The 110,416-nt window shown below is 67.2% G+C and carries 93 protein-coding genes, 4 tRNA genes and 2 pseudogenes; 39 read left to right on the forward strand and 60 right to left on the reverse strand.

The features are described from left to right. A pseudogene (locus tag ACFRJ8_RS05225) lies at window positions 1-655 on the forward strand (hypothetical protein); the annotation flags it as partial. Window positions 656-738: 83 nt separating this feature from the next. Further along, window positions 739-2,418, forward strand: a complete 1,680-nt coding sequence (locus ACFRJ8_RS05230) for an HNH endonuclease (RefSeq protein ID WP_377985092.1) — start codon at window positions 739-741, stop codon at window positions 2,416-2,418. Window positions 2,419-2,708: 290 nt separating this feature from the next. Here the strand turns inward: ACFRJ8_RS05230 and leuD are convergent, their stop codons facing one another. Both leuD and leuC read right to left on the reverse strand, forming a co-directional pair. Then, window positions 2,709-3,311, reverse strand: a complete 603-nt coding sequence (leuD, locus tag ACFRJ8_RS05235) for a 3-isopropylmalate dehydratase small subunit (RefSeq protein ID WP_229994612.1) — start codon at window positions 3,309-3,311, stop codon at window positions 2,709-2,711. 78 nt (window positions 3,312-3,389) lie between these two features. Then, on the reverse strand, window positions 3,390-4,844 hold the full coding sequence (leuC, locus tag ACFRJ8_RS05240; protein WP_377985093.1) for a 3-isopropylmalate dehydratase large subunit: 1,455 nt from the start codon (window positions 4,842-4,844) through the stop codon (window positions 3,390-3,392). Between the two features lie 129 nt (window positions 4,845-4,973). Here leuC and ACFRJ8_RS05245 point away from each other — a divergent pair, with 129 nt between their 5' ends. From ACFRJ8_RS05245 to ACFRJ8_RS05255, 3 genes are all read left to right on the forward strand, one after another. Further along, on the forward strand, window positions 4,974-5,693 hold the full coding sequence (locus ACFRJ8_RS05245; protein ID WP_026266447.1) for an IclR family transcriptional regulator: 720 nt from the start codon (window positions 4,974-4,976) through the stop codon (window positions 5,691-5,693). Between the two features lie 13 nt (window positions 5,694-5,706). Beyond that, window positions 5,707-6,243, forward strand: coding sequence for a DUF1697 domain-containing protein (locus tag ACFRJ8_RS05250; RefSeq protein WP_377985094.1), 537 nt, complete (start codon window positions 5,707-5,709; stop codon window positions 6,241-6,243). 301 nt (window positions 6,244-6,544) lie between these two features. Then, window positions 6,545-7,981, forward strand: a complete 1,437-nt coding sequence (locus ACFRJ8_RS05255) for a right-handed parallel beta-helix repeat-containing protein (RefSeq protein WP_377985095.1) — start codon at window positions 6,545-6,547, stop codon at window positions 7,979-7,981. Window positions 7,982-8,046: 65 nt separating this feature from the next. On the opposite strand, the gene ACFRJ8_RS05260 is transcribed toward ACFRJ8_RS05255, so the two are convergent. The 4 genes from ACFRJ8_RS05260 to ACFRJ8_RS05275 form a co-directional block, all read right to left on the reverse strand. Beyond that, entirely contained in the window at window positions 8,047-9,726 is a 1,680-nt protein-coding gene (locus ACFRJ8_RS05260; RefSeq protein WP_377985096.1) for a GTPase, read from the reverse strand. After that, entirely contained in the window at window positions 9,723-11,474 is a 1,752-nt protein-coding gene (locus tag ACFRJ8_RS05265) for a dynamin family protein (protein WP_377985097.1), read from the reverse strand. Before ACFRJ8_RS05265 ends, ACFRJ8_RS05260 begins: the two co-directional genes overlap by 4 nt. Before the next feature lie 154 nt (window positions 11,475-11,628). Next, a tRNA-Glu gene (locus ACFRJ8_RS05270) sits at window positions 11,629-11,701 on the reverse strand. Window positions 11,702-11,830: 129 nt separating this feature from the next. After that, window positions 11,831-11,902, reverse strand: a tRNA-Gln gene (locus tag ACFRJ8_RS05275). 350 nt (window positions 11,903-12,252) lie between these two features. On the opposite strand from ACFRJ8_RS05275, the gene ACFRJ8_RS05280 reads away from it, so the two are divergent. After that, on the forward strand, window positions 12,253-13,638 hold the full coding sequence (locus tag ACFRJ8_RS05280) for a hypothetical protein (RefSeq protein WP_377985098.1): 1,386 nt from the start codon (window positions 12,253-12,255) through the stop codon (window positions 13,636-13,638). 27 nt (window positions 13,639-13,665) lie between these two features. Here ACFRJ8_RS05280 and ACFRJ8_RS05285 read toward each other — a convergent pair whose 3' ends face one another. The 15 genes from ACFRJ8_RS05285 to ACFRJ8_RS05355 form a co-directional block, all read right to left on the reverse strand. Then, window positions 13,666-14,379, reverse strand: a complete 714-nt coding sequence (locus ACFRJ8_RS05285; protein WP_377985099.1) for an HAD family hydrolase — start codon at window positions 14,377-14,379, stop codon at window positions 13,666-13,668. A gap of 1 nt (window position 14,380) precedes the next feature. Beyond that, window positions 14,381-15,916: a glutamate--tRNA ligase gene (gene gltX / locus ACFRJ8_RS05290; protein ID WP_377985100.1), complete on the reverse strand. Its 1,536-nt coding sequence runs from the start codon at window positions 15,914-15,916 to the stop codon at window positions 14,381-14,383. A gap of 142 nt (window positions 15,917-16,058) precedes the next feature. Then, complete coding sequence (locus tag ACFRJ8_RS05295; RefSeq protein WP_377985101.1) at window positions 16,059-16,835, reverse strand: fumarylacetoacetate hydrolase family protein; 777 nt, start codon at window positions 16,833-16,835, stop codon at window positions 16,059-16,061. Window positions 16,836-16,897: 62 nt separating this feature from the next. Beyond that, complete coding sequence (locus ACFRJ8_RS05300) at window positions 16,898-17,683, reverse strand: MBL fold metallo-hydrolase (protein WP_377985102.1); 786 nt, start codon at window positions 17,681-17,683, stop codon at window positions 16,898-16,900. A gap of 175 nt (window positions 17,684-17,858) precedes the next feature. After that, window positions 17,859-18,971, reverse strand: a complete 1,113-nt coding sequence (locus tag ACFRJ8_RS05305; RefSeq protein WP_377985103.1) for a branched-chain amino acid aminotransferase — start codon at window positions 18,969-18,971, stop codon at window positions 17,859-17,861. Between the two features lie 163 nt (window positions 18,972-19,134). Further along, window positions 19,135-20,187: a 3-isopropylmalate dehydrogenase gene (locus ACFRJ8_RS05310; protein WP_377985104.1), complete on the reverse strand. Its 1,053-nt coding sequence runs from the start codon at window positions 20,185-20,187 to the stop codon at window positions 19,135-19,137. A gap of 127 nt (window positions 20,188-20,314) precedes the next feature. Next, complete coding sequence (gene metG / locus ACFRJ8_RS05315) at window positions 20,315-21,874, reverse strand: methionine--tRNA ligase (protein WP_377985105.1); 1,560 nt, start codon at window positions 21,872-21,874, stop codon at window positions 20,315-20,317. A gap of 9 nt (window positions 21,875-21,883) precedes the next feature. After that, a complete protein-coding gene (locus ACFRJ8_RS05320; protein WP_377985106.1) occupies window positions 21,884-22,651 on the reverse strand; it encodes an ABC transporter ATP-binding protein in 768 nt (255 codons plus the stop codon). Next, complete coding sequence (locus tag ACFRJ8_RS05325; protein ID WP_377985107.1) at window positions 22,648-25,434, reverse strand: ABC transporter permease; 2,787 nt, start codon at window positions 25,432-25,434, stop codon at window positions 22,648-22,650. The genes ACFRJ8_RS05320 and ACFRJ8_RS05325 overlap by 4 nt, the downstream gene beginning before the upstream one ends. A gap of 205 nt (window positions 25,435-25,639) precedes the next feature. Then, window positions 25,640-27,235 carry a phosphoglycerate dehydrogenase gene (gene serA / locus ACFRJ8_RS05330; protein WP_377985108.1) on the reverse strand — a complete coding sequence of 532 codons (1,596 nt, stop codon included), beginning with the start codon at window positions 27,233-27,235 and terminating at the stop codon, window positions 25,640-25,642. A gap of 136 nt (window positions 27,236-27,371) precedes the next feature. Continuing rightward, window positions 27,372-28,397, reverse strand: a complete 1,026-nt coding sequence (gene ilvC, locus ACFRJ8_RS05335) for a ketol-acid reductoisomerase (RefSeq protein ID WP_377985109.1) — start codon at window positions 28,395-28,397, stop codon at window positions 27,372-27,374. An 86-nt stretch (window positions 28,398-28,483) separates the two neighbouring features. Continuing rightward, window positions 28,484-28,996, reverse strand: coding sequence for an acetolactate synthase small subunit (gene ilvN, locus ACFRJ8_RS05340; protein WP_069952167.1), 513 nt, complete (start codon window positions 28,994-28,996; stop codon window positions 28,484-28,486). A gap of 2 nt (window positions 28,997-28,998) precedes the next feature. Beyond that, a complete protein-coding gene (locus ACFRJ8_RS05345; RefSeq protein ID WP_377985110.1) occupies window positions 28,999-30,897 on the reverse strand; it encodes an acetolactate synthase large subunit in 1,899 nt (632 codons plus the stop codon). Window positions 30,898-31,349: 452 nt separating this feature from the next. Continuing rightward, entirely contained in the window at window positions 31,350-33,071 is a 1,722-nt protein-coding gene (gene ilvD / locus ACFRJ8_RS05350; RefSeq protein ID WP_377985111.1) for a dihydroxy-acid dehydratase, read from the reverse strand. Window positions 33,072-33,200: 129 nt separating this feature from the next. Continuing rightward, window positions 33,201-34,139, reverse strand: a complete 939-nt coding sequence (locus ACFRJ8_RS05355; protein WP_377985112.1) for a LysR family transcriptional regulator — start codon at window positions 34,137-34,139, stop codon at window positions 33,201-33,203. A 184-nt stretch (window positions 34,140-34,323) separates the two neighbouring features. Between ACFRJ8_RS05355 and ACFRJ8_RS05360 the strand changes: the two genes are divergently transcribed. The 3 genes from ACFRJ8_RS05360 (at window position 34,324) to ACFRJ8_RS05370 (ending at window position 36,722) form a co-directional block, all read left to right on the forward strand. Beyond that, the gene (locus tag ACFRJ8_RS05360; protein ID WP_377985113.1) at window positions 34,324-35,337 is read left to right on the forward strand and encodes a hypothetical protein; all 1,014 of its coding nucleotides are present in this window, start codon (window positions 34,324-34,326) and stop codon (window positions 35,335-35,337) included. 41 nt (window positions 35,338-35,378) lie between these two features. After that, window positions 35,379-36,530 (forward strand): PQQ-dependent sugar dehydrogenase, encoded by a 1,152-nt coding sequence (locus ACFRJ8_RS05365; RefSeq protein ID WP_377985114.1) that lies wholly within the window; start codon window positions 35,379-35,381, stop codon window positions 36,528-36,530. Between the two features lie 116 nt (window positions 36,531-36,646). Then, window positions 36,647-36,722 (forward strand) — tRNA-Lys (locus ACFRJ8_RS05370). A 205-nt stretch (window positions 36,723-36,927) separates the two neighbouring features. On the opposite strand, the gene ACFRJ8_RS05375 is transcribed toward ACFRJ8_RS05370, so the two are convergent. Further along, a complete protein-coding gene (locus tag ACFRJ8_RS05375; protein WP_377985115.1) occupies window positions 36,928-37,647 on the reverse strand; it encodes an ATP-binding cassette domain-containing protein in 720 nt (239 codons plus the stop codon). Window positions 37,648-37,672: 25 nt separating this feature from the next. Between ACFRJ8_RS05375 and ACFRJ8_RS05380 the strand changes: the two genes are divergently transcribed. Then, window positions 37,673-37,912, forward strand: a complete 240-nt coding sequence (locus ACFRJ8_RS05380; RefSeq protein ID WP_377985116.1) for a hypothetical protein — start codon at window positions 37,673-37,675, stop codon at window positions 37,910-37,912. Window positions 37,913-37,921: 9 nt separating this feature from the next. Beyond that, window positions 37,922-38,332, forward strand: coding sequence for a ribonuclease E inhibitor RraB (locus ACFRJ8_RS05385; RefSeq protein ID WP_377985117.1), 411 nt, complete (start codon window positions 37,922-37,924; stop codon window positions 38,330-38,332). A 157-nt stretch (window positions 38,333-38,489) separates the two neighbouring features. Here the strand turns inward: ACFRJ8_RS05385 and ACFRJ8_RS05390 are convergent, their stop codons facing one another. The 3 genes from ACFRJ8_RS05390 to ACFRJ8_RS05400 all read right to left on the reverse strand — a co-directional run bounded on the left by ACFRJ8_RS05390 (window position 38,490) and on the right by ACFRJ8_RS05400 (window position 40,092). Beyond that, the gene (locus ACFRJ8_RS05390) at window positions 38,490-38,744 is read right to left on the reverse strand and encodes a hypothetical protein (protein ID WP_377985118.1); all 255 of its coding nucleotides are present in this window, start codon (window positions 38,742-38,744) and stop codon (window positions 38,490-38,492) included. Between the two features lie 48 nt (window positions 38,745-38,792). Next, complete coding sequence (locus tag ACFRJ8_RS05395; protein ID WP_377985119.1) at window positions 38,793-39,338, reverse strand: hypothetical protein; 546 nt, start codon at window positions 39,336-39,338, stop codon at window positions 38,793-38,795. Between the two features lie 511 nt (window positions 39,339-39,849). After that, window positions 39,850-40,092, reverse strand: coding sequence for a hypothetical protein (locus ACFRJ8_RS05400; RefSeq protein ID WP_377985120.1), 243 nt, complete (start codon window positions 40,090-40,092; stop codon window positions 39,850-39,852). A gap of 497 nt (window positions 40,093-40,589) precedes the next feature. On the opposite strand from ACFRJ8_RS05400, the gene ACFRJ8_RS05405 reads away from it, so the two are divergent. From ACFRJ8_RS05405 to ACFRJ8_RS05425, 5 genes are all read left to right on the forward strand, one after another. Beyond that, window positions 40,590-41,600, forward strand: coding sequence for an LGFP repeat-containing protein (locus tag ACFRJ8_RS05405; RefSeq protein WP_377985190.1), 1,011 nt, complete (start codon window positions 40,590-40,592; stop codon window positions 41,598-41,600). A gap of 293 nt (window positions 41,601-41,893) precedes the next feature. Then, window positions 41,894-42,070: a CsbD family protein gene (locus ACFRJ8_RS05410; protein ID WP_277523282.1), complete on the forward strand. Its 177-nt coding sequence runs from the start codon at window positions 41,894-41,896 to the stop codon at window positions 42,068-42,070. Between the two features lie 537 nt (window positions 42,071-42,607). Further along, a complete protein-coding gene (locus tag ACFRJ8_RS05415) occupies window positions 42,608-43,120 on the forward strand; it encodes a hypothetical protein (protein ID WP_377985121.1) in 513 nt (170 codons plus the stop codon). Window positions 43,121-43,770: 650 nt separating this feature from the next. After that, window positions 43,771-44,055 (forward strand): hypothetical protein, encoded by a 285-nt coding sequence (locus ACFRJ8_RS05420; RefSeq protein ID WP_377985122.1) that lies wholly within the window; start codon window positions 43,771-43,773, stop codon window positions 44,053-44,055. Window positions 44,056-44,296: 241 nt separating this feature from the next. Continuing rightward, entirely contained in the window at window positions 44,297-45,136 is an 840-nt protein-coding gene (locus ACFRJ8_RS05425) for an N-acyl homoserine lactonase family protein (protein WP_377985123.1), read from the forward strand. A gap of 52 nt (window positions 45,137-45,188) precedes the next feature. On the opposite strand, the gene ACFRJ8_RS05430 is transcribed toward ACFRJ8_RS05425, so the two are convergent. After that, the gene (locus ACFRJ8_RS05430; protein WP_377985124.1) at window positions 45,189-46,031 is read right to left on the reverse strand and encodes a hypothetical protein; all 843 of its coding nucleotides are present in this window, start codon (window positions 46,029-46,031) and stop codon (window positions 45,189-45,191) included. Between the two features lie 821 nt (window positions 46,032-46,852). Continuing rightward, window positions 46,853-47,041 (reverse strand): hypothetical protein, encoded by a 189-nt coding sequence (locus ACFRJ8_RS05435; RefSeq protein ID WP_377985125.1) that lies wholly within the window; start codon window positions 47,039-47,041, stop codon window positions 46,853-46,855. 191 nt (window positions 47,042-47,232) lie between these two features. Between ACFRJ8_RS05435 and ACFRJ8_RS05440 the strand changes: the two genes are divergently transcribed. After that, the gene (locus tag ACFRJ8_RS05440; RefSeq protein ID WP_377985126.1) at window positions 47,233-47,862 is read left to right on the forward strand and encodes a DUF2510 domain-containing protein; all 630 of its coding nucleotides are present in this window, start codon (window positions 47,233-47,235) and stop codon (window positions 47,860-47,862) included. A 59-nt stretch (window positions 47,863-47,921) separates the two neighbouring features. Here ACFRJ8_RS05440 and ACFRJ8_RS05445 read toward each other — a convergent pair whose 3' ends face one another. Then, a complete protein-coding gene (locus ACFRJ8_RS05445) occupies window positions 47,922-48,443 on the reverse strand; it encodes a MarR family winged helix-turn-helix transcriptional regulator (protein WP_377985127.1) in 522 nt (173 codons plus the stop codon). Between the two features lie 100 nt (window positions 48,444-48,543). Between ACFRJ8_RS05445 and bcp the strand changes: the two genes are divergently transcribed. The 6 genes from bcp to ACFRJ8_RS05475 all read left to right on the forward strand — a co-directional run bounded on the left by bcp (window position 48,544) and on the right by ACFRJ8_RS05475 (window position 56,896). After that, window positions 48,544-49,017 (forward strand): thioredoxin-dependent thiol peroxidase, encoded by a 474-nt coding sequence (gene bcp, locus ACFRJ8_RS05450; RefSeq protein WP_377985128.1) that lies wholly within the window; start codon window positions 48,544-48,546, stop codon window positions 49,015-49,017. Between the two features lie 65 nt (window positions 49,018-49,082). Then, window positions 49,083-49,164 (forward strand) — tRNA-Leu (locus ACFRJ8_RS05455). Window positions 49,165-49,399: 235 nt separating this feature from the next. Continuing rightward, window positions 49,400-50,074 (forward strand): fasciclin domain-containing protein, encoded by a 675-nt coding sequence (locus ACFRJ8_RS05460; RefSeq protein ID WP_277523269.1) that lies wholly within the window; start codon window positions 49,400-49,402, stop codon window positions 50,072-50,074. Between the two features lie 252 nt (window positions 50,075-50,326). Next, window positions 50,327-51,982 carry an ABC transporter substrate-binding protein gene (locus ACFRJ8_RS05465; RefSeq protein WP_377985191.1) on the forward strand — a complete coding sequence of 552 codons (1,656 nt, stop codon included), beginning with the start codon at window positions 50,327-50,329 and terminating at the stop codon, window positions 51,980-51,982. 78 nt (window positions 51,983-52,060) lie between these two features. Then, window positions 52,061-53,563 carry a malate:quinone oxidoreductase gene (locus ACFRJ8_RS05470; protein WP_377985129.1) on the forward strand — a complete coding sequence of 501 codons (1,503 nt, stop codon included), beginning with the start codon at window positions 52,061-52,063 and terminating at the stop codon, window positions 53,561-53,563. A 105-nt stretch (window positions 53,564-53,668) separates the two neighbouring features. Next, complete coding sequence (locus ACFRJ8_RS05475) at window positions 53,669-56,896, forward strand: efflux RND transporter permease subunit (RefSeq protein WP_377985130.1); 3,228 nt, start codon at window positions 53,669-53,671, stop codon at window positions 56,894-56,896. On the opposite strand, the gene ACFRJ8_RS05480 is transcribed toward ACFRJ8_RS05475, so the two are convergent. The 5 genes from ACFRJ8_RS05480 to ACFRJ8_RS05500 form a co-directional block, all read right to left on the reverse strand. Further along, on the reverse strand, window positions 56,893-61,176 hold the full coding sequence (locus ACFRJ8_RS05480; protein WP_377985131.1) for a Pls/PosA family non-ribosomal peptide synthetase: 4,284 nt from the start codon (window positions 61,174-61,176) through the stop codon (window positions 56,893-56,895). The genes ACFRJ8_RS05475 and ACFRJ8_RS05480 overlap by 4 nt on opposite strands. A 15-nt stretch (window positions 61,177-61,191) precedes the next feature. After that, entirely contained in the window at window positions 61,192-62,643 is a 1,452-nt protein-coding gene (locus ACFRJ8_RS05485) for an aspartate kinase (protein WP_377985132.1), read from the reverse strand. A 78-nt stretch (window positions 62,644-62,721) separates the two neighbouring features. Beyond that, window positions 62,722-63,993 carry a diaminobutyrate--2-oxoglutarate transaminase gene (gene ectB, locus ACFRJ8_RS05490; protein ID WP_377985133.1) on the reverse strand — a complete coding sequence of 424 codons (1,272 nt, stop codon included), beginning with the start codon at window positions 63,991-63,993 and terminating at the stop codon, window positions 62,722-62,724. Window positions 63,994-64,467: 474 nt separating this feature from the next. Next, the gene (locus tag ACFRJ8_RS05495; protein ID WP_377985134.1) at window positions 64,468-65,391 is read right to left on the reverse strand and encodes a M20/M25/M40 family metallo-hydrolase; all 924 of its coding nucleotides are present in this window, start codon (window positions 65,389-65,391) and stop codon (window positions 64,468-64,470) included. A 148-nt stretch (window positions 65,392-65,539) separates the two neighbouring features. Next, window positions 65,540-66,994 (reverse strand): MFS transporter, encoded by a 1,455-nt coding sequence (locus tag ACFRJ8_RS05500; RefSeq protein ID WP_377985135.1) that lies wholly within the window; start codon window positions 66,992-66,994, stop codon window positions 65,540-65,542. 209 nt (window positions 66,995-67,203) lie between these two features. On the opposite strand from ACFRJ8_RS05500, the gene ACFRJ8_RS05505 reads away from it, so the two are divergent. Next, window positions 67,204-68,328 (forward strand): LLM class flavin-dependent oxidoreductase, encoded by a 1,125-nt coding sequence (locus tag ACFRJ8_RS05505; protein WP_377985136.1) that lies wholly within the window; start codon window positions 67,204-67,206, stop codon window positions 68,326-68,328. Continuing rightward, complete coding sequence (locus ACFRJ8_RS05510; protein WP_377985192.1) at window positions 68,328-68,789, forward strand: MarR family winged helix-turn-helix transcriptional regulator; 462 nt, start codon at window positions 68,328-68,330, stop codon at window positions 68,787-68,789. The genes ACFRJ8_RS05505 and ACFRJ8_RS05510 overlap by 1 nt, the downstream gene beginning before the upstream one ends. Before the next feature lie 6 nt (window positions 68,790-68,795). On the opposite strand, the gene ACFRJ8_RS05515 is transcribed toward ACFRJ8_RS05510, so the two are convergent. The 3 genes from ACFRJ8_RS05515 to ACFRJ8_RS05525 all read right to left on the reverse strand — a co-directional run bounded on the left by ACFRJ8_RS05515 (window position 68,796) and on the right by ACFRJ8_RS05525 (window position 72,004). Next, window positions 68,796-69,599, reverse strand: a complete 804-nt coding sequence (locus ACFRJ8_RS05515; protein ID WP_377985137.1) for a transglutaminase family protein — start codon at window positions 69,597-69,599, stop codon at window positions 68,796-68,798. An 86-nt stretch (window positions 69,600-69,685) separates the two neighbouring features. Then, window positions 69,686-70,495, reverse strand: coding sequence for a hypothetical protein (locus ACFRJ8_RS05520; protein ID WP_377985138.1), 810 nt, complete (start codon window positions 70,493-70,495; stop codon window positions 69,686-69,688). Between the two features lie 30 nt (window positions 70,496-70,525). Next, a complete protein-coding gene (locus ACFRJ8_RS05525; protein WP_377985139.1) occupies window positions 70,526-72,004 on the reverse strand; it encodes a M20/M25/M40 family metallo-hydrolase in 1,479 nt (492 codons plus the stop codon). Between the two features lie 125 nt (window positions 72,005-72,129). Between ACFRJ8_RS05525 and ACFRJ8_RS05530 the strand changes: the two genes are divergently transcribed. Both ACFRJ8_RS05530 and ACFRJ8_RS05535 read left to right on the forward strand, forming a co-directional pair. After that, window positions 72,130-72,804 carry a DUF1684 domain-containing protein gene (locus ACFRJ8_RS05530; protein ID WP_377985140.1) on the forward strand — a complete coding sequence of 225 codons (675 nt, stop codon included), beginning with the start codon at window positions 72,130-72,132 and terminating at the stop codon, window positions 72,802-72,804. A 4-nt stretch (window positions 72,805-72,808) separates the two neighbouring features. Further along, complete coding sequence (locus ACFRJ8_RS05535) at window positions 72,809-73,294, forward strand: GtrA family protein (RefSeq protein ID WP_377985141.1); 486 nt, start codon at window positions 72,809-72,811, stop codon at window positions 73,292-73,294. Window positions 73,295-73,403: 109 nt separating this feature from the next. Here the strand turns inward: ACFRJ8_RS05535 and ACFRJ8_RS05540 are convergent, their stop codons facing one another. Genes ACFRJ8_RS05540 through ACFRJ8_RS05560 form a run of 5 tightly spaced genes read right to left on the reverse strand, consistent with a single transcriptional unit; the run spans window position 73,404 to window position 79,339 of the window. Continuing rightward, the gene (locus ACFRJ8_RS05540; protein WP_377985142.1) at window positions 73,404-74,558 is read right to left on the reverse strand and encodes a cysteine desulfurase family protein; all 1,155 of its coding nucleotides are present in this window, start codon (window positions 74,556-74,558) and stop codon (window positions 73,404-73,406) included. 8 nt (window positions 74,559-74,566) lie between these two features. Next, complete coding sequence (gene nadC, locus ACFRJ8_RS05545) at window positions 74,567-75,547, reverse strand: carboxylating nicotinate-nucleotide diphosphorylase (RefSeq protein ID WP_377985143.1); 981 nt, start codon at window positions 75,545-75,547, stop codon at window positions 74,567-74,569. Beyond that, complete coding sequence (nadB, locus tag ACFRJ8_RS05550) at window positions 75,544-77,379, reverse strand: L-aspartate oxidase (protein WP_377985144.1); 1,836 nt, start codon at window positions 77,377-77,379, stop codon at window positions 75,544-75,546. The genes nadC and nadB overlap by 4 nt, the downstream gene beginning before the upstream one ends. Next, window positions 77,376-78,683, reverse strand: a complete 1,308-nt coding sequence (nadA, locus tag ACFRJ8_RS05555; RefSeq protein ID WP_377985145.1) for a quinolinate synthase NadA — start codon at window positions 78,681-78,683, stop codon at window positions 77,376-77,378. The genes nadB and nadA overlap by 4 nt, the downstream gene beginning before the upstream one ends. After that, window positions 78,680-79,339 carry an NUDIX domain-containing protein gene (locus ACFRJ8_RS05560; protein ID WP_377985146.1) on the reverse strand — a complete coding sequence of 220 codons (660 nt, stop codon included), beginning with the start codon at window positions 79,337-79,339 and terminating at the stop codon, window positions 78,680-78,682. The genes nadA and ACFRJ8_RS05560 overlap by 4 nt, the downstream gene beginning before the upstream one ends. 298 nt (window positions 79,340-79,637) lie before the next feature. Between ACFRJ8_RS05560 and ACFRJ8_RS05565 the strand changes: the two genes are divergently transcribed. Beyond that, window positions 79,638-80,282 (forward strand): maleylpyruvate isomerase N-terminal domain-containing protein, encoded by a 645-nt coding sequence (locus ACFRJ8_RS05565; RefSeq protein ID WP_377985147.1) that lies wholly within the window; start codon window positions 79,638-79,640, stop codon window positions 80,280-80,282. Window positions 80,283-80,348: 66 nt separating this feature from the next. Here ACFRJ8_RS05565 and ACFRJ8_RS05570 read toward each other — a convergent pair whose 3' ends face one another. After that, window positions 80,349-80,822: an Lrp/AsnC family transcriptional regulator gene (locus ACFRJ8_RS05570; protein ID WP_377985148.1), complete on the reverse strand. Its 474-nt coding sequence runs from the start codon at window positions 80,820-80,822 to the stop codon at window positions 80,349-80,351. Between the two features lie 183 nt (window positions 80,823-81,005). Between ACFRJ8_RS05570 and ACFRJ8_RS05575 the strand changes: the two genes are divergently transcribed. From ACFRJ8_RS05575 to ACFRJ8_RS05595, 5 genes are all read left to right on the forward strand, one after another. After that, window positions 81,006-82,418 carry an amino acid permease gene (locus tag ACFRJ8_RS05575; RefSeq protein WP_377985149.1) on the forward strand — a complete coding sequence of 471 codons (1,413 nt, stop codon included), beginning with the start codon at window positions 81,006-81,008 and terminating at the stop codon, window positions 82,416-82,418. 106 nt (window positions 82,419-82,524) lie between these two features. Beyond that, entirely contained in the window at window positions 82,525-83,562 is a 1,038-nt protein-coding gene (locus ACFRJ8_RS05580) for a thiamine pyrophosphate-dependent enzyme (protein ID WP_377985150.1), read from the forward strand. 112 nt (window positions 83,563-83,674) lie between these two features. Further along, complete coding sequence (locus ACFRJ8_RS05585) at window positions 83,675-84,646, forward strand: alpha-ketoacid dehydrogenase subunit beta (RefSeq protein ID WP_377985193.1); 972 nt, start codon at window positions 83,675-83,677, stop codon at window positions 84,644-84,646. Next, on the forward strand, window positions 84,639-84,968 hold the full coding sequence (locus ACFRJ8_RS05590; protein ID WP_018775751.1) for a biotin/lipoyl-containing protein: 330 nt from the start codon (window positions 84,639-84,641) through the stop codon (window positions 84,966-84,968). Before ACFRJ8_RS05585 ends, ACFRJ8_RS05590 begins: the two co-directional genes overlap by 8 nt. A gap of 4 nt (window positions 84,969-84,972) precedes the next feature. After that, complete coding sequence (locus ACFRJ8_RS05595) at window positions 84,973-85,800, forward strand: alpha/beta fold hydrolase (RefSeq protein ID WP_377985151.1); 828 nt, start codon at window positions 84,973-84,975, stop codon at window positions 85,798-85,800. A 112-nt stretch (window positions 85,801-85,912) separates the two neighbouring features. Here the strand turns inward: ACFRJ8_RS05595 and ACFRJ8_RS05600 are convergent, their stop codons facing one another. The 3 genes from ACFRJ8_RS05600 to ACFRJ8_RS05610 all read right to left on the reverse strand — a co-directional run bounded on the left by ACFRJ8_RS05600 (window position 85,913) and on the right by ACFRJ8_RS05610 (window position 89,505). Next, on the reverse strand, window positions 85,913-87,247 hold the full coding sequence (locus tag ACFRJ8_RS05600; protein ID WP_377985152.1) for an MFS transporter: 1,335 nt from the start codon (window positions 87,245-87,247) through the stop codon (window positions 85,913-85,915). 191 nt (window positions 87,248-87,438) lie between these two features. Further along, window positions 87,439-88,893: a 4-hydroxyphenylacetate 3-monooxygenase, oxygenase component gene (gene hpaB / locus ACFRJ8_RS05605; protein WP_377985153.1), complete on the reverse strand. Its 1,455-nt coding sequence runs from the start codon at window positions 88,891-88,893 to the stop codon at window positions 87,439-87,441. Window positions 88,894-88,965: 72 nt separating this feature from the next. After that, the gene (locus tag ACFRJ8_RS05610) at window positions 88,966-89,505 is read right to left on the reverse strand and encodes a flavin reductase family protein (RefSeq protein ID WP_377985154.1); all 540 of its coding nucleotides are present in this window, start codon (window positions 89,503-89,505) and stop codon (window positions 88,966-88,968) included. A 186-nt stretch (window positions 89,506-89,691) separates the two neighbouring features. On the opposite strand from ACFRJ8_RS05610, the gene ACFRJ8_RS05615 reads away from it, so the two are divergent. Beyond that, on the forward strand, window positions 89,692-90,408 hold the full coding sequence (locus ACFRJ8_RS05615; RefSeq protein ID WP_377985155.1) for an IclR family transcriptional regulator: 717 nt from the start codon (window positions 89,692-89,694) through the stop codon (window positions 90,406-90,408). Between the two features lie 75 nt (window positions 90,409-90,483). Here ACFRJ8_RS05615 and ACFRJ8_RS05620 read toward each other — a convergent pair whose 3' ends face one another. From ACFRJ8_RS05620 to ACFRJ8_RS05645, 6 genes are all read right to left on the reverse strand, one after another. Continuing rightward, window positions 90,484-91,920 (reverse strand): MFS transporter, encoded by a 1,437-nt coding sequence (locus ACFRJ8_RS05620; RefSeq protein ID WP_377985156.1) that lies wholly within the window; start codon window positions 91,918-91,920, stop codon window positions 90,484-90,486. 121 nt (window positions 91,921-92,041) lie between these two features. Further along, on the reverse strand, window positions 92,042-95,128 hold the full coding sequence (locus ACFRJ8_RS05625) for an AAA family ATPase (RefSeq protein WP_377985157.1): 3,087 nt from the start codon (window positions 95,126-95,128) through the stop codon (window positions 92,042-92,044). Next, window positions 95,125-96,318 (reverse strand): exonuclease SbcCD subunit D, encoded by a 1,194-nt coding sequence (locus ACFRJ8_RS05630; protein ID WP_377985158.1) that lies wholly within the window; start codon window positions 96,316-96,318, stop codon window positions 95,125-95,127. Before ACFRJ8_RS05630 ends, ACFRJ8_RS05625 begins: the two co-directional genes overlap by 4 nt. Before the next feature lie 85 nt (window positions 96,319-96,403). Continuing rightward, a complete protein-coding gene (locus tag ACFRJ8_RS05635; protein ID WP_377985159.1) occupies window positions 96,404-97,441 on the reverse strand; it encodes an MIP/aquaporin family protein in 1,038 nt (345 codons plus the stop codon). A gap of 158 nt (window positions 97,442-97,599) precedes the next feature. After that, window positions 97,600-97,941: a DUF202 domain-containing protein gene (locus ACFRJ8_RS05640; protein WP_377985160.1), complete on the reverse strand. Its 342-nt coding sequence runs from the start codon at window positions 97,939-97,941 to the stop codon at window positions 97,600-97,602. Continuing rightward, the gene (locus ACFRJ8_RS05645; RefSeq protein ID WP_277523206.1) at window positions 97,938-98,294 is read right to left on the reverse strand and encodes a YidH family protein; all 357 of its coding nucleotides are present in this window, start codon (window positions 98,292-98,294) and stop codon (window positions 97,938-97,940) included. The genes ACFRJ8_RS05640 and ACFRJ8_RS05645 overlap by 4 nt, the downstream gene beginning before the upstream one ends. 201 nt (window positions 98,295-98,495) lie before the next feature. Between ACFRJ8_RS05645 and ACFRJ8_RS05650 the strand changes: the two genes are divergently transcribed. Continuing rightward, window positions 98,496-99,686: an ADP-ribosylglycohydrolase family protein gene (locus ACFRJ8_RS05650; protein WP_377985161.1), complete on the forward strand. Its 1,191-nt coding sequence runs from the start codon at window positions 98,496-98,498 to the stop codon at window positions 99,684-99,686. Between the two features lie 480 nt (window positions 99,687-100,166). Here the strand turns inward: ACFRJ8_RS05650 and ACFRJ8_RS05655 are convergent, their stop codons facing one another. After that, the gene (locus ACFRJ8_RS05655; RefSeq protein ID WP_377985162.1) at window positions 100,167-100,730 is read right to left on the reverse strand and encodes a DUF4395 domain-containing protein; all 564 of its coding nucleotides are present in this window, start codon (window positions 100,728-100,730) and stop codon (window positions 100,167-100,169) included. Between the two features lie 146 nt (window positions 100,731-100,876). Further along, complete coding sequence (locus ACFRJ8_RS05660) at window positions 100,877-101,893, reverse strand: exonuclease domain-containing protein (RefSeq protein ID WP_377985163.1); 1,017 nt, start codon at window positions 101,891-101,893, stop codon at window positions 100,877-100,879. A gap of 103 nt (window positions 101,894-101,996) precedes the next feature. On the opposite strand from ACFRJ8_RS05660, the gene ACFRJ8_RS05665 reads away from it, so the two are divergent. After that, the gene (locus ACFRJ8_RS05665) at window positions 101,997-102,764 is read left to right on the forward strand and encodes a VTT domain-containing protein (RefSeq protein WP_377985194.1); all 768 of its coding nucleotides are present in this window, start codon (window positions 101,997-101,999) and stop codon (window positions 102,762-102,764) included. A gap of 105 nt (window positions 102,765-102,869) precedes the next feature. Here ACFRJ8_RS05665 and rdgB read toward each other — a convergent pair whose 3' ends face one another. From rdgB to clpS, 6 genes are all read right to left on the reverse strand, one after another. Then, window positions 102,870-103,547, reverse strand: a complete 678-nt coding sequence (gene rdgB / locus ACFRJ8_RS05670; RefSeq protein ID WP_377985164.1) for an RdgB/HAM1 family non-canonical purine NTP pyrophosphatase — start codon at window positions 103,545-103,547, stop codon at window positions 102,870-102,872. Continuing rightward, a complete protein-coding gene (gene rph, locus ACFRJ8_RS05675; RefSeq protein ID WP_377985165.1) occupies window positions 103,544-104,302 on the reverse strand; it encodes a ribonuclease PH in 759 nt (252 codons plus the stop codon). Before rph ends, rdgB begins: the two co-directional genes overlap by 4 nt. Before the next feature lie 95 nt (window positions 104,303-104,397). Further along, the gene (locus tag ACFRJ8_RS05680; protein WP_377985166.1) at window positions 104,398-105,195 is read right to left on the reverse strand and encodes an MBL fold metallo-hydrolase; all 798 of its coding nucleotides are present in this window, start codon (window positions 105,193-105,195) and stop codon (window positions 104,398-104,400) included. Then, window positions 105,192-106,211, reverse strand: a complete 1,020-nt coding sequence (murI, locus tag ACFRJ8_RS05685) for a glutamate racemase (protein WP_377985167.1) — start codon at window positions 106,209-106,211, stop codon at window positions 105,192-105,194. The genes ACFRJ8_RS05680 and murI overlap by 4 nt, the downstream gene beginning before the upstream one ends. Window positions 106,212-106,314: 103 nt before the next feature. Beyond that, the gene (locus ACFRJ8_RS05690) at window positions 106,315-106,881 is read right to left on the reverse strand and encodes a DUF2017 domain-containing protein (RefSeq protein ID WP_377985168.1); all 567 of its coding nucleotides are present in this window, start codon (window positions 106,879-106,881) and stop codon (window positions 106,315-106,317) included. Beyond that, window positions 106,874-107,239: an ATP-dependent Clp protease adapter ClpS gene (gene clpS, locus ACFRJ8_RS05695; protein ID WP_377985169.1), complete on the reverse strand. Its 366-nt coding sequence runs from the start codon at window positions 107,237-107,239 to the stop codon at window positions 106,874-106,876. Before clpS ends, ACFRJ8_RS05690 begins: the two co-directional genes overlap by 8 nt. A gap of 37 nt (window positions 107,240-107,276) precedes the next feature. On the opposite strand from clpS, the gene ACFRJ8_RS05700 reads away from it, so the two are divergent. From ACFRJ8_RS05700 to ACFRJ8_RS05710, 3 genes are all read left to right on the forward strand, one after another. Further along, a complete protein-coding gene (locus tag ACFRJ8_RS05700) occupies window positions 107,277-108,605 on the forward strand; it encodes a nicotinate phosphoribosyltransferase (protein ID WP_377985170.1) in 1,329 nt (442 codons plus the stop codon). Continuing rightward, window positions 108,606-109,310, forward strand: coding sequence for an isochorismatase family protein (locus tag ACFRJ8_RS05705; protein WP_377985171.1), 705 nt, complete (start codon window positions 108,606-108,608; stop codon window positions 109,308-109,310). Window positions 109,311-109,447: 137 nt separating this feature from the next. Then, entirely contained in the window at window positions 109,448-109,795 is a 348-nt protein-coding gene (locus tag ACFRJ8_RS05710; protein WP_377985172.1) for a hypothetical protein, read from the forward strand. Between the two features lie 100 nt (window positions 109,796-109,895). Here the strand turns inward: ACFRJ8_RS05710 and ACFRJ8_RS05715 are convergent. After that, window positions 109,896-110,081 (reverse strand): annotated as a pseudogene (locus ACFRJ8_RS05715) (IS3 family transposase); the annotation flags it as partial. Window positions 110,082-110,416 lie beyond the last annotated feature (335 nt).

The following is a 110,416-nucleotide window of genomic DNA, read 5'->3' on the forward strand; positions in this document are numbered from 1 at the left end:
CTCCGCCACCGGGGCCTGGACCGTAAAACTCTTCCCCCTCACCGACACCCGCGGCAACCGCTCCACCGGCTTCGTGCACCTCGCCACCATCAACGTCACGGCAACCCTGCCCGCTCTGACAGCAACACCTACGCCCACGGTGTCCGGTTCGGCCAAGGTGGGCAACACCATCACGGCCGTCCCGGGGACCTGGCTGCCCGCCCCGGTGGCACTCACCTACCAGTGGTACCGCTCCGGCGTCGCCATCACCGGGGCCAGCTTGCCCAGCTACAAGCTCACGGCTAGCGACATCGGAAAGACCATCACGGTCCGCGTAAAAGGGAAGAAGGCCGGATTCACCACCACTTCCAAGACCTCCGCCCCAACTGCCGCCGTCACCGCGGGCACATTAAAGGCGACCACACCCACCCTGTCGGGCACCGCCAAGGTTGGCAGCACCCTCACGCCCACTTCGGGGACCTGGTCGCCGGCCCCTGTGGCACTCACCTACCAGTGGTACCGCTCCGGCGTCGCCATCACCGGGGCCAGCTTGTCCAGCTACAAGCTCACGGCCAGCGACATAGCAAAGACCGTCACGGTCCGTGTCACCGGCAAGAAGGCCGGATTCACCACCACCTCCAAGACCTCCGTCCCCACCGTCGCCATCAGCAGCTAGGGGCAGGGATTTCGCAAAACACCTGGCGCACGGACCAGACCATACGGCCCTTTAATGTCGTAGGTCGCGAGGAAACTTGATTCATGGACGGCAATCAGGGGCCCGAAGTGGTTCCGGCAGGAGACGGCGGCACCGGCCTCCGCCGCGCCGGGGGCGGTGCCGCCTCCGGGCCGGCCGCTGCGGGGGCGGCCGTCGAGGACCTGATCCGCATGATGTCCGCGATCCGTCCGGCCACGGACGGCCCGGGGATGATCCACCAGCTCCGGGTACTCGAGGACGTGAAATCGGCATCGGCGGCCCTGCAGGCCCGGATCGCGGTCTCCTTTGATGCCTCCCAGCGCCGCGAACAAACAATGCTCGGGATCCCTGCGGGGCAGCTCGGGGCCGGGATCGGTGCGCAGATTGCCCTGGCTCGGCGTGAATCCCCCGCCAAGGGCGGCCGGCTCCTGGGCCTCGCCAAGGCCCTCGTGGCCGAGATGCCGCACACCCTCGCCGCCCTCGAGTCCGGGCAGCTGAACGAATGGGGCGCCACCCTGCTGGTGCGCGAGACCGCCTGCCTGACCGCCGCGGACCGGGCCGCCGTCGACGAACACCTCGCCGCCGACACCGGGGCCCTCGCCGGGGCCGGTGACCGGCGGCTGGTGGCCACCGCCCGGGCCGCCGCGTACCGGCTGGACCCGCGCACCGTCACCGACCGCGCCGCGCACGCCGCCACCGGGCGGCACGTCAGCCTCCGCCCGGCCCCGGACACCATGTGCTACCTGACCGCCCTGCTCCCGGTGACCGCCGGCGTCGGCCTATACACCGCCCTGGCCCGGCACGCCGATACCCTCCGCGCCGCCGGGGACCCGAGGGGCCGCGGGCAGGCCATGGCCGACACCCTCGTCGAACGCGGCACCGGCACCCCGGGCGGGGTCACCGGGGTCGAGATCCAGCTCGTCATGACCGACCGCACCCTGTTCCAGGCCGACTCCGAACCGGCCCGGATCCCCGGCTACGGCACCGTCCCCGCCGGCTGGGCCCGCGCCCTCATCAACGGCACCAAGGCCACAGACGGCAGCGCGGCCACAGACAGCACCGGTCCCCCGGGACCCGGCAGCCCCAGGAGATCCGGTGACGCGTCCGGTGCCGGTGCCTCGTCCGGTGCCGATGCGGATGCCTTCACCGTCTTTCTTCGCCGGCTCTACACCCACCCGGGCACCGGCGAGCTCGTCGCCATGGACTCCCGCGCCCGGCTCTTCCCGCACCGGCTCCGCCGCTTCATCCAGACCCGTGACGACACCTGCCGCACCCCCTACTGCGACGCGCCCATCCGGCACCTGGACCACATCATCCCCTGGCACCACGGCGGCCCAACCACCCAGGCCAACGGCGCCGGACTCTGCGAAGCCTGCAACCACACCAAAGAAAACCCAGGCTGGACCGCCCGCACCGTAAACCTCGCAGGCCCACAGCACGTGGGCTCTGGACCCGGACCAGCAGCCGGGACCGGGCACGGGCACAGCAGAAACAGGCACACCATCGAACTCACCACCCCCACCGGCCACACCTACCACTCCACCGCACCACCCCTGCCGGGGACGCCGCTGTCAGAAGGAGATTCCTATGACCGTCTGCGCTCGGGGAATCCGATTTCCGCAACAACGCCTCTTGACCCCCGTGCGTACGGAACTGATGCGCCGGGGTCCCGGCACCGACGTCAGCTCCGGCACCGGGCGAAGGCCCTCAGGATCGCAAAGCGTCTTCCAGCTGCGGTGGCATAGGACCGGTAAGTCGAGACGTTGAATCGTGGCATTGGATGACGGACCAGCAGGGCCTACAGACAAGAGCCGACGACAAAAATGCCGCCGTCGAGTCTTGCAACTCGACGGCGGCACGTCAGCACTTGGAGAAGGGCTGAGACCAGGCGGCGGCCCGCAGTACTGTGTTGCCCGGGGCCAAGGCTCGAGCCGCGAGGCGCGGGTTTCGAGCCCCAGGTCCGGGGCCGGGGCCCTGAGCTCTGGCCTTGGGCCGGGGTCTCGAGCCTTAGGTCCCGAAACCCGGGTCAGGAGCCTTAGGACAACCGGGCAGGCAGCGTCTTGGGCTTGAAAGAAGGCCGGGTTGCCTCGTACGCGGTGATATCCGATTCGTGCTTGAGGGTCAGCCCGATGTCGTCCAGGCCTTCCAGGAGGCGCCACCGGGTGTAATCGTCAATCTCGAAGGGCGCCACAATGTTGCCGCACTGCACAGTCTTGGACACGAGATCCACCGTCACTTCGGTGCCGGGGGCATTCTCGAGTTCTTTCCAGATGAGCTCGATGTCGTCCTGGGCGAGCTCGGCGGCGAGCAGGCCCTGCTTGCCGGAGTTGCCCCGGAAAATGTCGGCAAAGCGCGAGGACAGGACAGTCTTGAAGCCGTAGTCCTTCAACGCCCAGACGGCGTGCTCGCGGGACGAGCCGGTGCCGAAGTCGGGGCCGGCCACCAGGACGGATCCTGCGCTGAACGGTGCCTGGTTCAGGATGAAGGACGGGTCTTTGCGCCACGCGGCGAAGAGCGCGTCCTCAAAGCCGGTGCGGGTGATGCGCTTGAGGTAAACGGCGGGGATGATCTGGTCCGTGTCGACGTTGCTCTGGCGCAGTGGGACACCGATGCCGGTGTGGGTGGTGAACTTTTCCATGGCGGATCCTTCGGGACTGTATGGATCGGGGCTGTGTGGATCGGGGCTTGAATCCGGGCGGAGACTACGCGGCAGAAACTACGCGGCGTCGATTCGGACCGCTGCCGGCTCCGGAACGGGGTCCAGATCCGACGGCGAGCTCAGCGTGCCGCGGACCGCCGTGGCCGCCGCGACCACCGGCGAGACGAGGTGGGTGCGGCCGCCCTTGCCCTGGCGCCCCTCGAAGTTGCGGTTGGACGTTGAGGCGCAGCGCTCCCCCACTTCCAGCTGGTCCGGGTTCATGCCCAGGCACATGGAGCAGCCGGCAAAGCGCCACTCGGCCCCGAAGTCCTTGAAGACCTTGTCCAGGCCCTCGGCCTCGGCCTCGAGCCGAACGCGGGCGGAGCCGGGTACCACCAGCATGCGCACAGCCGGGTCCTTGGTCCGGCCGCGGATGACGTCGGCGGCGGCCCGGAGGTCTTCCATCCGGGAGTTGGTGCAGGAGCCCAGGAACACCGTGTCCACCCGGATGTCCTTCATCGGCGTGCCGGCTTCGAGCCCCATGTACTGCAGGGCCCGTTCGGCGGCGGCCTTGGCGTTTTCATCGCCGAAGTCATCCGGCGAGGGCACCTTGGCGGACAACGACACTCCCTGGCCCGGGTTGGTTCCCCACGTCACGAACGGCTCCAGGGTGTCGGCGTCGAGGTCCACCTCGACGTCGAACGCCGCGCCGTCGTCGGTGCTCAGCGTGTTCCAGTATTCGACGGCGGCATCCCAGTCGGCGCCCTGGGGCGCGTGCGGGCGGCCGTACATGTAGTCGTAAGTGGTCTGGTCCGGAGCCACCAGCCCGGCGCGCGCGCCGGCTTCGATGGACATGTTGCAGATGGTCATCCGGGCTTCCATGGACAGCGCACGGATGGCGGAGCCCCGGTACTCCAGCACGTAGCCCTGCCCGCCGCCGGTGCCGATCTTGGCGATGACAGCCAGGATGATGTCCTTGGCGCTTACGCCGGGACGCAGCGTGCCTTCAACGTTGATGGCCATGGTCTTGAACGGCTTCAGGGACAGCGTCTGGGTGGCCATGACGTGCTCCACCTCGGAGGTGCCGATGCCCATCGCGAGCGCTCCGAAGGCGCCGTGGGTTGACGTGTGCGAGTCGCCGCAGACCACGGTCATGCCGGGCTGCGTGAGGCCCAGCTGGGGGCCCACCACGTGCACGATTCCCTGCTCGGCGTCGCCGAGGGAGTGCAGGCGGACGCCAAACTCCTGGCAGTTGTTGCGCAGGGTCTGGATCTGGGTGCGGCTGGTGAGATCGGCAATTGGCTTGTCGATGTCCAGCGTGGGAGTGTTGTGGTCCTCGGTGGCGATGGTGAGGTCCGGCCGGCGCAGCTTGCGCCCGGCGAGGCGCAGGCCTTCAAATGCCTGCGGCGATGTCACCTCGTGCACCAGATGGAGGTCGATGAAAAGGAGGTCCGGCTGGGCGTTGGCTCCTTCGCCGTCCCCCTTGCGCACTACGTGCGCGTCCCAGACTTTCTCGGCCAGTGTCTTTGCCACGGCCTGCTCCCTTCACTGCGGTAAGTAATGTGCGTCCGATGGACTGTTGCTTCCACTGAACCAGCACAGCCAAGTAATACGCCAGCGCGTTGACTTGCATCTCAGATAATGAGACGTCAATATCATTACATGGACAATTCTAGTGGAGTCGGTGTCATCGATAAAGCGGCCCATGTGCTTGACGCACTTGAGGCTGGCCCCACCACCCTGGCGCAGCTGGTGGCGGCCACGGGACTGGCCCGGCCCACCGTGCACCGGCTGGCTCTGGCACTGGTGCACCACAGGCTGGTGAGCCGCGACATCCAGGGCCGTTTCGTGCTCGGGAGCCGCCTGGTGGAACTGGCCTCGGCCGCCGGCGAAGACCGCCTCATCGCCTCCGCAGGTCCCGTGCTCATGCAGCTCCGCGACGCCACCGGCGAGAGCGCCCAGATCTTCCGCCGCCAGGGCGACTGGCGCGTCTGCGTGGCCTCCGCCGAACGCCCCATCGGCCTGCGCGACACGATTCCCGTCGGCACCCAGCTGTCCATGAAGGCCGGCTCCGCGGCCCAGGTGCTGCTGGCGTGGGAGGACCACGACCGTCTCCTGGAAGGCCTCCAGTCCGCCCGCTTCACCCCCACTGTTTTGGCGGGAGTACGACGCCGGGGCTGGGGCCAGAGCCTCGGCGAACGCGAGCCGGGGGTCGCCTCCGTTTCGGCACCGGTCCGCGGGCCGTCCGGCCGGGTGATTGCCGCCGTGTCCATTTCCGGCCCGATCGAGCGCCTGACCCGCCAGCCGGGGCGGCTGCACGCCGAAGTGGTCTGCAACGCCGGGCGTGTCCTGACTGAGGCGCTCCGCAAGACCAACGACTAAGTATGCTGTGCCCATGAACAGCTATGCGGTGTTCCTGCGGGGCATCAACGTGGGCGGCATCAATATCAAGATGGCCGATCTCAAGAGCGCACTGAAGTCCCGGCCATTCTCGGGTGTCGTGACCCTGCTGGCCAGCGGCAACGTGGTGCTGGCCAGCGAGCTGGATCCGGCCGGCGTCAAGCAGGAGTTCGAGGCGTGCCTGCGGGAAACCTTCGGCTACGACGCCTGGGTGGTGGTGCTGACGGCTGCCCGCGTGGCTGCCCTGGTGGAGGCCTGCCCCTATCCGGCCGACGACGCGTCCACCCACACCTATCTGACGCTCGCCTCTGATGAAGCGGCGCTCTCGGAACTCTTTGAGGCAGGCAGCGCCCTGGACGGGACCGAGCTTACCCGGCTGGGCCCTGAAGCCCTGGCCTGGCTCGCCCCCGCCGGCGGAACCCTGGACAGCCCTTTCAGCAAGCTGTCCTCGAAGGCGAAGTACAAGGCTGCCACCACCACCCGCAACCTCCGAACCATGATCAAGGTCCGCGACGCCGCAGCAAGCGTCTGACTGACTCGCCGCCGTCGACTCCGTCCCTAGCGACACAAACTGTGTCGGGGCCACAATGTGTTGAAGGCGCACGACCATAGGTTTTCCAAGGCTCGTTGGTCCACGATGGTCGGGGAAGCGCTGTTGGCCGGATGAAGGGCCGATCGTCATGTCCGTAACACGTAGAACAGCCATTATTTCCGGTGGTCTCGGACTAGCTGCCGCCACTCAGAGTGATCAGGCCGTCCGGGGTCAAGCCGCCACGGCGCTGGTTCCCCCCGTCGGCAAAGGCGAACTTTTCATTAACGCCCGAGATTATGGCGTGACCGGCAACGGCACCACGGATGACCGGGCCGCAGTGTTGGCGGCAGCGAACGCGGCGGTCGCGCTCGGCTACCCGCTGGTCATCCCGGCCACCTACACCATGGTCCTCGGCGCCGCACTGGTCCTTCCCGCGGGGCTTCGCCTGCACACCAACGGTGCGAAGTTCCGTGCGAGTGCCCGGACGGGCCGCAGCCCACAAATCAGGATCGGCTCGCATACGACCGTCACCGGCGGCATCTACATCACCACACTGGGCGGCGCCAGCGGCTCCGGTTTGTCCATCCAGGACGCAACAAACGTCCAGATTGACGTCGTGGACGTCGAATCGACCGTTCCCGGACAAGGCAACGGCAACATCCGGGACAACGGGCTGAACATCAACGGCTCCAGCTACATCACCATTGACCGGGTCCGGATCAAGAACTTCGACTACGCCTTGTTCGCCGAGACCGTTCCGAACCTGACGATCAATTGGCTCGAAATTCACACCTACGTCTGCGGCGCGCATTTTCGCGACGTATCGCACCTTCGCCTCAACGGCGGCTGGATCCGGGGTGCTTCCCCGAACTCGACCTTCACGCCCGGACACAACGGCGTCCTCCTGGAAGGGAATAAACCGTCAGAGGACATACGCATTGACAACGTCGCCGTACACGACGCCGGCGAGCACGGTTTCCGCGCCTCCGGTCCGGCACAGATCAGAAACCTTTGGATCAACAACTGCTCCGCCATCAACTGCACCGGCACCGGGTTCAAGGTTCTCGGTAGCCTTCGCGCCCTGGGCGTCTACAACGAGAACCTGTTCCTCCTGAACTGCCTTGCGGAAGACTGTGGCCTCGTGAACCGGAACACGTGCGGGTTCCTGATCCAAATGGCCAACTACGTCAAGATCGTCAGTCCCATCGTCCGCAACCGGAACAAACCAAGTTCTGGGCACTCCGGAATCCGCATCGGCGGCGTGACCCACATGCAGATCACGGATCCGGACATTCGGAAAGCCAACAACTACGGCATCTTCATCGATTCCGAGCTGGGGAACGTCTCCCATGTGAAGATCAACGGCGCCATCATCGACCAGACGACAGGGTGGGCAATCTACCTCGCAAACGGGCAGCCCGGCGGGGCAGCAAACAACTTCAACAACCTCGAGATCGACGCTACGGTCACCATCACCGACGCCAAAGCCGGCGGGTTCTACTCCGGCAAAGGTGAATACGCCGCGGAGGGATCCTGGACCGGATTCAACCGTGTATCCCTCCGCTTCGAGGATTCCGTCGTCAATACGGTCTCGGCGTCGGCCTCGTCCCGGCAGTTCTATGCCGACATCATCGGAAAGAAAAACACTGCGGTTGTGTTCAAGAACGGTTCAAGCTGGACGGACACGATCACCGGAAACCGCCTGCTGGCGCGATCCGGCGCCTGGGTCACGCTCTAACCCGCAGCCGGGCCTTAGCGGCCGCCAGCGGGCCGGCCCCGCACCGGCGCCGCACCGGCGGCACACTAGCGGCCCGCGGCGGCCTTCAGCGCGGCAGTGAACTTCGCCAGGCGGCTGACCTCACGTTCCACGGGGGCCACCACGAGCCGCTCCGCAACGTCGGCGACGGCGGCCTTCAGCCGCTTCCTGGCCACGGCACTCCGTGACGCCGCCGCGGCACCGACAATGAACCGCGCCGCAATTGCCAGGACGATGCCCAGCAGCACTCCCCCGGCGATCATCACGGTAGGAACCGGCCAGCCCTGGACCCGCGGGACCTCGGGCACCGGCAGCTGCAGATAGGCCAGAGCAGCCAGGACTCCGAGCCACGCGAACCCGGCCAGCGCCGTCACCAGGGCGAGCCACTGAACTGTATTGAACAGGCCCCACCACCAGGATTTCCTGCCCGCGGACAGGTCTGTGGAGGCAATGGCCTGGTCCACAGCGTCCGGCAGCCGGTCGCTTCCTTCACGGGCAGCGCTGCGGATGGCAGCCCGCCACGGCCCCGGGGCACCAGCGGACGCCGCCTCACCGAATTCCCGGACGGCGGCATCGGTCCGCGCCCGCTCCGGCGCGCCGGCGGGAGGAAGCGACGTCCGGTTCAGCTCAGGCTTGGCTCCCTCGCGACGCAGGTTCAGTCGCCGCAAGGGATCCGGCCGGAACCTGGCCAGCCAGCGGGTCACCGGCCAGCCCGTGCGCCGGGTGGCCTCCAGCCGGTAGGACCGCGCGACGGCGTCGACCACCAGCGGCACGTTGGCGGCCACGGCCAACTCCCCCGCCAGCCGGGCCCTGGACGCGGCCGTCGCGCCGGCCGCCGTCCCGCTGCCGGCTGCATTCGTGTCGGCTGCCGTCCTGCCACCAGTCTTGGTGCCACCGGCGGACAATCCTGATGCCTCTGCCAGCCGGGCGGCGGCCTGCGTGATATCTGCCGCGAGCCGCTGTGACATCGCCTGCCGCTGCACCGCCGCCTGGCGGATGACGGCCCGGACCTTGTCCACCCCTGTCCCAAGAGCCGCGGAAGCTGCGAGGACCTGAATCTTGCCCAGCCCGTCGCGCGCCAGGATGTCTTTGAGGGATTCCAGGACTGGCCGGACCTCGTGTTCCGGGAGCCTGTCGATCTGGTTGAGCACAACGATCGTGACGGCCCCGTGCGAGGACAGCGGTGCCAAGAAGTCGTTGTGCACGGCAGCGTCGGCGTATTTCTGCGGATCGAGGACCCAGACGAGGACGTCCACGAGTCCCACCATCCGCTGCACGATCTCCCGGTTGGCCGCCCTTGTCGAGTCAAAGTCGGGCAGGTCCAGCAGGATCAGCCCGGTGTCGTCGTCGGCGAACCCTTTCACCGGGCCCGCGGCATGGCGCTTCCTGACCTCCAGCCAATCCAGCAGCGCATCGCTGCCCTGGACGCCCCAGATGCCCGCCAGCGGTTCAGTGGTAGTCGGACGGCGCACGGCCGCCGTCGCGATCTCCTCCCCGCTGACGGCATTGAAGAGCGATGACTTGCCGCTGCCGGTGGCACCAAAAAACCCCACCACGGTGTGGTCTCCGGACAGCGACCGCCGCGAACCGGCCCGGTCCAGCACCTGCAGCACCGAGTCCAGGGTCTCCTCCGGGAGGGCTCCGGACGCAAGCTCCCTGGCGCTGTTGAGCGCCTCCAGCCTGCGATCGAGCTGGGATGTCTCGCGGGCGGCGCCAACACGGCTCATGCCGTTGCCGCCAGCCGGCGCAGTGCCGCCGCGTGCCGGGCGAGGGCCTCAGGCGGTCCGCCGGCGTCGAGGTCAAGCCGGATCAGGAACCGCTGGGACTCGGCCGCCAGCAGGCGCTGGCACCGCAGATGCAGGTCTTCGCGCGCGGTCCGGGCGAGCCGGCGGACGGCGTCCTCCCCGAACACCGCCTCCAGGAGGCGCTGGCCCACGACGGCGGTGCCGCCGGCGACGCCGATCTCAAGCCCGGTCAGGCCCGCGGTCATGGAGAACACCACAATCATCAGGGCGGCGCCGAGGCCGTTGATACCGAAGGACAACCAGCGGGCCTGGGTGCGCTTTCCCTGGCCCTCGGTGCGGATGAGTTCCATCAGGCTTCCCTGCCAGGCGCGGATCTCGGCAGCTACAGCGTCCGCGAAGCCCTCGGATGTACCCGAGAGATCGTCGGTGCCCAGCAACTGCCTGCCCGCGGGGTCCGAACGCCAGCGCTGGTCCGTGTGCTCCGCGGCCTTGGCGGCTTGATCGACGATGACGGCCTGCAGTCCTGTCTCGATCGCGGTTTCCACCCTGACCGCAGGCTCCGGCTCGCCCCGGAAGAACGCGCCCACGCGGTCCCGGAAGCGGCCGATGTTCTGTTCCATGGCGCGGAAGAACTCCCCTGTCCCGACAAAGTCCTGCCACCGCGCCAGCACTTCGCCGCGCAGCAGCGCACCGTCGCGGGTGGCCTCAAGGATCCTGGCCACGGCGTCGTCATAGGCATTGCGGGCATCGGCCGCGAGAACATCGGCCGCGTGCTGCTGTTCGGACAGCGCCCGCTCCGCCGCATCGACGCGGTGGGCGAGGGCGACCAGGGTGCCGTTGAGGGTGCGCCGGGCAATCTCCGCCCGTCCGGCGGCGTCCCCTGCCAGCTTGCCGAGCCAAACGCGCAGCGGCTCCACAGCCTTAGCGGGGAGCATCCCTGCGGCATCCAATGACAGCTCCGGCACCACGAACATCCGGGCCGCACCCAGGCCTTCCCGGTTGAGCATGGCCTGCAGATCCGCGCTGACTTCCGCCTCGGCCGCAGGCGGCACCCGGTCCAGCACCACGGCCACCATGATGTCGCGTGAGGCCGCATCCAGGAGCAGGCGCCAGGGCACGGCGTCGGCGTAGCGGTTGGCGGTGGTGACAAACACCCAGAGGTCGGCGGCGGCGAGCAACTGGCCGGCCAGCTGTCGGTTGTTCTCGGAGATGGAATCGACGTCCGGTGCGTCCACGAGGGCGATCCCGGGCGGGACCGCGGCTTCAGCGACAAGGACGAGGGACGTCACCGGGCCGGAGGGCGGAACGGAATCGGCGGGGGCCAGGGGCTGATTGCCGGTGTAGGTGCCGCGGATGCGGCCCAGGGCCGGCAACACCCGTTGGCCCTCAAACCAGGCGGCGTCCCCGGGATGGTGCAGCAGGATGGGCTGGCGGGTGGTGGGGCGGATCGCGCCGGCGCGCGTGACGGGGTGGCCCACCAGCGCGTTGACCAGGGTGGATTTCCCGGCCCCAGTGGAACCGCCCACCACGGCCAGCAGGGGCGCGTCGAGGCTGCGGTACCGGGGCAGGATGTAGTCGTCGAGCTGAGCCACTGCCTTCCGCAGCTCCAGGCGAGTATGGTCCGCCCCGGGCAGAGCGAGCGGCAGCCGGACTGCCGCGAGATCCTGCCGCACTGCGTCAAGGAGGGCGACGCCGGATGCGGCCTCGGGGGCGGTTTCATGGGAGCTCACAGCATCATCATGCCAGTTCGGCACGTGCTTTCTGCGGGGGGCACTGCTGCCGGGGAAGCAATGCCCGACCAGCCGATGGGCGATCCGCACCGGGAGCCGTACGTCCGGGAAAAGCAAAACGGCCCCGGGCTGATGCCCGGGACCGTTTCTGTTGTGACCCCAGCGGGATTCGAACCCGCGTTACCGCCGTGAGAGGGCAGCGTACTAGGCCGCTATACGATGGGGCCGCGTACTTCCAGAACAGCACTTCTGCCATTCAAGCCAAATGATTGTTTCATACATTTGGCCAGCGTTTCAAATCGGACCAGCCGATTCAAAACTTCCGAATTTCAGCGGAAACCCGCGGACTTTCAGAGCTGGGATACCAGGACTCGAACCTAGAATGACGGTACCAGAAACCGTAGTGTTGCCAATTACACCATATCCCAATGGCACTTTCGGTCCGGATGTTTAGGCCTAAACCCTCGCTCCCGGCGCCTCAGCACGAGTAATTACTTTACCCGAGAGTTTTCACTTCCACAAATCGAGAGTGCGGCGGCGGGATCGAGCTGACCGGGTAGACCGCGCGCCGCCTCCGCGGGGGCAAAACCCAAGCCAGGCCTTGCCAATCCTGCGGAAACAAGTTTACGCTCGGTAAGTTACCAACGAGTAACCACCCCTCCCCCACTCCACTGCGGGCAGCTTTGCGATCATTTTCCAGTGTTAGCTGCATCACATCATCATCTGGGGTGGCCGGCAGCAGAGCCGCTGCCGGCGGGAACGTCGAGAGGAATCACCTGTGCCACAGAGTCGTGCCGCCGCCAGCAAGTCCCGGACCAGAGCGCAACAATTCGCCATCGCCACCCTGGCACTGCTGCTGATCGCCCTGCTGGGGTTCTATACCCTCGTCACAGGCCGGATCACCGACGGTTCAGCGAAGCTCAAGGACGGGGCCGCCCAGGCTTCCGCCGGGGCCGGCCGGCTGGAGGACGGCGCCGGGAAACTCGCCAACGGCGCCGGCCTGGCCGATACCGGTGCCGGCAAACTTTCCGTGGGGGCGGAAAAGATCTACTCGGGCATCAGCAGCAAGCTGGCACCCGGGGCGGACAAACTCCAGGCCGGCGCCGGGGAATTAGCCCGCGGCGCCGTCAAGATCGAAACTGATGTCACCGGCAAGCTTGCCCCAGGCGTCTACAAAGTCGACGACGGTGCGCAGAAGCTCGCAGCCGGGGCCGTGCAGCTGTCCGCCGCGCTGACGCCGACGCCGGCGGGCAACGCCGAGAACAACCTCGCCGACGGCGCCACCCGGCTCGACGGTGGCGCAGCCCAACTGGCCGCGGGAAGCGTTGCACTGGCGGACGGCACCGACCAGCTCAAGGGCTATCGCGGTGCCAACGCCAATCCGGAAGCGGGGACGGGGACCGCCGCCCTGGCTCAAGCCATGGAACTCCTGCAGGCCGCGGCGAATGATCCGGTCCAGGGTCTCGTCCCGCTGTCAGTGGTGAAGGACAAGATCGCGAAGATCACCGCTGGCGCGCACAAGCTGGACGCCGGCGCCAGCCGACTGCAGGCCGGGGCGCAGCGGCTGCGGGACGGTGCCGGCCAGATGCACGCGGGAACGGGCAAGCTCACGGCCGGCTTCGCCACGCTGGCCGGAAAACTCAACAGCCAGGACTCGGCCAGCCCGGGCGTCGTGCTGGGCACCCGGCTTCTGGCCGACGGCACCTCCAAGATCCGGGTCGGGATGGACGGTGTCCCCGGCGATCCCGAGCACCCGGGCCTGCTCAAGGCCGCCGCCCGGATGACCGCGGGCAGCTCCCGGCTCGCCGACGGAACCGTGGCGCTGAACGCCGGCATCAAGGGAAATCCCGGCGATCCGGCCAACCCCGGCCTGCTGGGCGGCTCCCGGGCTCTGGCTTCCGGGGCCTCAGAACTATCGGCCGGCAACACCAAGCTGGCGTCCGGCTCCTCCCAGCTGGCCACGGGCGCGGACAAACTCGCGGACGGCAACGCCAGGATCGCCGACGGCACCGGCACGTTGTATTCCGGAGCAGCCGCGGTCTCGCCCACCAGTATGCTCCGGCAGTCCGACGCCGCAACGGCATTCGGACTCGTCGCAGCCCTGGTCCTTGGCTCCGTTGGCGCCTTCCTGTCGCTGCGGAAGAAGCAGGCCGGCCACCGGTAGCTTCTGGGGCCGGTTCCTGCGGACCGGCTACGCCAGCAGGTCCAGCAGGGAGCCGACCTCGCGGCCCACGAAGCCAGGGGCCGGCTCCCCGCCGCGGTTCAGCCAGACACCGAGGAGGCCGGCCGCCGTCGAGCCTTCCGCGTCGAGTAGCCGGTTGTCCCCGACGTACAGGGTTTGGCCGGGGCCGGTACCGATCCGCCGGACACCCTCGAGGTAAATGGCCGGGTCCGGTTTTGCGACGCCCACGGTATCGGTGCCCACCAGAACGGCAATCCGTTCCAGCCCGGCCGCGTCCAGCTTCACGCGCTGGTAGTCGTGGACGTTGTTGCTCACGGCGCCGTAGGGAATGCCGGCAGCGTCCAGGGCGTCCAGCAGCGGCCCGACGTCGTCGAACGCGCGGATGTAGCCGTGCTGGCGGCTGGCGTAGGAACTCACCCAGTGGTGGGCCTGCTCGCCGTCCGCCAGTTCGACGCCGAAGTACGCCAGCGCCGCCCGGCCGCGGAGCAGCCGCTGCTCATTGAACGTCAGCTCCCCGGCCAGGTAGCGGTCGTAGAAGTGGGTGGTCTCATGGGTGAAGATCCGCCCGAACCGCTCCCACCCGGCCTCGTCCAGGCCGGGCAGGAGGTGCTCGCTGACGTCGCGGAGGGCCGTCGTCATGGCGAATTCGAGGTCCACCAGGGTGTCATCGATGTCGAACAGGATCCCTTGGACACCGCCTGCGCCCAGGCCCGCTGCCAGCATGTCAGCCGCGGAAGGCGCGGAGGCGGGCCAGGGATGAGTCCTTGCCCAGGATGACCATGGATTCGAACAGCGGCGGTGAGATCCGCCGGCCCGAGACGGCCGTGCGGACCGGGCCAAACGCCAGGCGCGGCTTGACGCCGAGGCCTTCCACGAGGGCCTCCTTGAGGGCAGCCTGGATGTTCTCGGCCGTCCAGTCAGCGACGGGCTCCAGCGCGGACAGGGCGGCGTCGAGCACCTCGGTGAGGTTCTCCGGCAGGCCCTTGCGGGCGTCGTCGGCGACGTCGATCGCGTCATCGGCCTTGAACAGGAACGCGAGCATTTCGGGGGCCTCGCCCAGCAGCGAGATGCGCTCCTGGATCAGCGGGGCGGCCTCGGCCAGGATCTCCTCCTCGCGGGCCGTGAGGCTCTCCCCCACGAATCCGGCGGCCTGGAGGTAGGGCACCAGCCGGGCGCGGAAGTCCTCAGCGCCGAGCATGCGGATGTGGGTGCCGTTGATCGCCTCAGCCTTCTTGATGTCGAAGCGGGCCGGGTTGGCCAGCACATCGTTGACGTCGAAGTGCTCGATCAGCTGATCGACGGTGAAGATGTCCTCGTCGGCGGAGAGGCTCCAGCCGAGCAGGGACAGGTAGTTGAGCAGGCCCTCGGGGATGAAGCCGCGGTCCCGGAGCAGGAACAGGTTGGACTGGGGGTCACGCTTGGAGAGCTTCTTGTTGCCCTCACCCATGACGTACGGCAGGTGGCCGAAGACGGGCATGTAGCTGGCGACGCCGATGTCCATGAGGGCGCGGATCAGCACCACCTGGCGGGGCGTGGAGGAGAGCAGGTCCTCGCCGCGGAGCACGTGGGTGATCCCCATCAGGGCGTCGTCCACCGGGTTGACCAGGGTGTAGAGCGGGGATCCGTCGGCGCGGACAATGACGTAGTCCGGGATGCTGCCGGCTTTGAAGGTGATGTCGCCGCGGACCATGTCCGTGAACGTGACGTCCTCGTCGGGCATGCGGACGCGCAGCACGGGCTGGCGGCCCTCGGCCTTGAACGCGGCCAGCTGTTCCTCGGAGAGCTCGCGGTCGAAGTTGTCGTAGCCCAGTTTGGGGTCGCGGCCGGCTGCCCGGTGGCGGGCCTCCACCTCGTCCGGCGAGGAGTAGCACTCGTAGGCGTAGCCGGCGTCGATCAGCTTGGCCACGACGTCCTTGTACAGGTCCAGCCGCTGCGACTGGCGGTAGGGCTCGTGCGGGCCGCCGACTTCCACGCCTTCTTCCCAGGTGATGCCGAGCCATTTGAGGGCTTCAAGCAGCTGCTGGTAGCTTTTCTCCGAGTCGCGGGCCGCGTCCGTGTCCTCGATCCGGAACACAAAGGTGCCCTTGGTGTGCCGGGCGTGGGCCCAGTTGAACAGGGCGGTGCGGATCAGGCCAACGTGCGGGGTGCCCGTGGGCGAGGGGCAGAACCGGACACGGACCGGGGTGTCAGCGGTGACTTCACCGGTGGGGGCAGCAAGGGCGGAGCTGGAAACGGCGTCGGACGCGGAAGCAGTAGTCATAGTGGTACCAACATTACCAATCTCTCCCATCGCCCCTTGCCCGGAATGCCGCTACGCAAAAGGACAGCCGCACCGTGGATCCGAACTGCGGATCCACGGTGCGGCTGTCCGAACTCGGCGCTGGCAAGTCCTGGCGGAGCGCTTAGCGGCGGACCACCGGGTTGGAGAGGCGTCCGATGCCCTCGATCTCGACCTCGTAGCGGTCGCCGGCCTTTACCGCGCCGACGCCGGCCGGGGTACCGGTCATGATGACGTCGCCGGGCAGCAGGGTGAAGGCCTGCGAGACGATGGAGACGAGCTCCCGGACGCCGCGGATCATCTGGTTGGTGCTGCCGTCCTGGCGCAGTTCGCCATTGAGCCGGCCCTGGATCTGCAGGTCCTCGGTGTCGAGTTCGGTCTCGATCCACGGCCCGAGCGGTGCCGAGGTGTCGAAGCCCTTGGCCCGGGCCCACTGCAGGTCCGTTTTCTGGACGTCGCGGGCGGTGAGGTCGTTGCCGCAGGTGTAGCCGAAGATCACGTCGTCCACCCGGTTCTCGGGCACGTCCTTGCAGATCCGGCCGATCACGACGCACAGCTCGGCTTCGAAGGAGACGTCCTCGGAGAACTCCGGCAGGACAATGGGATCGTTGGGCCCGATCACGGAGGTGTTGGGCTTGAGGAACAGCAAGGGCTGCGCCGGGACCTCGTTGCCGAGTTCGCGGGCGTGCTCCGCGAAGTTGCGGCCGACGCCGATGACCTTGCTGCGCGGGATGATCGGCGCCAGCAGGCGGACGTCCTCCAGCTTGTGCTTCATGGGGGTTCGTTCCACGCCGTGGAAGAACGGGTCGCCCTTGATGACAGTGACTTCCTCACTGCCGGGCTCACCTTCCACGATGCCGTAGAGGGGATCAGAATCAACTACAAACCGGGCGATACGCATGGTTCCTACCCTACCGTCCCGTCACCCGGCCCCGGGTTCAGCGGCTCCCGCTGTGGAAGTGGTTAAGCCCTGCGCAGGTAGTCCAGCTGCGCCGCAACGGAGAGCTCCGCGGCGCGGCGGACGGAGGGATCGACGTCGGCGTACACGGCGTCCGTGACGGCAGCAACGCCGGCATCGTCACCGAGTGCCGCGAGGGCGGCCCGGATCTGCTCGAGCCGGTCCTGACGGTGATCTCGGTAGGCGCGGGCGACGGCGTCCAGAGCTGGCAGCACCGGGCCGTGGGCCGGCAGCACCGTGGCCGGCCCGAGGCGCTCGAGCCGGTCCAGCGAGTCAAGGTAGTCGCGGAGGGTGCCGTCGGGGTAGTCCAGCACGGTGGTTCCGGAGCCCAGGATCGTGTCCCCGGTCAGCACCGAGCCGTGCGGGCCGTCCTGCGGCAGGTGGAAGCACAGCGAATCCGCGGTGTGGCCCGGCGTCGCCAGGACCCTGATGTCCGTTCCGGCCGCCCGGACGGTTTCGCCGTCCCGCAGCGGGGGTGCGCCGTGGCAATAGGCGGGATCCGCGGCCCGGACAGGTGCGCCCGTGAGCCCCGAAAACCGCGCCGCGGCCGCGGTGTGGTCGGCGTGGCGGTGCGTGATCAGGATGAGCTCGACCGGTCCGTCGCCGGCCAGCGCCTGCAGGTGCGGCTCGTCGAGGGGCCCGGGGTCCACAACAACCCTGCCCGCCGCACCCGGGCCGGCAATGAGGTAGGAGTTGGTTCCGGCCAGGCTCATGGGGCCCGGGTTCGGCGCGAGGCGGAACCGGGTCAGCTCACTGCTGCGGACAATGTCGTGGGAATTCTCGGTGGTCACGGTCCCATCCTTGCACCGAACCCTATTCTCGCGCTGAAACCCGTCCCTGCGCTGAACGCCCTTTGCACTGGACCTCCTGTACTGCACCCCGGCGGCTGCAGACGCCGACGGCGGCCGCCACCGGAAGGTGGGGGCCGCCGTCGTGCCGGTGGTCCCGGCGCTGTGAAGCTAGGGGTTAGGCGAGGCGGGTCAGCCAGCCGTGGGTGTCCTCCACGGTGCCGGTCTGGATCCCAAGCAGCTGGGCGCGGATGGCCAGGGTGGTCTCCCCCGCCGTGGCGTCTTCGGCGCCGATGAACTCGGTGGCGTCCTTGAGCACGCCGATCGGGGTGATGACCGCGGCGGTACCGCAGGCGAAGACCTCGGCAATGTCCCCGGAGGCAACGCCGTCGCGCCACTCGTCCAGAGTGATCTTGCGTTCGGTAACTTCGCGGCCCATGTCCCGGGCCACCTGCATCACGGACATCCGGGTGATCCCTTCCAGGATGGTTCCGGACAGCGCGGGGGTGACGAGCGAGCCGTCCTTCATGACGAAGAAGACGTTCATGCCGCCGAGTTCCTCGACGGCGTTGTCGTTGAACTGGTCCAGGAAGAGGACCTGCTTGCAGCCGTGCGCCTCAGCCTCCTGCTGGGCGATCAGCGAGGCGGCGTAGTTGCCGCCGCACTTGGCGGCGCCTGTTCCGCCGCGGCCGGCGCGGGCGTATTCACGCGAGATCCAGATGGAGACGGGCTTGAGTTCGCCGCCGAAGTAGTTGCCGGCCGGGGAGGCGATCACGCGGAAGGAAACCTCGCGCGCGGCCCGCACGCCCAGGAACGCCTCGGTGGCGATCATGAAGGGCCGCAGGTACAGGGCTTCGCCGTCGCCGGAGGGCACCCAGTCCTTGTCCGCCGCGACGAGTTCGCGGATGGCGCCGAGGAAGTACTCTTCCGGGAGTTCGGGCAGTGCCAGGCGCCGGGCGGACCGGTTCAGCCGGGCAGCGTTGGCCTCGGCCCGGAACGTCCAGATCGAGCCGTCGGCGTGGCGGTAGGCCTTGAGGCCCTCGAAGATCTCCTGGCCGTAGTGCAGCACTGCGGCGGAGGGGTCCAGGGAAATCGGGCCGTAAGGCTCAACCCGAGCGTCGTGCCAGCCACCGTTGCCTGCGGCGTCGACGGTGTAGTCGACAACCGCGGTGTGGTCGGTGAAATAGTCGCCGAATCCCGGGTTTGCCAGGATGGCTGCACGCTCTTCAGCAGACTTCGGGGTCTCCGACAGGTGCTGGGTGAATTCGACGCCATGGGCAGTCTGAGTCATGGTTCCTCCACGATCGGCTGCCTGGTGTGGGAACGTGGTTCACCCTCGGACCACGGCAGCATATTGGTGATTCGAAACAAGCTTACGCCCGTTGGCAGCGGGGTTTTGCGGCGCCCGCAGGGCACCGTACAGCGCAACCTACAGCGCGGGACCTACAGCGGGCTTACAGCGCCGCCGCGATGGCGTCGCCCACCGCGCTGGTGGTGCGGACGGCGCCGTCGCGGGCCTCGACGTCGGCAGTCACGGCGGCCTCGATCTTCCGGGCGGCGGTGCCAAAGCCGAGGTGGTCGAGCAGGAGCGCCGCGGAGAGGATGGCCGCGGTGGGGTCGGCCTTCTGCTGGCCGGCGATGTCCGGGGCGGACCCGTGGACCGGTTCGAACATGGACGGCGCGGTACGGTCCATGTTGAGGTTGGCGGAGGCGGCGAGGCCGATCCCGCCGGTCACGGCCGCCGCGAGGTCGGTGATGATGTCCCCGAACAGGTTGTCGGTGACGATCACGTCGAACCGGGCCGGATCGGTGACCATGAAGATCGTGGCGGCGTCAACGTGAAGGTAGTCGTGGGTGACCTCGGGGAACTCCTGGGCCACGGCTTCGACCGTGCGCTTCCAGAGCTGGCCGGCGAAGACCAGGACGTTGTGCTTGTGCACCAGCGTGAGCTTCTTGCGGGGGCGGTCGTTGGCCCGGCGGAACGCGTCGCGGACCACACGCTCCACACCGTGGGCCGTGTTCAGGGAGACTTCGGTGGCCACCTCGTGGGGGGTGCCGGCGCGCAGCGTGCCGCCGTTGCCGACGTAGGGCCCTTCGGTGCCCTCGCGGACCACGATGAAATCGATCTTGCCGGGGTTGGCGAGCGGGCTGCCGACGCCGGCGTAGAGGCGGGAGGGCCGCAGGTTGACGAAGTGGTCCAGGCTGAAGCGCAGCTTGAGCAGGAGTTCGCGCTCGATGACGCCGGAGGGGATCCGGGTATCGCCGGGGGCCGCCCCGACGGCGCCGAACAAGATGGCGTCGCGCGTGCGGAGATCGGCGAGGGTGGCCGCGGGCAGGGTCTCCCCCGTCTCGAGCCAGTGCTCCGCGCCCAGCTTGTAGTGGGTCTGCTGGAGCACGATCCCCTCGGCGGCCGCTGCCTTCTCAAGGACCTTCAGGGCTTCGGCCGTGACCTCCGGACCAATGCCGTCGCCCGGGATGACTGCCAGATCAATCGTGGATGCGCTCATGTTTTCAGCGTAGCCAAGAGTCCCACATTCTGGTCAAGTCGTCTCACTATTCGATCGCCCGCAGAAAAAAATGACGCTCCCGCAGCTTCCTTTCGGAAGGTACGGGAGCGTCATTCACTTCGCGGGCTCAGGCCTCCGCGGGTTCCTCGTACTTCGGGAACGCCGGGGCCGGGGCGGGCAGTTCGGTGCCGGCGACGATCGGGGTCTCCAGGGCCCTGAACTGGCGCGCCTCGCCCTCTGGCTGGCCAAGCGTGTGCAGGATGGCCGCCGTCGCGGTCGGCATGACCGGCTGGGCCAAGATCGCGACGATCCGCAGCACCTCGAGCGTCACGTAGAGCACCGTGTTCATGCGTTCGACGTCGGTCTTGCGCAGCACCCACGGGGCCTGCTCGGCGAAGTAGGCGTTGGTGTCCCCCAGGACAGCCCAAATCGCCTCCAATGCGCGGCTGAACTCCTGCTTTTCAAACGCGGCCCGGGCGGCATCCAGCAGCCCGTTGGCCTGGCTGAGCAGCGCGGTGTCCTCGGCGGTGAACGTGCCCGGCGCAGGCACCCGGCCCTCGCAGTTCTTGGCCACCATGGACAGCGACCGCTGGGCCAGGTTGCCGAAGTTGTTGGCGAGGTCGGAGTTCATCCGGCCCACGATTGCCTCGTGGTTGTAGTTGCCGTCCGCGCCGAAGGGGACCTCGCGCAGGAAGAAGTAGCGCACCTGGTCCAGGCCGTACTGGGCCACGAAGTCCGCGGGCGCCACCACGTTGCCCAGCGACTTGGACATCTTGACGCCGTTGTTCTGCAGGAAGCCGTGGATCATGATCCGCTTGGGCAGCTCAAGTCCTGCGCTCATGAGGAACGCCGGCCAGTAGATGGCGTGGAAGCGGGAGATGTCCTTGCCGATCACGTGCACGTCGGCCGGCCAGAACTTCTTGAAGGATTCCGAGTCGACGTCCGGGTAGCCGACGCCGGTCAGGTAGTTGGTCAGCGCGTCGACCCACACGTACATGACGTGCTTGTCGTTGCCGGGCACGGGAACACCCCAGTCGAACGTGGTGCGGCTGATGGACAGGTCCTCCAGCCCGCGCCTGACGAAGCTGATGACCTCGTTGAAGCGGGACTGCGGGGCGCCGAATTCGGGGTGGGCCTCGTAGAGCGCCAGCAGTTTATCCTGATAGGCGGAAAGCCGGAAGAAGTAGCTCTCCTCGGCCGTCCAGGTCACCTCGGTGTCCGATTCGCGCGAGTAGCGGATGCCGTCGTCCTTGACCACGGTGTCGTCCTCAACGTAAAACGCCTCGTCGCGGACCGAATACCAGCCCTCGTACTTGGACAGGTAGATGTCCCCGTTGGCCTCCATCTTCTTCCAGATGGCCTGCGACGCCGCGTAGTGGTCGGCGTCGGTGGTGCGAATGAAGCGGTCGTACGAGACGCCCAGGGCGGCGTGCGCCCCTTTGTAGATCTCGGCGTTCCGGTCCACCAGTTCCTTGGGCGTGACGCCTTCCTTCTCGGCCGTCTGGGCGATCTTCATGCCGTGCTCGTCGGTTCCGGTCAGGAAGAAGACGTCGTAACCGTCCAGGCGCTTGAACCGGGCCATCGCATCGGTGGCGATGTACTCGTACGCATGGCCGATGTGCGGCACCCCGTTGGGGTACGTGATGGCCGTGGTGATGTAGAACGGGGTCTTATCAGTTGAAGTCACGGTCTAAATCTAGATCAGTTCTGTGAGGGTATCGCTCTGGCGGACCAGTTCGTGGTCATGTGAAGCGACCAGCACGGCAATGCCGTCCGAGGTGGTGTCCTTGAGGATGCTGATGATGCGGTTGGCCGCGGCACGGTCCAGGCTGGCCGTGGGTTCGTCGACCACCAGGACGCGGGTGCCGAGGATGAGCGCGCGGGCGATCGCCACGCGCTGGCGTTCACCGCCGGAGAGCTGCGCCGGGCGGTGGCGCATGCGCCGGCCCAGGCCTACGAGGTCCAGGAGATCCTTGGCCATGTCGCGGCGCTTCTCCACCTCGCCGTCGGGCACGGCCGGCAGCAGGACGTTCTCCAGCGCGCTCATCCCGTCGATCAGGGCGCCGCCCTGGTCAACGTAGCCGATCAGGGCACGGCGGCGGTCGGCGATCTCGTCGTCGCCCATGGTCTCGAGCGAGTCGCCTTCCCAGAACACCCGGCCCGACGTCGGCAGGGTCAGTCCCGCGCCGACGGTCAGGATGCTTGTCTTGCCCGAGCCGGAGCGGCCGGCGACGCAGTGCATTTCGCCGGCGTGCAGCGTCATGTTGAAGTCGTCCACGACGTTGACGGCCTCGGCACCGCCCTTGCCGCCGCCGTAGTGGATGGTGATGTTGCTCAGTTCCAGTGGCGTGGCGTGGTCCGCGGCCTTCACGATCGTGTTGGCGCGGGTCTTGTGCGCACCGCGACGGGTGCTGGCGGTCATCCGGTCGTGTGCCTCCCGGTCAAGGTTCAGCTCGTTAGTCATTGGACCACTTTCGTTGCAATCGGAATCCAGCAAAGTACAGCCACGAGACCGGCAATTGCGGCCCACAGCGCGGCATAGGGGGCGAGAAGGAGGCCGACCCCGAGGGCGCCCACGATGCCGAGGGGCAGCGCGACGGCTCCCACCATGGCGTTCTCAAATAGTCGGACCTGGCCCAGCATGTCCGGGTTCCAGCCCATGGCCCGCAGCGTACCGAGGTACTGGCGCTTGGCCTGCAGCTCGAAGCGCCCGGTGACCATGGTCAGCAGCAGCCCGACGGCAACGCCGGACACGCCCAGGATGATGCTCGGGAGCGCGATGCTGGCCGCGGCCAGCCCGCCGAGGGCGCTGGCGCCGGCGGCCCGGGGAATGTCGATCAGCAGGGCGACCAGTCCGCCGACGGCCGCGCCGAAGACACCGACTGCAACGGCCAGCGAGATGGTGTTGAACTTGTTGGTGCTCAGCTGCCGGTTGGCGAAGGTCAGCGGGGAATCGACCGCAATGAGCCGTTCATCGTGTTGCGGCTCCTGGTCCACTTCGTCGCGGTGGCGCAGTTGCTGCGCCGCGACGAACGCCGCACCCACGTACAGCACCAGGACCGACGCCGAGACCACCGCGGTGGCGGCGCTCCAGGTGATCAGGCTCAGGGCGACGCCGACGACGGCCAGCAGCGCGGCGCCGACGCCGAATTCGGCCAGCACCCAGGAGCGGATCTTGCGCTGGGTCCAGCCCATGGCACGCAGGGTTCCGGCCTCGCTGCGCCGTTTGCGGATGTAGCTGACGGTGGAGGCGCCGGTCAGGAGGGCGGCGCCGCAGAGGGTCAGGAACAGCAGGGTCAGGTTCGTGCCGGTCAGGGAGCCGGAAACGGCGTCAGCGGCGTCCTGGCGGACCCACGACTGCTGCACGGTGCCCAGCGGAGATTCCTTGCCGGCGCCGTCCTTCGAGTAGCCGGGAACGGCGATGTTGGCGTCTTCGCGGGCCGAACCGGCCACGACGGTGGCCTGCAGGCCCATGTCGCGGATCTCGTTCGCGAGTTTTTCCACCTCGGGCTGCGCCTGCTTCCAGCTGCCCGGAACGTTGGCGCGGACGCGGACGGCGTCGATCACGGAGGCGTTCTTCTCATAGCCGCGGGCGGCCGCGAGGCCGTAGTAGTCGGTGATGGCACCGGCGGACTGGCTGACCAGTCCCGTGGCGCTCAGCGAGGGCTTGAGTTCGGTGTTGACGTCCGTGCCGGACGCGTCCTTGGTCAGGGTGAACGGCGCGGGGTCGTAGCCGCCCAGCGGCAGCCGGTTGACGTCGCCGGCGGCGTCCTTGACGTTTGCGGCGTCGAAGGTGCCGTAGACCATGGCCAGCGGCGTGGCCAGCTTCTTGCCGGTCTCGAGGTTCTGCCGGTAGGAGCGCTCGTCCACGGGGTCGCGCTGGGTCTGGTCGACGGCGGCGCCGTTGGCGGCCTTGTCCGGGAGGCGGTTCACAGTGACCCAGTCACCGGGGGTGGCGCTCTTGTCCACGGCGCCGTTGGCGGCGGCTTCGCCGTCCTTGTATGCCGGGGCGGCGGCAAAGTTGGTGCTCCAGGTGGCGGGGTTGTAGAGGCCCTGGCTGAAGGACCCGGTGTCACCCATGAGCTGGGAGAGGTCCTTGGACCCGGGCCAGGCGAGTGCGAACGGGGACTTCGACACGAACGGCAGGTAGTCCTTGTCCAGCGAGCGGGTCACGGTGCCGACGTCCTTGGTGACGTTGCCGGAGCCGTCGATTTCCTCGATCTTGACCGAGTACTTCAGGTCCAGGGCGGTCCCTGAGCGAACGATCAGCGGGATGGCCTGCGAATCGGCGGTGAGCTGGCCGTCGCGCTTGGCCTGCTGGTACTGGGTCATCAGCGGTGCCCAGTACTTGAGCTTGACGCCGAGGAAGTCCGGGCCTTCCTTGAGTTGTTCCATAGAGATGCCGTTGGTGAAGAGGCTCTCGAAGTGCCGGCCGATCGCGCCGGCGTTGCGGGCGTCCGCGGGCGGGGCCTTTTCCAACGGGGCCAGGAAGTCGCCGGCTCCGCCGAGCAGGGCGCGTTCGGAGACGGGGTCGACGGCGACGACGGACTCGGTCACCTGCGGCGCCATGGGAAGGGAGACGGAGAGGTTGAAGAGATTGTGTTCGGAGCCGCCGGCCGGGGTGGGGAACTTGATGCCCGTCTCGCCGTCCGGGCCCTGGATGCGGACGTTCTTGCCGCCTTCAACCTGCTCTTCGACGAGCTTCGCCTTGCCGAGGGAGCCTTCTGCCGTGGTCTTGAACAGGGTCTGGTCGGAGTGGCCGTCGGAGCTGACGGCGCTGGCGGTGAGGCGGTATTTTTTCGGCGTGTCGTTCAGCACCGATTCCGCTGCCGGCCACTTGCTCGGGTCCGTGGCGGTCGGGTCGCCGGACGTGCCCGCGAGGCCCGCGTTGAAGCCGAGGTAGTCGGTGGCGTCCAGCCGCGGCGATTCCAGGTTCTGCGTCACGCGCGAGACCAGGCTGATGGGTGCCGCCACGGAGGTGCCAGAGAGCTTGCGGATCGAATCCAGCTGCTCGAAGCTGATGCCGCCCTGGCCGGTGGCGATGTCCGGCTGCATCAGGCCGCCGTTGTCATCGGCCTTGGCCTGGACCAGGACGTCATAGAGGCCCCGGGAGTTTTGATCCACGGTCCTGTTCAGCGCCGCCTGGGACTGACCCTGGACGAGCACGGACAGGCACATGGCGACGATCAAAATGGACGCGGTCAACAGAAGCACTCTGCTTCTGATGAACCTCTGGACGGCGTTCATTGGGCTCCTGAAAGCTGGATTGCGTGCGCACGCCGCAGTTCATTTCCTGCGGAAGTGAAGGCGTCCCGTGCCGGGCGTGCAAAAGTAAAGGCCGGTCTGCCGGCCAAGACCCGAAATTCGGTCCTAGCCATTGTACGCAGACCGGCCGGCCGCTTATGGCCGCCGGCGGCGGTCATGCCGCCGCCGGCGCCCTGCGGGGAGGATTTCAGTCCTCGAGGTCAACCTCACGGACCATGTCAGCGCCGATCCCGGCCTTGATCGCATCAAGGACCTGCTGGGGAACGGAGCTGTCGATGGTCAGCAGGGCCAGCACCTGGCCGCCCTCTGCCTGGCGCGCCACCTGCATGCCGGCGATGTTGATGTTGTTCATGCCCAGGATGTGGCCGATCGTGCCGATCACGCCGGGGCGGTCCGAGTAGGCAACCACCACGAGGTGTTCGCTGATCGGGATCTCCACCTCGTAGCCGTTGACGCCGACCAGTTTCTGGATCTGCTTCGGGCCCGTCAGGGTTCCGGCGACGGAGATCTGGCTGCCGTCGCTGAGGGCGCCGCGCAGGGTCAGGACGTTGCGGTACGACTCGGTGTCCGGAGTGGTGATGAGGCGGACGTTGATGCCGCGCTGCTCGGCGATCACGGGGGCGTTGACGTAGGAGACCTGCTCGGTCACGACGTCGGCGAAGATGCCCTTAAGCGCCGCGAGTTCCAGGACCTTGACGTCCAGCGAGGAGATCTCCCCCGCCACCTCGACGTCGAACTGTGTTAGGGACGCGTGGGTCAGCGCGGTGAAGATGCGGCCCAGCTTTTCGATCAGCGGGATGCCGGGGCGGACGTCCGGTGCGATGACGCCGCCGGCGACGTTGACGGCGTCGGGGACCAGTTCGCCGGCCAGTGCCAGGCGGACGGACTTGGCGACGGAAACGCCGGCCTTCTCCTGGGCCTCGTCGGTGGAGGCGCCCAGGTGCGGGGTCACCACGACGTTGTCGAGCTTGAAGAACGGCAGGTCGGTGCTGGGTTCCTTATGGAACACGTCGATGCCGGCGCCGGCGATGTCACCGGCCTGCAGCGCGGTGTAGAGGGCTTCCTCGTCCACCAGGCCGCCGCGGGCGACGTTGATGACGTACGCCGTGCTCTTCATCTTCTTGAAGGCGTCCGCGCCGAGCATGCCGACGGTTTCCGGGGTCTTGGGCATGTGGATGGTGATGAAGTCCGACTGCGCAAGGAGCTCGTCGAGCGTCACCAGCTGGACGCCGAGCTGGGCGGCCCGGGCGGAGGTGATGTAGGGGTCGTACGCGAGGATCTTGGTGTCGAAGCCCTTCAGGCGGGCTGCCACCAGGGCGCCGATCCGGCCCAGGCCGATGATGCCGATCTTCTTCTCGAAGAGCTCGATGCCGGTGTACTTGGAGCGCTTCCACTCCCCGTCCTTGAGGGCAGAGCTGGCCTGCGGGATGTGGCGGGCGAGGCTGAGGATGTGGCCGACAGTCAGTTCCGCGGCGGAGACGATGTTCGAGGTCGGCGCGTTGACCACCATGACGCCGGCCTGCGTGGCCGCCTTGATGTCGACATTGTCCAGGCCCACGCCGGCACGGGCGATCACCTTGAGGTTCTTGGCGGCGGAGATGGCCTCGGCGTCCAGCTGGGTGGCGGAGCGGACCAGGATCGCGTCGACGTCGGCGATCGCGGAGAGCAGCTGGGAACGGTCGGAGCCGTCAGTCTGGCGGATTTCAAAGTCCGGGCCGAGGGCCTCGACTGTGGCAGGTGAAAGTTCCTCAGCGAGGAGTACTACAGGTTTGGTGCTTGTCACCGGTGACCTCTTTAGCTCTCTTGTGTATCTGGTGGGGATTTTGGTGAATCGGGTGGTGCTGGTGATGCGGGTGGTGCTGGACAGCAGGGAAGCCGGACCCCAGGTTATGGTGTCCGGCTCCCCTGCCGGGCAATGCCTAGCGGGCGACTGAACCTTCGGTGTAGTCGTCCTCGTTCTTGATCCAGGAGAACAGCTTGCGCAGTTCGCGGCCGGTGGCCTCGATCGGGTGGTCCTCACCCTTCTTGCGCAGTGCCTTGAACTCCGGCGCGCCGGCGTCCTGGTCATCGATGAAGCGCTTGGCGAAGGTGCCGTCCTGGATGTCCGCCAGGACAGCCTTCATGTTTTCCTTCACCTGCGGGGTGATGACGCGCGGGCCGGAGACGTAGTCGCCGTATTCCGCGGTGTCGGAGACGCTCCAGCGCTGCTTGGCGATGCCGCCCTCGACCATGAGGTCGACGATCAGCTTGAGCTCGTGCAGGACCTCGAAGTAGGCGACCTCGGGCTTGTAGCCGGCCTCGGTGAGGGTCTCGAAGCCGTACTGGATCAGCTGCGAGGCGCCGCCGCAGAGGACAGCCTGCTCGCCGAAGAGGTCGGTTTCGGTCTCTTCGGTGAAGGTGGTCTCGATGACGCCCGCACGGGTGCCGCCGATCGCCTTGGCGTAGGACAGGGCCAGTTCCTTGGCCTTGCCGGACGGGTTCTGCTCGACGGCGATCAGGTCCGGCACGCCGCGGCCGGCTTCGAACTCGCGGCGCACGATGTGGCCCGGGCCCTTGGGGGCAACGAGGGCGACGTCGACGTCGGCCGGGGGCTGGATGTAGCCGTAGCGGATGTTGAAGCCGTGGCCGAAGAACAGGGCGTCGCCCGGCTGCAGGTTCGGGGCGATGTCCTCGGCGTAGACGTGGCGCTGGACCTGGTCCGGCGTGAGAACCATGATGAGGTCGGCCTCGGCGACGGCCTCGGCAACGTTCAGGACGCGCAGGCCCTCGGCCTCCGCCTTGGCACGGGACTTCGAGCCTTCCTTCAGGCCGACGCGGACGTCAACGCCGGAATCGCGCAGGCTGAGGGCGTGGGCGTGGCCCTGGGAGCCGTAACCGATGACGGCGACAGTGCGGCCCTGGATGATCGACAGGTCGGCGTCGTCGTCGTAGAACATTTCAGTCACTGGGGTGTCTCCTTTTGAGTGGATTTCTTCGTAGATATTGTCTGTGGTGCTGCGGTACAACGGGGCGCCTGCGCTGCGCAGTTTCTTTACGCGCTGCGTAGGGCCCTGTCACTCATGGAGCGGGATCCCCGCCCAACGGCCAAGGTGCCGGACTGCACGATTTCGCGGATGCCGAAAGGCTCAAGCACTGACAACAATGCCGTGAGCTTCTCGGGGTGGCCCGTTGCCTCAATGACCACCGACTCTGTGGAGACGTCGACCACTGAAGCGCGGAACAGGTCTGCAGCCTGGGTTACCTGCAGGCGTGTTGCGGCATCCGCACGTACCTTGACCAGGATGTGGTCGCGCTGTACGGAAGATTCTGAGGTGAGCTCCACGATCTTGATCACGTTGACCAGCTTGTTCAGCTGCTTCGTGATCTGTTCGATCAGCTCGCCATCGGCGTCGACCACCACGGTCATCCGGGACATGCCCGGGACTTCGGTGGGGCCGACGGCCAGGGAATTGATGTTGAAGGCCCGGCGGGCGAAGAGGCTGGCGACGCGGGTCAGCACACCGGGCTTGTCTTCGACCAGAACGGACAATGTGTGGCGGGTCATGTTCAGTCCTCCTCTTCCCATTCCGGGGTCATGTTGCGGGCAACCTGGATCTGGTCGTTGCTGACCCCGGCGGGGACCATCGGCCACACCATCGAGTTGGGGCTCACGACGAAGTCGATGACCACCGGGCGGTCATTGATCTCCAGTGCCTTCTGGATGGTGGCGTCGATGTCCTCGTCGCGTTCGCACCGGAAGGAAGCGCAGCCGTAGGCGTCCGCCAGCTTGACGAAGTCCGGAATGCGGACCGTGTCGTGTCCGGTGTTGAGGTCGGTATTGGAGTAGCGGCCCTCGTAGAAGAGGGTCTGCCACTGCCGGACCATGCCGAGGGAGGAGTTGTTGATGATGGCGACCTTGATGGGGATCTTGTTAATCGCGCAGGTGGCCAGTTCCTGGTTGGTCATCTGGAAGCAGCCGTCGCCGTCGATCGCCCAGACCACGCGGTCCGGCTCGCCCACCTTGGCACCCATGGCCGCCGGCACGGCGTAACCCATGGTGCCGGCGCCGCCGGAGTTGAGCCAGGCGTGCGGGCGCTCGTACTTGATGAACTGCGAGGCCCACATCTGGTGCTGCCCGACGCCGGCGACAAAGACGCCCTCGGGTCCGGTCAGGGCGCCGATGCGTTCGATGACGCGCTGGGGGGCGCTGAGCCCGTCGTCGGGCTCGGTCCAACCCAGCGGGTAGGTTTCCTTGAGGTTGTTAAGGAAGGCCCACCAGGTGGCCAGGTCCGGGGTGCCGAAGGCCTCGAACTGCAGGCGCAGGGCCTCGGTCAACTCCGGGATGATCTCCTTGACCGAGCCAACGATCGGGACATCGGCCGTGCGGTTCTTGGAGATTTCCGCCGGATCGATGTCGGCGTGGATGACCTTGGCGTTCGGGGCAAAGGACTTCAGGATGCCGGTCACCCGGTCATCGAACCGTGCGCCGAGGGTGATCAGCAGGTCGGACTGCTGCAGGGCGGTCACGGCGGACACCGTGCCGTGCATGCCCGGCATGCCCACGTGCTGCGGGTGCGAGTCCGGGAAAACGCCCCGGGCCATCAGGGTGGTCACCACGGGAGCGCCGGTCAGCTCAGCGAGTTCGCGCAGCTCGGCCGAGGCGTGGGCCTTGACCACTCCGCCGCCGACGTAGAGCACGGGCTTGCTGGCACCGGAAATGAGCCGTGCGGCCTCGCGGACCTGCTTGTTGTGGCCGCGCACCACCGGCCGGTACCCCGGGAGATCGACCTTGGGCGGCCAGGAGAACGTCATCTGGCCCTGCTGGGCGTCCTTGGCGACGTCCACCAGGACGGGGCCCGGGCGTCCGGTGGAGGCCAGATGGAAGGCCTCGGCCATCACATGCGGGATGTCGTTGGGGTCTGTGACCAGGAAGGAGTGCTTCGTGATCGGCATGGTGATACCGACGATGTCCGCTTCCTGGAATGCGTCGGTGCCGATCACACCGCTGGAGACCTGGCCCGTGATGGCCACTATCGGCACGGAGTCCATGTGGGCATCCATGATGGCGGTAACGAGGTTGGTGGCGCCGGGGCCTGAGGTGGCGATGCAGACGCCAACCCGTCCGGTGACCATGGCGTAGCCTTGCGCGGCGTGGCCGGCTCCCTGTTCGTGACGGACCAAAACGTGGTTCATTTTGGAGGCCATCAAGGGGTCATAGGTGGGCAGGATCGCGCCACCGGGCAAACCGAAAATGTCCTGGACGCCGAGTTCTTCGAGCGAGCGGACAATTGCTTGCGAACCGGTCATGACCGTCGGGGGTACGACGTTGTTCGGTCCGAGGACAGGAGAGACGGCAGCAGAGTCGACGCCGGCGTCAGCCGGACGTTCGACGCGTTCCGGAGCCTTGTGGGCTCCAGTGGACTTGGTGGCCATCAGCGAGGGGCTGATCGGCGATCCTTTGCTCATCGGACTCTTCCTTTGTGGATCTTCGGTGATCATGGAACTTCTGTGTGGTGCTGGTGGTACGGCTGGTGGTGCGGGAAATAAAAAAACCCCTCAGCCGGCGGGCTCTTCGAGGGGTTGCGCGTGACGGTTCGTTACCAGTGAAGGCTAATGAGCCACGCGCTTGGTAAGTACGACGGAAACATCTGCAGTGCTCTCAACTGCAGCGGCTCCGGCGGTAACGATCTCGATCATGCGTTCAGTTTTCCCTCTGAGTGAGACAGGTGTCAACGAGCCCGGCCCCTGTCTCACTATCTGGACAACACTGTCCACTGGTTGGTCCTCGTAGGATTCCCCTCGCCCTGGGCGCCGTACGGCGAGCCGCCCAATTAGGCGGCAAGGCTTAATAAGGGGAACGCCGAGGGCCCCGGAGTGGGCGGCGCCCAGCGCCGCACACTCCGGGAAGGCGTTACCCGTTACCCGCAGTACGCGCCGGTGGAGGCGCTGTGGACGAGCTTGGCGTACTTGGCGAGGACGCCCTTGGTGAACTTGGCCGGGAGCGGCTCCCAACCGACCTTGCGGGTCTCAAGCTCGGCCTCGTCAACGAGCAGGTCGAAGGTTCGGGCCGCGATGTCCACGCGGATCCGGTCACCGTCCTTGACGAACGCGATGGGGCCGCCGTCGACGGCTTCCGGCGCGACGTGGCCGATGCACAGGCCCGTGGTTCCGCCGGAGAACCGCCCGTCGGTCAGCAGCAGGACGTCCTTGCCGAGGCCCGCACCCTTGATGGCGCCGGTGATGGCGAGCATCTCACGCATGCCGGGGCCGCCCTTGGGGCCTTCGTAGCGGATGACGACGACGTCGCCGGCCTTGATCTTGCCGTTGTCCAGCGCGTCCAGGGCGCCCTGCTCGCGCTCGAAGACGCGGGCGGTGCCCTCGAAGACGTCGGCGTCGAAGCCGGCGCTCTTCACGACGGCGCCTTCCGGGGCCATCGAGCCGTGCAGGATGGTGATGCCGCCGGTCTTGTGGATTGGGTTGTCCAGGGCGCGGAGGATCTTGCCGTCCAGGTCCGGCGGGTTGATCGCGGCGAGGTTCTCGGCGACCGTTTTGCCGGTGACGGTGAGGCAGTCGCCGTGCAGCAGCCCGGCGTCGAGCAGTGCGCGCATGATGACCGGAACGCCGCCGATCTTGTCGACGTCGGTCATGACGTAGCGGCCGAACGGCTTCAGGTCGCCGAGGTGCGGGATCCTGTCGCCGATCCGGTTGAAGTCATCGAGCGTCAGCTCAACTTCGGCTTCGCGGGCGATGGCGAGCAGGTGCAGGACGGCGTTGGTGGAGCCGCCGAATGCCATGGTCACGGCGATGGCGTTCTCGAACGCCTTCTTCGTCATGATGTCGCGGGCGGTGATGCCCAGGCGCAGGAGGTTGACCACTGCTTCGCCGGACTTGCGGGCGAATTCGTCGCGGCGGCGGTCCGCGGAGGGCGGCGCGGCGGAGCCGGGCAGGGACATGCCCAGGGCCTCGCCGATGCAGGCCATGGTGTTGGCCGTGTACATGCCGCCACAGGCGCCTTCGCCCGGGCAGATGGCTTTTTCGATGCGGGTCAGGTCCTCGAGGCTCATCTTGCCGGCGGCGCAGGCGCCGACGGCTTCGAACGCATCGATGAGGGTGACTTCCTTTTCGGAGCCGTCCTCAAGCTTGACCCAGCCGGGCATGATGGAGCCTGCGTAGAGGAACACGGAGGCCAGGTCCAGGCGGGCCGCGGCCATCAGCATGCCGGGCAGCGACTTGTCGCAGCCCGCCAGGAGCACCGAGCCGTCGATCCGTTCGGCCTGCATGACCGTCTCGACCGAGTCGGCAATGACTTCGCGGGACACCAGGGAGAAGTGCATGCCCTCGTGGCCCATGGAGATGCCGTCGGAGACCGAGATGGTGCCGAACTGCATGGGGAACCCGCCGCCGGCGTGGACGCCTTCCTTGGCGCCCTGGGCCAGCCGGTTCAGGGAAAGGTTGCAGGGGGTGATCTCGTTCCACGAGCTCGCCACGCCGATCTGCGGCTTGGCGAAGTCGTCGTCGCCCATGCCGACCGCCCGGAACATGCCGCGCGCGGGGGCTGCGTGGATTCCATCGGTAACGACCCGGCTGCGGGGCTTGATGTCCGGCTTGGTGTCTGCTGCTGTTTGGGTGTCCTGACTCATGGCTCAAAGTCTAGGGCTCCGCCGCAGACCCCAACGACCCCACAACGGAGCGTTAAGCGGAAAACCGGGAATATTTCGATCAAATAGTGGACTCTCGTCTCACATCATGAAATAGGGGGCGGTTTTTCCTCAGGACCGGTGAGCCGCGTCACGTAGTTCCGTGGCTTCGGCGACACCCTGGGCTTCGGCCCTGAGCATGGCCAGGACCTGTTGGATGGTGGTCCGGGCAGCGACGTCCGGACGGGCCAGCGCAACGATGCTCCGGCTGGCCTTGACCCCCTCGAGCGGCCGCAGGACGAACCCCCGGCCCTGGTTGCTGACCGCTGTATACCGCGGCAGCAAGCTGAGCCCATGTCCGGCGCTGACAAGGGCTTCCAGCACGCGCAGATCCGGGAACTGCTGGGCGCGGATGGCTTGCGAGTCGGCCCGCACCTCGATCTGGCGCAGCACGGTGTCGAAGGGAAAGCCCTCGGGAACTCCCATCCACGGGAAGCCGACGACGTCCTCGGCGCACAGCGTGGCCTTGGCGGCCAAAGCGTGCCCTGCCGGCAGAGCCACATCCAGCGGTTCGTCCAGCAGCGGCACCACCGTCAGGCCCTGGCCGCCGAAGACTTCCGGACCATCCACACTGTGCGCCAGGACGATGTCGTAGTCCGCGGTCAGCCCGGCGAACCCGGCAACCCCCGGGTCCTCGAAATGCGCTTCGAACCGCAACCCTTCCACGGCCTTGACCCGGTGGAGCATGCCAGGCAGGAACATCTCCGCGGCGCTGGGAAAGAAGGCCGCCACCACGCGCGTCTGCCAGCCTCTTCGGTACGTGTCGATCGTTGCTTCTGCCCGCGCCATGGCCGTCGAGACATCTGCGGCGGCCCCTGCCATGGCCAGCCCTGCCTCGGTAAGCCGCACTCCCCTGCCGGACTTCTCCACCAGTACTACGCCCAGTTCCTCCTGCAGTGTCTTCAGCTGCTGCGACACAGCCGACGGCGTGACCTTCATGGCCTCGGCAGTGGCGCCAACGGTCCCCCGGCCGGCGAGTTCGCGCAGAATCTGCAGTCGCTTGAAATCCATGAGGCGAGGCTACACGCCGGGCCGGGTTTGATTTCGGTTCGGGCCGGATTAGCGGGCCGTCTCTGGGTTCCAGGGATGCCCGGTTTTGGCCGTCTTGAGGCTGGACAGCCGGCTCCGCGCGGACGTACCGTCAAGCATCGGCAACCATGCCTCATGGGCTGAATTCGGACAGAAAGGCTCTGCTATGGACTGGATCGTCTGGCTCGTCGTCATCATCGTGGTGGTTGCTGTGGTCTGGTGGCTGCTGAACCGCAACAAGAGCCGCCCGGGCGCAGATGCCGCCGCAGGCACCAGCAAGGACACCTCTGCCGGCACTTCGGCCGGTCCGACGGCAGCAGCCAGTCCGACGGCGGCGGCAGGTTCGGCAGCCGGCCCGACGGCGGCGGCAGGTTCGGCAGCGACCGCCGGCGGGGCCGCGGCGATGGCCGCACCGGACGCAACGCAGGCTCCTGAGCGGACAGCGTCTGAGCCGGCCGCGCCTGCCCAGGAGTCGGCAGCCGCCCCCGCGGCGCCCGAGTCATCGGCTGCCACAGCCGGCCCGACGCCCGAGCCCCAGGCCGCCGCGGAGGCTCAGGAAGCAGCAGGTACCCCGGGCACTGCTGAATGGGAGACGCAGTGGTCCGAGACCGCCCCGCCAGCGGAAACGCATACCCCAGCGGACCATCCTGAACCGGCCCACGGCGCACACGCTGCGACGGCGGAACCTGGTGCCGCAGCCGAACCGGCAACCGCGGCGGGCCATCCGGTCCACCACGCCGAATACACCGAGCCCCACGCGCCGACCCTGCCCGGCGCGGAATCGGCAGCTGCCGAAGCCGTCGAAGACACGGGCACCGGCACGGGTACAGGCACTGCGATGCCTGCCGCGGCCGCCCCCGGGTCGCAGCCCGCGTCGCTCGCTGGCGCAGAAACGACGCAGACGGCAGCCTCGTCCGAGACATCCGAGGCCTTTGCAAGCCACACGGCCGAGCCCAGCGGCCATCTGGCCACTGAGCAGCCCTACGGCGAGGGGTCAGCGGCTCCGGCAGCCGACGGAAGCGGCCCTGCTGGATTCACTGTCAAGGGCAATGCCTCGTCCATGATCTACCACGACGAGACCAGCCCGGCGTATGAAGAAACGCAGGCGGAGGTGTGGTTTGCCTCCGCAGCGCACGCCGAGGCAGCCGGGTTCCGGCCGCCGCGCCGGACGCGGCAGTAGCTGGCGGCCCAGGCCGGCGTCCCATCTCATCCCGTCCTTTGATGCTCCCCCGCTACTTTGGCAGGCGCTTCGTCGGCAGGCGCCCGTTGCGCAGGGCGGCGGCCCGGGCCGCCGCCCTGGCCGTTGCGCTGGTGTGCTTGGGCGCCTGTACCGGCGGCGGGCCAACCTCGCCCGTAGTCCAGTCCGGAGAGAGCACCGCGACCGGTTCCGGCCCAGCAAGCCCAGCGGCCGCACCGCGTGAGCCCACTGTTGCCAGCCGCATAGACGGGCTGCACCTGCCGTGGTCCACGGTCTACCTGCCCGACGGCACCGCCATCATTTCCGAGCGCGACACCGCACTGCTCAGGACCATCAAGGGTGGCCAACTGGGTACGCTCGGCAAGGTGCCCGGCGTCGTACCCGGCGGAGAAGGTGGCCTCCTGGGCCTTGCCCTTTCCCCTAACTTTGCCGAAGACCGGTACCTCTACGCCTACTTCACCGCGGCGGCGGACAACAGAATCGCCCGCATGCGGCTGGAGGAGCGCGGCGGCCGGCTAGAGCTGGGCGCCCTGCAGCCCGTTTTCACGGGGATTCCAAAGGCCGGCACGCACAACGGCGGGCGGATCCGCTTCGGGCCCGACGGTTTCCTCTACGTGGGAACGGGCGACTCGCAGCGCCGCGACCAGCCGCAAAACAGAGCGGCATTGGGCGGAAAGATCCTCCGGCTCACCGCCGACGGCCGGCCGGCGCCGGGAAACCCGTTCGGCGAGAACCCGGTCTACAGCCTCGGCCACAGGAACGTCCAAGGGTTGGCCTGGGACAGCGCGGGCCGGCTGTGGGCCAGCGAATTCGGCCCTACCGTCGACGACGAGCTCAACCTGATCGTGCCCGGCGGCAACTACGGCTGGCCGGACGTAACAGGCGCCCCGCACCGCTCCGGCTTTCTGGATGCCAAAGTGGTGTGGCCGTCGACGGCGGAATCGTCCCCCAGCGGACTGGAAATTGTCGGCAATACCGCCTATCTGGGCGCCCTGCGCGGCCAGAGACTCTGGGTTGTTCCCCTCCGGGGCGAATTCGCCGAAGAACCTGTGAGCTATTTCACGGGAAAGTACGGGCGGGTGCGCAACGTTTCACTGGCTCCTGACGGCCGGCTATGGCTCCTCAGCAACGGACAAAACCCTGATTTCGCGCTGATTTTGGACCTTCATGGCTAGCTGCAACCGACCCGCACCCCTCGATTTCACACGACAGCCAATCTCGTGTAGAGTTTCATGTCGTTGCGGAGAACAACGCGGGAAATAAAAAGCCCGCGGGGAACGAAACAGCAGCTGCACCTCTAGCTCAACTGGCAGAGCAATTGACTCTTAATCAATGGGTTCCGGGTTCGAGTCCCGGGGGGTGCACCACAGAGAAACCCCGTCCTGCAGGCCTAGCGGCCAGCGGGACGGGGTTTCTTTTTTGTTGGCGAAAGTAGCGTCCCCTCCCCCGGGTTCCCGCGGCCCCTGGAACAGAAGTACTATCTCGCCCATAGTCCGCGAGGCGCCCCATGCATTGGCAGGACGGGTCCCAGTATCGGGATGACTTGAGCGCCAGTTCGCGAGGGTCTCGGCATTAGAGGTGGCGAAGGTAGCGCTCGGGTGCCTCAAGGAACGATCGCATGTTCGTGACCATTTCCAGGTCTGACCATGCCCGAGGCCGTAGACCCCAAGGTCCGGCTTCCAGGATCTGCGCCCCAGGCAGGGCTGCCAGCACGGGCGAATGCGTAGACATGATGACCTGCGAGTTACCCGCGGCCAAAAGGTCCTTCAAGACGGCGAGGAGGGTAAGGCATCCGTTGAAGGACAACGCGGATTCGGGTTCATCGAGCACCCACAATCCGTCCCCCCGAAAGCGATCCACGGCCAACTCCAGGAACGACTCGCCATGTGACATGTCATGGAATGGGATGTCCCCGGTCCTGCTCGGGTTTTCCTCGAGATAGGTGAAAAAGCCGTGCATGGTTTCGGCGCGCAGAAAGTAGCCCCGCCTGGTGGTGCCGGCGTTCCGGAGCAGGTGGAGGTGATAGGAAAGCTCAGATTCCGTGGACCTGGTGGTGTGCCGCGCCCCAGTTGATCCCCCTTCCGGCGACAAGCCGTAGGCCAAGGCGATGGCCTCCACAAGCGTGGATTTACCGGACCCGTTTTCGCCGACCAAGATGGTGGCGGATGTCAGATCGAGTCCTTGGTCGAGGACCTGGGCGACGGGAGCCAGGGAGGCCGGCCAGATCCGACGGTCCAAAACGTTGCGTGGATCCTCCGTCAGTCGTCGGATCGGATAGTCGTGCAGGGACATGCGCCCATTCTTGCAGGCTCCATACATGGCCCCTGCGGCCTACGTCTCCTCAGCCGCCGACACAGCCATTACGCCCGAGGTCGCGGCGACCGTCGGGCACAAGTGGCTCGGGGACAGCCGCGAGGCAGCGGGAGAAGTGGAACCGTCCACGCCGGTCCTGGCAGCCCTGACGGCCGATCTGCAGGTCGTCGTGTTCTGGCCCTGGTCACGGAGCCGTGGTGGGGCGAACCTCCCTCGTGACGCCCGCCCGGCGCGCTCCCCTTAGACTGTGGCCATGACGGACTTTTCTGACAAGGTCGCCCACCAGGCCAGGCTATCGGCAGAGCAGTTGCGGCAGAGGGCGGACCTGAACGATGCTCTCGATGTTGCCAGGCCGGTGGATCACAGCGGAGTTTTCCCCGACCTCGAGGGGGCATCCGCGGCCTGCGCAGAGCTAACGTCCGCCGGGTACCTCACGACCGTGTCCGGGGAAGGCGAAATCCTGGTCGAAGCCCAAAATATCAGCACCGTCGATCCGGATGCAGTCCGTGCATTTACAGGCGAAGTCCTCGCGATCTTTGATCGCCACGGCGGCGAGTACGACGGCTGGGGTGCCCCGGTCGAGTCGGTTCTAGTGCCTCACCCGCGGCAGGGCAGCAGCCGAATCCGACGGGCCCTGCAGGGGCTTCTGGGCCCGCGGCAGTAAAGGTGCAAGCAAATCAGCGCTCCGTGAAGCCCTCAGGCACGGGAGGGTCCTCTCCATCATCGCCTCCGTCGTACGCGGCTTCTCAGTCATGCCTCCACGCAAGCAGACCGAGCGGGATGCAAGCAGGTGCACCGGGGCCTGTATTCCGGCGCCGGGGCTACAGCTGCCTTCCCCGACGGTCCCAGTCGGCCCGGCGGGCTTCCTCCTCGTCCCAGAATGGTGCGTCGCTTCTTCGGACCCGGAGCAGATACAGGAATTGCGCCATGCTAACCGCGAACCAGGCCGTGTAGATCCAGAAGGATACGGCGTCGAATCCCTTTTCGGACCACAGGTTGTTGAGGGCGAGCAATGCACTGACCACGCTCTGTCCACCGGCGGACCAGGCTCCGAACTTCCAGGAGCCGCGAGTCATCCGCGGCTCCATTCGCTTGCGCCCCGCCCTGGTCGGCACGGCGCGCCTCTAGAACCGCTCATTGATGAGCTTCAAGCCAAGCTCGCCGGTGGCGAAGTGGAGCTGACCTCGGTCAGTTCCGAGGGCCACGATCCCCCAGCTCTTCTTCAGCTCGGCCGGCCGCTTCGGGGGCGGCTCGATCTGGCCCTGGCCCTCGACGTCCGAGAACACAGTGATCTTGCCTTCGGGCTCGCCCTTATCGATGTAGTCGGGCTGGAACTTGAAGGTGCCGGAGCCGATTTCGGCGAAGCCCGGCAGCCACCGGCCCCGGAGCGAACCGGGATGCGAGTCCGCATACCGGAGTGCGCATTCGATGACGCCGCGCTCGGCATCGCGAGCCAGCCGCTCTTGCCGTTCCGGCGCCGACTTGCGGACGAGCAGGAACGACCCGAGGCCCATGATGACAACAGTTAATGCAGTGGAACCCCACCAGCCCAGGGCCTCGCGAAGGACGTCTGAAACAAACAGCGCGACGAAGAGCAGCCAGACCTGCGAGGAGATAGCCGCCTTTTCCCACCTGCCCCGGGGCGACGGTTTCAGCATCTCGACAGCCATCTCCGCATCTACTCCCCACATTGATCGTTCGTTGCCGCACCGCTGACGCGAGCCCTGCACAGCGCGGCAACGAGAAGGTGATTCGCTACCCGTGGTTGGAGGCTATTTCTCCGGTTTGAACTTGAACGCCTGCCGAAGAACAACCACGTACGCGACGGCGACACAGGCGAGCGACACGAAGATCGCGACGTACTTGCCCGAACCTTCGATCTCTCCCATTCGGCCACCCATGATCCATACGGGTCAAGTACGCAACTGCCACCCCGACGACGAACGCCGCTACGAACGCGACGGAGACTATGGCCCAGTAGCGCCCTGCGCTTCTCCTGTTGTCCCAGTTCGGTCATTACGCTCCTCTCGCCACGACGATGGACTGGTAAAGCCCAGGGTTGCTGCACCACTGACCCAAGCAGTGAGCGGAGCGGCAACAACTGTCCGAGGCCAGTCCGATGACGTCGGTCCGGGGTCTCTCGGCCGCCCCATCAGGGCCCGGGGAGTGCGACGACACTAGCTAAGTAATCCCTCGCTCTCCATCTTTAGTAGAGCGACGATGCTTGACGACAGCCAACCCGATCATGTTTGCAGCGGCAAACCCCAGCGCCGCTGCCACCAGGATCACCTTGAAAAAAATCCAAAATGGTTGGGATACATCTGTGAATAGTGCGAATATCCCTGGGACGAGTCCGGCGACGACCCCTCCGACACTGGGAAAGAATCGCTTCTCTGCTGGCTTGTCTCTTTGTTCACCGCTCATAACTTATTAGACGGCCAGTAGCCCGATGCCCAGGCAAGAGGCGATGGCGCCCCGCAACAACAAAGCCGGCGGCCTATGGCCACCGGAAGATCGATTTGGACGGTGCGGCGCAGGCCGTCTTCCCCCAACAGACATCGTGCCTCCAGACTTGGAAGTGAGTGATGTCGCTCACTTTAGACGCGGGTTTTGTCCAATGACTAGAGAAGTATGATTGTCATTTTCGTGACAAAAATCAGGACCGCCAGGGCGCGTCTTATTCCACCTGGGCCGCTAGCCGCTTCCTGAGCGTGTAGTGGTGGTTTCTTGAGGGCGACTCGTCATGTGGCCCGGTGGAGTATTTTGGTCCCGATTCGTTATTCCCAAATACGTGAGTTGAAAGTAGTCTCCACTGGGGGAAACAATCAGGCGGGGGAACTGTCTCAGCCGGCGCGTCAAGCCCGACATCACCGGTTCGAGGCAGCGCCGAGCGCTGCGGAAAAATGAGGTCTGCAGTGTTCATGAAACGCCCGCTCACTCTCGCCATGGCCGTACTGGCCCTCGCAGGTAGCGCCGTCGCCGTTTCCGCGCCAGCTGAAGCGGCCGGATACACCACCGGCGGGGCCATCGGCTCCCTTTACAACTCCCAGGGACGCACCCTGGGAGCTCCGACGTCCAACGAGTACACCGGCTACGCGGACCGGGTCCAGAACTTCCGGTACGGACTCATCTACTGGTCCCCTGCAACCGGTGCCCATTCGGTCCGGGGCGGGATCCTCGGTGAATACAGGCGTCTGGGTACCGATGCCGGCAAGCTCGGGCTGCCGATCACCGAGGAAAAGCGGACGGTCGGAGGCGGCGTCTACCAGCAGTTCAAGGGCGGGATCATCTACTGGACGCCGGCAACCGGCGCCCATGCCACGTTGGGCGCGATCCGCTCCACGTATGCACAGTACGGTGCAGAACGGTACGGAATGGGGTTCCCCACCTCGGGTGAGATCAGCGTCAAGATCGCGGGTGCAAGCTTCGTCTACCAGACCTTCGAGCACGGCATGATCTCCTGGAACGGGGTGCGGGTCCCCGTCTTCAATGAGGACCCGACCCACGCCCACGGCGTGTACGGCGACTTCTACAAGGAGTACCTCGCAGCCGGAGGGGTCAAGGTGGTCGGCTACATCTCCTCGGACCAGGTCATCGGCGTGCTCGGCGGAATATCCGGAACCGTAGCCGCTGGCGGTCAGTGGTTCCAGAACGGCGGCATCGTCTCCAAGACCGACACAGGGGTCCATTACCTCCCCAACGCCTGGCTGGACGTCATCACCCCCGAGGTGCAGGCGACCCTCGGATTCCCCACGAGCGGCGTCCACGCAGTGGCCGACGGGAAGGCAGTGGACTTCGAGAACGGGTCGATAACGCAGAGCCCGGACGGCAAGTTCACGGTCATCCCGAAGACTCCGTCGACACCACCGACCGGAACGCCGGAAAGCTCTCAGCTTCCGGGACTCACCGGGCGGGCCGGCCTTATCCCCTGACAGACAAGGGAAACCGCCGGTCCGGGCATCTCCCGGGCCGGCGGCCGCCTGCTCGTTTCGTATCAGGCATCCTCTGGTTGGTCCGGAGCCAGCATGAGGAACGACTTGAAAGACTGACCTTTGATCAGCGGTCGCATCTCGGCGAGGACACATCCATCCGTGGATGTTGGGCGAACGCATCCATGGAATCTCCGGGAAAAATAGAAAGACGACTTGAAATCCTGATTGTAAGCATGCTTAGGATGGTGTTATGGCCGAATCGAACGGCTGCCAACACCAGAGGAGGAAACACCATGGGAATAGGCGACAAGATTGAGAACGCTGCCGAGAAGGCCGGCGGCAAGGCCAAGGAAGCTGCCGGCAACGCCACAGGCGACGACCGCCTGAAGGCCGAAGGCCAGACTGACCAGGCCAAAGGCGATTTGAAGCAGGCCGGCGAGAAGGTTAAGGACGCCTTCAAGAAGGACTGACCCGAACCCAAGCGAAGGGCGCATCTCCGACAAAGAGGTGCGCCCTCCGTTTGTGCCGGACCCTCACATGACGGCCGACAACGGAGCTCCCTGTGAGCCCGAGCACGCAGGAACCTTGAACCGGCCACGGGGCGCTTGGCGTAGAGTCTGCCCAAGACATCGCAATCAAATCGAGGGATGACCAATGACAGTTAAGGGTTGGAACCCGCTGGTACTTTTGCCCGTCGCGTTCATCGTGACCTTCGTTATTTGGGCAGGTCTGCGCGTCGGACGCCGGATCTCCAGGGGCTAACGACTCGTTCCGTTAGCATCGTCTCGTGGCTGAGCGGGCCCGACGTCGACTCTGGTGTTCCGCCTCGGGTGTCCGGTGAGCGTTCCTGTCCGATCCGCACACATCCGCTAAGAACCTGCGGCCGAATGAAAGTAGTCTCCGTGAACAAGCTCCTCGCTGTCATCATGCTGGGCGCTGTCGTCTTGTCCGTTGGCGGATGTTCAACCGCCACCCCGGGCCCAGGCACAGCCGTTCCGACTCCGAGCGTGAGCTCATCCGCCGCTTCTGCGACTGTGACCACCGGCTGGGAGCTAGACACCAAGGGCGGTGCCGAACGAATCAAGGAAGCAGGCCTGCCGGTGCTCAACATGGAAGGAGCAACCGAGCACTTCCACGCCCATCTGGACGTCTTCGTGGACGGCAAACCCGTCGCTGTCCCGGCGGACATCGGCTTCAGCTTCTCCTCGACCGGGCAGCCGAACGGCATCTCGGCGTTGCACACCCACGACGAGTCGGGCATCGTCCACATTGAGGCGCCGGTCGCCGGCGACACCTATACACTCGGCCAGCTTCTGACCGAATGGGGCGTCCTGGACGGCACGGGCAAACCCGGGACCGCGCACTCAGGCACATCGGACTGGTCGGTTGCCGTGAACGGCGCGAAGCAGGACGGCCCCGCCCAGTCTGTCGTCATGAAAACCCATGACGAGGTCGTCCTGTTCTATGGGACAGCACCGGAACCGCTGCCTACCGCGTTCAAGTTCCCGGCCGGCCTCTAAGAGCCCTGTCCCCTGTGACCAAGGCCCGGCGCCTCGATGCTGTTGGCGAAAAATATTGGGAGAGCTCCTGATCACGACCGGAGCAGGCACCGCTTGGCTGGGATGTGCGTGCCACATGGACCTTCAGGTGCGCAGGAATTCGCACCAGAGCGGGTAGCGGCCGGAGATCTGTCAAGACGCCCTCGCTGCGGGTCGTGCTATGGAGACGCTCGCCATGAAATCGAAGGTGCCGGCCCGTTGACTCACCGGGGCCACGAGTGTCGACGCTTCCTCTGGCCGGGCGTGTGGCCACCGATTACGTTGTCGTGATGGCACCGAAGCGGCTTGGCACACTCCTCCTCTGCGTGGGTGCATTGAAGGTGCTTGGTGTTTGAAGTCGACTGCCTAAGAACGCAGTCCCAGATCGTCCAACTGCAGAAGGGATACGTCAGCGCTCAACTGACCCGGCCTGACCCGACGGGCGCCTGGACCGGGGCAGTGGCCGGGATAAAGATCACCGGCCAGTGAGGCCGGCGAGCCCGCGGCCGGCGCCGCCACGACCCGCGCTTACCTCCAAGACAGGCGCACCGCGACCCCTTCCCTATCCGACCAACCCATTAGGTAGTAGCCTCTCAATTACGCCGACAATGGCCAAAATATTGGGGGAATACATGAACGAGTCGAACGATCTTCGCACCGGAACAACACAGGACGGCCCGACGGAGTCGGAGGCAGCCGCCTTCCACTTGCAGCAGGGATTGAAGTACCGCCGCAATTCCATCATCATCGGCGTCATCGGCCTGTTCCTGTTCGGTATCGCCATGGGGTTCGTGGCGATCATGATGGCCCGCCGGGCCGAAGCGGCCGGGGTCAAGGCCACCGCCGGAAAAGTCCTGGGCGTGCTGGACCTCATCGGTGGCATTATCGTGATCACGATATTCGCCACCAACAGATAACGAGCGGTCCGGGCGCCGGCGTCACGCACCGGACGGGAAGGAAACCAATGAGCTTTAGAGGGTGGAACCCGCTGGCGCTCCTGCCAGTCGCATTCATAGCGATCTTCATCGTCCTGGCCGTGCGCCGTGCCCGGAAACGGAAAAGCAGAGGCTGAAGACCAGTTGATGCGTGCACACCTGACACACCATCCGTTTCCAGAAGGGTAGTCACATGCCAGACTCGGTCGGGGCGGTATCGGTCGTGAGCACAGGTGCTGTGGAGATCCGGAGGCAGCACGTCGAGGCCGATGGAAGCCCGCTGCTGTGGTGGCTGCTTACCGCCCGGGGCTGGTCGCGGCCCCGCCCGATCAATGTCTACGTGATCCACCATGAGCAAGGACTGGTTCTTTTCGACACCGGCCAAGACCGCGCATCCGTTACCGACAGCAGCTACTTCCCCCGCGGCCTCCCCGGCTTCCTTTACCGGAGGCTCGCGCGCTTCAAAATCGACGAGCAGGAAACACTTACACGGCTGCTGGCCGACATTGGTTGCGACATCGCGGCGGTCCGCTGGGCCGTACTGTCGCACCTGCATCAGGACCACATCGGCGGCCTCCGCGAACTACGGCATGCCCAGATCATCGCCTCCGCCGCCGAATGGGCATCCCTCAACCGTCCCGACGCAGCCGTCCAGGGGTTGATGCGCCGCCACATCGACCTGCCTGGCCTGTCCTGGAAGCTGCTGGAATTTCCGGTGGGACAAGGAGAGCCGCTCGGGCCGTTCAGCAGTACCCATGACCTGTTCGGCGACGGCTCATTGGTCCTGATTCCGACGCCGGGTCACACGCCGGGATCCGTTTCCCTCCTGGTCCGCCGTGCTGGAAAGCCGCCGCTACTCATGGTCGGGGACGTCACCTATGAGGAAGACCTCCTGCGGCGCGGACGGATTCCCGGCATCGGCAAAAGGAAGGCCCTGCTGGACACCACACGGGCAATCAACACTCTTCTGGCGATTCATCCCGATCTGGTCATTCTGCCTGCCCACGACCCCGGGGCTGCCGACCGCCTCGCAGCTGCCGGCTGGGCCGCCCAGATTCGGTAACCGGATGAGCTTCGCCGCGGCGGCCAAGACAAGGAGGCTCAGCTGTTCCCGGCTAGGTTTCCAGGGGCGCCGGAGGCGTCAGGCCGGCGAAGGGCTCCAACCGCTTCATGAACTCCTCCCGGTCCTCCTCTGCCAGGAGCCCGTTGGCGCCATAGCTGAGGCTCAACGTGTCCGGCTGCCAGCCAGACTCGGGAGGAGCGGCGAGGCGTTCCTGGAATAGCCCGGTTGTGTCCTTCGAGAGGTCTTGGAAGGTGAAAGAGATCCACTGGCCAGCTGGTCCCTGCGCCATCCCGGACAAGATCACTTGTGTCTCAGGCGTCAGTCCGCCAAGGTCACTCATGCGCTGCTCATCAGTCCATTGGTCGAAGGTGTCGATGACGGGCGCCGAGTATCCGTGCCTGTCGAGGACCTTTCCGATGATTTCCACCGCGCGCCGTTTGTCCGCCCACGCCCGGGGCACGCTGGTGCTCTGCGAGGGAGGCGCATTCACGGCAGTTAGAAGCGATTCACCTCCGAAGTAATTCTGAATCCGGTGGACAAATGGGTCGAAATCGTCCCGCCCACCCGGCGGGGGCGCCCACTCCAGCTGAAGCTCGGCCGTGAGGGCAGCCCGGACCTCCGCGATCATGGCCTTCCCGGCGGCATAGCCCTCCTGGGGCGTGGGTCCTTGCAGAATGTTCTGGGGATCAACTCCCGCGATGCCAGGATAGTCGCGCCAGTACACGGTGCGTTCTCGTCCATCGGTATCCGTAACCACAGTGACCCGGCCAACTGCCTGGCTGATCATGAAGTGCCCGATTGCTGCGGCGGGGATGGCGATCATGGCGCCCACGACGACGAAGATCGCAACAGTCCACCGCCTCCGGCCGGACCGGGTTCTGGAGTTCTTGGCCATCTGCTCCCCCAAGCTGTTCTTACGGCGAGGCTACAACGCCTCTGAGGGATTGGACAGCGATTCGACGGCACGCACCGCCGCCAAATATGCCTCCCGGCAGTTCTTTTTGGCGGCAAAAAGCAGCATCACCGGGCCCGGGTTCCCTGCCGCCCGGCGGGCGTAGCCCTACGATGGTGAGGATGAACTCAATGCGGAAGGCCTGTAACGCATCCGCCGTGGCCCTTCTGCTCGGGGCATCACCGCTGGTCCTGGCGCTGCCCGCAGCGGCCGATCCCTGCGGGCCAGCCGGCCTCCTCCCGGCGAAATTCTGCCCGGCCCCGCCGACGCCAGGTCCGCCGTCGGCCTCCCCGTCGCCCAGCCCGACTGTCCCTGCCAGCTCCGCCCCGCCACCGTCAGGGGCCGCGCCTTCCCCAGCGCCTCGCCGAACGCCGTCGGCAACACCATCCCAGGCACAGCCCACGAAGCCCGCCCAGCTCCCGGCGGCGCCGACGTCGGACCCGGTTCCAACAGCGGACCAAGACAACACGCCTCCACCGGCCACGGCGTCTGTTTCAGCTGTCACGACGGCGACTTCCACGTCTCCCGCGGCGGACGCGGGCCAGGACCACTCAACGGGGCAGCCGCTGGGCGCGGCGGCCGGCCAAGGTGATTCGGGACCGGACGGGCAGCTCAGTGTCGCCGGATCCCTGCTGGCGCTGAGTGGCCTCCTCATCGGGCTCTCCGGGGCAATCGGCCTCCGCCGGCCGGCCCAACCGTGAGACGGCCGCCGAACCGTCACATTTCAATGTGGGGTTCAGCGGCCGTCGAGTCACATCGCGGCCTCAGACCTTCTCGCGGGGACGGTCAACTACCGTCTCCGGCTCCTCGACTGTGAACTCCTTGCTGCGGCGCGGGAAGCCCCAGAACCGGCCTTCCTTTGCCTCCACCCGGGGCTCCGGGCGTTCCTCAGGTTCCCGCGCGGCATCCTTCCTGGCATCCCGGCGGTAATCCTTGTTGTACTGGTAGCACATCAGTGACCTCCTTCATGGTGACTGCCCTTTAATCGTCCCCCCGAAGCCGTGGCGCGTCGATACTCTGCGGCTGCCCATTTCCGCCTGAACGGCGGGCCAGCCCCTGGGTTTCACTGGGGTACTCTCTGTCTTAGAACCGGAGAGTGAATTGAAGACGCGCACGCGCCATGCCCGGCAAAGGATGTACAGCCATGACCGTCCCGCCGAAAGCGCCAGCCCCCGGCCCTGGCTGGTATCACGACCCTGCCGGCTCCGGCCGGCTTCAGTGGTGGAACGGTTCGGCTTGGACCGGACAGTTCAGCGCACCCCAGTTCCCGGCGGCACCGGCCCAAAACCTGGTGGCACCGCGTAGGCGCATCAGTGACAGGACACCGGTCTACAACCCGTACATCTGGACGATTGTGGCCCTGCCGCTGGTGCCCCTCATCCTGCTCATGTTCTGGAACCCGGTGCTCCGGCTGCGCACCGTGGGCCCGCGGCAGGTCCAGATCATTGATCCGGCGTCGATCTTCACGGCGCCTTACTTCCTTCTGGTGACCACCGGCTTCGTGGCCTACGGCGTGTCCGCGCTCCTGGCGTATCTGGATTGGGACAGGCTGCGCAAAGACGGCGTGGTCCGGCCGTTCCACTGGGCGTGGGTGTTCCTCAGCCGGGAACTCTACGTGATTGGCCGCTCGGTGATTGTCCACGAGGTGGCCCCGCGGCGCGGACTCGCCCCGGTGTGGGCCACGATCGGCGTCATCCTGCTCACCGTGGTGCTCACCGGGCTCAAGATGTCCGCCATCGCGAGCACCCTAGCGAATCAGGCCGCGACGATTTAAGGGGCCACAAAGGGCGGCTTCGCCTGAGGGAAGTGCATCCCCTCGAGCCGCCGGCTAGTTCAGAGGGCGGTCCCGGCGGCGACGCCGGACTCGGTTGCGGCGCCCGGGGCCGCAGCGACGCCCGGCTCGGCGCCCGTGACCATGGCCTTGACCTCCGGGGACGTGGACTTGGTTGCCAGCACCCGGACCACGGCCTGGAGCTCTTGGCGCAGCAGGTCCGGGTCAATGGGTGTCGCGGCGAGCACGGAGCGTTCCATGTCGGCGGCCGCCGTGACGGCCTGGCGGCCTTGGGCAGTCAGGGACACCACGTGGCTGCGCCGGTCGGAGGTGCTGCGCTGCCGCGAAATGTGGCCATGCGCCTCCAGCCGGCTCAGAGTCTTGCCCATGGTCTGGGCCTGGACCCGGACTAGTTGGGCCAGTTGGGCTTGTGTCATAGGCCCATTCGCCGAGAGCACTTCCATGGCGATCACCCCGGCATGGGTCAGGCCAATGGCCCCCAATTTTTCGTTCCAGGAATGTTCTACAAGACGTGCTGCCGTGGACAATAGGCGGCCCGTGGGCCAGCGATCCATATCAGGCATACCCAAGAGTATAGCGAGCACCGGATTCGTCCGGCGTCCACCGGCTCACTACGCTGGATAGTCACCCCACTTCACGACACACATCATCAAGGAGAAACCCGTGCCTGAGCGACTCACTGCCGGTGCCACAGCACCGGATTTCACCCTCAAGAACGCCGAAGGACAGGACGTCAGCCTGCGCGATTTCCGGGGGCGGAAGACCGTGATCTATTTCTACCCGGCGGCCTCCACACCCGGATGCACCAAGGAGGCCTGCGATTTCCGGGATTCCCTTGGCGCGCTTCAGGCCGCAGGATATGAGGTGGTGGGCATCTCCCCTGACCCTGTTGGGAAGCTTGCGGCGTTCGCGGCCGCCGAAGGGCTGACCTTCCCGCTGCTCTCCGACGAAGACCACAGCGTCGCCGAGGCATATGCGGCCTGGGGCGAAAAGAAAAACTACGGCAAGACCTACCAGGGCCTCATCCGCTCCACTATCGTTGTCGACGCCGAGGGGCAGGTTGTCGTCGCGCAGTACAACGTCCGGGCCACCGGGCATGTCGCCAAACTTCGCCGGGACCTGAAACTCGACGCCTGATAGGTACAATGGAGCCTGGCGACCGCCGCGGGGGGGAACTTACCCCGGGACGACGACGGCGCCGCGCGCGAGTGGTGGAATTGGCAGACACGCAGGATTTAGGTTCCTGTGCCTTCGGGCGTGGGGGTTCAAGTCCCCCCTTGCGCACACAGAGAACCCCGGTCTTCGGACCGGGGTTCTCGTCGTTTCCAGCGGTTTTTAGCAGTTTTCAGCGGATCATGAAGAGCTCAAAAAGAATTTCACATCTGCACCCATCCGTTTCCTCCGAGCAGCCGAATACCCATTGAGACACCAACCAAGGGTCGGTGCCCAACAGTCGGGAAAGGCCGCAGCGGCAATATTCGCCGCAGGCAACCATCGGCACAACAAAGGAGAAACCGAAATGCAGAACATCAAGCGCACCACGTTCGCCGTTGCAGGTATCGCAGCTGCCGCCATGCTCAGCCTCACTGCCTGCGGCGGATCCAGCACCACCGCCTCCTCGGCCCCCGCCTCCGCGGCGCCGTCGGAATCCAGCATGGCGCCGTCCCCGTCCATGAGCGCCTCCGCCGCGGCCATGGATCCGGCTGCCAACCTTGTCGGCTCTGGCTGCGCAGCCTACGCCGCCAAGGTTCCGAGCGGTGCCGGCTCCGTCTCGGGCATGGCACTTGACCCGGTGGCCACCGCGGCTTCCAACAACCCGATTCTCACCACCCTGACCGCCGCTGTTTCCGGCAAGCTCAACCCCAAGGTCAACCTGGTGGACACGCTCAACGGCAGCGAATTCACCGTCTTCGCACCGACCGATGACGCCTTCAAGAAGATCGATCCGGCCACGATCGAGGCCCTGAAGACGGACGACGCCACGCTGAGCAAGATCCTGACCTACCACGTGGTCCCCGGCAAGATCACCCCGGACCAGATTGTCGGCACCCACAAGACGGTTCAGGGCGGTTCGGTCACGGTCACCGGCACCAAGGATGCACTCAAGGTCGACGGCGCCAACGTTGTCTGCGGTGGCGTCCAGACCGCCAACGCCACTGTCTACATGGTCGACTCAGTCCTGATGCCCAAGTAGGCAGTCCAAGCCCTCCTGCCCCGGCTCCAGCCTGACTCCCTGGACCATTAGGAGAAGCGAAGGCCCGCACCACACGGTGCGGGCCTTCGCTTTTTTGTGCTCCGGGAACCGTGGCTGGTGGCCGGCGACGGTGTGCCACAAAAGCTGGCGGCCCCGGCCGTCAACTAGACTGGGGCTGTTCCGCAGCCGGCGGACCTTCCAGTTCCCAGAGGTGATTCTCGAGTGCCCAGCAGTACAGTGCCCCGCAGGACAGTGCGGCGAATTGCCGCCAGCATCGGGGCCGCTCTCCTTGTGCTGCCGCTCGCGTCCTGCACGGGCAGCCTCGGCCCGGCACCCAGCTCGGCAACCGCCTCACCAACCTCCAGCGCGGCACCCACCGCGGTCTTCACTTTCGGCACCGGCTCGGAGCCGCTGGGGCTCGATCCTGCCCTGGTCTCCGACGTCGAGTCCTACCGCGTCACCCGGCAGGTCCTGGAAGGCCTTGTGGGCGTGGACCAGACCACCGGCGATCCCACGCCGCTGCTGGCCACCGAATGGTCCCAGACCGATGAGGGCCGGACCTACGAGTTCAAGCTGCGCGAGAACGTGAAGTTCCAGGACGGGACGTCGTTTGATGCCGCCGCGGTCTGCACCAACTTCAACCGCTGGTTCAACTTCTCGCCGGCCCTCCGCCAACAGGCCTCGGGCACCACATTCAAGGGTGTGTTCAAGGCCCATGCGGACCAGGCCCCGCTGTCCATCTATAAGGGCTGTACAGCCGTGGCGCCGGACAAGGTGCGGATCGGCCTCACCCAGCCCTTCACCGGATTCCTCCAGGCCCTCACCCTTCCGGCCTTCGCGATCTCTTCGCCCAAGGCCCTCGCCGCGGAGCACGCGGACATCCTGAACCAGAGCCGGGGCGGGCAGCCGATGTCCGCCTACGGCCTCCACCCGGTGGGCACCGGACCGTACGTTTTCGGCTCCTGGGACTCGGGCAGCGTGACCCTGGCCAGCAACAAGAACTATTGGGGCGACAAAGGTCAGATCGGGACCATCAAGTTCGTGACCTACGATCAGCCGCAGACCCGGATGCAGGCACTCCTCGAAGGCAAGATCGACGCCTACGACGCGGTCACGGTCGGAAACTTCGATCAGCTGGTCAAGAGCGGCAAACAGATCATCCAGCGGGACCCCTTCTCCGTGATGTACCTGGGCATGAACCAGGAAGTTCCTATCCTGCAAAACCTCAAGGTGCGCCAGGCGATCGAGATGGGCTTGGACAAGGACACGCTGATCCGCCGGTTCTTCATCGACAACACAGCCCAGGCGTCCCAGTTCGTTCCGCCCAAGCTCAGCGGATTTAACAACAACGCCGCTGCGCTCGGCTACAACCCGGGCAAGGCCAAGGAACTCCTCGCCGAGGCCGGCTACAAGGGTGAGGCGCTGAAGTTCTATTACCCGCTCAACGTCACCCGGCCCTACCTGCCGACACCGGAGAAGGTATACGCCGAAATCAGCCGGCAACTGACCGCCATCGGGCTCAACATCAAGCCCGTGCCCGTGGACTGGGCCGACGGCTATCTGCAGAAGGTCACCTCCCCGGGCGACCACGCCCTGCACCTGCTGGGCTGGAACGGCTCGTATTCGGACCCCGACAATTTCGTGGGCCCGCTCTTTGGCGCGAACACCGGAGAATTCGGCTACCAGGACCCCCAGGTCTTCTCCAAGATCGCCCGGGCCCGGGGCCTGCCGGACGGCACGGACCGCACTTCGCAGTACCAGACCATCAATGCGCAGATCGCGGCCACGGTGCCCGCGGTTCCCATTGCCTTCCCGATCTCGGCACTGGCGCTCTCGGACCGGGTCCTGAAGTACCCGGCGTCGCCGGTGCTTAATGAAGTTTTCACAAAGGTCGAGCTAAAGCCTTGACGCACGGGGCCAATTTCAGTTAGTGGGCGCTGCGGGATATTCTGTGACAGCCAGAGCCGCTGCTATCGGAGACTGATTGTGACTTTCATTTCCAAGACCCAACATGCCGACGTCGTCCTGATTGGCGGCGGCATCATGAGCGCCACTCTCGGTGCTTTCATCAAGCAGCTTGAGCCGACCTGGACCATCTCGCTCTTCGAGAAGCTCGACGAACCGGGACTGGAAAGCTCCGGCCCGTGGAACAACGCCGGTACCGGACACGCGGCCCTGTGTGAGCTCAATTACTCCCCCGCAGCCAAAGACGGCTCGGTGGACCCCGGCAAGGCCCTGAACATCAACGAGCAGTTCCAGCTGTCCCGCCAGTTCTGGTCCCACCTCGTCTCGAATTCCCTGATCGGCTCCCCCAAGGGCTTCATCAACACCGTTCCGCACATGAGCTTCGTGATCGGCGAGGACCACACCAAGTTCCTCCGCACCCGCTACGAGGCCCTCAAGCCGAACCCGCTGTTCCGGTCGATGGAGTACTCGGAGGACCACGCCCAGATCGCCAAGTGGGCCCCGCTGATCGTCAAGGGCCGCGACCCCAAGCAGCGCGTCGCGGCAACCCGCGCGGCCGAGGGCACCGACGTCGACTTCGGCGCCCTGACCCGCGAGCTGACCACGTACCTGGGCAACAACGGCGTGGAGATCAACTACGGCCACAACGTCAGTGACATCAAGCGCGCCTCCGGCGGCGGCTGGGACCTGGCGCTGAAGCACCCCCAGTCCGGTGAGCACGGCTCCATCCACGCGAAATTCGTGTTCGTCGGCGCCGGCGGCGGCGCCCTGCACCTGCTGCAGGCATCCGGCATCCCGGAAAGCAAGGGGTTTGGCGGCTTCCCGGTCTCCGGCCAGTTCTTCCGCTGCACCGACGAGGCCCTCGCGGCCCAGCACAGCGCGAAGGTCTACGGCCAGGCATCCGTCGGCGCCCCGCCCATGTCCGTGCCGCACCTCGATACGCGCTATGTCAACGGCAAGCGCTCCCTGCTGTTCGGCCCCTACGCCGGCTTCTCCACGAACTTCCTCAAGAACGGCTCCTACCTGGACCTGCCGCTGTCCATCCGCCCCTCCAACATCATCCCGATGCTGGCCGTGGCCAAGGACAACATGGACCTCACCGCCTACCTGATCAAGGAGGTCGCCAAGCGCCACGGCGACAAGGTCGAGGCCCTGCGGGAGTACTACCCGGAGGCACAGGACGGCGACTGGGAGCTCATCACCGCCGGCCAGCGGGTCCAGATCATCAAGAAGGACCCGAAGAAGGGCGGCGTGCTGCAGTTCGGCACCGAGGTCATTGCCGGACGTGACGGCACCATCGGCGCCCTGCTCGGCGCCTCCCCGGGCGCGTCCACGGCCGTGCCAATCATGATCGAGCTGCTCCAGAAGTCCTTCCCCAAGAACTTCAAGGGCTGGCAGTCCAAGCTCAAGGACATGATGCCCGGCTACGGCGTCAAGCTTAACGACAACCCTGAGCTCGCCGCGCGGCTGGAGGCCGAGACGGCCAAGACGCTGCAACTCGAACAGGTCTCCGCCCGCAACTAAGCCGGGCGTCGGACCATGGCTGGTCTACACTGCTGGTTTGGGACCGCTGCAACTCATTGACGTCCCCGTTGGCAGTACCTTCTCGACCCACCAGGAGACCATGAGATGTTCCGGCTCGCAAAGCTCTCGCTCGCCAACCGGGCCCTGATCGCCCTGATCACCGTGTTCGCATCGGTGTTCGGCGTGATCACGATGTCCTCGCTGAAGCAGGAGCTCATCCCGTCCATCGAGTTCCCGCAGATCACCGTCATCTCCTCGCTGCCCGGTGCGTCGCCGGAAGTGGTCGACAAACAGATCAGCGCCCCGCTGGAAACGGCGCTCAACGGCGTCGAGGGCCTGGAGTCGACGTCGTCAACATCGCGCAACGGCGTCTCCCAGATCACCCTGGCGTTCACGTACGGCACCAACCTGGACCGGGCGCGGAACCAGATCGACCGAGCAATCTCCAACGCCAAGCAGGCCCTGCCGAAGGACGTCCAGCCGCAGGCGATCGCCGGGAGCATCAGCGACTTCCCGATCGTGTTCCTGGCCGTGTCCTCGGATAAACCCCTCAGCGAACTGAACGCCGACCTCGCCCGGCTCAGTGTCCCCAGGCTGCAGAAGCTCGACGGCGTCAGGGGCGCCGACGTTACCGGCGGTGCCACCAAGCACATCCAGATCCTGCCGCGGCCCCAGGACATGGCGGCGTCGGGTGCGAGCATCCAGTCCATCAGCGAGGCGCTGAAGAACAACGGCGCCCTGGTTCCGGCCGGCACCATCGAAGAACAGGGCAAGACCCTCTCGCTGCAGATCGGCAGCCCGGTGGATTCCCTCGACGCCATCAAGGCCCTCCCCCTGGGCGCGGTCCGCGATGCGGCAACGATCGGCAGCGTGGCGGACGTCAGCCTGGTCGAGGACGCCCGCACCTCGATCACGCGCACGAATGGCAGGGAAACCCTCGCCCTGTCCGTGACCAAGAAGCCCGAGGGCGACACGGTAGCGATCTCCCACGCGGTCAAGGACGCCATCCCGCAGCTCGAGGCAGAGCTTGGCTCCAACGCCAAGTTCACCCCGGTCTTCGACCAGGCACCGTTCATCGAGAAGTCGATCAAGGACCTCACCACCGAGGGCCTGCTGGGCCTTGGCTTTGCCGTCGCCGTGATTCTGGTGTTCCTCATGTCCGTGCGCTCCACCCTTGTCACTGCCGTGTCCATCCCGCTGTCCCTGTTGATCACGTTCATCGGACTCTCGGCCACCGGCTACTCGCTCAATATCCTGACTCTGGGAGCGCTCACCATCGCGATCGGCCGCGTGGTGGACGACTCGATCGTGGTCATCGAGAACATCAAGCGGCACCTGAGCTACGGGGAAACCAAGATCACGGCGATCCTGACCTCCATCCGCGAAGTGGCCGGTGCCATCACGGCCTCCACTCTGACCACCGTGGCCGTCTTCCTGCCGATCGCCTTCGTGGGCGACCTGGCCGGCGAGCTGTTCCGGCCGTTCGCCCTGACTGTGACCATTGCCCTGCTCTCATCGCTGCTGGTTTCGCTGACCATCGTGCCGGTACTGGCGTACTGGTTCCTGCGCACGCCCGCCGACTCCACTGCCGGTGCCCGTGCCGCTGGATCTGCGGCAGATCCTGCCGCTGGTTCAGGCGCTGGTTCTGGCGCGGGCATTGCCGCCAAGGCGCATGAAGCCGAGCAGCGCACGCTCCTGCAGCGTGGCTACCTGCCCGTCCTCGCCGGTACCCAGCGGCACCCGGTCCTCACGCTGATTGCCGCGGCTCTGGTGCTCGGCGGAACCGTGGCGATGTCCCCGCTGCTCGCCACCGATCTGCTCGGCCGCTCCGGCGAGAACAGCATGACCGTCCGGCAGGCCATGCCGGCGGGCACCAGCCTGGCCGAGGCCAGCGCATCGGCGATCCGGGTCGAGAGTGTCCTGCGCGGCATCGACGGGGTCAAGGACGTCCAGTCCACCACCGGCAACGCCCAGACCGGCTTCTCCGCCCTGCTCTCCAGTGGCGCATCGAATTCGACATTTACGGTGGTGACGGACGAGAAGGCCAACCAGGGCAAACTCCAGGACAGCGTCCGCAGCGAGCTCGCCCAACTCGGCGACGCCGGCAAGATCACCGTCGGTTCCCAGCAGGGCGGCTTCGGCACGTCATCGACCGTGGACATCACCCTGAAGGCGGCCTCGACCGCCGACCTCCGGACCGCCAGTGACGCGATGGTCAAGGCCATGGACGGGGTCCCCGGCAGCAGTGAGGTGGCCACCAACCTGGCCGCCAGCCAACCGGTGGTCCAGGTCAAGGTGGACCGGGCCAAGGCCGTCGCCGCCGGACTGAACGAGGAGCGCGTGGCCGGGGTCCTGGCCGCCACGATCAGCCCGATTCCGGCGGGGACAGTTCGCATCGACACCAACGATTTCCCGGTCCGGATCGGCGAAGGCACCCGCTTCACGAGTATCGCGGCGGTACGGGCGATCCCGCTCCCGACGGCGGCCGGCGCCGTCCCGCTGGGCAGCATCGCCTCCGTGGAACAGGTCGATGTGCCTGTCTCCATCACCGCCAGCAACGGCCAGCGAACCGCCCGGGTCTCGGTGACGCCGTCGGGCGCCAACCTCGGCGCGGTCAGTACCGAAGTGCAGAACCGCCTCAAATCGGTCCAGCTGCCGCCGGGGGTCACCGCCACCATCGGAGGCGCCACCACCCAGCAGGCCGACTCGTTCCGGCAGTTGGGCCTCGCGCTGTTGGCCGCCGTCGCGATTGTCTACGTGATCATGGTGGCAGCGTTCAAGTCCCTCATCCAGCCGTTGATCCTGCTGGTCTCCATCCCGTTTGCGGCGACAGGAGCAATCGCCCTGCTCGTGGTGACCGGCGTGCCGCTGGGGCTGCCGTCGCTGATCGGCATGCTGATGCTCGTGGGCATCGTGGTGACCAACGCGATTGTGCTGATCGACCTCATCAACCAGTACCGCCAGCCCCGCAACGGGGAGCCCGGGATGGGCGTGGCGGACGCGATCACGCACGGCGCCCGCCAGCGCCTCCGCCCCATCCTCATGACGGCCCTCGCCACAGTGTTCGCCCTGACACCAATGGCGCTGGGCCTGACCGGCGGTGGCGGCTTCATCTCCCAGCCCCTGGCAATCGTGGTGATCGGCGGCCTGATCTCCTCAACCGCCCTCACGCTTATCCTGGTCCCCGTGCTGTACCGGCTCGTGGAAGGACGGCGTGAACGCAAGGCCCTGGAAAAGTCCTTGCCCCGCGGGCGTCATTCCGCGCCGGCCGTGGCAGAGGACTTCCCGGATGACTTCCCCGAAGACGCTGCCCTGCCAACGGGTTCGCACTAGGAACCGGAACTCGGTGTCCCGGCCTTGGCCCGCGATGCCCGGTGCGTTCCGTGCGCCGCGTGCGTTCCGTGGACGCCGTTGGCTCCCTTTGAGAGCTTCTGGCGGCCCCTGGCCGCCGTGACAGCATCCCTGTGACGCGGTCCGCTGGAGGCCAGGGCCGGAAGGGTTGCGGGCGCAGCGGGGTTCATCACTTCGCGGGCCGGGTTCCCGGTATACGTCGCATTTTCCGGGACGTCTTCGCCCTTCATCAGCAGGGCGTCGGGACCGAGTGACGAACCATCCTGCATCGTCACTCCGTAGTTGACCCAACTGTCCACGCCAAGGGAACACCTGTTGCCAATCACGATGTAGTCGGACTTGAACGTGCCGTCCTCCATGGAGTGGCCCTGGACGTGTGTTCCCTCGTTGACCGTGCAGTCATCGCCGATCGTGACGAGGGTTTTTTCCGGCATGTTCAGGCCGGCGTCGTAGAGCCGTTTGCCCACCTTGACGCCCAACAGCCTCCAGATCATGGGTTTGAACGGGGTCCCGTTGTAGGCTCCCACGGCCAGCAGCTTCCAGAGACGTTCATGCCGCCAGAAGTAGCTGTCGTAGATGGAGCAGTATTGCGGCTTCAGGCGGCGGAATCCCATGACCGAACGCTCCACCAGGGAGCCAAACAGTACGCGGAATACGATCAAGCCGAACATTGACCCGGCGACGGCCAGCACACCCAGGAAGCTATGGGCCGTTACGGCGATGGCGCCGGCAAGCGTGGCAACGAACAACAGGAACCAGCGTTCGGCCAGGAACAGCACCATGCTCATAATGTTGTGCCGGTTCTTGGCCGGAAGGCGCCGTTCCATTTCTTCCGCGATCTTGAGTTCGTCAAACTGTGCGTCACGCTGAACGGACCGGGGAATCTCAAAGGCCGGCGACCCCAGCAGCCCAACATCCCTGCGGACCGGGCCGTCAATCGGAATCATTACCTTTGTAGCCAGCAGGCAGTTCTCCCCCACCCGGGCTCCCATCGGAAACGTAATGCCATTTCCCAGGAAGTTGCGGCCGGCGATCTGGACCCGCGAGAGCCGGAAGGAGGTGTTGGTGTAGTCGGCGTTCATCATGTTGAGGCCGTCTGAAACCATGGTCCCGGTTCCTACCGAGCTGAGGAATGGCGACTCGTGGCCCAGTGTGGGGCCGAAGTTCGATCCTGTTTGCTGGACCTTGCCCAAGTTCCAGCCCAGTGCCTTGAGGTAGTGCACGATGTAGGAGCTGTCGCCGAAGATGTCTTTGTACGTCCGGACGTTCGAGATACGCATAATCATCCGGTGGATCGAAAAGTGCCAGCCGTAGAGCGGATACACCACATCAGGCTTAAGGAAGATGTTCAGGAGACGCGGAACGCAGACGACGATCAGCAGGCCGGTGAACAGCCCCCCAATGAACACAATGAGTGAAACGGCCGCTACTTCGACAAAAAATGTGAAAACGCCCAGCTGCAGGTGCCCGGTGTTCAGGTAAGCCGGCAGGAAGAGGGCCAGGCCCAGAACCGCCGTCGGAACCACCAGGACCAGACGGTTGAACAACTGGAGCAGGGTGAAGATGACTCTCCGACGGGTGGTGCAGGTGGCGGCCGGGACTCTCAGATAATTGGTGCTGGTGCGTGCGGCAGGGGAACCGTGCCAGACCTGTCCGTCCGGTACGGCCTGTGAAGCCTGTAGCGACGAGGCATGCCCGAGCTGGGTGTCATTGCCCATCGACGTTCCGATGTCGAGGGTGGTTCGCTCAGAGACCAGAACGTTTCGTCCCAGCGTCACCGGACCCTTCTCGATGATGCCCGCATGTGCCCGGTAGCACAGGAACGAGGAGTCCTTGTGGATGACGGTATTGTCACCAACGGTGAACAGGTCAGGGCACGCGGGCACCTGCCGGGAGAAGATCACTACACCTTTGCCGATCTTTGCGCCCAGAAGCCGCAGGTACACCACGTAGAGCGGAGACCCGGCAAACAAAACGAGTGGATTTGCCCGCGTCACTGTCTTGACCGTCCAGAAACGCAGATAGGCCGCGCTCCATATCCGGATGGTGCCGGGCTTCCACCGCCCTACGAGGACCCATTTGACGATGATTGGCGTCACGGACAGGATCACGAACATGGCGGCACCGAACCCGACGGAGCGGAGCCACATGTCAGCGGGGCTGGTTCCCGCAGACGTCCATTCGTAGCCGAATACAATCAACCAAGCCGCGTACATCAGGTAACCGAAGAATGCCAGCAATTGGATTGCACCACACATGGCGTACCGGAGGGAGCTGACCGGGCGCATTGGTTCCGGGAGCACAGCGTCGGTTTCCGGTAGGGCGGCGCGGAGGACCGATTCATTGTGCCGGGCTTCCAGACACGCGGCGAGCTGCCGAACCGTCGGGTTCTCATAGATATCCTGCATTGCGGCCGCCGGCAGGGCGGTTTCTTTCCTGATGCGGGCACAATAGCGCGCCATCAGCAACGAGTCGGCGCCGAGGTCGTTGAAGAAATGGGCATCGGTGGAGACCTTGTCGAGGCTCAGCACCGCGCCAAGCTGCGCGGCCAGGGTCTCTTCGGCGGGGGTTGTTGGGGCGGTGAAGGACCCGGCGGCCGCCTGGCTGATCCTGTGTTCAGGCCGCGGCAGCCGCTTCCGGTCAACCTTGTCACTGGCCATCATGGGAATGGAGTCGAGCTGTTCAAAATAGGCGGGAACCATGTACCCGGGAAGCCTGGTGCGCAGCATCCGGTGGAGGTCGTGGGCGTCAATGTCCGCGATGTCCTGGCGCGGCGTGTAGTAGGCGGCGAGTTCCACAGTCCCGGGTTCCGGTTCATAGGTCTGAACGACTGCCTGGGCTATTCCGGGGAGCTGCAGGAGGACGGATTCGATTTCGCTCAGCTCGATGCGGTAGCCGCGTATTTTGACCTGGGTATCGATCCGGCCGAAGTATTCGAGTTGCCCGGAGTCGTTCACCCGTCCGAGATCCCCGGTGCGATAGATCCGGCCGGAGGGATTGTTCTCGATTCCCAGGAAATCCGGGACAAAGGCGCGGTCGGTCAGGTCCTGGCGGTTTACGTATCCCCGTGCCAGGCCAACCCCTGCCAGGCCGATTTCCCCTGTTTCGCCGCGCGGCAGGACCCGGAGCTCAGCGGGATCCACAATAACCGCCGTGTACGTGGGCAACGGCACACCTAGGGAGACGGGCAGGTCCGGGTCGAGGACCGACCAGGTGGCAGTCACGGTAGCTTCGGTGGGGCCATAGACATTAAGGAAGCGACGGCCGGGGCGATGCCAGCGTATGACGAGGTCCTTGGGGCAAGCCTCTCCAGAGACCAGCAGGAACCGCAAATCGGGCAGATCTTCGTCAAGCGTTGCGAGCAGCGTGGGAACACAGCAAAGAGCTGTGATCCGTTTTTCCTGCAGGTATTCCGCGAGCTCGGCACCGAGCATGCTGGAACGTCCCGGCTTAGGCACCAAGGTGGCTCCGACCATCCAGGCCACCCAGATTTCCTCCACCGAAAAGTCGAAGGCGATGGTCATGCCTTGGTACACGCGGTCGGTGGGCTGAATGCCGTAAATGTCAGAGGCCACCCGGACAAAATTGCAGATGCTTGCCTGGTCCACGGCCACGCCCTTCGGCCGGCCCGTCGACCCAGAGGTGTAGATGATGTAGGCCAGCTCATCCTTCGTCCCGCCAAGTTCCGCATCGTCCAGGCGGGCGGTGTCCTTAGCGTCAATCTGTGCCTGCACCTCATCAACACTCACCGTCACAGCGGCCACTTCAGGCACAAGGTCCCTCAAATGTGACAGTGAGAGGATCATCGCCGCATTGGCGTCTTCCACAATGTATTGGAGACGGTCGGGCGGAAACCCCGGATCAAGGGGAACATAGGCCGCGTGGATCTTCAGCACGGCAAGCATCGCCACGTAGGCACGCCAAGGCTGGTCAAACAGCAACGCGATGCGGTCACCGGGCCGGGCACCGCACACCAGGAGATGGCGGGCCAGCTGGTTGGCCCGTTCGTCCAGTTCCGTGTAGGTCAGGACGATGTCCCCGGCGTCCACGGCAACCTGGGCGGCACGCCCCTCCTCCCGCAACCGGTCACAGCTGTCCTCAAAAAGTTGGTCCAACCGCTCGCCACGACGCCAGCGCGCCGCCTGATCCGGCGCAGCCGACGTCAGGATGGTTCCCCCCTCCGAACCACCGATCATCGACATTTTTCCGCGCAACTCAGGGGGACTGATGAGGCTGTTGCCGATCCTCGCGGTCTTGCCCATCCTTTAGCTCCTTCGCTAGAAGTGACGTGCCACAGTTCTGTCGTCTTGCGGGACAGGGGTCATATCCTGGTCAGAAATCGAAACCCACGTCTCGACCGGGGGGCCAACAGTGGGCATGAGGGGCTCCCCATGACCCACCATCGCGTCCTCGCCCGCCGGGGCCATGCCGAATGCCCGTCGGACAGCCCGTTCGGCGTCCGCGAGCCGGTGGGCTGGCGTGACTGCACCCACGGAGGTCTCGGATATGTCGAAGAGATCGAGGTCCACGTTGGCGTCCGACAGGGCCTTGAGGAAGGTGCAGAAGATTTCGGGGGAAGAGCGCATACCCAGCCCGGTGATGGACACCCTGCCCACCTCGCTGTCGTGCTGCAAACCCTGAAAACCAATTGTTCCCTTTTCAGCATCCAGCACCGCCAGGGCGGTGCCCGCATGGGCGGCCGGCACGATCAGGGCAACGTCGGAACGCTTGGAGTCCGGGCCGGCCGTGTTCTGGACAATCGCCTGGACGTGCGCTCCCGAACGCGAGAGGACGTGCAAGATGCGCGCCATGCTGTCCGGCTGGTCAGGAATTCCAACAACAGTGATTTTCGAAGCCGAGTTGACCCCTGCCACTCCGGTCACCTCTGGCTGCTCCCTCGCGGGCTGGAGGACTGGATGACGGTCCAGGCCGGGCAGAATCAACGTCCCAGCCTCGGGCACGAATGACGACCTCACATGGATCGGAAGACCGAACCGGCGGGCGTACTCAACGCACCGTAGATGCAGCACCTTGCACCCGGAGGCCGCGAACTCAAGCATTTCCTCGCTCGAGAGAACCTCGATCTTTCGCGCTGTCGGGACAACCCGCGGGTCCGCGGTGTAGACGCCGTCGACGTCCGTGTAGATTTCGCAAATATCGGCCCCGAGTGATGCGGCCAGCGCGACCGCGGTGAGATCCGAGCCGCCGCGACCGAGGGTGGTGACCCTGTTCCGCTTCTGCGTCCGGCCCTGGAATCCTGCCACGATAGGCACTTCACCGCGGTTCAAACTATTGCGGACACGGTCCGGCCTGACATCAGTAATGTGTGCCTTGCCGTGGATGCTGTCGGTAATGAGGCCGGCTGCGCTGCCGGTAAAGGTGCGGGGCAGCTGGCCAAGATCCGCCAGTGCGATCGCCAACAGTGCCGAGGACACAAGTTCGCCGATGCTCAGTAGGGCGTCAAGGTCCACAGCGAGCGGCCGAGGGGAAACTTCCGCAGCAAGGTCGCATAGTTCATCGGTGGTATCCCCCATGGCGGACACCACTGCTACGACCCGGTAGCCGTTGGTCCGCGTTTTGGCTATCCGCTCGGCTGCCCGGAGAATACCCGCGGCGTCCGCCAGGGATGAACCACCAAATTTTTGTACGATGACACTCCCCGGGCGAACCGCCCGGTCGGTTTCCGCTAGATCACTGTCGTTAAGATCTGTTTCCTTGCGGGTACCCATTTCTCTCCCCGAAATCTACTTCGATTCTTGCAAGCGGTACTGGCCCCTGTGAGCCGTCTCTGCCCTCTGTACGGATCCTCAAATTGTTGATCCCAGGGCGACCGGCTCTCCGGTGACTGTCACTGCGGCTGCAGCGAGAATATCGAGTCCCTTCTGCAGATCTTCGGGGCTGATGGTCAGCGCGGGCATCGTCTTGAGTACCTCACCCTCCGGGCCGGAAGTTTCCACCAGCAGGCCCCGGGCAAACGATTCAGCCGCAATCTTTCCTGCCGTCTGAGAGTCGGGGTAGTAGACACCGGCGAGCAATCCCCGGCCACGGACCGTGGCGCCTTCCACGCCAGCTGCGATCTGTGTAAGCCCCTCGTGCAGCTGCGAAACGAGCCCTGCGACCTTCGACTGGAATCGGCCATCCTGCCAGTAGTGTTCCAGGGCAGCCGCGCCGGTGACGAACGCCGGGTTGTGCCCCCGGAATGTTCCGTTGTGCTCGCCGGGCTTCCAAATGTCCAACTCGGGTTTGAACAGGGTCAGTGACAACGGCAGTCCAAAGCCCGAGATGGATTTCGACAGGCAGACGATATCAGGGGTGATGCCCGCCTCCTCAAAACTGAAAAATGTACCGGTACGTCCGCATCCGGCCTGAACGTCATCCACGATGAGCAGGATGTCGTGTTGGCGGCAGAGCGCCGCAAGGCCCCGTAGCCAGGACGCCCGAGCGGCCCTGAGCCCACCCTCGCCCTGGACAGTTTCCACGATCACCGCAGCGGGCTTGTCGAGTCCTGAGCCCCTGTCCTCCAAGGCCTGCTGGAGCCACAGAAAGTCCGGTACCTGACCGTTGAAAAAGCCGTCATAGGGCATGCTGGAGGTGTTCGTCAGCGGAACGCCGGCTCCTTGCCGTTTCATTGAATTGCCCGTAACTGCCAGTGATCCCAGGGTCATCCCGTGAAATGCATTGGTGAAGCTCACGACATGCTGCCTGCCGGTCACTTTGCGGGCGAGCTTCAGGGCCGCCTCCACGGAGTTTGTTCCCGTCGGACCGGGGAACATGACTTTGTAGTCCAAATTCCGCGGTTTGAGGATCAACTCCCGGAACGTTTCCAGGAAGCGCCGCTTGGCGGGCGTCTTCATATCGAGCGAATGGATGATTGAGCCCGAGAGGAGGTAGTCCACCAGCGGCCGCAGCAGGACCGGGTTGTTGTGCCCGTAGTTCAGCGCCCCGGCGCCGGAGAAGAAATCCAGATATTCTCTGCCGTCTTCGCTGTAGAGGCTGCTGCCGGCCGCACGATCAAACACGGTGTCCCAGCTGCGGCAGTAGCTGCGAACCTCAGACTCCAAACTTTCGAAGATATCCATCTGTCTATCCCCCGTACTTCCCAACTAGCGAAGTTTCCTGAGCGTAAACACAGCTCAGGCTTTCTAGATGACGGGCACGGAAAGGAGACAGCGCAGCATCTGTGGCGCACTGACCGTTGGTTAACGGGCCCGTATTTTATTCACGTATTGAGGTTGCCTATCCGTGAACTGGGCAGATCATCTGCGCTGCCCGACTGCTTATTCGTTTCTTATCGTAAACTCAGCAATCTCACAGCACCTGAGTAGCGGGTACCTGTTTTTTCCTCTGAAATGGCTGATTAACTACCCGAATCAGCGAAGGTCCAACGCCTCTAGCGGCGCATGGCTACTTGGAAAAAAGCGCCGGCGCCGGGGCACCCGTTGGACGTGGACGCCGAGGGCCTAACGGCCCGGCCCGCAGACGCCCGGAGACGGCGAAGCGGACGGTCGACGACGGCTGACAGGACGGCGAATGAGCCGGGCGGGAGCAGTCGTTTAGCCGGCCTTGGCCATCGCGTAGGCCACGGTGGCGTAGGCCAGGGCGCCCGACATTTCCTGGAGCAGTTCCGGGTTGGTGTTGGCGATGGTGTCGCATGCCTGGTGGTAGCAGGGATCGAGGACCTTGCCGGCCGCCCCGCCATAGGACTGCGCCTGGACCTGGGTCTTCCTTTCCACATCGCCGGTGAACAGCCCGCCGCCGGGAATGCCGGCCGAGAGGAAGGCATCGTAGTCGGAGCCGCCGTCAAAGGGCGTGGTCTCGGCGGGCAGCGCGTTCTCCTGGAAGTAACGGAACAGGATGTCCTCGATCGCCTTGGACCCGGCCGGGCCCGCGTGGCCGAAATCGGATCCGTCCCCGTCATGCACGGACCGCACGCCGTTGGGCGAGGCTGCCATGTCCACGTTCAGGTTCGCCGCGGTCTGGCCGATCTCGGCCTGGCTGAGTTCGTCGACGTAGTGCTGGGACCCGTACAGCCCGTCCTCTTCCCCGCCCCAGAACGCGAACCGGACCCGGTTGGCCGGGGTGATCCCGGCCTCCTTCATCCACCGCGCGGTCTCCAGGACGGCCGCAACCCCGCTGGCGTTGTCGTTGATGCCCGGGCCTTCCTTCACGGAGTCCAGGTGCGCGCCCACCACCACGGTGTGCCCGGCGTCGCCGCCGGTGTCGGCGAGGATGTTGAAGGACTCCACCCGCGCCTTGCCCCGGCCGTCCCCCCTGAACGTGAAGGTCTGCCGCACCGGTGCATACCCGGCCGCGCGCAGCTGCTCCTCGACGTAGCGGCCAGATTCCTCATATCCGGAGGTGCCCGAAGCGCGGTTTCCGTCATTGGCGTCGGCAATGCGCTGCAGCGCCTGCATGTGCGCCACCGTGTCCCGCGCCTTGAAATCCTCCAGCACGGTGCGTGCGTCCACGGTGCTCACCGGATCCAACCGCGACGCAGTACATCCCGAAAGCAGGAGACTGATCGCCACCAAGACGGCCGCAGCCGCCGCTCTTCCCCGTCTGAGCCCTCGTGTACCCGTCACGGTATGAACATACTTCGTCAGTAGTCGAGGAGGAAGGGTCCGGCTAGTGCGAGCCGGCCGGGAGGCGTGGGACGGCGGCGGCGGGGTCGGAGAAGGCCAGCCGGGGCACCAGCACCAGGGCGGCGGCCGCGGCAAGCCCAGTAACCCCGCAAATGGTCCATACCGTGAGGTAGCCGGCGAGCGGCGCCGCGGTCTGCCCGGCGTCCCCCGCGCCGGCCCCGGCGTCGGCCAGGACGTGGCTCAGCAGGGCGATGCCGAAGACCGCGGACGCGAAGGCCCCGCCGATGGTCTTGGTGGCGTTGGTCAGGCCCGTGGCCATCGCGGTGCGGTCAAGGGGCGCCGCCGCAGCGGCCGCCGAAGGCAGCGCCGCGACGAGGGCCCCGGAGCCGACGCCGGCGATCGCCATGTTGGCGAGCGCCTCGGCGAGGCTGTCATGGAAGGGCAGGAACAGCAGGTAACCCAGGCCCACGAGCGCAGCGGCGCCCACGAGCGTCCAACGCGGGGTGAGACGGCGGGTCACCACCGGGTACAGCAGGGCGCCGACGAGCAGCGCGAGCACGTAGACGCCGATGATGATGGACACCTGCCCGGCGCGCAGGCCCAGACCGTAGCCGTGCAGCGCGGGGTCCGTCCGGGCGAAGGTGGACAGCGGAGCCTGGGCGCCCAGAACCGAGACGCCAAAGAGTCCGGCGGTCAGCTGGACCGGCCACATGGACTTGCCGCGCAGCATCCTGATGTCCACGAGCGGATCTGCCACGCGCAGCTCGAACCGAGCGAACGGGATGAACACCAGGATCCCGGCCCCCACCAGCGCCCACGGCCACCACGCGCCGGCTCCGTTGAGGCGCATGAACGTCAGCCCCGAGGTGATGAGCAGCAGTCCGACGGCGAGCAGCGTGAAGCCGCGGGTGTCCATGCGTCCCCCGCTGCGCTCACGTGACTCCGGCACGCCGAATCGGATAGCGAACCAGCACGCGGACACGGCCACCGCCGGAACCAGGAGCACCAGCTGCAGCTGCCCGGCGAACACTTCCACGAGCGCGCCGGCCGCGAGCGCTCCGGCGATGACACCGGCCTCCAGTGCCCCTACCAGGACACCGGCCGCCCGCCGGGTGCGGGCGGCGCCGTCGGGCAGCTGATGGACACGGCTGAAGATCAGCGCAATTTCCAGCGGCAGCCAGACGACGTAGAAGCCCTGGAACGACCACGCGGCCAGGAAGGTCCAGAAGTCCGGGGCGAGCGCGACGCCCCAGGAGGCTGCGGCGGTGACCAGGGTGGAGGCCAGCAGGATTTTCCGGTGGCCATACATGTCCCCGAGCTTGGCCAGCACCGGCACGGCAAGGGCACTGACCATGAGCTGCGCGGCCTCGAACCAGTTGACGTCGGCGTCGTGGATCCCCAGGTGCCGGGCGATATCGGTGAGGATGGGCGTGTAGTAGCCCTGCAGGATTCCGCTGGTGAGCTCTACCAGACACAGAAAAGCTACGACACGTCGCAAAGGGGGCCTTCCGGGCGGGCAGGCACCTCATGGCCGGCCGATTGATTGCATCCTAGGCCCGCGCTCCCCCGCACGCGGGAAACCCGGCCGGAACGGTGCGGGAATATTCGTCCGCGTCGGGCGTTATACCCGTCGATAGATGCAAATGCATGTAAATCGGCTATAGTAGAAACAGATTCCGGATCACCCCGGCCACGGAAAGGCACATCATGCAGATCGGCGTATTCAGCGTCAGCGACATCACCACCGACCCCACCACGGGCCGCACCCCGACGGAGCACGAGCGCATCAAGGCGTCCGTAGCGATCGCCAAGAAGGTCGAAGAGATCGGCATGGATGTCTACGCCCTGGGCGAGCACCATAACCGGCCGTTCTTCTCTTCCTCCCCCACCACCACGCTCGCGTACATCGCGGCCCAGACCGAGCACATCATCCTGTCCACGGCCACCACGCTGATCACCACCAATGACCCGGTGAAGATCGCCGAGGACTTCGCGATGCTCCAGCACCTCGCAGACGGACGCGTGGACCTGGTCCTGGGCCGGGGCAACACCGCCCCCGTCTACCCCTGGTTCGGCAAGAACATCCAGGACGGGATCGAACTCGCGATCGAGAACTACTCCCTGCTGCGCCGCCTCTGGGACGAGGACACCGTCAACTGGTCCGGCAAGCACCGCACCCCGCTGCAGAATTTCACCTCCACCCCCCGCCCGCTCGACGGCGTCGCCCCCTTCGTGTGGCACGGCTCGATCCGCACGCCGCAGATCGCCGAAGTGGCGGCCTACTACGGTGACGGTTTCTTCGCCAACAACATCTTCTGGCCCAAGGAGCACTACCAGCAGCTGATCGGCCTCTACCGCGAACGCTACGAGCACTACGGCCACGGCAAGGCGGACCAGGCCATTGTGGGCCTCGGCGGCCAGTTCTTCATGCGGAAGAATTCCCAGGATGCGGTCAAGGAGTTCCGCCCCTACTTCGACAACGCCCCGGTGTACGGCCACGGCCCGTCGCTGGAGGACTTCACCTCCCAGACCCCGCTGACAGTCGGCAGCCCGCAGGAAGTGATCGAAAAAACCCTGACGTTCCGGGAGTACTTCGGCGACTACCAGCGCCAGCTTTTCCTGATCGACCACGCCGGCCTGCCGCTGAAGACCGTCCTGGAACAGCTGGATCTCTTCGGCGAAGAGGTGCTGCCGGTGCTGCGCAAGGAATATGCCGCACTCAAGCCCGCACATGTCCCCGAACCGCCGACGCACGCCGGCCGGGTGGCTACCGCACTTTCAGCGGGCACCGTCGACACCACCGCGGCAGAGACCACCACCAAGGGCTCATGATGCCGGCCAAGAGCACAGAATCGCCGGTACGCCTGGCCGCGGAAACCTGGGAATCCCTGTTCCGGGCCCAAGTGGCGGTGATGCGCAAGCTGCAGGCGGCGCCGGCATTCAAAGCCCTGGCGCTCAACGAGTACGACGTCCTGTTCACGCTCTCGCGCTGCCCCTCCGGGTGGCTGCGCCTGAACGAGCTCAACGACAACGTCCTGCTGAGCCAGTCCAGCCTCAGCCGGCTGGTGGAGCGGCTTGAGAAGCGCGGGCTCCTCGAACGGACACCGGCCCCCGACGACGGCCGCGGGATCCTCATCCGGCTAACCGATGACGGACGGGACCTGCAGAAGCAGATCGGCCGGGAACACGTGCGCGACATCGCCGCGCTCGTGGGCCCGGCCCTCTCCGCCGCCGAACAGCAGGAGCTGCTGCGGCTGACCGAGAAGCTCCGCGCCTCTGTCGCCGTGCGCTAGGCCTGCCTACTGAATAGCGACGAGCTTCGCCGGGTCTTCCAGCGGCAGCTCATCGACGACGGCGGTGACGCTGAGTTCCTTCAGGGACAGGCTGCCGCCCACGGTGGACAGGAAGGCTGTGTCCGAGGAATCCCGCCCGGCAGTGATCCGCAGCATGCTCTCCCGCGGCGCCAGCCCCGTCGGATCGATGACGTGCCAGGCGCCGTTGATGTGCGCTTCGGCCACGGCGTGGAAGTCCATCGGGGTCAGGCCCGGGGCATAGACGGCGGCCAGCCGGGCCGGGACGTTCTTGGAACGCAGCAGGGCAATGGCCAGGTGGGCAAAGTCCCGGCAGACGCCGCGGCGGTGCAGCAGGGTTTCGACGGCGCCGTCGGTCCCCCGGGAGGATCCGCTGACGTAGCGCAGTTCGCTGAAGACCCAGTTGCGGATCGCGTGCAGCAGCTCTTCGCCCTGAAGCCCGCCGAATTCGGCATAGGCGGTCGGCAGCAGCCGGTCCGACTCCGCGTAGCGGCTGGGCCGGACGTAGCGGATCAGTTCCATGAGCCCAGGCTCCTCGGGCCGGGCCAGGCCGGTGACGGTGGCCGAGTACTCAACGAGCACTTCGGTGGGTTCGGCGAATTCCATGTAGTGGAAGCGCCCGCCGTGATGGTCCGAGAGTTCGGTCAGCGGCACGTCCTGGCCTCCCGCGGTCACCGTGAGCGATTCCTGGATCGAGCCGTACCCGGCGTTCCGGGCCACGGCCACGGCCAGGGCCACCTTGGTTTCGGCTGCGGTCTTGAAGGCCAGGCGGGCGGCTACGGCGCGTTCCATGTATCTCTATGTCTCCGGGATGTGGGATGTGAGGTGGGTGCGGGGAAGTCGCCGTCAACGGCCCGGGGATGTGCGGGTGGGCGGGACTAGTTTTTGATCTTCAGAGACATTAGCATCCGCTGGACGTCGGCGAATTCGGACCCCACGTTGACGTACTTGGCAGCCTGGTCGAGAGTGTCGAACGCCTTTGCGGGGGCGACCTTCCGGTCCGGCGCCAACGTCTTCAGCACTGTCAGGTCCCCAAACGAATAGTCCCCCTTGCCGGCCGGGCCACGGACCACATTCTGCAACGCGCAGCTCTTGCCGCCGGCGCCCCCCACCACGTTGGTGATGCCGTAGGAGCCGAAGTACTTGTAGCCCTGGATAACCCGGAACACCACGTGCGGGTCAATGGTTCCCTCGCCGCCGGCGTGCGGCAGGTCAACAGGCACGCTGCTGACCACGACGTAGTCCCGTGCGGCGCCGCCCGGGCAGGCCGGCGCAGGCTGCGGGGGCAGGCCGGTCTGCAAGGTGGCCAGATAAGCGCCTTTGGCGTCTTTGACGAGGATCTTCAGCGCCCCCGGCAGCGTACCCGCGTCGGGAGCAACTGACTGGACAATCCAGTCCTGCGGCACTTCAAAGCTGACGGTCTTTGCCGGATCGCTAAAGACTTTCCAGGCCGCCGCGCTCGAGCCCGGGGCGGCGGAACCGCTGGCCGGCGACGCCGGAGCGGTGGGGGCCGTCGACGTCGTACTCTCCGTCGCGCTGCTGCCTGCTGTCCACACCGGACTCCCCTTGCCGTCGCTGCCGCAGCCCGTCAGGGCTGCCGCCGCGACCGCGAGCGCCACGCCGGCGCGCGACACAGCGCTCCGGATTCCGGCGGTGCCTGGTCCTCGGGGTGGGGCCGTCCCAGTCATGATGCCAGCGTAGCCGGGGCGCCGCATGACTCAGAGTTTCCGCATCAGTGTTTCGTAGAAGCGGACCCCTTGGTCCAGCGTCTCGAGGGAAATTTTCTCGTCCACGGCGTGGATGGAGCCGCGGGCCCCGACGTCCATGAAGAACGGCGCGAACCGGTACACGGCACCGCAGATCCCGGTGAAGCGGCGCGAGTCCGTGCCGCCCATCATGATGTACGGGGTGATGATTGCTTCGGGAAAGACCTGCCCGATGCAGTCAGCCAGCAGTTCCCACTGGGCCCCGGAGGACGGCGAGACCGGGGACGGGTCGTTGCCCTCCACGATGCGCAGTTCGACTTTCGGGTCGCGGATGATTTTCCGCAGGTGTGCCACGGTACCCTCGACGGTCTCCCCCACCGCCACCCTGATGTTGGCGTTCGCCTTGGCCGTGGCGGCGAGGACGTTGGCCCCGGAGCTGCCTTCGAGGGTGGTGATGGCCACGGTGGTTCGGGTCATAGCGTTGGTCTCACTGCCGAGCCGGCCAAAGAGCCAGGTGATCGGTGCCCGGAGCAGTGCCACGTTGGCGAAGACGGCCCGAAGCAGCGGGGCCATGTGCGGGCCGAAGCGGCGCAGCATCTCCGCGGTCACCTCCGGCAGCGACTGCGGGAACGGGCTGCGTTCGATCCGGGTGATGGCGCGGGCCAGCCGCGCCGTCGCCCCCATCCGCGGCGGCGTGGAGGCGTGTCCCCCCGGGTCCCGGGTCAGCAGCTCCACGTCCAGGATTCCCTTTTCGGCCACGCCGACGACGGCGGCCGGCCGGCTCACCCCCGGAAAGGCACCGCCCGCCACGGCGCCGCCCTCGTCCAGCACGAGCCAGGGCTTCACGCCCCGGCCAGCCAGCAGTTTCGCGGCAGCCGCCGCGCTGTTGCCGGCCGTCTCCTCGTTGTTGCCGAAGGAGAAGTAAAGGTCATGTGCCGGCCGATACCCGGCCCGGAGAAGGCTCTCCGCGGCCTCCAGGATGGCCACGAGCTGGCCCTTGTCATCGAGTGTCCCGCGGCCCCACAGGAAGGTGCCGTCGTTGTGGCCGGAGAACGGCGGCTGCGTCCACTGCCCGGGGTCGGCCGCCGGGACGACGTCGTAGTGCGCCATCAGCACCGACGCGCGCTGTGCGGCCTCATGGTCCTCCGCCAGAGCACTGCCGGGCCAGCGGTACAAAAGGGCGTGGCCGTTCACTCGCTCCAGTTCCAAGGCGGCATGGACCGCCGGATACAGCCGGGGCAGGGCGGCGATGAAGGCCTCGAACTGGCCTGTCTCGACGCCGGCCTCCGCCGGGACCTCGGCTCGGAGAGAACCTTCGGTTCGGCGGGACACCGTCCGGTACGTCACGAGCTCCGCCAGCGACGCCGCCGCGTGCCCGGCGCTGCCCGCCGCGTGCCCGGCGCTGCCCGGTGTGCCCTCGGAGCTGCCCGGCGCGTCCCCGGGGCTCTTGCTGGTGGTGCCGGGGGCCGCGTTCTGCAGGGGGTTGCGCATGGGCGAAAGTCTACGACCGGACGGCTCGCCGGAACGGCTATTCGGCGCGCGGGTCCGGCCCGGAGCCTAGGACACAAATTTCGGCGTACAAATTTCGGCCTCGCGAAAGCGGATACGCTGGGGGCATGGCCGAACATGACTTTGACGGAACGCACTTTGGGGACGAGGGCGACGTGGCAGGCATGTCGGCGCTCGATATCGCGGACTGGCGGCTGCGGACCTTTGCCCTCTATGCCGCCACCCGGAAAATTGCCGCGGACAGCCCGGCCGAGGCCCATTCGTACTGGCGCCAGGAACGGGACCGCATGTTCGGCACCCACCCGGCCTCGGCGCTCACGGCCGAGGCCAAGGCCAGCTTCGGCGGCCTGAAGACGGCGGACTACGATCCGATCTACCGTTTCCACGTCCCGCTGACCCTCGAGGGCGCCGGCCGGGAGATGAACGTGGAGACCGGGACTGACGGACTGGTCCGGTTTGTGCGGCTGGGCACCTTTGACCTTCCCGAGATGGGACAGCTCGCGGTCTGGAAACTCAAGGGCTACGGCGGCGGCATCTTCGTGCCGTTCCGCGACGCCACCGCCGGCCAGCCCGGCGGCAGTTACGGCGCCGGACGCTACCTCCTGGACACCATCAAGGGGGCTTTCCACGGCGTGCGGGGTTCCGGGCCCCAGGCCGAATTCATCCTGGACTTCAATTTCGCCTACAACCCCTCCTGCGCCTACAACGAAGCTTGGGCATGTCCTCTTGCCGGACCAGCGAACCGGCTGGCCGTGGAAATCCCCGTGGGCGAGCTGTACTGAGCGGATGGAGTCCCAGCTCGAACAGCAGGCTCCTGCCGCCGCCGTCGTCCGCGGGCAGACCTCCCGCCGCCACCGCGGAATCCTCCGCTACCCCGTGGTCCGGCAGCTCATCCGGTTCACCGGCGTCGGGGTTGTCTGTACCCTGACGTCTCTTGGCCTGTACGCCCTTTCCCGGCCCTGGCTCGGGGCCCAGCCCGCCAACGCGGCGGCCCTGATCCTGACATCGTTCATGAACACCGCCCTCAACCGGCGCCTGACGTTCAAGATCACTGAAACTCGCCGGATGAAACGGGACCACCTCAACGGCCTGATCGTGATCCTCGTCGCGCTGCTGATCACCGGCGGCAGCCTGGCCGTCCTGCACTGGGTCAACCCGGATGCCACCGTGGCCGAGGAGCTGTGGACCACCACCCTCTCCGGCTTCGCCGCCACTGCCGTGCGGTTCACGATGCTGCGGCACTGGATTTTCCGCCGCGCCCGCCACCGCTAGCGCAACCCCGCCTGGAGCCCCACCCCGAGCCCCACCCCGAGCCCCAACCCCGGGTTGCTCTATCAGTTGATGCTGCTATTGGTGCCGGTTAAGGACATCTAGTGACAGCTCAACCGGCGGTTGGGGTGCCCAGGGAGCGGACGCCGGCGACGGCGGTGCGGACCGCGGTCGCCGCCTCCTGCAGCTGCGCTGCCGTAATGGTCGAGTCGAAGCTGAACCGCACCGCCGTCTGGGCGACCTCGGGCTCGATGCCCATGGCCAGCAGCACGGGCGAGGGCGCATCCGAGCCCGCGGCACACGCGGAACCGCTGGAGCAGATGATGCCCTGGCGTTCGAGTTCCAGCAGCACGGACTCGCCGCTGGTGCCCGGGAAGCAGAACGAGGCCACCGAGGGCAGCCGCTCGGTGGGGTGGCCCGTAAGCAGCGCGCCGGGAACACCGGCCAGCACGGCGTCAATGAACCCGTCGCGGAGGGCAGTGACGCCCCCGGCCGGTTCCCGGGGCAGTGTCAGGGCCGTCGCCAGCGCCACGGCCCCGGCGACGTTTTCCGTTCCCGAGCGGCGGCCGCGCTCCTGCCCGCCTCCGTGGACCAGCGGTTCAACCCGGACCCGTGCGCGCACAAACAGCGCACCGCTGCCCTTGGGCGCGCCCAGCTTGTGGCCGGAAATACTCAGCGCGTCCACCCCCAGTGCACCGGTGTCCAGCGGCAGCCAGCCGGCGGCCTGGACGGCGTCGGTGTGGAACGGGACTGCGTGGGCCCGGGCCAGTGCCGCGAGCCGGGCGATGGGCTGAACCGTGCCGACCTCGTTGTTGGCATACATGATGCTGACCAGGGCCGTCCGGGGCTGCAGCACCGCAGCAAGGGCCTCTTCCGTCACCTGCCCGAAGCGGTCCACGGGAATCACGTCAACCGCGAAGCCGTGGACCCGTTCGAGGTATCTGGCGGATTCCTCCACGGCGGGATGTTCGACGGCGCTGATCGCCACCCGGTCCAGGCTCGGGTCGGCGGCGCGCCGGGCCAGGGCGATGCCCTTGACGGCAAGGTTGTCCGCTTCCGTGCCGCCTGAGGTGAAGACGACTTCCCCGGGGCGGCAGCCCAGGGCCTTAGCGGTTGCGGCCCGGGCCCCGGCGAGCGCCGTGGCGGCGGCCTCACCCAGGGAGTGATGGCTCGAGGGGTTCCCGAACTCGCCCGTGAGGTAGGGCCACATGGCCTCCAGCACCTCGCGGCGGACCGGGGTGGTGGCCGCGGCGTCGAGGAAGATCACGGTGCGCCTCAGCCGGCCGTCTGTTCCGGGGCAGAAACGGGCCCGGGCTCGACATCCAGCTCAATGTCCAGGCCAAGGTCCAGGGCCGTGACGCTGTGCGTCAGGGCCCCGATCGAGATGACGTCCACTCCCGTGGCCGCGATGTCCGCCACGGTGGCGAGATTGACGTTGCCGCTGGCTTCGACCCGGGCCCGGCCGCCCACCAGTTCGACGCCCGCCGCCAGCTCGGCCAGGGAAAAGTTGTCCAGCATGATGGTGTCCACCCCGGCGGCAAGGACCGGCTCGATCTGCTCCATGGTGTCCACTTCCACCTCGAAGTGTGTTGTGTGGCCAAGCTGGGCCTTGGCGCCGCGCAGCACCTCGGTCAGCTTCGCTGGATCACTGCCGGTGAGGACGGCGAGGTGGTTGTCCTTGGCCAGGACGGCGTCGGACAGGCTGAAGCGGTGGTTGGCGCCGCCGCCGCAGCGCACGGCATAGCGTTCCAGCACCCGCAGCCCCGGCGTCGTCTTCCGGGTATCGGTGATCCGCGCCCCCGTGCCGTGCACCAGCGCCACGAACTCGGCGGTCCTGGTGGCAATGGCGCTCATCCGCTGGACCAGGTTCAGGCCGACGCGTTCGGCCAGCAGCACGGCGCGGGCGTTCCCGGTCACGCGGGCCAGGGCGGTTCCGGCGGTGAAGGCCTCGCCGTCGTTGACCAGCAGTTCGACGACGGCGCCCGCGTCGGTCAGCTTCATCGCCGCGGCGAAGACCTCCCCGCCGCTCAGCACGCCGGGTACGCGCGCATTGAGCACCGCCGTCGCCCGTGCCTGCGCGGGGATGAGCACCTGCGAGGTGATGTCCCCGTACGGGGCGTCCTCCTGCAGCGCGGCGCGCAGCACGGCGTCGACGGCGGGGGCGGGCAGGGTCCCGGCGAGCGCCGGGAGTGAGGTGAGGGGTGCGGTGGGGCGTGCAGCGGGTCTGGTGGCTGCAGGGGCGGCGGGTGCTGTCATGACGAGATCCTTTGCTTGGGGCGGGATGCGGAGGCATGCCGGTGGCCGGACTTACCGGCCGTCGATGTGGAGCGTGCAGGGGCAACCAGCACCGCGGAGTGCGCGGCGCCGGCCGTGGCATCTGCCCGGTAGTGGGCGCCGACGGAGTGTGTGCGCTGCCTGGCCGCGGCCACGAGGAGTTCCGCAGCCAGCAGCAGGTTCCGGTCCTCGTGGGCGGCCTGGCCCAGCCCGGCACGGTGTCCAGCACGGACCCCTGCTTGAAGGTCAGCTGCTTCAGAGTCGCTGGCTTCAAGGTCAGTGGCCCACTGCGCCAGCTGGAGCGCGGCGGCGTCGAGGTTGGCGCCCGTGCGGGTGACTCCCGCAGCCGCCGTCATGAGCCTTCCCAGGGCCGCGCGGCTGAACGGAACATCCGCCGCACCGGTGGCGGCTGTACTTGGGGAAACGGCCGCAGCGGGCGGGACAAGGCTGCCGGGATGGACGTCCTCGCGAGCCGGCGAGAGCCAGGCCGTGTCCGGCACGGGGGCGTGCAGGAAGTCCTCGACCGCGCGGCGGCCGAACACGAGGCCCTCCAGCAGCGAGTTGCTCGCCAGCCGGTTTGCCCCCTGCGCCCCCGTGCGGGCGACCTCGCCGGCGGCGTACAGGCCTGGAACGGACGTGCGGCCCCGCAGGTCGGTGCACACGCCGCCCATCCAATAGTGCGCGGCCGGGGACACGGGGACCGTCTCTGTGGTCCAGTCATAGCCGGCCGCGAGGGTGGCCGCCGTGATGGTCGGGAACCGCCGGGCCAGGAAGCCCGCGCCCCGGGCTGCCTCGATGCCACGGGCGTCTAGGTACACCGGGCTGTCCGGCGCGGCCCCGGTGGCGGCCAGGTGCAGGGCGATGCTGCGGGAGACGACGTCGCGGGGGGCCAGCTCGGCATCGGGGTGGTAGTCCGGCATGAAGCGGTACCCCGCAGAATCCAGCAGCACCGCCCCCTCGCCGCGGACCGCTTCGGAGATGAGCAGGGCCGGCGGCCCGCCCGGGACCTCCTCGGCGGCAAGGGTGGTGGGGTGGAACTGGAAGAACTCAAGGTCCCGCACCGCGGCGCCGGCACGCCAGGCCAGGGCCAGCCCGTCGGCGGTCGCGACGGAGGGATTGCTGGTGCGGGCAAACAGCCGGCCGGCACCGCCGGTGGCGAGCAGGACGGCGTCGGCCGCCAGCTGCTGGGGCCGGCCGCCGGCCAGGTAAGCCACGCCAGTGACCCGGGCAGGTACCCGCGGCGCACCGCCGGGCTGTGACGGGACTTCCGGGAGGACGTCGGTCAGGAGCTCGGTGACGAAGGCGCTGGTCTCCACCCGGAGCCGGCCGTGGACAGCACGGTCCAGGACGGCGCGTTCCAGGACGGCGGCGACGAGCCCGCGGGCGATGCAGGCACCGGTTGCGTCCCCGCCGGCGTGCAGGATGCGCGGCGCCGAATGTGCCGCTTCCAGGCCCAGGGCCGGTCCGCCGTCGGGCCCGGCGTCGAAATGCACGCCGTAGCGGCCCAGGCCGGTGATGTCCCGGACGGCCTCGGTGCACAGGACGCGGACTGCCTCAGCGTCGTTCAGCCCAGCACCGGCGGCGAGCGTGTCCGCGATGTGCGCTGCCACGGAGTCCCCGGGGGCGGCGTCCTCCGGAGCCAGCACGGCGGAGACGCCGCCCTGGGCGTAGAACGTGTTGCTCTGCTCCAGCGTCCCCTTGCTCAGGAGGACCACCTCGATGTCACGGCCGCCGGCGGTGGCGGCGTCGGTGGCGAGCAGCGCGGCGTAGAGCCCCGCAACCCCGCTGCCGACAATCACGAGCCGCCTGGTCACGGCCGCGCCGCCAGCATGCGTTCCAGCGCCACCTTTGCCGGGCCGGCGACGTCCTCGTCCACGGTGATGCGGTTGAGCACCTCGCCGCGGACCAGCGCTTCCAGGACCCAGGCCAGGTAGCCGGGGTGGATGCGGTACATGGTGGAGCAGGGGCAGATCACCGGGTCCAGGCAGAAGATGGTGTGCTGCGGGTATTCCGCGGCGAGCCGGTTCACCATGTTGATCTCGGTGCCGATCGCAAACGTGGTGGGTTCCGTGGCCGCGGCGATGGCCTTCTTGATGAAGTCGGTGGACCCGGCGGAATCGGCGGCATCCACCACCTCCATGGGGCACTCAGGGTGCACGATCACCTGCACGCCGGGGAACTCGGCGCGGGCCTTCTCGATCTGGCCCACGTTGAAGCGCTTGTGGACCGAGCAGAAGCCGTGCCAGAGGATCACCCGGGAATCGAGCAGGGTCTGTTCGTCGTTGCCGCCGAGGTCCTTGCGCGGGTTCCACATGGGCATCTGCTCCAGCGGCACCCCCATGGCCTTGGCCGTGTTGCGGCCCAGGTGCTGGTCCGGGAAGAACAGCACGCGCTGGCCGCGCTCAAATGCCCATTCCAGTACCGTCGCGGCGTTCGAGGACGTGCAGACGATCCCGCCGCGCTCGCCGCAGAAGCCCTTCAGGGCTGCGGAGGAGTTCATGTAGGTGACCGGGATGACCGGGACCCGGCCGTCGGCGTCGGGCTCGGTGCCGAAGACTTCCTCAAGCTGTTCCCAGCACTCGGTGACCGAGTCGATGTCCGCCATGTCCGCCATGGAGCAGCCCGCGGCGAGGTTGGGCAGTATTACGGCCTGGTCCGGCCGGGAGAGGATGTCCGCGGTCTCGGCCATGAAGTGCACGCCGCAGAAGATGATGGCTTCGGCGTCCGGCCGGGTCAGGGCCGCATTGGCGAGCTGGAAGGAATCGCCCACGAAGTCGGCATATTCAATCACTTCGTCGCGCTGGTAGAAGTGCCCCAGCACGACGGCGCGGTCCCCCAGTGCCGCTTTGGCGGCGCGGATCCGGGCGTCGAGTTCGGCGTCGCTGGCGAGCTTGTACTCCTCCGGGAGCTGGCCCTGCCGGGGAGTCGAGACCGGTGCGACGTCGGCGGAGGAGGCACCCGGCCCGTAGGCGGGCACTCCGGCGAGGGCCTCGGCGAGGTCGTAGTCCCAGGGCCCCCGGGCCAGCGCAGGGCTGCAGGTGGAGGCGGCCGCGGCCCCCGTCATGGTGGTGGCCTGCTCGCGCGTGATCAGCTGGATTGCCGTGTTGACGCTGCTCATGGTGTGCTCCTGTTGTCTGGGTCAAGGCCTGGGCGGCCGGTAAAGCGGTAGAGGCGTGGCGGGCGGTGCTTGCCGCCCTGCAGGTACTGGTCGGTTTCTTCGATTTCCGGCGTGGCCTTGACCTGCCGGCGGAAGTTGGCGGGATCGAGTTCGCGGTCCAGGACGGCCTCGTAGACTTCGCGGACCTGGGCGAGGGTGAAGTACTCACCCAGCAGGTGGTAGGCGATGGATCCGTAGGCCATCTTGTTGCGCAGCCGCCACAGGGCGTAGTCGATGATCGCGTTGTGGTCGAAGGCCAGTTCGCCGAGCCGGTCGGCGCGGAACCAGCGCACGTTTTCGGATTCGTCGGCGAGCGCGGCCTCCGTGGGCTGGACGAGCGCCCAGTACACAATCGAGACGACGCGCTGGGTGGGCGAGCGGTGCAGCCCGCCGAAGGCGTAGAGCTGTTCGAGGTAGTTCGGGGCCAGCCCCGTCGTCTCGCGCAGGTTCCGCGAGGCGGCGTCCTGGAGGGATTCGGAGTGCGTGAGCGGGCCGCCGGGCAGGGCCCAGAGGCCCTTGAACGGTTCGCGGATCCGGCGCACCAGCGGGATCCACAGCGTGGGCCGTCCGGACTTCTCGCTGGGGCGCAGCGCAAAGATCACAGTGGAGATGGCCAACGACGGCGGCGCGGTCTGGCGCTCCGAGACGTTGGCTGCTGTGGTGTAAACGGTGGTTCACCCGCCCTCTGAGGTCCCGGGCGGGTCCAGCGATGGACTGCCCGGACAGATCCGGCCCGACCGCCGGATTAGTTATAGTCAAGTTGACTAGAACTAATGATACGGCCGCGGCCTTCGGGCGCAAAATGTTTCAGGTCACATGGGCGGCCACATGTGCGGACACGGCGGCGGCGCCGGGATCCCCTCGGCGCCTGGTCGGGCTTGTCCGCGGGAGCCGGCAACGGTAACAATCGGGGCTATGGACGCAGAAAATATGGACCCGGAGGCTAGGGATTCAGAAGCAGTCAGGGCCCGTTACGCGGGAGCGGCCCAGGCATTCGTGGAGCTCGCCGGACAGGTACCGCACGTGGCGTGGTCGCGGCCGGCGCTGGGTGAATGGGACGTCCGCGCCCTGACCGGCCATACGAGCCGCGCCCTGACCACCGTGGAGACCTACCTCGCCACCCCTGCCACCGGGGAGCGGGTGCCGGGTCCGGTGGACTACTTTCTGGCCGTCCGCGGCGCCGCCTCGCCGGACGCGATCGCGCAGCGAGGCAGGGAAACCGGGGAAGCTCTGGGTGAGGACCCGGCCGCAGCCGTGCAGGAGCTGGTCCAACGCGTCACCGTCCTCGTCCGGAACACTCCGGACGATGCCCTGGTGGCCACCCCCGCCGGGCCAATGACGCTCATCGACTACCTGCCTACCCGGACCTTCGAACTGGCCGTGCACACCCTGGACCTGGCGCGCGCTTTGGGGCTCCCGCCGCCCGCCTCTTTGGCCCCGGCGGTCGCGGCGTCCCTGGAGCTCGCCGGAGCCATCGGCTCCCGGTTGCCGGCCGCCGGTGAGTTACTGCTCCTGCTTACCGGCCGGACCGGCCTGCCGGAGGGCCTGAGCGTCCTCTAGCCCCTTCGCCGGGCCGCGGCATGCCCGCATGGCATGCCCACCTGGCCTGTCATTTGCCTGGCCGCGTCACTTGCCTGCGGCCGCGGCTTCCAGCAGCGGCAGGGTGCGCCCCTGGAAGTGGGTGTTGAGCACGATCACGGACGAGGACCGCAGGACCGTCCTGGTGGCGATCATTGCATCGAGGACACGCTGGAGATCCGAATTGGAGCGGGCGGCGATGCGGGCCATGAGGTCCGAACTCCCGGAGACCGTGTGGATCTCTATCAGCTCGGGGATCCGCGCCAGGGCCTCCACGACGGCGTCGTGCCCGAGGTCCTGGTTGATCGTGAGGGAACAGAACGCCACCACGGGGAAGCCGAAGTGCGCCGGATCGGGGTGCGGCACCCATGAGCCGATCACCCCGGCGTCCTGCATCCGGTCCAGCCGCGACTGCACCGTGGCGCGGGCTACTTTCAGCACCCGGGAGGCTTCTAGGACCGATGCCCTGGGAGAATCCGTGAAAAATCGGACAATCTTTGCATCCAACGGATCAACGTCCATGGATTTTTCCTTTCCAAGCGGCCCAGGTGGAACAAACCGCCGCCAATGCCCCGATTCAGTTAGCAAACTGCCACCATGCTCTCACGGCGGGCACGCCCCGGCGATCCGTAGCGCCGGTCCAAAGACGGTAAATTCAATAGGTCCCATAAGGACGTAAAGATCCAAACCACACGAAGGTTCGCTATGACAACGAAGTCCACCGCGACGCTACCCACCGCGGTCTCTGCCCCGAGCCTGGGGCACAGCATGAAGCCACGCCAGCTGACCATGATGGGGCTGGGCAGCGCGATCGGCGCCGGCCTGTTCCTCGGCTCGGGGGCAGGAATCCAAGCGGCGGGACCGGCTGTTCTGATCTCCTACCTTGTTGCCGGAACCCTGATCATCCTGGTGATGTGGGCTCTCGGCGAGATGGCCGCGGCCAACCCCAACAGCGGCGCCTTCTCCGTCTACACGCAAAAGGCCATGGGCAAGACCGCAGGGGCGACCGTCGGCTGGCTGTGGTGGCTGCAGCTCGTGGTGGTCATCGCCGCCGAGGCCCTCGGTGCGGCCGGGCTCCTGTTCACGGTGTGGCCGGTGATCCCCGTCTGGGCACTGTCCCTGATCTTCATGGCCCTGTTCACCGTCATCAACCTGGCGGGCGTGAAGAACTTCGGCGAGTTCGAATTCTGGTTCGCCATCCTCAAGGTGGCCGCGATCGTGATCTTCCTCGCCATCGGCGCGGCCCTGCTGCTGGGCTGGCTGCCGGACGTCCCGTCCCCGGGACTCAGCAACTTCACCACGGACTTCGCCCCGGCGGGCCTGGGCGGCATCGCCACCGCACTCTTCGTGGTGATCTTCGCCTTCGGCGGCACTGAGATTGTCAGCGTGGCCGCGGCCGAGACGGAGAACCCGGAGCGCAGCGTCGCCCAGGCGATCCGCACCGTGGTCTGGCGGATCCTTGTGTTCTACATCGGCTCGGTTTTCGTCATCGCTGCCGTCCTTCCCTCAACCTCTGCGGCCCTGAAGTCCCCCTTCGCCGGCGTCCTCGACGTCGCCCGGATCCCGGGTGCGGGCGCCGCGATCACCCTGGTGGCCGTCGTCGCGCTGCTGTCTGCGCTGAACGCCAACCTCTACGGCGCGTCCCGCATGGTGTACTCGCTCTCTGAGCGCGGCGAAGCCCCGAGGTTCCTTTCGAAGCTCAACTCGGCCAGGGTCCCGGTGGTGGCGGTGAGCGTCTCCGTGGCATTCGGCTTCCTGGCCGCCGTCCTGGAACTGCTCTTCCCCGACCAGATCCTGCCGGCCCTCTTCCAGCTTGTCGGCTCCACGTGCCTCGTGGTGTGGGGCTCGGCGCTGGTGTCCCAGCTGATCCTGCGCCGCCGTGCGGACCGTGACGGCACCGCGCTGCCGCTGCGGATGAAGGGCTTCCCCGGCCTGACGATCTTCGGGCTGGTGCTCCTGGCGCTGATCTTCGCCGTCGGTTTCAGCAGCCCGGACAGCAGCAAGCAGCTGTTCAGCACCCTGGCGCTGGTGGCCGGCATCGCCGCGGCGTGCTGGATCGGCGCCCGGATCACCGGAAACCGCGGCGCCGACGTAGAGTCCGACCAGCAGGCCCGCTAGGCAAATTGCCAAGCCCACCGGCGGCAGGGACGGCAAAAGTGTGCAGTCTGGGCACCCCAATCTAGGCTGATTGCCTACCCCGCCGCCGGTGACTAAGGTCACAGGCATGGACACACTTCTCCCCGTGGCTTCCGGCGGCGCTGCCGGGCCGCTCACTGCCGACGAGCTCCGCGAGCTCTATTCGCTGATGGTGGCCGTCCGGCACCTCGACACCTCGGCCATCGCCTGGCAACGGCAGGGCATCATCCCCGGCTACGCCCCCGAGCTCGGCCAGGAAGCGGCCCAGGTGGGCAGCGGCTATGCCGTGGACACCACCCGGGACTTCGCCTTCCCCACCTACCGCGAAATGGGCGTCGCCCGGACCATGGGGGTGGACATGGTCGCTTACATGTCCACCCACAAGGCCACGTGGCACGGCGGCCTGTACAACCCGATGGAGTCCCGGCTGGCCCCCATCCAGGCGGTGGTCGCCGGCTCCGTCCTGCACGCCGTCGGCTGGGCCCACGGCCAGACGCTCGATGGAAAAGACGGCGTCGCCCTGACCTACTTCGGCGACGGCGCCTCCTCGCAGGGCGACGTGCACGAGGCGATGAACTTCGCCGCCGTGATGAAGGCGCCCGTGGTGTTCTTCGTCCAGAACAACGGCTGGGCCATCTCCGTCCCCACCGAGCGGCAGGTGGCCGGCGGCTATGTCGCGGCCCGCGCCGCGGGCTACGGGATCCCGGCGCTGAAGATCGACGGCGACGACGTCGTCGCCGTCCTCGAGGCAACCCGCCGCGCCTTCGCGCATGCCCGCTCCGGCAACGGCCCGGTGCTTATCGAGGCCATGACCTACCGCCGCGGCCCGCACTCCACCTCCGATGACCCAGGCCGCTACCGCTCCCTGGACGAGGAACGCGACGGCGCCGGCGCCGACCCGCTCGAGCGGCTCCGGCAGCGGCTGCTGGCCGACGGAATCGCGGACGAGGCGTTCTTCGCCGAGGCACTGGCCGCAGCCAAGGCCGAAGAGGAGCAGATCCGCACCGGCATCCAGGCCCTCGGCTCCCGGCCCGGCACTGAAATGTTTGACCTAGTCTTCCAGGAAACCACCCCGGCCCTGCAGGCCCAGGCCGCCAACTGGCGCGAGGAGTCCGAACATGTCTAACTCGATTCTCGAAGGCGCAACCGCCGCAGGCGAGAGCACTGCCGACGATACTGTCGACGACACTGCCGAGACGACTGCCGAGAACACAGCCAGCCCCGCATCAACCACCGTGATGTCGATGCAGCAGGCGCTGAACCGCGCCCTCGACGAGGTCCTCGCGGACAACCCCAAGGCGGTCATCTTCGGCGAGGACTGCGGCCGGCTCGGCGGCGTCTTCCGCATCACCGACGGACTGCAGGCCAAGCACGGCGCGCAGCGCGTCTTTGACACCCCGCTGGCGGAATCCGGAATCCTCGGCATGTCCGTGGGCCTGGCGATGGCCGGGTTCCACCCCATTCCCGAGGTCCAGTTCGACGGTTTCGCCTACCCGGCCATCAACCAGATCGTCTGCCAGATCGCCCGGATGAACTACCGCAGCCGCGGCACCATGCCGATGCCCATCACCCTGCGCGTGCCCAGCTTCGGCGGCATCCGGGCCCCCGAACACCACGGCGAAAGCCTCGAGGCACTCTTCGCCCACGTGCCGGGCCTCAAGGTGGTCTCGCCGTCGAACCCGCATGAGGCCTACCACCTGCTCAAGTACGCCGCCACGCGGCCGGACCCGGTGATCTTCATGGAGCCGAAGTCGCGGTACTGGCAAAAGGGCGAGGTTGCTATGCACGACGGCGGCTCCCCCACCGGTGCCAAGGTGATGCGCGAAGGCCGCCACCTCACGCTCGTCGCGTGGGGCGCCATGGTCTCCCGCTGCCTGCAGGTGGCCGAGCTCGCCGCCGAGGACGGGATCGACGTCGAGGTCCTGGACCTGCGCTGGCTCAAGCCGATCGATGCCGAGGCGCTGGCCGCCTCCGTGCGCAAGACGCGCCGCGCCGTCGTCGTTCACGAAGCGCCGCTGACCTCCGGCCTCGGCGCGGAGGTGGCGCAGCTGATCACCCAGAGCTGCTTCGACACGCTCAAGGCCCCGGTGGAGCGCGTCACCGGCTTCGACGTCCCGTACCCCTCGGGCGACCTCGAAGATGAATACATCCCGAACATTGACCGGATCCTCTTCGGCATCCAGCGAGTATTGGAGTACAAACGTGGCTGAAATTTCCTTCCCGCTCCCCGATCTCGGCGAGGGCCTGATTGAGGCAACCGTGCTGGAATGGCTGGTTTCACCGGGCGAGCAGGTGGAGCGCAACCAGCCGCTGGTGGAGGTCGAAACCACCAAATCGGCCGTTGAATTGCCCAGCCCGCAGGCAGGTAAGGTAGTGCGTATCTACGGCGGGCCCGGTGACAAGATCAATGTCGGCGAGCCCCTGATTGTGTTTGAGGTGCCGGACAACACCGCCGGCATCGTGGGCACAGTCCCGAAGGAAGAGGCACCAAAGCGCCGGGTCCGCCTGAGCGCCGTACTTGATGAGGACTGAGAGCATGAGCGGCAGACACACCGGCGACCTGCATTCGCACACCGTGGAGGGCACCGACCCCCAGCTGTACGTGCAGGTGCACGAGCCCCAGAACGACGCCGGGCTCCGTCCGGTCCTGCTGCTGCACGGCTTCTCCTCCTCCTCCAAGCTCAACTGGGAGGACAGCGGCTGGCTTGCCGCGCTCCTGGAGGCCGGTAGGCGCGTCATCACCGTGGACCTGCCCGGCCACGGCCGCAGCGGGGCGCCGGAGGACATGGACTCCTACTCCCCCAGCCGGATCCGTGCGGACCTGCTGCAGATAGTGTTCGACGCCGGCGCGCGTCCCCTGCGCGACGGCGACCCCTCCAGCGGGCTGGACGTGATCGGCTATTCGCTGGGATCCCGGCTGGCCTGGGAGTTCGGCGCCACGCAGCACGAGCTGGTGCACCGGCTGGTCCTGGGCGGCCCCAACGTCGCCGACCCCCTGGCGGACTTCGACCTGATCGCCGCGCAGCGCTACCTGGCCGACGGCACCCCGATCGCGGACGAATCCACCGCGGGCCTGCTGAAGATGGCCATGCTGCTGCCCAGCAACAACATCTTCGCGCTGCTGTCCCTGGTTGAGGCGATCAAGACCGAGCCGTACGACCCCGCCGAGGCAGTGCCGCGCATGCCGATGCTCCTCGTGGCGGGGGAACAGGACGACCGTGCCGCCACCATGCCGGAGCTCGCGGCCCTCGGCGCCAAGGCCGGCGGCATGGTGGAACAGCTGGTCCTGCCGGGCCGCACCCACACCAACGCCATCACCAGCCGGGCCTTCAAGCAGGGGGCCATCAGCTTCCTGGGCGTCTAAGCCCGGCCGGCAGGCACACCACCAGCCGACGACAGAGGCCACCACAAAAGAGGCACGGACCGCGGTCCGTGCCTCTTTTGTGTTGGCCTCTTTTGTGTCGAAGAACAGTAGCCTAGTGGTGGCTGCTGACCCCGAGCGGGCGGCCCTTCGTCTCCCCGGCCAGGAGGACGCCGACGGCGGAGATGACGCAGAGGACCATGATGTAGATGCCGATCGACCCGGTCCAGTGGGTGCCCTGCAGCAGCGTCTCGGCGATGGTGGCTGCGAACGCGCCGCCGAGGATGGCGCCGAAGGCGTAGCCGATCGAGATGCCCGAGTAGCGCACGTTCGCCGGGAACATCTCGGCGTACATGGCGGACATCGGGCCGTAGGACAGGCCAAGGCCGATGGTCAGGACGAACAGCGCGACGCCGTAGAGCACGATGTCCTTGGTGTCGATGAGGGCGAACATCGGGATCATCCAGGCGAAGACAATGCCGTAGCCGATCAGGAAGGTCTTGACGCGGCCGATCTTGTCCGAGAGCCAGCCGCCGACCAGCGTGAAGATGAGCCAGCCGAAGGAGGCCAGCGTGGTGGCCAGCAGGATCTGCGGGGTGGGCATCTTGAGGGTCTTGGTGGCATAGGAGATGAAGAACGCGATCAACAGGTAGCCGGCAGCGTTGTTGCCGATGAAGATCATGGTGGAGTAGAGGACGGCCTTCTTGTGCTTGCGGATGAGCTCGCCCAGCGGCGCCTTGCTCTCTTCCTTGCGGGCGGCCATCTCCTTGAAGACCGGGCTCTCTGAAACGGCGCGGCGGATCAGGTAGCCGACGACGATCAGCACGATCGAGAGCAGGAACGGCACACGCCAGCCCCAGGACGCGAAGTCTTCCTTGGACATGCTGGTGTTGAGGAAGTACAGCAGGCCGGTGGCGAGGATCATGCCGACCGGAACGCCGATCTGCGGGTAGGCGCCGAACAGGCCGCGCCTGCTCTTGGGAGCGTGTTCGACGGCCATCAGGGCTGCGCCGCCCCATTCACCGCCGGCGGAGAAGCCCTGGATGACACGGAGCAGGATGAGCAGGATTGGGGCCCAGACGCCGATCTGCGCGTAGGTGGGCAGCACACCGATCAGCGCCGTGGCGGCACCCATCATGATCAGGGTGAAGACCAGCATGGCCTTGCGTCCCAGGCGGTCGCCCAGGTGGCCGGCGATGATCGCGCCGAGAGGGCGGAACAGGAAGCTGATGCCGATGAGGGCGAAGGACAGGATCTGCGCCAGGCCGGGGTTGGATGCGTTCAGCGGGGCGAGGAACAGCGGCGACAGCAGCGTGGCTGTCAGCTGGGCAAAAATGAAGAAGTCGTACCACTCGATGGTGGTGCCGACCAGCGTCCCAGCGAGGACCTTTCGTTCCTCATGTTTGCTGCTGGGACCCGCCTCGGAATCTACGGATGAAGTTACGGTCATTGGAACTCCGTTGCTGGGGGCAGAGGTACTGCCCAAAGTGGGTGCGAAGTGACTAGCTGGTGCCTCTTGAGTGCTGGCCGCGGAAGTCGCGGAGCCCTCGAATTACTGATCGAACGGTCAGTTAGTATGCTAAATAATACTATGAACTGTGTGATAGGGCACACATGTTCGCGGGGAGTGTCTTGCCCGGGTCAGTCCTTGCGGTTGAGCAGTTCGCGGACCCTGGCCCGGACCGGTTCGCGGTCGTAGGTGTTGACCAGGGCCCCGGCCATTCGGACCGGGTCCCCGAAGAAGAAGTACTCGTAGAGCGACTGGCGCCCGGCGAACCCGGAGATCGAGGCGTCAAAGGCCAGCTTGAACAGCCGGACGCGCTCGGGGCCGGTGAGGGTCTTGCCCTGCAGGTACAGTTCGATGTCCGCCCGGGCCTCGCTGTTGACGTCAGCCTCGCCCGGCAGCGCCATGAGGCCCGACGCCGAGAACTTCCGGATGATCTGCGGGAAGCGCTGGGCGATCTTCGGGTACCAGTTGCGGGCCGCGTTCAGCGTGGACCACTTCGGCAGCATGACGCCGGCATCGTTGAGCCCGGCGTCGGCCTCGGAGGCGCGGACCAGCGCCTTGCCGATTTCGACGTCGATGATCAGCTCGGCGATGTCCTCCTGGATGTGCTGGAACCCGTCGATGCCGATCGCCTCGGCCAGTTCCGACGCCAGGCCCAGAAAGAACTCGCTCTTGGCGATGGTGCGGGTGACCACCTGGTGGGTCATGAGCGCGCCGGCGCCGGTTTCGGCGTAGAAGCTGTTGCACAGTTGCGGGTTGCCGAGCATGAAGATGCGCTCGCTGGGCACGAAGACGTGGTCAAAGACCGCGACGGCGTCCATTTCCTCATAGCGGGAGGCCAGCGGCTCGTCGTGGGTGCTGCCGCCGTTGTACAGCGACGTGCGGCAGAGGTAGCGCAGGCCCGGGGAATCGTTGGGGATGGCGAACGCGTAGGAGTAGGGCGCGTCTTCCGGGGTGCCGCGAAGGACCGTGGACGGGAACACGAGCAGCTCGTCGGCAATCGGGGCGATGGTGGCGAGCATGCGGGCGCCCTGGATGACGACCCCGTCCTCGCGCTCCTCCACGATTCGGGCCGAGAGCTGGCCGCCGAGCTGCTCCGAGCCCGAAACCGAGCGGTTGACCTGCGGCGGGATGAGGGTGTGCGTGGCGAGGACGTCGTTTTCCCGCGCCCACTCGTAGTAGTTGCGGATGTTCTCGCCGAACTTGGGGTCCGCCTGCGCGAACCACTTCCCGGCGGTGCCCAGCGCGGTGAGCGCGGAGTTCATGTAGTCCCCGGAGCGGCCCAGGAAGCCGTTGGAGGACTCGGCCCAGGTGGAGATGGCGCGGCGGCGGCGCTGGAGGTCCTCGATGGTCTTGGGCACCAGGAAGGAGGCGTTGACCAGGTCCCCGGTGCTGGGCGAGGGGTAGGTGAGCGCTTCCTGGTACTGCGGGTCGTGCTGCATGTCGAAGAGTTTGGCGTAGGAGCGGGCCACGTTGCGGAAAGCCGGGTGCTCGGCGATCTTCTCGCTGACCACCTCCCCGTCGATCACCACATGCGGGGTCATGGCGTTGAGCTTGTCCAGGTACTGCCGTCCGGTGCGGATACCCATTGGTCTTCCTCCAGTCGTCGTTGAGCTGAGCTGTGTTGATTGGATGCCGTGTTGATTGGATGCCGTGCGGCGCTAGAGCAGGTCCTCCATGCCCAGCTGGCTTTCCGGGATGGTGGTGAAGGTGCTGTTGGCGAACGCCAGGGCATCGCCGTTGCGGTAGTTGAAATCCACCACCTCTCCGACGTAGAGGGTGTGGTCGCCGCCGTCGTACGCCGCCCAGGGCTTGCATTCGAAATAGGCGAGGACATTGGAGAGCCGCGGCGCGGTGTCCCCTTCCACCCACAGCGGCTCGGGGCCGGGACGGCCGGCGAAGTGCATGGCCAGGTGCCGCTGCTCGGCGCCGAGGATATTCACCGTGAAGGGCCGGCCGGCGAGTTCATCGTGGGCCTTGGCAGTGCGGGCGATGCTCACCAGCACCAGCGGAGGCTCCATCGACACTGAGGTGAAGGAGTTTACGGTGATGCCGTGGCGCTTCGTGACCCCGTCGAAGGTCACGATCGCGACGCCGGTGGCAAACCTGCCAAGGCTGCCCCGGAAGTGGTTGGCCCGCGGGGAAGACAGCGAGCCCTGGCCCCGGACACCGCCGGCGTGGTCGCGTGGCTTGGCAATCATCACTGATCCCTTGCGTTCGGTGCGGTCTTGTTCGGTCGTGGTGTGGCTGACCTGTGCTTTGGGTAAAGTGTTGTTCTATAATCGAACTAGTAGTTCCCATATAGAACGCTAGCGGACCGTGAGCCGGAACACAAGGGTTGCCCGGCACGCCCGGCGTCCAGCGACCCCGCCCCTAGGATGGACCCCATGACCCCGAACGCCGGCACTGCCCAGGCTTCCCCGTCCCAGACGCTGTCCCGCGGCATCCGGGCGTTGGAGATCCTCGCCGAGGCGCAGCAGCCGCTCACGATTGCCGAACTCGCCGATGCCATGGGCGTCCACCGCTCCGTGGCCTACCGGATCCTGCGCACCCTCGAGGACCATTCGCTGCTGGTGCGGGACGACGGCGGCCGCGTCCAGCCCGGCCCGGGCCTGGCGGTCCTGGCGCGCGGGGTCTCCCGCAACCTGCAGTCGGCGGCCCTGCCGGAGCTGACCTTGCTGGCCAACACCCTGACCATGAGCGCCTTTGTGGCGGTCTGGGACCGGGAGGAGTGCGTGACGCTGGTGACGGTGGACCCGCGGCACAGCGGCGCCGCGGTGGTGCAGCACCCTGGGTCTCGGCACCCCATCAGCGCCGGTGCGCCTGGCATCGCCATCCAGTCCGCCTTCCCGGAACAGGAGTGGCGGGCCCTGGTCCCGGGCATCCCGTACCGGGCGGAAGCGGCCGAGGCCCGGAGCCGCGGCTTTGCCGCCAGCCATGACGAGGTGATCCCCGGGGTGTCCTCCATCGCGGTGCCGCTGCGCGTGCCGGGCAGCCGGCCGGCCGCCCTCGCCGTCGTGTATATCCGCGCGGCACAGGACCCGGACGAGGTCGCCGGAGCCCTCACGGAGGCCGCCCGGCGCATCGAGGCGCAACTGGGCTAAACCCCTGCCCCACTGACTCGCAGCAGGGGCCGTTTTCAGCGCTCAAACGGCCCCTGCTGCGAGCTAGTTGGGGCCTTAGGCGGCCGGCGCGGTCTTCCTCCCGCGTTGGCGGAGTACGACGGCGGCGGCCGTTCCCAGCAGGAACAACGCCGTAGCAGCGCACACCGGAACCAGGAACGACGTCGAATAGCCGAAGTTCTGGGCCAGCTGCCCGGCGATGGAAGATCCGAGCGCGGTGCCGGCGACAATGCCGCTGGCCAGCGCGGTCATGACCGTGCCGAGCTTTCCGGCCGGGGCCACGAGGCCGCCGATGGCGAAAACAGTGACCATGAGAGGGCCCACCGGCAGGCCCAAGACCAGCAGCACGAGGACCATGGGCAGCGCCGTCGTGGGCAGCAACAGCAGTAAGGCGAGCCCGGCCATGAGCCCCGCGCACGCAATCCAGCGCACGTTCACCGTGAGGCGGCGGGGCCAGTACGCGACCGAGAGGGCGGCCGCCGCAGAGCTCAGTCCCATCGCGGCGTACAGCAGGCCCGCGAGCTCGGACGTGGCGAAGCTGGCGGAGAAGGAACTCAGGGAGGCCTGGGTGGAGCCGAAGAACGTGCCCATGCACACCATCGCCAGCACGGGAAGGGCGACGGCGGCGAAGGTTCTGGCGCGCTGGGCCGCCGTGCGGGCGTCCGGGTTCCGGTCCCCCGCCGCTGCGGGAGCCAAGCCGGAGGCCGATCCGGCTGCCGGTTCAACTGCCTGGCCGGAGGACGGGCGCCGTGTTGTGCGGACCACCGCGTGGTGCGTGGGGTGGACGGCGAAGGCGGGTACGAGGACAACAGTCAGTGCCGCGGCCAGGGCCAGCGGCAGCCACGGCGCGAGCAGGCTCGCGAGGATGCCGACCAGTGCCGGGCCGAGCACGAAGGTGAGCTCGTCCGCGGTGCTTTCATAGGACAGGGCGGTGTCCAGGTCCGCGGAGTTGGCGGCCGCCCCGCGCCCGGACGTCCGGGAGGTCAGCGCCATCCAGCGGACCCGGGCCAGCGGACCGACCTGCGGGCAGCTGGCCCCGGCCACGAAGGCCGCGACCAGCACGGGGACGGCCGGGGCAAGGTCCTGCGCCCCGGGAATGAGGTACGCCGCGAGGATCAGGGCAACGATGGCCACGGTGTTGGCAAAGGCGGAGACGAGCAGGACGCGGCGCTGGCCGAGCCGGTCGGCCAGGACGCCCAGCACGGGGGCACCCAGTGCGGAACCGATGCCTACGGCACCGGCCGCGGCACCGCCCACGGCGTAGGAGCCCGTGACGGAGGTGACCAGCGTCAGGGCGCCGACGGTGAGCATGGCCAGCGGCAGGCGGGCGAAGAGCCCCAGCGGGATGAAGCTGCGGCCGGCGAGCAGCGGCAGCCGCGCGTAGCGGCCGCCCTTGGCGGGCGCGGGGGCCGGCGGCGCGGCACTCGCGCTGGGGGCGTCGGTCGAAATGGGGGCGTCAAGAGTAGACGCCAAAGAAGACGGTGAAGGGTTCATGGTTTCCGGGTTCGCTCAATAGTGCGCATCGTCCCTCCTCCCGATGCGCGCGACCCGGTAACAGATCAATGATAGCTGATGCCCGGACGGCCGGCCCGGGCCGGCCGTCCGGGACGGGGGCTCAGACCCGGGTGTCGTCGCTGATGTGCAGGGTGGAGCCGCTGCGGCCCTTGACCACCTGAAGCTGGGTGCCGATGCGCTGCTTCATTTCGGCCACATGGCTCACGAGCCCCACTACCCTGCCGCCGTCACGGAGGCTTTCGAGGGCGTCCATGACCTGTTCCAGCGCCTGCTCGTCAAGGCTGCCGAAGCCCTCGTCCACGAACAGGGTCTCGATGTCCACGCCGCCGGACTCGTGCTGCACGACGTCTGCCAGCCCCAGTGCCAGTGCCAGTGAGGCCATGAACGACTCGCCGCCGGAGAGGGTGGCGGTGTCCCGGCGCTGGCCGGTCCACTCGTCCACTACTTCCAGGCCGAGGCCGGACTTCGCGCCGCGTGCGGCCTTGGCGTCGGTGTGCTGCAGCGTGTAGCGGCCGTCGCTCATGCCAATCAGGCGTTCGGAGGCGGCGACGGCCACCTGCTCAAGCCGGGCGGCGAGGACGTAGCTGTTCAGGCTCATGCGGTAGGTGTTGTCGCCTCCGCCCTTGGCGGCGTCGGCCACGGCGGCGAGCAGCGCGGCCCGGTCCCGCGGTTCCCTGCCGGCGGCGGCAAGTTCCGCGTAGTCACCGGCGATGCGTCCGAGGGTCCGGAGCGAGTTGTCCGCCAGCCCGGCCGCCAGCACGGCTTCCCGGGCTTTGCGGTCGGCCGCCACCGATTCCGTTCTGAGCTCTTCGAGGGCGGCGTCGCTGACGAGGTCCCCGGAAGCCCGCTCGGCCGCCGCCAGGGCGAGGTCCTCGCCGGCGAACAGTTCCTGGATCCTGGCGGCTTCGTCGTGTCCGGCCCGGATGGCCGTTTCGAGGCTTGCTGCCTCCGGCGGCGGCAACAGCGCTTCCCGCGCCGCGGTTTCGGTGCTGAAACCGGCTGCGGGCAGGGCCTGCTCAAGTTGCCGGCGTGCCTCCGCGGTGCGGGCAGCGGCCTGTTCGAGGGCAGACTGCGCGGCGTCGGCGTGCTCAAGGACCGAGGCGATTGATGCCAGGGCCGCAATCCGCTGTTCGAGCGTCGCGTGGCTGGCGCGCAGCTTGTCCAGCGAGTGTTCCAGGGCCTCTGCCTGTTGGTCTATTTCGGCGATCGTGGACTGCGTTTGGGCGATGCCGGAAGCGGCGTCGGCCTGCGCCCGGTCCGCGGCGGCGATGGCCGCCTCGAGTTCTGCGAGCCGGGCCCGGCTGGCGGCAAGGTCCGTGGCGGCGCGGCCGGCGTCCTCGGCCCGTTCCCGGGCCAGGGCCGCCTCCAAGCTGGCTTCCTCGGGAGGTGTGCTGCCGCCCTGGGCTGCCAGGACGGCGACGTTCTGGTGGGCGTCGGCGAGCTCGCGTCCGAGGGCAGCCAAGGTCTCTTCCGCCGTGTCGCTGGCCAGTTGCGCGGCCTCCTCAGCCTCGGCAACGGCAAGGGCCGAGGCTGCGGCCGGGGCCGGTGCCGGGTGCTCCGGGCTGCCGCAGACGGGGCATGGGACACCGGCGAGGAGTTGGGTGGCGAGCTCGGCCGCGGCGTTCGTGAGCCGTTGCTCACGGAGGTCCAGCCAGTGCTGCCTGCGGTCCTGGTGTACGTTCCGGGCGGCGGCGTGCTGTTCCGCGATTGCCGAGCACTCGGCCTCGGCGGCGAGGAAGCGGCCAACGATGCTCACGAGTTCGTCGGCTGCCGCGGCCTCCTTGGTGCGCAGCTGGACTTCCGCGGCCAGTTCCTCGAGGGGGCGGATTACGGCGGACAGGGTCACCGACTCGGACCGCAGGGCGGCCAGGGCGGTGGCACCGGCCTGCCGCCCGGATTCCAGCTCCTGCAACTGCTGGCGCAGCCGGCGGCCGCGCTCAGTCAGCCCGATGAGCCGGGATTCGTCGGGCAGGCGTTCGGTGAGCACGGCGTGCAGGGACCGCAACCGTGCGAGGGTGCTCCGGACGGCTGCGCTGTCCAGCGGGGCCTGCGGGCCGGCGGCGTCGTCGTCGGCCTTCCCCGTCCCTGCGACGATGAAAAGATCCTGCCCCGCGAGCTCCGTGTCCGTCAGCGCCGCGGACCGCAGCGTGCGCGCGGCCTCCAGCAGGGCCGTTCCCGCCCGTTCCTCAGCTGCCGCGGCACTTTCCACGGCCTGCAGTTGGCCGCCAAGCACTTCGGCTTTGCGGTGCAGCCCGAGGGTGGCGGCTTTGTCCGCCAAGAGCGGGGCGGCGGCGTCGGCATCAATCCGTCGCAGTTCCGCGGCGGCAAGTTTGGCACGGCGGTGTGCCCGCGCGTTGGCGGCCTCCAACGCGGAGCCATGTGCAGCGGCATCGTTCTCGGCTGCCGCTGCGGCGGCCCGCCGGTCCGCCGCGGCGGTTGCCGCGGCGTCGTCAAGCCAGGCCAGCAGCGCATCGGGCTGGTCCTTGCCGGGGGCACCTGCGGGGTCGAGCTCGAGTGCCGCGGTTTCAGACTCGGCCTGCGCCAGGAGCAGGTCGAGCTTCGTGGTGAGGCTTGCGACCTCCGCCTTGGCGGTCAGCGCCTGCCGGGACAATTCCTGTTCCACGGCTTCAAAGCGCTGGGTGCCGAAAAGGCTCTGCAGCAGCTCCAGGCGGTCAGATGCCTTGGAGCGCAGGAACGCCGCGAAGTCGCCCTGCGGCAGCATGACCACGCGCGTGAACTGGTCCCGGTTCATGCCCAGGACATCGGTGATCTCGGCCCCGGCCTCATCGTTCCGGCCGGATTTCTCCACCCACGCACCGTCGATGCGTTCGCGCAGCAGCGTATTGGCCTGCTGGACCGTGAAGCCGTTCTTGCCCCGGGCGCTCGGCTTGTCCCAGGCGGGCGACCGGGAGACTTCGAAATGCCGGCCCTTGGCCGAGAACTCGCAGGTGACGCGGGGCTCGGTGGCGGCCTCCGCGTGGTCGCTGCGCAGCCGCTTCCCGTCCTGCCGGGCACCGGGAACCGATCCGTAGAGGGCGAAGCAGATGGCGTCCAGGACGCTGGTCTTGCCCGCGCCCGTGGCGCCGTTGAGCAGGAACAGGCCGTGTGCGCTGAGCCGGTCGAAGTCGATCCGCTCCGTGCCGGCAAACGGGCCGAAGGCGGCAATCTCCAGGCGGTGGATCCTCACAGGGAGACCCCTTCCAGGCGCACGGCCTCGAGCGCCTCGGCGAGAACGGCCGCTTCGGCGTCGGAAGCTGGCCGGCCGCGGACGTGATCGAGGAATCCGCAGCAGACGGAGAGGTCACCCTCGGCTTCGGCAAGCCGGCTGCTGTAACTGGCCTTCGGCGCCGCACCCGAGCCCTCGGGATCGAAGCCGAGCACCAGGGTGTCGGGGAACCGTGCCCGCAGGCGGTCCATCGCTTGGGCGGGGCGGGCGGCATCCGTCAGAGTGATCTGGCAGTAGGCGGCCTCGGCCCAGGCGAGGTCCTCCGATTCGAGGAGGTCATCCAGCTTCCCGCGGAGTACGGCGAGGACCCGCGGCGCCTCCCAGTGCACTGCGCGGACGTCGCCGATGCCGTCGGCGTCGACCTCCACGAGCCAGCTGCCCTTCTTGTGCTTCGCCTCCGAGAACGAGTACGCCAGCGGCGAGCCGGAATAGCGCACCGCCGGAGACAGCTCCTGCCGCCCATGCAGGTGGCCCAGTGCGGTGTAGCCGAACCCGTCGAAGAGATCCAGCGGAACGGCGCCGACGCCCCCGATGCTCAGATCCCGTTCGCTGTCGGAGCTGATGCCTCCGCTGGCAAAGGTGTGCGCCAGGACCACCGAATGGACGGTCCGGGTCTGGCTCCGGTGCCGCACGTCTGCACGGATCCGTTCGGTGGCGGCGCGTGTGACCTCAAAGTGGCTCGCGGTCTCGACGCCCAGCTGCTCGGCGACCAGCCGGGGCTCCAGCCAGGGAATCCCGTAGATGGCCAGCACCGGCCCTGTAGTGTCCACGGCGTCGTCCAATGCGTCGTCCCCGAGCGGAAAGAGCACGGGCTGGTCCAGTTCGTTCAGCCGCGTCCGCAAGTGCACTCCCCCGCGCTCGAGCAGCCGCGACGCGAACCCCAGCCTGATGGCGGAGTCGTGGTTGCCGCTGGTCAGGACAACCTCGGCGCCCGCACCCGTGAGGCGGACAAGGGCGTCGTCCAGCAGGCCGACGACGTCGACTCCCGGCAGCGCGCGGTCATAGACGTCCCCGGCGATGAGGACGACGTCCACGCTCTCGTCCCGAACAAAGGTCACGAGCTGGTTGACGAAGGCGCGCTGGGCATCCAGCATGCCGATGCCGTGGAAAGACCGGCCCAAATGCCAGTCGGAGGTGTGCAATAACCGCATATTCCTACGGTATCGGCTGCCACCGACACTCTTGCGCCACCACCCCGGGAGGGTGACCGAAGTCAAAGGCGGTCCAGAGTTGTCGTTACTTTCCACCCTTGGTGTCGAAGAAGCTGCGGGCCTCGTCGTCCTGGGCGACGGTGCTGCCGGGCGAAACCGTAGCGCCAGCCACCTTCGCGTTGCCCCGGTGTCCGGCGCCGACCTTCTGGCCGCCGTCCACGCCGTCGGTCAGCTCGCCGTCACCGAAGTCGGCGTCGTCCAGGTCGGAGTTCAAATCGGAGTCATCCAAATCGGCGTCGTCCACGTCTGCATCGGTGGGCGAGGCGCCGGCCGCGTCAGCGGTCTGCGCGGTGTGAAGAGTGCTCTGGGCGAAGCCGCGGAAAACCAGCCCGGCGATGGCCGCACCGACCACCGGCGCCACCCAGAACAGCCACAGCTGCCCGAGCGCGTCCGGGCCGCTGAAGATGGCCGAGGCCGTGGCCCGGGCCGGGTTGAACGGAACATTGCCAAGCGCCTGGCCCAACTGCAGGAGCATCGCCGTCGTCAGGCCCACCGCGAAGGGGGCAGCCGCCCTGGCGGGATTCCGGCTGGCCGTCGTGGCAAGGAATACGGCCACGAGCAGGGCGGTGCCGAGGACCTCCACGAGCAGGACGCCGGCCATGGGCACCTGGATGACCGAGTGCTCGCCGAATCCGGCGGCCACGGTGGCGAATGCGCCCTGGCTGTCGTTGATCGTCGGAATGGTGCGCAGGACGCCGAACAGGGCAACGGCCCCGAGCGCCGCACCCACGAGCTGGGCGCCGATGTACGCGGCGGCGTCGGCCAGCCGGGTCCGGCCGGCGATGACGTTGCCCACGGTGATAGCGGGGTTAAAGTGGCCGCCGGAGACGTAGCCGACGGCCAGCATCGCGGCCGTCAGTGCCAGGCCCGCGGCCAGCGCGGCGGGCAGCGGGTTGGACTGCGGAATCGTGAAGAGCGGCACGCCCAGGCCTGCGACCACCACGATCAGGGTCCCCAGCGCCTCGGCGGAGAGCCGGGCCACGAGTCGGGGCCGGGGCGAAACGTCGCTGGCGGCCGGCGGCTGGACGCCAACTGATTCGCGGGCTGGCACAAGCAGGGTCATAGTCAGGATTCCTTTGCTGGTGGCGGCGCGGCCTGGAGCTGCAGTTGCGGCGTCGCTGGCCCGCCGCCGGGCGGTGGTCCCGGTGCGGCCTCAGCCGCCCGGAGAATGGGTCCGCCAGCAGTCTGCCAGCGCAATCTGGATGTTCGCTGGATTCTTGCTTAGTGCCCCAGGGCCACCGCGGCTACGGCACTGGCGGCAAGGGCGACGACGGCGGCGGCGGCCCAGCGCAGGAGCGCGGCCGGCGGCGCGGCGTTGGACCGCCGCAGCTCCCGCCCGCGGACCAGCACGCACACCGCCACCACCAGCGTCGCGGCCATGGCGGCAAGCGCGCAGACACCGAGGAAGTCAACAGGACCCGGAACGCCGCCGCGGGACCCCGCGAGCGCCCAGCTTCGCCAGATCAGCAGGTCCGCCACGACCAGGGTCAGCAGCGTCCGGCGCCAGGACAGGGACGTACGCTCGGGCTGCAGTCCGGGGTCCCGGGCGGCCTCGGGGCTCACCGCGCCACCAGGATCAGGGCGGCGAACACCAGCGCCGCGGCCGCGACGCCGATTGTCATCACCAGCATCACGCCGGAGAACGGCAGCTCCTGGTTGTTACGCATGGCAGCCTCCATCAGTCCCCACCGGCGGTAGGACAGGGCCGCCAGGCCTGCGCCGAGGAACGCGAGGATGACGCACAACGCGATCCGCACGGGTCCGGGCGCGATCTCGGGGGCCAGTTGGTCAATCGCGAGGGCTCCGGCAATCAGGGCCAGGGATGTCCGGATCCAGGCCAGGAATGTCCGCTCGTTGGCCAGGGAGAATCTGTAATCGGGGGTGGTCCCGGTCTTCCGCCACGCTGGTTCGCGCATTCGTTTCCTCCGCTGCCGGACGGCTACGCCGCCGGCGGTTGCTTCGCCTGACCGCTGGACGGGTCCTAACAGCACCCTACCGGGCGTTCCGCATCCGCCGCCTGCGGGATTGGGGACAGTGGAATAGGGTACAGCGGCGTTGGGTCGGCGGTACTGGCCGGCATTGCAGAGTGCGGGGCAGCGCCGGGTAAATTTGAGGGCATGAGCACCGAGCCCGGGACCAGCCCCGCACCCGCCCCAACACCCGGACAGCCACACTCCCCCGTACCGGCCCACGGCTCGCGCATCCACGGCTGCCTGCTCGGTGGTGCGCTCGGTGATTCGCTGGGTTACGCCGTCGAGTTCGACGATATCTCGGCGATCCGCGCCCGGTTCGGCCCCGCGGGCCTGCAGGATTTTTCCGCGCTCGACGCCGGCAGCCCGTTCTCGGATGACACGCAAATGACGCTGTACACCGCGGATGGCCTCCTCGAAGCGCTGGAATGGGCGAACGACGGCGTGGCATCGGACATCAACGCGTGCCTGTGGCTCGCATATCTGCGCTGGCTGGCCACTCAGGGCGTCGCGGTGCCGGCGTCGGCCCCGTTCCAGCCGCCGCGCTGGATCGATGCCCAGGCTGTCCTGAAGAACCGGCGTTCGCCCGGCAAGGCGTGCCTGAGCGGACTCGCCACGGGCGAGATGGGCACCGTGAAGCGGCCGGTCAATCCAGACGCGAAGGGCTGCGGCACAGTGATGCGCTCGGCGCCGTTCGGCCTGATCCCCCACCTCGAACCCGAAACTGTCTACAAGCTCAGTGCCGATGCCGCGTCCCTTACGCACGGGCACCCCGCGGCCCGGCAGAGCGCAGGCGTGTTCAGCCTGGTCATCCACGCCCTGTCCTCCGGCCACGGTTTGCGCCAAGCGGCGGAATCGGCCCTCGGGCACCTGCGCGGCGGCATCCTGCGCAAGGGCGAGGATCCGGATCCGGATGTTGTGGCACGGGTGGAGGCGGCCCTGCAGCTGGCCGGTGACCGACCCGGCGGCGGAGACGTGCTCAGCCCCGAGGACCTGGTCAGCGAACTCGGCGAGGGCTGGGTGGCCGAGGAAGCCCTGGCCGTGGCGCTGTACGCCGTGCTGGCCACCGTTCCGGAGCCGGCGGCGGAGTCAGAGGGAGAGACGGCGACGGCGGACGCCGGCACTGCCGCGGCCGACGCCCAGTCGCATTTCCGGGCGGCGATTGCGGTGGCGGTGAACCACAGCGGGGACAGCGACTCGACGGCGTCGATAGCCGGGAACATCCTGGGGGCGTACTACGGCGAACGGTGCCTGCCGGCCGACTGGCTGGCGGCGCTCGAGGCACCGGAGGTCATCCGGGGCATCGCGTCGAGGCTGGCGGCCGTCACCGGCGCCTAGCGTCGCCGGGAACCTGTCCCCGGCACGTGTCCGCCGAACGTTGGGCCTTCGGCATACGCGCAGCGCAACTGGCTGCGCTCGGAAGGCCGCGGCCCGGCTTGTCCGCGGGACATGCCCGTTCCACCCCGCTTCGATGGACATGTCCATCCCCGGCTGCCGCGTCCCCCGGGGCATGCCCAGTCGCGCCTAGGAGCAATGAACATCTCCATCCGCCATGCCACGTAACGAGGACAGGCCCGCTCGCCTTCGCTGCGAAGGGACATGTCCATCCCCGGCCGCGGCATCCTCAGGACATGCCCGCCCCTCCATCAGCGCCCCGATGGACATGCCCATCTCCGACGGCGGCGACTGGACATAATGCCACTATGCCCACTCGTCAGAGCCTCCAGAGGACATGCCCGGCCCTCCATCACCGCAGCGATGGGCATGTCCCGCGCCGGTGGCCAAATCACCGGGACATGCCGTCCCTTGTCGAGGATCCTAAGCGCCCCGGAGCGAGATGTTGTTGCAGGCTTCGCAGACGTCGGCGGGAATGAGGCCGCGGCGCTGCAGGAAGCCGAAGATGGTGCAGCCGAGGCAGAACCCGGCGAACGCCTCAAGGGACGCGGCGGCTATCAGCACGGCGAGCAGGACCCACGCCACAGGCGCGAGGCCGGCAGCCAGCAGCAACGCGGCCGCCGTCGACATGGCGGCGCCGATGCCCTGGGCGAAGCGCTTTGGCGGACCGGGAACTAGGCGGGTGCGGCCGAGCCAGGGCGTCAGGACCTTGACCGAGAGCTGGGCCAAGGGCGAGATCCGGGGACCGAACAGCACACGCAGCCAGAACCCGGCCGCGATGATGGCGAGTCCCCAGCCGAAACCGGTCAGCAGGGTCACCGCGGACAGGGCCACCACCAAGGCAGCGGTAATGCGGGCGGCGTATTCGTTCACCGGGTTGGGGAACTCGAGCACTCGCCGCCAGTCAATGCCGCGGGACGGCACTGACTTCGACGGAACTGACTTCGACGGAACTGCGGGAGTCTGTGCATCCGTGGGTTTGCTCATGGCCCAAGGCTACGAGCGGGCGCGCCGGGGCGGGAATGATTGTTGCGCCATGTGACCGCGGGTTCAGGCGGGGGCGCAGGGCCGGTTCAGCCGGGGGGCGGGTCACCCGGGCCGGGTCCAGTCGGGCCCAGTTCAGGCGGGAAAATTCAGAACGGTGCTGCGGCCAAGTGTCCGCCGACCATCTGGAGGAATTCACCCTCGGACAAGACCTCGATCCGCTGCCCGCGGTCGTGCAGTTCCAGGACGCGGCGGGCCTTGCCGGTGAGCCGGCCGGAGCGCAGGTCCGCGGCCACAAACCCGTCGCCCACCACCAGGACGGTGGTGCGGGCCGTGACCCGGCTTTCCGGCCTGGCGCCCAGCTCGGCGGACCGGACCTTGGCTTCGGGGCGGGGAATGGCCAGTTCGCCGGTGAACACGACGGTCTGGCCGAACAGCGGATGGTCCGGGCTGGCGGCGGCATTGGGCAGCGGGTTTGGCCCTTCCTCCGGCCACCCGGCCACGAACCGCCGGCCAACAGGTGCGCCCGCAGTTCCCCCGGCGAGCGCTTCCAGCGCCGCGAGGGTGGCCTTGGACAACGGGTCGCGCCGGGGGTCGAACGCCGGCTGGTGCGACACCGTGAGGCCCAGGGACAGATAGAGTTCCGCGATGCTCGCCGCACCGTTGCGGGCGGCGATGTCGATCAGGATGCCGGCACAGGCCCGTGCGTCCTCGGCGGCATCGTGGTGGTTGACCAGCGGGACGCCCGCCTCCTCGGCGGCGTAGGGCAGCGAATTGGACACCAGGGAGTAACAGCGCCGGGACAAAATCACCGTGCAGACGTAGTCGTAGGCGGGCCCGGCCAGCCCGGACACCTCCAGCCCAGAGCGGATCACACCGAGATCGAACCCCGCATTGTGGGCCGCCAGCACGTCGCCACCGATGAACGCGCCGATCTCGGGGAACAGCTCACCGAACCGCGGCAGTCCCGCCACCTGGTCCGGCCGGATGCCGTGGATCCGGACGTTGTGGTGATCGAAGGTGTCATGATTTTCCGGCGGCCGCATGAGCCAGGAGGCTTCCTCGACGACGACGCCGCCGCGCACCTTGCTCAGGCCAACAGCGCACGGGGAACCGCGGAAGCCGTTCGCGGTCTCAAAGTCGATCGCCGTAAAGTCCAAAGTCACGGCCCAACTTTACCGCCCGACGGCGGCGCCTCCCGCACCGGGAACGGCGCCCGGGGGCCGGCCGGCGGCCGTCAAGTACCCTTAACAGGTGAACCTACTAGCAATGAGCGACCTCGCCGTGTCCGCCCTTGGCGGCGCCGGCCCCGTCCAGCCGCAGATGGCCTCCTTCCTGCCAGACTGGCTCAACCCGCAGGTTTTCCTGGCGAATCCGGCCTTCGCGCCGTGGGTGGTCCTCCTTGTCTGCGGCATCATCTTTGCCGAAACCGGGCTGTTGATCGGCTTCTTCCTGCCCGGGGACTCGATGCTGTTCACGGCCGGGCTGCTCGTTGCCACCGGCACCATCCAGGTCAACATCTGGGTCCTGACCGCGCTCATCATCGTCGCCGCGATCGTCGGCAACCAGGTGGGCTACCTGATTGGTTCCAAGGCGGGACCTGCCCTGTTCAACAGGCCCAATTCCAAGCTGTTCAAACGTGAAAACGTGGACAGCGCGCACGCCTTCTTTGAAAAGCACGGCGGCAAGGCCCTGATCCTGGCCCGGTTCGTCCCGATCATCCGCACCTTCGTCCCGGTGATCGTGGGCGTCGCGCAGATGGGTAAGCGCAAATTCTTCACCTACAACGTGATCGGCGCGGTGCTCTGGGGCGGCGGCGTCACGCTCCTGGGCTACCTGCTCGGGGACAAAGTGCCGTGGGTCAAGGACAACCTGGACATCATCTTCATCGCCATCGTGCTGGTCTCCGTGATCCCGATCGCCATTGAGGTCATTCGCGGCGCCATCGCCAAGCGGCAGTCCGAGGAGTACGGCACCGACGTCGTGGATGAGTTCATCGAGGAGCACGAGCCGGAAGAAGAGCGCCGGACCCCGTAGCCCAGGCAGCAATTAAACAAGGAAGGCGCCCCACCGTGTGGGGCGCCTTCCTTCGTCTTGCGCCTCGCCTGGCACGGCCTGGCGACTCGACTTAGCGCGGGCCGGCTACTTCCCGGCCAGGGCCTCGACGATGGCCGGCAGGAGCGCCCGGAACGCGTGGCCCCGGTGGCTGATGGCGTTTTTCTCCTCGGAACTGAGCTCGGCGCAGCTGCGGTCCAGCCCGCTCGGCTGCAGGACGGGGTCATAGCCGAAGCCGCCCTCCCCGCGCGGCTCCCGCAGGAGCGTCCCTTCCAGCTGCCCGTACTCCACAATTTCCCGGCCGCCGTCGGGCGAGGACCCGGGCACGGCCAGCGCCGCGGCGCAGACAAATGCTGCCCCGCGGTACTCGTCCGGCACGTCGGCCAGCTGGGCGAGCAGCAGCTGCAGGTTCGCGGCGTCGTCGCCGTGCCGGCCGGACCAGCGGGCCGAGAAGATCCCGGGTGCGCCGCCAAGGACGTCCACGGCAAGTCCGGAGTCGTCGGCGATCGCCACGAGCCCCGTGGCCTCGGCCACGGCCCGCGCCTTCAACAGCGAGTTTTCCGCGAAGGTCACGCCGGTCTCGGCGACGTCGGGGGCACCGACGGCGCCGGCGTCCACCACCTGTGTGTCGACGTCGAGCCCGGGCACCTGCCCCCGCAGCAACTCGCGGAGTTCCCGGAGCTTGCCTTTGTTGTGGGTGGCGAGGACCAGCCGCGGGGCCGGGGCGTCAGCGGCCGGCCGGTCCGCGAGGGGAGCCTGCGTCACGGGGCCTCCGCCAGGGTGTCGCGCTGGATGGCGGCGAGCTGCTCGGTGCCCAGCAGCGCCAGGTCCAGCAGCTTGTTCAACTCGTCGCGGTCGAAGGGCGCGCCCTCCGCGGTGCCCTGGACCTCCACGAACTTTCCCGAGCCGGTCACCACGACATTCATGTCGGTCTCAGCGCGCACGTCTTCGACGTAGGGCAGGTCGAGCATCGGCACGCCGTCGATGATGCCGACGGACACCGCGGCGATCGTGTCGATCAGGGGCTCGGCGTTGCGGCCGATCATCTTCTTCTCGCGGGCAAACCGGATGGCGTCCGCGAGTGCCACGTAGGCGCCGGTGATGGCCGCGGTGCGGGTGCCGCCGTCGGCCTGCAGGACATCGCAGTCCAGCACGATGGTGATCTCGCCCAGGGCCTTGGTGTCGATAATGGAGCGCAGCGAGCGGCCGATCAGCCGGGAGATCTCGTGGGTGCGGCCGCCGATCTTGCCCTTGACGGACTCGCGGTCGGAGCGGGTGTTCGTGGCCCGGGGCAGCATGGCGTACTCGGCGGTGACCCAACCGCGGCCCTCGCCCTTGAGCCAGCGCGGCACGCCCTCGGTCAGGGAGGCCGTGCACAGGACCCGGGTGTTGCCGAACTCGATCAGGGCTGAACCCTCGGCCTGCTTGGACCAGCCGCGCGTGATGCTGATCGGGCGCAGCTGGTCGGGGGTACGGCCGTCGGCGCGGATGACGGGGACACTGGGAGCTTGGGAAGTCATGCCTTTAGCTTATCGACTCACCCGCCCCCGCCCGCGCCGGACTTGAGCGCTGCGGTCAGCTGGACGCCCGCGGTCAGCTGGACGCCCGCGGTCAGCTAGACGGTGTAGTGCACACCCGCGACGGCGACGGCCACGTCCTTGCCGAAGACGTCCTTGGCCTCGGCCATGACGGTGGTGGGGGACGTCCAGACGGGAATGTGCGTCAGCAGCAGTCGCCGCGCTCCGGCGGCGACGGCCGCCTCCCCCGCCCGCTTGCCGGTCAGGTGCACGTCCTTGATATCGTCGTCGCGGCCTTCCTCGAACGCGGCCTCGCACAGGAAGAGGTCGGCGTCGCGGGCGGCGTCCTCTAGGCCCGCGCAGGAGTCCGTGTCCCCGGAGTAGCTCAGGACGCGGGTCACCGGCGTGCCGTCCTTGGCGGGCTCGGTGACCTCCACGCGGAGGGCGTAGGCCTCCTCGACGGGATGGTTCACCGCGTAGGGCGTCACCGTGAACGGGCCGACACTCACCGGCTTGCGCTCGGACCAATTGCTGAAGTCAAATTCCTCGTGCATGCCCGGATCCAGGTCCAGGCCATAGGCCGTGGCCATCCGGTCGGCCGTGGCGGCGGGCCCCCACACCGGAATCCTGCCCCGTCCCCAGCCGCCCGGCTTCCAGCGCACGGCAACGTGGAGCCCGCACAGGTCCATGCAGTGGTCCGGGTGCAGGTGCGTGAGGAAGATCGCGTCGATGTCCTCAAGGTCGGTGTAGCGCTGGATGGCGCCGAGCGCACCGCTGCCGAGGTCCAGGACGATTTTCCAGTTCCGCTCGCCGTCGTTGGCGGTCAGCAGATAGCACGACGCCGGCGAGCCCGGCCCCGGGAAGGACCCGGTACAGCCCACGATGGTCAGTTTCACAGCAGTTTTCCCCCGCCCGCGGATCCGCCCACAAAGTTGGAGATCCGCGGCCGGCCGGTGGCGGCCTGGGCGGCGGCGATCATCTCCGGGGTGATCCGGGCGAGGCTGCCGGTGGGATACTGCGCCGCGACGTGGTCCACGTGCCGGACACTGAGGACCTCGGGGCCGAGGAAGCGCCGGGCGAGGTGCTCGAACTGGGCGGCGTCGCCGGTGGCAATGAAATTGTGCTCGGGGGCCGCGGCGTCGGTGCGCTCGAGGCCCCGGGAGGCCAAGGCCCGGTAGACGTCCTTGGCCGTTTCCTCGGCGCTGGAGACCAGCGTGACGTCCTCGCCCAAGACGAACGAGAGCACGCCGGTGAGCAGCGGGTAGTGGGTGCAGCCGAGCACCACGGTGTCCACCCCGGCGGCAATGAGCGGTGCCAGGTAGTCGCGGGCGACGGCGAGCAGTTCCGGTCCCGTGGTGATCCCGGCTTCCACGTAGGGCACGAACGCCGGGCAGGCCACGGACGTGATCGACAAGTCCGGGGCAGCGGCGAAGGTGTCCTCGTAGGCGCGCGAGCCCACCGTGGCCGAGGTCCCGATCACGCCCACCCGGCCCGTGCGGGTTGCCGCGACGGCGCGCCGGACAGCCGGCTGGATCACTTCGATGACGGGAATCCCGTACCGGGCCGTGTACCGCTCGCGGGCGTCGCGCAGCACGGCGGCGGACGCGGAGTTGCAGGCGATGGTCAGCAGCTTCACGCCGGAATCCACGAGCTCGTCCATGACGCCGAGGGCGTTGGCCCGGACCTCGGCGATGGGAAGGGGTCCGTAGGGCCCGTGCGCGGTGTCGCCGACATACAGGATGGATTCGTTGGGCAGCTGGTCGATGATCGACCGGGCCACCGTGAGGCCGCCGACCCCGGAGTCGAAGACGCCAATGGGGCGTGAGCCCAGCTCGGATGCCGGTTCGGGCGCCGTGGGGCCGGTTGCGGTGCTGCTCGCTGGGGAGTCCGCAGCAGCCACTGGCGGATCCATACTCGATGCTGAAGTCATGATTATTCGAGGATAGGACAACGCCTGCGGGGCGGCCATCACATTGTGGTGTGCAACTCGTGTCTCATGGGTCACACGCTCGGGCTCAGCGCCGGGCATCGAGCGAGTGCACCATCGCCTGGACCAGCGACTCCTGCAGCCAGGTGGTGAAGTTGTACACGAGGGCCAGGTAGCTTTCCACGTCCTCGGCCTGGGCCCAGTCCTGCATGAGATGGACGTTGTCGGCGTCGGCGTCGTCACGGATGTCGAGGCGTTCGGCCAGTACCAGCCGGACATCGTTGAGCGCGGTGGCCCAGTGCCGGGCGTCGTCAGGGGTCAGGACGAGGTGTTCCCGGTCCAGGCTCAGGGCGGCCGCCTTCAGCGCGCCGATCTTGTTCTCGCGCAGCGAGCGTTCGGTGTACCGGCGGAACTCAAGGGAGGCGTCGTCGTCGTTCTTCATCACGTTCGGCAGCAGCCGGCGCAGGGCGCGGTCCGAGGGTTCGCGGGCTTCGGTGTCCAGTCCCACCAGGGCCGCCAGCGGGTCCTCGTTGGCGCGCTCCTCCGGCTCCAGCATGGAGATCACATCGTCAAAAAGACTGCGCAGCAGTTCCCGCTCGGCCGGCTCAAGATAGCCCCTGATGCCCTTGAGCCCGTATTTGAATGCCTTAGCCACGTTTTCCCTTGCCTTTGCCGGAACCGCCTGCGTTGCCGCCCGTGGCTTTCTCCACCGTCGCCCAAAGCCCATAGCCATGCATGGCGACGGCGTGCTGCTCCACCTGCTCCTTGCTGCCGTGAGCCACGATCGAGCGGCCCTTCTTATGGACCTCCATCATGAGCTTGTTGGCCTTGGCCTCCGAGTAGCCGAAGTAGCTGCGGAACACGAAGCTCACGTAGCTCATCAGGTTCACGGGATCGTTCCAGATCACGAGGTTCCAGGGGATGTCCGGGGCGGTCAGCACGTCGCCGGACGTTACTGTTCCGGTCTGGGTGCTCTCCCGCGTGTCGGGGCCGAGCGCAACGCTGAGGGTCATCTGTCCATTCTATGGGGATGCACACTAGAGTGAATTTGTGAGTACCTCTGCTGGCTGGGACCGTCCCCGCACGTCCCTGTACACCGACCACTACGAGCTGACCATGCTGCAGGGGGCTCTGCAGTCCGGGGCGGCCCACCGGAAATCGGTCTTCGAGGCCTTTGCCCGGAGGCTCCCGGACGGGCGCCGCTACGGGATTGTGGCCGGCACCGGCCGGCTGCTGGAGGGGATCGCGAACTTCCGATTCGGCGAGCCGGAACTGGACTACCTGCGCCGCACCAAGGTGGTCAACGACCAGACCCTGGAGTACTTGGCCGATTACAGCTTTTCCGGCGACATCTGGGGCTATCCGGAGGGCGAGGCGTACTTCCCGAACTCCCCCGTGCTGATCGTGGAGTCCACGTTCGCCGAGGCCTGCATCCTTGAGACGTACGTGCTCTCCGTGCTCAACCACGACTGCGCGATCGCCTCGGCCGCCTCCCGGATGATCTCCGCGGCCGGAACCCGCCCGTGCATCGAGATGGGGTCGCGCCGGACGCACGAGGAAGCGGCGGCCGCCGCTGCCCGGGCCGCTGTCATTGCCGGGTTCGACAGCACCTCCAATCTGGAGGCCGGATTGCGCTACGGGCTGAAGACGGTGGGCACGGCCGCCCATTCCTTCACCCTCCTCCATGACACCGAGCGTGAAGCCTTCGAGGCACAGATTGCCGCCTTCGGGCCGGACACTTCCCTCCTGGTGGACACGTACGACGTCGAAACGGCCGTCCGCACCGCCGTGGACCTCGCCGGGGACAAGCTGGGCGCTGTCCGGCTGGACTCCGGTGACCTCGTGGCACAGGCCCAGTGGGTGCGGCAGCTGCTCGACGAACTCGGCAACGACCGCACCAAAATCGTGGTGACCTCAGACCTCGACGAATTCGCCATCGCGGCGCTGGCGTCCGCCCCGGTGGACTCCTACGGCGTGGGCACCTCGCTCGTGACCGGTTCCGGGGCGCCGACCGCCAGCATGGTCTACAAGCTCGTCAGCCGCACCGATGACACCGGGGACTTCATCTCCGTCGCCAAAGCCGCCAAGAACAAAGCCAGCAAGGGCGGCCGGAAGTACGCGCTGCGCAAGCTCAACGAGCGCGGGACCGCCACGGCGGAAACCGTCGGCGTCGGCATCCACCCGGAAGATGACGGCAATGACCGGCCGCTGCTGGAGCAGTTCGTCAAGAACGGCGAGCTCCTGCCCGGGTGGACCGGCCCCGAGGGGGTCCAGCGCGCGCGCCGGCGCCACGCGGAGACCATGCGGGAGCTCCCCGCGGTGGTCAACCGGCTGCAGCGCGGCGAGGCGGCCATCCCCACCATCTACGAGGAGGACTAAATGTCCCGCGCCCTGATCATCGTTGACGTCCAAAACGATTTCTGTGAGGGAGGTGCCCTGCCGGTGGTCGGCGGGGCGAACCTCGCCGGGGAGATCAGCGAGTACGTTGACGCACACCACGGCCAGTTTGACCACGTCCTGGCCACCCAGGACTGGCACATCGATCCCGGCGCGCACTTCGCGGAGGAACCTGATTTCGTGGACAGCTGGCCGCCGCATTGCGTGGCGGGGACCCGCGGGGCCGAACTGCATCCCGATCTCGACCCCGAACACATCCAGGCGTACTTCCGCAAAGGCCAGTTCGCCGCGGCGTACTCGGGCTTCGAAGGGCTCCTGGCTCCTGAGGACGACGTCCCCACCGGGGACCGCAAGCCGGGCGCCATGCCCGTTTCCGGCACCGACACCGGCACCGACACCGATTCCGATTCCGATTCCGATTCCGACGAAGCATCGAGTCTTTTCGCCGCCAGTGATTTCGCCGCTGGCGAGGACGCGATCGGACTGGATGACTGGCTGCAGAGCCACGACGTGGAGGACATCGTCGTCGTGGGGATCGCCACCGACTACTGCGTCAAGGCGACCGCCCTGGATGCCGTCCAGGCCGGCTACTCCGTCACGGTGCTGCGCGGTTTGACGGTCGGAATCGCCGAGGACCTGGACGACGCCGTGGCCGAGATGGAGCTCGGCGGCGTGGATGTCCTCTGAGCGCCAACACCCGTGCCCGGCGAGCCGGGCGGGCTTAACGGCTGGCGGGAAAAGGCCGCCGCCGCAGTAGACTCGAAATCCTTGCCCTATCGCCAGTCTTGCCATATCGACAGACCCGTAGAACCCCGGAGTACACCATGAAGAAGACCCTGACCGTTCTGATTGCCGCCGGAGCGCTGCTCGGCGCGGCCGGCTGCTCGTCCACGCCGCAGCTGACCAACGAAGAAACCTGCGCCCGGGTCAAGACCGTGGTCTCTGCCCAGACGGCCACGTCGGACAAGGCCGGCATGACCAGGGTCGCCAACCAGCTGCGGCCCATCAAGGCGGCAGCCTCCGAGGACCTGCGGGATCCGCTGCAGTCCATCATCGAATACTTTGACGAGGCGGCCAAGCCCGCCCCGGACGCCGCCAAGCTCGAGGACATGAAGGCCGACTACACCGCGGCAGGCCAGACGTACGGGCAGGTCTGCGGCACGGGGCAATAACCGACGGCCCATCGGATCGCGTAAAAAGAGCAGATAAACAGTAGAGGGACCAGGCCATGAACTGCTCCCCGAAAGTTGGAGAGTTTATTAAACGGTGCTTCTAGGCTACGTGAAGGGATTGAGTCCGGTATTGCACCGGACTCAATCCCTTCAGCCGTTCCCTGATGCGGGTGTGGTTGTACCAGTGGATGTACTGGCTGAGCCCCTGCTCGAACTGTTCGATTGAGTCGAACCGGTCGTGGTGGAAGAACTCTTCCTTGAGATGGCCGAAGAAGCTTTCCATCGCTGGCATCGGTGAGCATGTCCATCACTAGCGGCAGGGTCGGACTCGGACGCACGGCGTGGGCGATGATCTCGCCGTTAAACAGGTCCAGCACCGGGGACAGATACATCTTCTGGTCGGCGACCCGGAACTCGGTCACGTCCGTCACCCACTTCAGGTGCGGGGCATCGGCCTGGAAGTCCCGGGCCAGCCTATTGGGGGCCACATGCCCGATCTCGCCGCGGTGGGAGTTGTACTTGCGGCGCCGTATTCTGCAGATGCAGCCTTCCTGGCGCATCAGTGCGGCCACGGTCTTGCCGCTGAGCCGGATGCCGTGGTCGCGGGCCAGCGCGATGCGG

Origin of the sequence: Arthrobacter sp. NPDC056886, assembly GCF_042788715.1 — a bacterium.
Classification (GTDB): domain Bacteria; phylum Actinomycetota; class Actinomycetes; order Actinomycetales; family Micrococcaceae; genus Arthrobacter.

What these genes read in the sequence shown, in the direction of transcription:
- gltX (WP_377985100.1), bottom strand. Translation starts at nt 15,916, where the DNA reads ATGACTACTGCTTCCGCGTCCGACGCCGTTTCCAGCTCCGCCCTTGCT.
- ACFRJ8_RS05650 (WP_377985161.1), top strand. Translation starts at nt 98,496, where the DNA reads ATGAGCACCGAGCCCGGGACCAGCCCCGCACCCGCCCCAACACCCGGA.
- ACFRJ8_RS05460 (WP_277523269.1), top strand. Translation starts at nt 49,400, where the DNA reads ATGCAGAACATCAAGCGCACCACGTTCGCCGTTGCAGGTATCGCAGCT.
- ACFRJ8_RS05585 (WP_377985193.1), top strand. Translation starts at nt 83,675, where the DNA reads ATGTCGATGCAGCAGGCGCTGAACCGCGCCCTCGACGAGGTCCTCGCG.
- ACFRJ8_RS05515 (WP_377985137.1), bottom strand. Translation starts at nt 69,599, where the DNA reads ATGGAACGCGCCGTAGCCGCCCGCCTGGCCTTCAAGACCGCAGCCGAA.
- ilvD (WP_377985111.1), bottom strand. Translation starts at nt 33,071, where the DNA reads ATGAGTCAGGACACCCAAACAGCAGCAGACACCAAGCCGGACATCAAG.
- ACFRJ8_RS05655 (WP_377985162.1), bottom strand. Translation starts at nt 100,730, where the DNA reads ATGAGCAAACCCACGGATGCACAGACTCCCGCAGTTCCGTCGAAGTCA.
- ACFRJ8_RS05645 (WP_277523206.1), bottom strand. Translation starts at nt 98,294, where the DNA reads ATGCGCGAACCAGCGTGGCGGAAGACCGGGACCACCCCCGATTACAGA.
- ACFRJ8_RS05420 (WP_377985122.1), top strand. Translation starts at nt 43,771, where the DNA reads ATGAACGAGTCGAACGATCTTCGCACCGGAACAACACAGGACGGCCCG.
- ACFRJ8_RS05345 (WP_377985110.1), bottom strand. Translation starts at nt 30,897, where the DNA reads ATGAGCAAAGGATCGCCGATCAGCCCCTCGCTGATGGCCACCAAGTCC.
- ACFRJ8_RS05635 (WP_377985159.1), bottom strand. Translation starts at nt 97,441, where the DNA reads ATGACCCTGCTTGTGCCAGCCCGCGAATCAGTTGGCGTCCAGCCGCCG.
- ACFRJ8_RS05230 (WP_377985092.1), top strand. Translation starts at nt 739, where the DNA reads ATGGACGGCAATCAGGGGCCCGAAGTGGTTCCGGCAGGAGACGGCGGC.
- ACFRJ8_RS05630 (WP_377985158.1), bottom strand. Translation starts at nt 96,318, where the DNA reads ATGCGGTTATTGCACACCTCCGACTGGCATTTGGGCCGGTCTTTCCAC.
- ACFRJ8_RS05530 (WP_377985140.1), top strand. Translation starts at nt 72,130, where the DNA reads ATGGCCGAACATGACTTTGACGGAACGCACTTTGGGGACGAGGGCGAC.
- ACFRJ8_RS05485 (WP_377985132.1), bottom strand. Translation starts at nt 62,643, where the DNA reads ATGGGTACCCGCAAGGAAACAGATCTTAACGACAGTGATCTAGCGGAA.
- ACFRJ8_RS05505 (WP_377985136.1), top strand. Translation starts at nt 67,204, where the DNA reads ATGCAGATCGGCGTATTCAGCGTCAGCGACATCACCACCGACCCCACC.
- ACFRJ8_RS05325 (WP_377985107.1), bottom strand. Translation starts at nt 25,434, where the DNA reads ATGAACGCCGTCCAGAGGTTCATCAGAAGCAGAGTGCTTCTGTTGACC.
- ACFRJ8_RS05665 (WP_377985194.1), top strand. Translation starts at nt 101,997, where the DNA reads ATGAGCGACCTCGCCGTGTCCGCCCTTGGCGGCGCCGGCCCCGTCCAG.
- ACFRJ8_RS05385 (WP_377985117.1), top strand. Translation starts at nt 37,922, where the DNA reads ATGACGGACTTTTCTGACAAGGTCGCCCACCAGGCCAGGCTATCGGCA.
- ACFRJ8_RS05710 (WP_377985172.1), top strand. Translation starts at nt 109,448, where the DNA reads ATGAAGAAGACCCTGACCGTTCTGATTGCCGCCGGAGCGCTGCTCGGC.
- ACFRJ8_RS05610 (WP_377985154.1), bottom strand. Translation starts at nt 89,505, where the DNA reads ATGATTGCCAAGCCACGCGACCACGCCGGCGGTGTCCGGGGCCAGGGC.
- ACFRJ8_RS05535 (WP_377985141.1), top strand. Translation starts at nt 72,809, where the DNA reads ATGGAGTCCCAGCTCGAACAGCAGGCTCCTGCCGCCGCCGTCGTCCGC.
- ACFRJ8_RS05295 (WP_377985101.1), bottom strand. Translation starts at nt 16,835, where the DNA reads ATGCGTATCGCCCGGTTTGTAGTTGATTCTGATCCCCTCTACGGCATC.
- ACFRJ8_RS05520 (WP_377985138.1), bottom strand. Translation starts at nt 70,495, where the DNA reads ATGACTGGGACGGCCCCACCCCGAGGACCAGGCACCGCCGGAATCCGG.
- ACFRJ8_RS05430 (WP_377985124.1), bottom strand. Translation starts at nt 46,031, where the DNA reads ATGGCCAAGAACTCCAGAACCCGGTCCGGCCGGAGGCGGTGGACTGTT.
- ACFRJ8_RS05440 (WP_377985126.1), top strand. Translation starts at nt 47,233, where the DNA reads ATGACCGTCCCGCCGAAAGCGCCAGCCCCCGGCCCTGGCTGGTATCAC.
- clpS (WP_377985169.1), bottom strand. Translation starts at nt 107,239, where the DNA reads ATGACCCTCAGCGTTGCGCTCGGCCCCGACACGCGGGAGAGCACCCAG.
- ACFRJ8_RS05400 (WP_377985120.1), bottom strand. Translation starts at nt 40,092, where the DNA reads ATGAGCGGTGAACAAAGAGACAAGCCAGCAGAGAAGCGATTCTTTCCC.
- ACFRJ8_RS05285 (WP_377985099.1), bottom strand. Translation starts at nt 14,379, where the DNA reads ATGCTGGCAGCGGGCCTGGGCGCAGGCGGTGTCCAAGGGATCCTGTTC.
- ACFRJ8_RS05620 (WP_377985156.1), bottom strand. Translation starts at nt 91,920, where the DNA reads ATGAACCCTTCACCGTCTTCTTTGGCGTCTACTCTTGACGCCCCCATT.
- ACFRJ8_RS05705 (WP_377985171.1), top strand. Translation starts at nt 108,606, where the DNA reads ATGTCCCGCGCCCTGATCATCGTTGACGTCCAAAACGATTTCTGTGAG.
- murI (WP_377985167.1), bottom strand. Translation starts at nt 106,211, where the DNA reads ATGGATCCGCCAGTGGCTGCTGCGGACTCCCCAGCGAGCAGCACCGCA.
- rph (WP_377985165.1), bottom strand. Translation starts at nt 104,302, where the DNA reads ATGACTTCCCAAGCTCCCAGTGTCCCCGTCATCCGCGCCGACGGCCGT.
- ectB (WP_377985133.1), bottom strand. Translation starts at nt 63,993, where the DNA reads ATGGATATCTTCGAAAGTTTGGAGTCTGAGGTTCGCAGCTACTGCCGC.
- leuD (WP_229994612.1), bottom strand. Translation starts at nt 3,311, where the DNA reads ATGGAAAAGTTCACCACCCACACCGGCATCGGTGTCCCACTGCGCCAG.
- ACFRJ8_RS05480 (WP_377985131.1), bottom strand. Translation starts at nt 61,176, where the DNA reads ATGGGCAAGACCGCGAGGATCGGCAACAGCCTCATCAGTCCCCCTGAG.
- ilvN (WP_069952167.1), bottom strand. Translation starts at nt 28,996, where the DNA reads ATGACCCGCCACACATTGTCCGTTCTGGTCGAAGACAAGCCCGGTGTG.
- ACFRJ8_RS05565 (WP_377985147.1), top strand. Translation starts at nt 79,638, where the DNA reads ATGGACGCAGAAAATATGGACCCGGAGGCTAGGGATTCAGAAGCAGTC.
- nadC (WP_377985143.1), bottom strand. Translation starts at nt 75,547, where the DNA reads ATGACAGCACCCGCCGCCCCTGCAGCCACCAGACCCGCTGCACGCCCC.
- ACFRJ8_RS05310 (WP_377985104.1), bottom strand. Translation starts at nt 20,187, where the DNA reads ATGAGCGCATCCACGATTGATCTGGCAGTCATCCCGGGCGACGGCATT.
- ACFRJ8_RS05595 (WP_377985151.1), top strand. Translation starts at nt 84,973, where the DNA reads ATGAGCGGCAGACACACCGGCGACCTGCATTCGCACACCGTGGAGGGC.
- ACFRJ8_RS05395 (WP_377985119.1), bottom strand. Translation starts at nt 39,338, where the DNA reads ATGGCTGTCGAGATGCTGAAACCGTCGCCCCGGGGCAGGTGGGAAAAG.
- ACFRJ8_RS05375 (WP_377985115.1), bottom strand. Translation starts at nt 37,647, where the DNA reads ATGTCCCTGCACGACTATCCGATCCGACGACTGACGGAGGATCCACGC.
- ACFRJ8_RS05260 (WP_377985096.1), bottom strand. Translation starts at nt 9,726, where the DNA reads ATGAGCCGTGTTGGCGCCGCCCGCGAGACATCCCAGCTCGATCGCAGG.
- ACFRJ8_RS05390 (WP_377985118.1), bottom strand. Translation starts at nt 38,744, where the DNA reads ATGACTCGCGGCTCCTGGAAGTTCGGAGCCTGGTCCGCCGGTGGACAG.
- ACFRJ8_RS05360 (WP_377985113.1), top strand. Translation starts at nt 34,324, where the DNA reads ATGGACTGGATCGTCTGGCTCGTCGTCATCATCGTGGTGGTTGCTGTG.
- ACFRJ8_RS05410 (WP_277523282.1), top strand. Translation starts at nt 41,894, where the DNA reads ATGGGAATAGGCGACAAGATTGAGAACGCTGCCGAGAAGGCCGGCGGC.
- ACFRJ8_RS05580 (WP_377985150.1), top strand. Translation starts at nt 82,525, where the DNA reads ATGGACACACTTCTCCCCGTGGCTTCCGGCGGCGCTGCCGGGCCGCTC.
- ACFRJ8_RS05380 (WP_377985116.1), top strand. Translation starts at nt 37,673, where the DNA reads ATGGCCCCTGCGGCCTACGTCTCCTCAGCCGCCGACACAGCCATTACG.
- ACFRJ8_RS05615 (WP_377985155.1), top strand. Translation starts at nt 89,692, where the DNA reads ATGACCCCGAACGCCGGCACTGCCCAGGCTTCCCCGTCCCAGACGCTG.
- ACFRJ8_RS05320 (WP_377985106.1), bottom strand. Translation starts at nt 22,651, where the DNA reads ATGACTAACGAGCTGAACCTTGACCGGGAGGCACACGACCGGATGACC.
- ACFRJ8_RS05525 (WP_377985139.1), bottom strand. Translation starts at nt 72,004, where the DNA reads ATGCGCAACCCCCTGCAGAACGCGGCCCCCGGCACCACCAGCAAGAGC.
- ACFRJ8_RS05570 (WP_377985148.1), bottom strand. Translation starts at nt 80,822, where the DNA reads ATGGACGTTGATCCGTTGGATGCAAAGATTGTCCGATTTTTCACGGAT.
- ACFRJ8_RS05600 (WP_377985152.1), bottom strand. Translation starts at nt 87,247, where the DNA reads ATGACCGTAACTTCATCCGTAGATTCCGAGGCGGGTCCCAGCAGCAAA.
- nadA (WP_377985145.1), bottom strand. Translation starts at nt 78,683, where the DNA reads ATGAGCAGCGTCAACACGGCAATCCAGCTGATCACGCGCGAGCAGGCC.
- ACFRJ8_RS05365 (WP_377985114.1), top strand. Translation starts at nt 35,379, where the DNA reads ATGCTCCCCCGCTACTTTGGCAGGCGCTTCGTCGGCAGGCGCCCGTTG.
- ACFRJ8_RS05510 (WP_377985192.1), top strand. Translation starts at nt 68,328, where the DNA reads ATGCCGGCCAAGAGCACAGAATCGCCGGTACGCCTGGCCGCGGAAACC.
- ACFRJ8_RS05250 (WP_377985094.1), top strand. Translation starts at nt 5,707, where the DNA reads ATGAACAGCTATGCGGTGTTCCTGCGGGGCATCAACGTGGGCGGCATC.
- ACFRJ8_RS05475 (WP_377985130.1), top strand. Translation starts at nt 53,669, where the DNA reads ATGTTCCGGCTCGCAAAGCTCTCGCTCGCCAACCGGGCCCTGATCGCC.
- ACFRJ8_RS05575 (WP_377985149.1), top strand. Translation starts at nt 81,006, where the DNA reads ATGACAACGAAGTCCACCGCGACGCTACCCACCGCGGTCTCTGCCCCG.
- ACFRJ8_RS05445 (WP_377985127.1), bottom strand. Translation starts at nt 48,443, where the DNA reads ATGCCTGATATGGATCGCTGGCCCACGGGCCGCCTATTGTCCACGGCA.
- ACFRJ8_RS05245 (WP_026266447.1), top strand. Translation starts at nt 4,974, where the DNA reads ATGGACAATTCTAGTGGAGTCGGTGTCATCGATAAAGCGGCCCATGTG.
- ACFRJ8_RS05305 (WP_377985103.1), bottom strand. Translation starts at nt 18,971, where the DNA reads ATGACTCAGACTGCCCATGGCGTCGAATTCACCCAGCACCTGTCGGAG.
- hpaB (WP_377985153.1), bottom strand. Translation starts at nt 88,893, where the DNA reads ATGGGTATCCGCACCGGACGGCAGTACCTGGACAAGCTCAACGCCATG.
- ACFRJ8_RS05355 (WP_377985112.1), bottom strand. Translation starts at nt 34,139, where the DNA reads ATGGATTTCAAGCGACTGCAGATTCTGCGCGAACTCGCCGGCCGGGGG.
- ACFRJ8_RS05405 (WP_377985190.1), top strand. Translation starts at nt 40,590, where the DNA reads ATGAAACGCCCGCTCACTCTCGCCATGGCCGTACTGGCCCTCGCAGGT.
- ACFRJ8_RS05435 (WP_377985125.1), bottom strand. Translation starts at nt 47,041, where the DNA reads ATGTGCTACCAGTACAACAAGGATTACCGCCGGGATGCCAGGAAGGAT.